Below are 85,030 nucleotides of genomic sequence, written 5' to 3' on the forward strand. Positions count from 1 at the left end.
TTCGGTCAGCGTCAGGCAGATTAGTCCGCGCCCGTGCTTGGCCATGAAATTGATGTGCTCGGGCGTGACGAACTGCGCGCCGAATACGAGGTCGCCTTCATTCTCGCGGTCTTCCTCGTCCACCAGTACCACCATCTTGCCAACGCGGATATCCTCGACGATTTCGGCAATCGGGCTGACGGTCATACGTTTTCCTGTTCCCACTCCTGCATGCGGTCGACGTAGCGTGCAATCAGGTCGACTTCCAGATTGACCTTGGCGCCCGCGTTTAGTTGCTTCAGCGTCGTCATCTCCAGCGTGTGGGGGATGAGGTTGATGGTAAATTCGTCCCGCAACACGGTGTTGACGGTAAGGCTAACGCCGTTGACCGTGATCGAGCCTTTCATTGCAATGTAACGCGAAAGCGCATGCGGCGCGCGAATAGCCAGCAGCATGCAGTCGCCCACGGCATCGAAGCGCGTCACTTCGCCGATGCCGTCGACATGGCCGCTGACCAGGTGCCCTCCCAGCCGATCCGCCAGGCGCAACGCTTTTTCCAGGTTGACCTCGCCGATGGCATTCAACCCGGCGGTGCAGCGCAGCGTTTCTGCCGACACATGCGCCTGAAACGCCTGCGCATCGTGCTCGACCACCGTCAGGCATACGCCATTGACGGCGATGCTGTCGCCCTGCGCCACGTCCAGCATATCCAATGCCCCGCTGGCTATGATAAGACGCACGTCGCCGCTTGAAGATGCGACATGCTCGATACGGCCTATGGCCTGAACGATTCCGGTAAACATGGCGGATATTTTAACAGACGTCACCCGATTAGCTTAGCCCGCCACACACAATAGCATTGAAGCGCTAATATCCGTTTAATTAGCCTCTACTGGAAAACGGGAATCGCGTACCGGTTCATGAAAATTCATCAGCTCACACCGGAAGAGGCGCTGGCCAGTCTCAATAGCTCCCCCAGCGGGCTCGCACCCGTCGAAGCGGCGCGGCGGTTGACCGAATATGGCCCCAACTGCGTCGACGAAATCCGTCGCGAACCCTTATCTCTGGGCTTCGCCAAGGAGTTCACGCATTTTTTTGCGCTGATCCTGTGGCTTGCCGCCGGGCTGGCGTTTTTCGCCGAACATCACGCCCCTGGCCAGGGCATGGCGACGCTGGGCTGGGCCATCCTCGGCGTCATCCTGATCAACGGATTGTTTTCGTTCTGGCAGGAATACCGCGCGGAGCAGGCCATCGCGGCCCTGCAGAAACTATTGCCGCCACAGGTGAAGGCCATGCGCGACGGAAGACTGGGGCTGATGGCCAGCGCCGGCCTGGTGCCGGGAGACATCGTGCTATTGCAGGAAGGCGACAATGTGCCGGCCGACTGCCTGCTGCTGGAATCCTTTGCATTACGGGTCAACAATGCCACCGTCACCGGCGAATCGCTGCCCAAAAGCCGCAACGCGCAGCCCTCTGCGGAGGAAGACCTGCTCAATGCGCGCAACGTGTTATTGGCGGGCACCACCATCGTGTCGGGCGAAGGCCGCGCGCTGGTGTTTGCCACCGCCATGCATACCGAATTCGGCAAGATCGCCCATCTCACCCAGACCACCGGCGCCACGCTGTCACCGCTGCAACGGGAAATCGTCCGCTTAAGCCGGCTGGTGGCGCTGCTGGCGACGCTGCTGGGCGCTATCTTCTTCCTGATCGGACGCGCCATGGGCTTGCCGTTCTGGGAATGCCTGCTGTTCGGCATAGGCATCATCGTCGCCAACGTACCGGAAGGGCTGCTGCCGACGGTGACGTTATCGTTGGCGATGGCGACCCAGCGCATGGCCAGGCGCAATGCGCTGATCCGCCACCTGCCGTCGGTCGAGGCATTGGGCGCGGCAACCGTGATATGCACCGACAAGACCGGAACCCTTACCCAGAACCGCATGCAAGCGCATATGCTATGGCTGGGCGGCGAACTGCTGCCGGCAGCGGCCGTGGCCGGCAATCCGCAGCCCGGCACGGCTTATCGCGCCCTGTTCGAAGATGCCGCGCTATGCCACAACCTCAAGCAAAGCAGCGGTACCTGGCTGGGCGACCCGATGGAAGTGGCGCTGGTGGAGTTGGCTCAGACCGGGCTGGGTGCACTGCCAACGTATCCGAAAATCGACGAAATTCCGTTCGGCACCGACCGCAAACGGCTTTCCACGGTGCATCAAGCCCAAGACGGCAACATACTTTACTGCAAGGGTGCGCCGGAAACGGTGCTGCCGCGCTGCACCCGGATCCAGACCGACAGCGGCATCCTGCCGCTGGATGACAAATGGAAAAAACGCATACTGGCGGCCCAGGACATCATGACCGGCCAGGGGCTGCGCGTATTGCTGCTGGCCTGGCGCGGATTGCAGCCCGAAAACCATGCGGAGCGCGAGCAGGACATGGTGCTGGCCGGCCTGGTCGGGCTGGCCGATCCGCCGCGGCCCGAAGTGCCGGAGGCCATCCGCAAGTGCCGCGAGGCCGGCATCAAGGTCATCATGGTCACCGGCGACCATCCGCATACCGCGCTCGCCATCGCGCGCCAGATCGGCCTGGTGGCATCGGCAGCTCCCAGCGTGATTACCGGCGACGGCCTCAAACACTTGTCCAACACCCAGTTGCAGATCGCGCTGGACGCGCAGGAAATCCTGTTCGCCCGCGTCGGGGCCGATCAGAAAATGCGCATCGTGCAGGCGCTGAAACGCAAGGGCCACGTCGTCGCGGTGACCGGCGACGGCGTCAACGACGCCCCCGCGCTGAAAGCCGCCGATATCGGCATCGCGATGGGGCTCTCCGGCACGGACGCAGCCAAGGCGGCGGCCGACATGATCCTGCTCGACGACAATTTCGCCAGCATCGTCGCCGCCATCGAGGAAGGACGGGCGGTATTCGACAATATCCGCAAGTTTCTCAGCTACATCCTCACCTCCAACATCCCGGAACTGGTGCCCTACCTGGCGTTCGCGCTATTCAGGATTCCGCTGCCGCTGACCATTATCCAGATTCTGGCGGTCGATCTCGGCACCGACATGCTGCCGGCGCTGGGGCTGGGCGCGGAACCGCCCGCGCCCGACATCATGCAGCGCCCTCCGCGTCCGCGCCGCGAACGCTTGCTGAACTGGGGAATATTGCTGCGCGCCTATTGTTTCCTGGGGATGATGGAAGCGTTTGCCGCGATGGCGCTGTTCCTGGGGGTGCTGCACGCGGCAGGCTGGCATTATGGCGAAGCGCTGGCGCACGGGTCCGCGCTCTATATGCAGGCGACCGCAGCCACCTTGAGCACGATCGTGGTGATGCAAATCGTCAATGTCCTGCTGTGCAAACACCCAAGCCAGCCGTTGTGGAAAGCCGCGCCGTTCGGCAACCGGCTGATACTGGCCGGCATCGCGCTGGAGATCGTATTGATCGCACTCATCGATTACACCCCGCTGGGCAACCGGCTGTTCGGCACCGCGCCGCTCCCGGCTGCGGCCTGGCTGACGATGGTGCCGTTCGCCGCCCTCATGCTGCTTGCCGAGGAAGCCCGCAAGCACTATCTGGCCAGGCCTTCGGTCCAGCGCGTGTAGACCGCCTGCGCCACCGCATTGAGCGCGGGGATGCGCGCAGGCAGATCGCGCTGCATTTCGTCCAGCGCTTGCACGCCCGGGCTGGCGGCGGCCTGCAACGCCTCCTCCGCACCGACACGGCACCACTCGCGCACCATGTCCGCGGTCATTTCGATATGGCACTGAAAGCCCAGATGCTTGCCGAGCGCAAACGCCTGGTTGCTGCAGTACGGACTGGACAGGATGCGCACGGCCCCCGCCGGCAAGGTAAAAGTCTCGCCGTGCCAGTGAAACCCCTGGAATTCCCTGACGGCGCCGAACCAGGCCGCCGCCTCGGCGCCACCCTCCACCGCAAGCCGGCCCCAGCCGATCTCCTTGACCGGATTGGCCGCTACGCTGCCGCCCAGCGCCTTGGACATGAGCTGTCCGCCCAGACAATGGCCCAGCACCGGGATGCCGGCTGCCACGGCGCCGCGGATCAGCGCCAGCACCGGTGCAATCCATGGCAGGTCGTCGTTGACGCTCATTGGCCCGCCCATGAATACCAGACCGCTGAATTCCCGGCACGCCGCCGGCAAGGGGTCTCCGGCATCGATGCGAATCAGGCGCCAGGGAAGCTCGCGACTATCGAGAAATTCTGCCAGATAACCTGGACCCTCGGTGCGGGCATGGCGGAAAATGGCGACGGGTTTCATGGGTTGACGATCTCCTTGTATTGTCCCGGCTCCAGGCCGTCTAAAGTATGGCGCCCGATGGCGTAGCGGATCAGGCGCAATGTGGGAAAGCCCACCTTGGCCGTCATGCGCCGCACCTGGCGGTTCTTGCCTTCCTTGATGACAACTTCCAGCCACGCGGTAGGGATGGCCTTGCGTTCCCGAATCGGCGGATTTCTCGGCCACAACCCCGCCGGCTCTGCCATGACGCGGACTTTAGCGAGCTGCGTGACGAAATCGCCCAGGTCTACGCCGCCGCGCAGCGGCTGCAAGTCGGCGTCGGACGGCGCACCTTCCACTTGCACCCAGTAGGTCTTGGGCAGTTTGTGGCGCGGATCGGACAATCGATGCTGCAAGGCCCCGTCATCGGTTAAAATAAGCAATCCCTCGCTGTCGGTATCCAGCCGCCCCGCCGCATAGACTCCCGGAACCGGAATGTAGTCCTTGAGCGTCGGGTGCGACTCGTGCTTGCTAAACTGGCAGGCGACGCCGTAAGGTTTGTTGAACAGAATTAACATTCAGGAGCTCAAGCAATATGTCGCAAAAAATCACAGAGCCGTCAACCGGCGAAAAAATTACGGCGCCGTCGCACGGCGGGAAGATTAAAGTCCCGACCGACGGCGCAAAAATCACCGTTAACCCCGACAACAGCCTCAACGTGCCGGATCGCCCGATTATCCCATTTATCGAGGGCGACGGCATCGGCGTCGATATCACCCCGCCGATGCAGCGCGTGGTGGACGCGGCCGTAGCCAAGGCTTATGCTGGCCGCCGCTCGATCGCCTGGATGGAAGTCTATGCCGGCGAGAAATCGCTCAAGGTGTACGGCGACAACGTGTGGCTGCCGGAAGAAACCATGCAGGCGGTGCGCGACTACGTGATTTCGATCAAGGGCCCGCTGACCACACCGGTGGGCGGCGGCATCCGCTCACTCAACGTCACCCTGCGCCAGGAACTCGATCTCTACGTCTGCCTGCGGCCGGTGCAGTACTTCAACGGCGTGCCCAGCCCGGTCAAGCACCCGGAAAAGACCGACATGGTGATCTTCCGCGAGAACACCGAGGACATTTATGCCGGCATCGAATGGGCCGCCGGCACCGACGAAGTCAAAAAAGTCATCACCTTCCTCTCCGACATGGGCGTGCGCAAGAAGATCCGCTTCCCCGATTGCTCCGCGATCGGCATCAAGCCGGTGTCGGTGGACGGCAGCAAACGCCTGATACGCAAAGCCATCCAGTATGCCATCGACAACGGCCGCAAGTCGCTGACCATCGTGCACAAGGGTAACATCATGAAGTTCACCGAAGGCGGCTTCAAGAGTTGGGGCTATGAACTGGCCAAGCAGGAATTCGGCGCGGTGGAGATCGACGGCGGGCCGTGGTGCCGGCTTTCTAGCGGGTTGGTGATCAAGGATTGCATCGCCGACGCCTTCTTGCAGGAGATTCTGCTGCACCCGCAAGACCACGACGTGGTGGCAACCCTCAACCTCAACGGCGACTATATCTCCGACGCGCTGGCGGCGCAGGTCGGCGGCATCGGCATCGCGCCGGGGGCTAATTTGTCGGATACGGTCGCGATGTTCGAAGCCACCCACGGCACCGCGCCCAAGATCGCCGGCAAGGATATCGCCAACCCGAGCTCGCTGATCCTTTCCGCCGAGATGATGCTGCGCCACATGGGCTGGGTGGAGGCCGCCGACCTGGTGCTGAAGGGCGTGGGCCGTGCAATCGAGGCCAAACGCGTGACCTACGATTTTTCCAGCCAGATGCAAGGCGCGACCCAGGTCGGCTGCTCGCAGTTCGGCGAGGAAATCGTCGCCAACATGTAATAGCCGTCGACGCGGAAGGGCCGGAATTCGGCCCTTCCGACTTAAATGATTTGCATATTCGAATATTCATCACGGTTCTTTACAAAACAAGGACCAAAGTGCATTATTCAAAGCACCTTCATAATTGACTGGCAGCATACAGAACAGCCACCCGCATGGCCGCGACAAGCACACCGATCAAGCTGGGGGGACTCGCCCGCACACTGGTTCAGGAAAAGCTCCTGACCGAGGACGAGGCCGAAGCCATCCAGAAGCAGGCGAACTCGCATAACCTGCCTTTTGTCACTCAAGTTGCGACGAGCAAAAAACTCACCCCCTTGCAGGTCGCTGAAACGGCTGCCGCTGCTTTCGGTTTTCCGCTGTTCGACCTCGGTACGATCAATCAGGATTTCCTGCCGAAAGCCATAGACATCAAGCTGCTGCAAGCTTCCCGCGTACTGGGCCTGCAACAGCGCGGCAACACCTTGTTCGTCGCATTGTCCGACCCCACCAACCTGCACGCGCTCGACGACGTGAAGTTCCAGACCGGCATGGCGCTGTCGCCGGTGGTGGTCGAGGACGACAAGCTCGGCAAATTGATCGACAAGGTCGTCGAGCAGCGGGATACCAGCCTGAAGTCGCTCGCGGTCGACGACGATATCGACCTCGACATCCAGCCCGATGCGCAGGAAGAAGCCGACACGGCCGTTACCGAAATCGATGATGCGCCGGTCGTTAAATATATACACAAGATGCTGCTGGATGCGATCAACATGGGCGCTTCCGACCTGCACTTCGAACCTTATGAAAAGTTTTACCGCATCCGCTACCGGGTCGACGGCATCCTGCGGGAAATCGCCCAACCGCCGCTGGCGATCAAGGAGAAGATCGCTTCGCGCATCAAGGTGATTTCCAGCCTGGATATCGCCGAAAAGCGCGTCCCGCAGGACGGCCGCATGAAACTGGTGCTGTCCAAGAACCGCTCGATCGACTTTCGCGTCAGCACCTTGCCACTGATCAACGGCGAAAAAATCGTGATGCGTATCCTGGACCCGACCAGCGCAACGCTGGGGATCGAGGCGCTGGGATACGAACCGGAGCAGAAAGCGGCGCTGTTGAGCGCAGTCAGCCGCCCCTACGGATTGGTGCTGGTAACCGGGCCCACGGGGTCGGGCAAGACCGTATCGCTGTACACCTGCCTCAATATCCTGAACGATCCGGGCGTCAATATTTCCACCGCGGAAGACCCGGCGGAAATTCCGCTGGCCGGCATTAATCAGGTCAATGTGAACGACAAGCAGGGACTGACCTTTGCCGCTGCATTGAAATCCTTCCTGCGGCAAGACCCGGACGTCATCATGATAGGCGAAATCCGCGACCTGGAAACGGCGGACATGGCCATCAAGGCGGCATCGACCGGGCATATGGTGCTGTCGACATTGCACACCAACGATGCGCCATCGACGCTGACGCGCCTGGTCAATATGGGCGTCGCGCCGTTCAACATCGCTTCTGCGGTAAGCCTGATCACCGCGCAACGCCTGGCGCGCCGGCTGTGCAAGAACTGCAAGCAGCCGATGGAGATTCCCCGGGAGGCTTTGCTGCGGGCCGGCTTCAAGGAAGATGAGCTGGACGGCAGCTGGCAGCCTTACGGCCCCAGGGAAGGGGGCTGCGAAATGTGCAACGGCGGATACAAGGGCCGGGTGGGTATCTACCAGGTTATGCCGATCAGCGACGAAATGAGCCGCATCATCATGAAAAGCGGCACCGCTCACGACATCGCCGACCAGGCCCAGCGCGAAGGCGTCCGCGACCTGCGCCAGTCGGGATTGCTCAAGGTGAAACAGGGGCTCACCTCGCTGGCCGAGGTGGAAGGCTGTACCAATGAATAAGCGGGGTTAGTCAATGGCAGAAAAAAATACAAAAGAGGCGACCTTTCTTTGGGAGGGCACCGACAAAAAAGGCAAGAAAATCAAGGGAGAGATGAAAGCCAGCGGTGAAGGCTTTGTCAACGCCACGCTGCGCCGCCAGGGCATCACCGTCCTCAAGATCAAGAAACAGAGCGCCTTCAATAAGGGCGGCGGCAAGGTCACGGCCAAGGACGTCACACTGTTTACCCGACAACTGGCGACCATGATGAAAGCCGGCGTGCCGCTGCTGCAGTCCTTCGACATCGTCGGCAAGGGCCACAGCAACCCGGCGGTCGCCAAGCTCTTGGGCGACATCAAGGCCGACGTGGAAACCGGCAGCAGCCTATCCCAGGCATTCCGCAAATATCCGCTTTATTTCGACAATCTCTACTGCAATCTGGTCAATGCCGGCGAACAGGCAGGCATTCTCGATTCCCTGCTGGACCGCCTGGCGACCTATATGGAAAAAACCCAGGCCATCATAAGTAAGATCAAGTCCGCGCTGTTCTACCCGGTCTCCATCATTGTGGTGGCTTTTGTCATCACCGCAGTGATCATGATTTTCGTCATTCCCGCGTTCAAGCAACTCTTCTCCAGTTTCGGCGCCGATCTTCCCGCGCCGACGGTATTGGTCATGACCATATCGGACTACTTCGTCAAATACTGGTGGGCGATTTTCGGCACAATTGGCGGCGGCGGCTGGTTCTTCTTCTACACTTGGAAACGTTCGGCAAAAATGCAGGCGACGATGGATCGCCTGATGCTGAAACTGCCCATTTTCGGCCATCTCGTCAAAATAGCCACCATCGCCCGCTTCGCCCGCACGCTATCCACCATGTTCGCCGCCGGCGTGCCATTGGTGGATTCGCTGGATTCAGTCGCCGGCGCCGCCGGCAACCGGGTTTACTATGACGCCACCAAGCGCATCCAGAGCGAGGTCAGCACCGGCACCAGCCTGACGGTGGCGATGCAGAACACCGATGTCTTCCCCAACATGGTGTTGCAAATGGTCGCCATCGGCGAGGAATCGGGCGCATTGGACTCGATGCTGTCGAAAGTCGCGGACTTTTACGAGGGCGAAGTGGATGACGCGGTGGAAGCCCTGTCCAGCCTGATGGAGCCTGTCATCATGGTGGTGTTGGGTACGCTGATCGGCGGTCTGGTGATCGCGATGTACCTGCCGATCTTCAAGATGGGCCAGGTAGTCTAGGCAGCCGCCCGAGAACGACCGTTACTTCTGGATGCCGCCCAGCGCCTTCTCGATATCCTTGCTGGGATATGCCCCCAGCATGCGCTTGCCGTCGGCAAAAATGAGCGTCGGCGTGCTGGTGATGCCAAGCTTGCGGCCCAGTGCGGCAACCTTATCCAATGGCGTATTGCAGCCGGCGCTACCTTTGACCAGCTGTCCATTCAGAACCCAGTCCTGCCATGCTTTCACCCGGTCAGGCGCGCACCAGATGGCCTTGGACTTGTTGGCCGCATCCGGATGCAAGCCTTCCAACGGGTACAAAAACGTATAGATGGTCACATCGGTGAGCGACGCCAATTCCTGCTTTTCCAGTTTTTTGCAGTACGGGCAATCGGGATCGGAAAATACCGCCACCTTGCGGTTGCCGTTGCCGCGCACCACCTTGATGGCCTGCTCCAGCGGCAGCGCATCGAAATCCACCTTGGTCAGTTCGTCCATGCGGCTCGCGGTCAGGTCTTTCCTGGTTCTGGCGTCGATCAAGCGGCCTTCGGCGATAAAATAAGTGAAGTTATCGTCGGAATAAAAAATCTGTCCTTCAACGAATACTTCATAGAGTCCGGGATACGGCGTTTTGCTGACGCTTTCCACCTTGGCCTTGGGGTAGATCGCCTGGAGGGCTTTGCGGATAGCCGCTTCATCGGCGCAAGCGGTAATGGCCGCGCTCATCAGCAAGAGAGCGGCAGCGATATTTTTCAGCATGTGATTCCTTTTAAACTCAAACAATGGCACGCGCCATCAGCCGGCGCTTCAAAGAAGTAGTCCGATCGGTTAATGCAAGGCCGGTATTGCGCAGCCAGCCCAGCCATGGCCCATCGTTATTGAACAGTTTCTGCAAGCCCGTGGTCACGGCCTGCATGGCGAGAATATCAGCTTTGCGCGCACGCTCATAGCGACGCAACAGCAGGCGATCACCCAGGTCGCGCCGCCCGCGATCAAGCAGTGTCACCGCCAGCGTTTGGACATCGCGGAAACCAAGATTGACGCCCTGGCCGGCCAACGGATGCACCTGATGCGCGGCGTCGCCCACCAGCGCCAGCTTAAGATCCATCACCGCGTCGTTGCGTTGCAAGCGCAGCGGAAACGCCGCCGGCGGCGTGACCAGCCGCAACATGCCAAGCGCATGCTGGCCGGCTTGCGCGACGCTTTCGCAAAAAGCGCGCGCATCCAGCTGGAGCAAGGCGTCGGCGCGCTCCTCGAAAGCAGACCAGACCATGGAAATTCGATTACCGGGCAACGGCAGCCACGCCAGGATGCCGTCCCGCAGAAACCACTGGCGCGCAATGCTATCGTGCGCTTTTTCGGTTTCGAAATTGGCCACCACGGCCAGTTGCCTGTAAGGCCATGTGGTTACATCTATCCCCGCCTGCCGACGCACCCACGAGCCGCTACCATCGGCGCCGACGATCAGCTGCGCCCGCAGTTCCCGTCCATCTTCGAGCCCCAGTCTGGCGCTATCGACGGACAATTGCAGCGTTGCGCAACGGGCCGGACACACCAGATCGACGTTCTCCTGCCGTTGCAGCGCCTGCCACAGGCCGTCCTGCAACAAACGGCTCTCGACGATGCAACCCAGTTCCGCCACGCCGGCTTCATAAGGATCGAATTCCAGCCGCGACTGTCCATCGTCGCCCCATACCGACATGGCATGAATGGGCGCGATACGCGAAGCATCCAGCGTATCCCAGACGCCAAGGCGGCGCAGGAAATCAACATTGCCGGGAGTAATCGCATAAATCCGCGGGTCCCAGCTGTCGTCCTGCGGCAAAGGCACAGGCGGCGCCTGCTCCACCAGCGCCAGCCGCAGCCCGCCCTGTCCCAAGGCCAGCGCCGTTGCCGCCCCTACCAGACCGCCGCCGACGACGATGACATCGAAGTCGTTCATCCGTTTGCTCCCAGACTCATCTTGCGTACGACGAAATCCCGTGCCGGCTCGCACAATTCCAGCATCGCCAGCGCCGCGCCCCGTGCGGCACCAAAGCCCGGCCAATCGTTGGAGAAGGTGCGCACCAGAAAATCGGTAAACAGCATGCCGCCGCCGGTATCCATGCGGCGGGTCTTCCGGTACCGGGCGAGCATCGCTGCGCTGCCAAGCTCCGCGACCGGCGTGGCCCGTATCAGGTTCGCCAGTTCCCAGGCGTCGCGCAAGCCCAGGTTGAACCCCTGCCCCGCCACCGGATGCAGCGTTTGCGCGGCGTTGCCGATCGCCACCAGATGTTGCGCCGTGTTGGGCCGCAGCCATGCCAGCTTGAGCGGGAACGCAGCGCGACCCGATACCCCGGTAAAATCTCCGACGCGGTCGCCAAAATGCACCTTGAGTTCCCGCAGAAACCTCGCTTCATCAAGACCGCACAGACGTTCGGCCGCGTCCGGCGCCGCCGTCCATACCAGCGCATAGACCCGCCCGTTCCCTGTTCCTTTCCATGGCAGCAGCGCAATCGGCCCCTGCGGGGTAAAGCGTTCAAAGGCCACGCCATCATGCGGCAGCTCGGCCTCCACCATCGCCACGACGGCACTCTGGCCGTATTCGCGTACCTGCCGATGCAATCCCGATATATTATCCAGGCTGCGTCCGCCGTCGGCGACCACGGCCAGCGCGGCTTTCATGCCGTGGTGTTCCCCACCGGACACGAACTCGACCTGGCAGCCATGGTCTTCGGGCGTCAACCGGCTGGCGCGCGCCCCGCGCAACACCGATACACCAGACCGCGCCAGGGCACGGTCTACCGCCACCGCCAGCGCGGCATATCCCACGACATATCCCAATGCGGGCCGGCCCGACTCCTCGGCCCGCAGCAAGGTGCGGCCGAACCGGCCTTGCTGCGAAATATGGATGGTGCGGATGGGCGTGGCTTCATCCGCCAGCTCCGCCCAGACACCGAGGCGCTGCAGGATAATGCGGCTGCCGTCCGACAGGGCTATCGCGCGCGGATCGCCGGGCGGTTCGGGATGTTCGCGCGCTTCCAGCACGACAACCTGCAGACCGCTATCGGCGAGTCCCAGCGCCAACGTGGCGCCGGCAGGGCCGCCTCCCGCAACCAGGATATCCGCGGTTTCACGCATGCCGCATGACATCCTCGATTTCGGCGACGGTTCTGGGCGCGCTGGTATAGACCTCGCAGCCGTCGGCCGTCACCAGCACATCGTCCTCGATGCGGATGCCGATGCCGGCCAGCGCCTCCGGGACGTCTTCCGCTGGGCGGATATAGAGCCCGGGCTCCACCGTCAGCGCCATGCCGGGCGACAGACAGGTCCAGGTTTCGCCCTGCTTGTACTCGCCGGCATCGTGCACATCCAGCCCCAGCCAGTGGCCGGTACGGTGCATGTAAAAACGGCGATAAGCACCGGACTCGATCATGCCGTCCACGCTACCGTCCAGCAGTTTCAGGTCCAGCATGCCCTGCACCAGTACTTTGAGCGCGGCGTCGTGCGGGTCCATGAAGTGATTGCCGGGCTTGACCGCATTGGCCGCCGCCTGTTGCGCCGCCAGCACGATCTGGTAGGTATCGCGCTGGGCCGGGCTGAAGCGTCCGTTAACGGGGAAGGTACGAGTGATGTCCGAAGCGTAGCCTTCGACCTCGCAGCCGGCGTCGACCAGCACCAGGGTGTTGTCGTTGAGCAGCTTGTCGTTGGCGACGTAGTGCAGCACGCAGGCGTTCAAGCCGCCGGCGACGATAGGCGTATAGGCATGGGCTTCGGAGCCGCGGCGGCGGAATTCATGGGTCAGTTCGGCTTCCAGTTCATATTCCGCCATGCCGGGCGCGCAGGCGTGCATCGCACGGGCATGGCCCGCGGAACTGATCGCCGCGGCACGCTTCATCGCGTTGATCTCATGCGCATCCTTGATCAGCCGCATACCATCCAACTGCGCCCTGAGATCGTGCAACCGGTGCGGCGCGCGCTTGCCGGCGCGGGATTGGGCGCGCACCGCATTGAGCGCGGCAGTGATGCGCGCATCCCATTCTGCATCGTGGCCCAGCGAATACCACAGTGAAGATCGATCTGCCAGCAGGTCGGGCAGCCTCTCCTCCAGTTCGTCGACGGGATGGGCCGCGTCGAAACCGAAACTGCTGCAAGCGCCGGCAGGGCCGTGGCGGAAGCCATCCCAGATCTCGCGTTCTTCATTCTTTTCGCGACAGAACAGGATGGATTGCGGCTCATTGCCGCCGATCAGCACCAGCACGGCCTCGGGCTCGGGAAAGCCGGTCAGGTACCAGAAATAGCTGTCGTAACGATATGGGTAGTGCGCATCGCGGTTGCGCACGCGTTCCGGCGCGGTGGGCAAAATGGCGACGCCATCGCCCAATGCCTTGATCAGGCGGGCGCGGCGCGAAGAATAGGGTTCATGTTTCATTTCACTTCTCAGCCGCAGATAAATGCAGATACACGCAGATGAGAAGGAGAGGTTTTATCTGCGTTCATCTGCGGTTAAATTAATTTGCTCCAAGCTCATGATCCAATTCGGCCAGCCGCTGCGGCGTACCCACGTCCACCCAGCGCCCGGCATAATATTCGCCTCCCACTTTGCCCGAACGCATGGCCCCGCGCAACAACGGGGCGAGCCTGGCCTTGGCGCCGGGGACGATGCCGGCGAACAGCGACGGGTGATAGATGCCGATGCCGCTAAAGGTGTGCAGCACATCGCCCTGCTCGCCGATGCGCTCGCCCGCCAGTGCAAAATCGCCGCCACCGTTATGCTCCGGGTTATCCACCAGCACCAGCCAGGCTAGCAGGCCCTCGGCAAGGCGGGGCTGCAACCGGCTGAAATCGTAATCGGTGAAAATATCGCCATTGACCACCAGAAACGGTTGATTACCCAGCAATCGCAACGCATTGGCAATGCCGCCGGCGGTTTCCAGCGCCTCGGCCTCCGGAGAATATTCGATGGACACGCCGAAACGCTCGCCGTTCCCCAGCGCCGCTTCGAGTTGCTCGCCCAAGTGGGCATGGTTGATCACCAGCTCGCGGAATCCGGCTGCGGCCAGACGCTCGATATGCCAGACGATCAGCGGCTTGCCGCCAATCTGCAACAAAGGCTTGGGCGTGCGATCCGTCAACGGCCGCATGCGCTCGCCGCGGCCGGCAGCCAGGATCATGGCTTTCATCGAGGTAATCTCATGTAAAACAGTTTTACCTACCTTTCAGAATGTGAGGCCGGTCTGCACTTGCCGGCTCTCCAGTTCGTCCAGAAGCCTTAACAGAGGCTTCAGCGCGATATAGCGCTCGCATGCCTTGCGCAAGTATTCCATCACCAGCGGCATGTCCTTGAGGTAGCCGTCCTTGCCATCGCGGTGGCATAGCCGGGCGAAAATGCCCAGCACCTTGATGTGGCGCTGTACGCCCATCCATTCGAAATCGCGGTAGAACTCGCCGAAATCCAGCGACACCGGCAGCCCGGCTTTACGCGCTTTTTCCCAATAGCGCACTGCCCAGTCCAGTACGCGCTCTTCTTCCCAGCGGATATAGGCATCCTTGAGCAAGGACACCAGGTCATAGGTAATCGCGCCGTACACCGCATCCTGGAAATCCAGGATGCCGGGGTTGGCACCCACGCCGTCATCGCAGATCATCAGGTTGCGCGAATGGTAATCGCGGTGCACATACACCTGCGGCTGCGCCAGAATATTGCGGTTGAGCAATATGAACGCATCCTCCAGCACCGCCTGCTGGGCTGCGGTCAGGGTCGCGCCCAGATGTTTGGCCACGTACCAGTCCGGAAACAGCCGCATCTCGCGCGTAAGCAGGGCCTCGTCGTAATCGTTTAGCACGCCAGGCCTGCTCGCCTGCTGAATTTTGACCAAGGCTGCGCCGGCATCGCGGTACAGGCGATCAGCGCTGGCTTCATCCAGGCCGGAAAGATAGGTGGTGGAACCCAGATCGCTGAGCAACAAAAAACCCTGATCGAGATCCTGCGCCAACACCTGCGGCACATGCACCCCTGCCGCGCCGAACAGTTCGGCCACGTGGATGAACGGCCTGCAATCCTCATGCTCGGGCGGGGCATCCATCGCGACCAACGTGCCGCCGTCCGCGAAAGTGATGCGGAAGTAGCGCCGGAAGCTGGCATCCGCCGAAGCCGGCGCCAGAGAGAAAGATTGCCCGGGATATTGCCGGGCGAGCCAGAGTTCGAGTTGTTTCAGGCGCTGCAAAATGATTTTCCGATTGAAATAATGTTGTAATTTAAATGTATTGAATAACTCTTTGCCGCCCAAGGAAAAACTCTTTCAATTGCTGCGCAAGGCAAGATTGGTGCGACTTTTGAGATGGCTTTGTAGTAGAATTTGAGCGATTTTATCATTACAAAAAACAAACTTGCCCGCCAATTTCGCGCCCATGACGATCGCCCGCTATACCTTGCTGGCAGTGCCATTATTTTGCGGCGCTGGAATATCCGCCCATGCCGCCGACATCGCGGCGGGAAACGGGGCCACCATCATCGATGCGATGCGCCTCGAAGTCTACCTCGACCGCGAGATGCGCGCCTTCGGCGACGCGGAGATCCAGCGCGACGGCCAATATATCTCGGGCGACCGCATCGACCTCAACACCGTCAATAATGAAATACATGCGACCGGCAATGTGCATGTAAAACAAGGCGACACCTTGGCGGAAGGGCCGGAGTTGAGGCTCAAGATGGATGAGCGCGAAGGCGAGATGACGGAGCCCGTTTTCCATATCGGCGGCGACGGCGAAAAAAAAGCGCGCGGCAATGCCAGCACCATCCTGTTTGAAGGCCCCACCAGGGAGCGGCTGAAGAGCGCGCGCTACACTACTTGCCCCGACGGCGTGAATGACTGGTTCGTGCGCGCCAACGAACTGGAAATCGACCACCATACCGAAACCGCCACTGCTACGCATGCCAGCATCGAATTCAAAGGAGTGCCGGTCTTATATACGCCGTGGATCGATTTTCCGTTCAGCAACCAGCGCAAATCCGGCCTGCTTACCGCCACTTACGGCACCACCACGCGCAGCGGTTTCGAGTTCACCCTGCCCTATTACTGGAATATCGCGCCCAACATGGACGCCACGATTACCCCGCGCTATCTCAGCAAGCGCGGTCTGCAATGGCAAGGGGAATACCGCTACCTGGATCCGGACTATAGCGGCATAGACCACGTTGAATTCCTGCCGAACGACGACCAGACCGGCAAAGACCGCTTTTACCTCAACCTTGCGCACAGCCAGACATTCGGCAACGGCTGGTCCGGTAACTTTCAGTTCGAGCGCGCGTCCGATCCCAATTATTTTTCGGACCTGTCGACCCACATCACCGTGACCAGTCGCGTGAATCTGCCGCAACAGGCCAACCTGCGCTACGACCAGGCAAACTGGCATTTTTCGGCGCTGGCGCAACAATTCCAGACCTTGGATAAAATTTCGTTCCCATACCAGCGCCTGCCTCAGCTGACGCTGGCGGGCCAGCAAAGCGTTGGCCCCGTGGATACCGCGCTGTGGAGCGAATTCGTGCGTTTCGAAAAAAACAGCGCTGCACCGCTCACCGTGGTCGGCAACCGTTTCACCGCCTACCCCAGCGTTGCCTTGCCATTGACTCAGCCTTACGGCTACATTACACCCAAGCTGGGCGTGCATTACACCAAGTATGATCTGGGCGGGAATACCGCTTTCACGAATGCCCGCAACTTGCCCGACAACTACCAATCCGACACCCGGGTTTTACCCATTTTCAGCCTGGACAGCGGCGTCTACTTCGATCGCGACATGCGCGTGGTCAAGAATATGTACACCCAGACCCTGGAGCCCAGGCTGTTCTATGTTTACATCCCCCACCAGGATCAAAGCCGGCTGGCCAACTTCGACACCGGCCTGAGCGACCTCAACCTGGCCACCATCTTCTCGGAGAACCAGTTTGCCGGCGGCGACCGCGTCAACGACGCCAACCAGGTCACTCTTGCGCTCACCAGCCGCCTGATCGACCAGAAAACCGGGGCACAACGCCTTTCCGCCACGATGGCGGAACGCTTTTATTTCACCGACCAGAAAGTGATCCTGCCGGGCGGCACGCCGCGCACCGGCATGCACTCCGATTTCCTCGCCGCATTGACCGTCCAGCTGATCAACGGCTGGAATGCCGATACGGCATGGCAATACAACACGGATACCAGTCAAACCGTCAAAGGCAATATTTCTGCACGTTACCAGCCGGAAGTCGGCAAGACGCTCAACTTGGCCTACCGTTTTACCCGCGACAGCCTGGAACAGATCGACGTATCCTCCGAATGGCCGCTGACCGGTAACTGGTACGGACTCGGGCGCATCAATTATTCGTTGCGCAACAATCCGCCTACCGATCGGCGCGGCCCGGTGGAATATATCGCCGGGATCGAATACGATGCCGGCTGCTGGCAAGGCCGCGCAGTCATGCAACGACTGCCGACCGTCAGCACCCCGTCAACGGTCAGCACCCCGTCAACGGTCAAATCCAACTACGTGTTCTTCATGCAAATCGAGCTTGGCGGCTTAACCAAGATCGGTACCAGTCCGCTGGAAGTTCTTAAACGCAATATTCCGGGGTACGTCAGCACCAGCCTGATCCCGGATAGTCCAAGGTGATATGAACCATATACGCACGCTCTTGCTCGCCAGCCTGTTGCTATCGGCATTGTTGAATATTTCCACGCCGTTATTGGCTGAAGAAAAAATCGTCGCGCTCGACCGCATCATCGCGGTAGTCGACAACGATGTCATTACCCGCAGCGAACTGGACGAACGCATGCGGCTCATCACCCAGCAACTGGAGAAGCAGGGCACGCCCCTGCCGCCGCGGGAAGCGCTGGAAAAACAGCTGCTGGAGCGCATAATTACCGATCGCCTGCAACTTGCGTTTGCGGCACAGACCGGGCTACGCGTGGACGACAACCAGCTCGATAAAACCATTGAGCGCATCGCCGACCAGAATAAGCTCGGCCTGACAGAATTCCGTAGCGCGCTGGAGAACGACGGCATCAGCTTCAAAAAATTCCGTGAGGATATCCGCCGCGAAATCGTGCTGGCGAGATTGCGCGAACGCGAAGTGGATAATCGCGTCACCGTTTCCGAAGCGGAGATCGATAACCTGCTGACCACTCAAACGGCGAGAGGCGCCGGGGACGACGAACTCGACCTCTCCCATATCCTGATCCGGGTGCCGGATCAGGCTGCGCCGGAGGAAGTGCAGAAGCTGCGGGCAAAAGCCGAGGATGCCTTGAAGAAGCTGCAGGGGGGTGCCGATTTTGGACAGGTATCCGCCGGCTTCTCCGATGCCCCCAATGCGATGGAAGGCGGCAAGCTCGGCTGGAAAAAGCTTTCCGAATTGCCCGATCTGTTTCAGGAGCCGCTCAAGGCACTTAAACCTGGGGAACTCTCGCCCCTGCTGCGCAGTTCCAATGGATTCCATATCCTTAAAGTCACGGATCGACATGGCAATACCATGCCGCTGGTCGTCCAGCAAACGCACGTCCGCCATATCCTGGTCAAAATCAGCGAAGTGCTGTCCGATGCCGATGCCGAGCATCGCATGAAAGATCTCAAGGAACGCCTGGACAACGGCGGAAACTTCGAAGAACTGGCGCGCCAATATTCCGAAGACGGCACCGCCAATAAAGGCGGCGACCTGGGCTGGCTCAGCCCGGGCGACACCGTGCCGGATTTCGAGAAAGCAATGAATGCGTTGCAGCCGGGAAAAACCAGCGAACCGGTTCGCTCGCCGTTCGGCTGGCACCTGATTCAGGTGCTGGAGCGCCGCAGCCAGGACATGAGCAAGGAATCCGCCCGCCTCAAGGCGCGCCAGGAAATCAAGGGGCGCAAGGCGGACGAGGCCTACCAGGATTGGCTGCGCGAACTGCGCGACCGGGCTTACGTCGAATACCGTCTTGAAGACAAGGAATAGCCCCCGCATCGCCCTCACCGCTGGCGAACCTGCCGGCATTGGCCCCGATCTCTGCGTGCTGCTGGCGCAGCGCCTGCCCGCGGCCGACATCACCGTCATCGCCGACCGCGGCCTGATCGAACGGCGCGCCCAACTGCTCGGCCTGTCGCTGGGCGGCCTCAACATCCGCCACATCCCGCTGCCCGCCCCGTGCACACCGGGCAAGCTCGACGCTGCCAACAGCCGCTATGTGCTGGATACGCTCACCTATGCCGCCCAAGGCTGCCTCGCCGGCGAATTCGACGCCATGGTCACCGCACCGGTGCACAAGGGCATCATCAACGACGCCGGCGTGCCTTTCACCGGCCACACCGAGTTTCTCGCCGAGCTTACCGGGACCAAACAAGTCGTCATGATGCTGGTCGGCGGCGGCATGCGCGTCGCGCTCGCCACCATCCACCTGCCGCTCTCCGCCGTACCGGACGCTATCACCCGGGATGGTTTGGAAACCACCCTGCGCATCCTGCACCGCGACCTGGTCAACCGCTTCGGCATCCCCCACCCCAGAATCTTTGTGGCCGGCCTCAACCCCCACGCCGGCGAAGGCGGTCATCTGGGCATGGAAGAAATCGACACCATCATCCCGGTGCTGGAGCAACTGCGCGCCGAAGGCCTCAACCTCACCGGCCCGCTGCCCGCCGATACCATGTTCAGCCAGCACAACCTGCAACACTGCGATGCCTTCCTTGCCATGTACCACGACCAGGGCCTCGCCGTGCTGAAACACGCCAGCTTCGGCGAAGGCGTCAACGTCACGCTGGGCATGCCGATTATTCGCACCTCGGTCGATCACGGCACGGCGCTGGATTTGGCGGGGACGGGCAAGGCGGATTGTGGGAGCCTTTATGCGGCGATTGAGTTGGCTTTAATCTTGGCTAAACATTAAGTAAACCAACAATGAACCGTGATTGGTTTGAAGGATGGCCGGGGCAATATCGGCGAATGTTGCGCTGGCGTGACCGCCTGAGCGAAGTCTATGGAAGCGACGACACCAATACAATTTACGATTTCATATATGCGTTTTTCCAAAGCTGCTATCACCTGCGAGATTGGTTGGTTTCTGACAATGTGGCTACAAAAGAAGAAATAACTGCTTTATTCAATTCATCAATCGAACTTCAGTTGTGTCGCGACATTTGTAACGCGACGAAACACTTACAGTACAACACTCCAAGCATCGATCCACGACCAAGAATCGGGAAAGAGTGGGATCCGTGGAAGAAGGAATCATATGGTTTGTATCTATACTCAGATAAGCGCAGACCGATTTCTGAACTGGTTCACGAATGTGTGACTACTTGGGATAAGTTTTTAGATGAAAAAGGACTCAAAGAAAAACTGACAACCTAAAAATGCCTCCCATACAAGACTTACACAATTACATTTCACATCTCCACGCCGATAGCATACTACCCACTCCCCCTGCTGCCGCGCCGAGCAGCACAGCCAAGCCGGGGAATTCGGCGAGGACTGTCTGAGGGCGTAGCCCGAGTTCCGCAGCCGCCCGGCTTGGCGCGCAGCGCAGGGAACCCCGTAGGGGCGCGGCAGGGGGTGCCCTTCTCTTCGGTTACCTTCTCTTGGGCAAGCAAGAGAAGGTAACTCGGTCGTCGGCCGAGACCGACGGTTTTGATGTTTAAAAGGAGCTGGATGGCCGCTGCGCTTCGCTTGCTCGAAACTCGCCTAATCTGACCTGCTCCCCACCGGCTCCCCACCTGCCCCTCACCCCAGCCCTCTCCCGCAAGGGACGAGGGAGCAAATCACTGGATTCCGGCTCAAGGCCGGAATGACGATGTCTCCTTCGTCCAGTAGAATGCCGCCATGAAACATCTCCCCAAAAAACGCTTCGGCCAGAACTTCCTCAACGATCCCGACATCATCCGCGCCTTGGTGGCAGCCATCCGCCCCGAGCCCGACGACCTGATGGCCGAAATCGGCCCTGGCCTGGGCGCACTCACCCAGCCGCTGCTGAAAACCCTGCACCATTTGCACGCAGTGGAACTCGACCGCGACATCGTGGCCTGGATGCAAAGCCACTACCCGGCGGACAAGATCACCATCCACAACGCCGATGCGCTGAAATTCGATTTCTCCACGCTGGGCAATAAGGTGCGCGTGGTCGGCAACCTGCCCTACAACATCTCCACCCCCATCCTGTTCCACCTGCTGGACAGCGTCGCCCACATCGCCGACATGCATTTCATGCTGCAAAAGGAAGTGGTCAAGCGCATGGTGGCCGAGCCTTCCACTGCCGCATACGGGCGACTGTCGGTGATGCTGCAATACCGGCTGCAGATGGAATACCTGTTCACCGTGCCGCCGGAAGCCTTCGACCCCGCACCCAAGGTGGAATCGGCCTTCGTGCGGCTGGTGCCGCACGAAGCTCCGCCGCATCCCGCCAACAACGAAAAGCTGTTCGGCAAAGTGGTAACCGCCGCCTTCTCGCAGCGCCGCAAGACGCTGCGCAACACGCTCAAGGGCTTGCTCGACGACGCCGGTTTTGCCGCGCTGGATATCGACCCGCAATTGCGCGCGGAAAATCTGAGCGTGGCCGAGTTTGTCGCCATTGCCAATTATCTGGCCTGATATAATTCGGGAAATTAATCTAGGGAGAAAGCATGAGACTGATACTTCTAGGCGCCCCCGGCGCAGGCAAGGGCACCCAGGCCAATTACATCAAAGAGAAATTCGGCATTCCGCAGATTTCCACCGGCGACATGCTGCGCGCCGCAGTCAAGGCCGGTACGCCACTGGGAGTTGCCGCGAAGCAGGTGATGGATGCGGGCGGCCTGGTGTCCGATGACATAATCATCGGCCTGGTGAAGGAGCGCATCAAGGATGCCGACTGCGCCAACGGCTTCCTGTTCGACGGTTTTCCACGCACCATTCCGCAAGCCGAAGCGATGAAGGACGCCGGCGTGGGCATCGATTACGTGGTGGAGATCGACGTCGACGATGCCGAGATCGTCAAGCGCATGAGCGGTCGCCGCGTGCACCAGCCTTCCGGCCGCACCTATCACGTCATCTTCAATCCGCCCAAGGTGGAAGGCCGCGACGACGCCACCGGCGAGCCGCTGATCCAGCGCGACGACGACCAGGAAGAAACCGTGAAGAAGCGCCTCGACGTATACCACAGCCAGACCAAACCGCTGGTGGATTACTACGCGAACTGGGCCGCCAGCGGCAAGCCGGGCTCGCCCAAACACGTCAGGATTGCCGGCGTGGGCTCGGTGGAAGATATCCGCGACCAGATTTTCACGGCGTTGAAATAAGCAGTGGACAGTGATCAAACGGGAGGCGGCCGCCTCCCGTTTTTATTTATCCCTATCTGAACTGTGTACCCTTCTGGATGAACTCGATCTTGTAGCCGTCCGGGTCTTCGATAAACGCGATCACCGTGGTACCGTGCTTCATCGGCCCGGCTTCGCGCACTACCCTGCCGCCGGCCTTACGCACGCCTTCGCAAGCCCGGTAGGCATCGTCCACTTCGATCGCGATATGGCCGAAGGCGTTGCCGAGATCGTAGCCGGCGGTGCCCCAGTTATAGGTGAGTTCCAGCACGGTATGGTCTTTTTCACTGCCATAGCCGACGAATGCCAGCGTGAATTTGCCGTCCGGATAGTCCTCGCGGCGCAGCACCCGCATTCCCAGCACTTCGCTATAGAAGCTGATCGAACGATCCAGGTCGCCGACCCGCAACATGGTATGTAGCATACGCATGATTTCCCCTTTGTGGTTGCTTGGCAAGAATCTTACCGGATTAGCCCCGAGACAGGAATGACGGCAGAATAGCGGCATGGGGTTCTTCAGCAACTGGCGCCGCAAGCGCATTTTAAGACAATATCCGATCGCAGCGGCGGAGTGGCAGGCTGCCGTTGCCAATCTGCCGCTGCTGGCCGGGCTGAATGCGGCGGAGCTTGTACGCCTGCACGAGCTGGCGACGCTGTTCCTGCACGAAAAAAGCCTGGAAGCGGTGCAGGGATTGGAACTCACCGATGCCATGCGCCTGGATCTCACCGCCCAGGCGGTGCTGCCTATCCTCAATCTCGGCATGGATTGGTACGGCGGCTGGGTGTCGGTGGTGCTGTACCCGGACGAATTCGCCTCGCGCCAGGAATGGACCGACGAGGCCGGCGTGGTGCACGCCCGGCGCGAAATCCGCAGCGGCGAGGCGTGGGAATATGGGCCGGTGGTGCTGTCGTGGGCGGATGTCGCGGCTTCCGGCAACGGCGACGGCTACAACGCGGTGATACACGAAATGGCGCACAAGCTGGACATGAGCAACGGCGCAATGGACGGCTGTCCGCGCTTGCATGGCGGCATGCGTGCGGCCGACTGGCGCGCCGCCTTCAAACCGGCATATGCGGATTTCTGCCGGCGCGTGGACAATGGCGAAGATACCGCGCTCGACCCCTACGCGGCGGAGGCGCCGGAAGAATTTTTTGCGGTGATGAGCGAAGTGTTTTTCGAGCAGCCGATGCTGCTCAGACAAGAATACCCGGCGGTTTACGCCCAGCTGGCAGCGTTTTACCGGCAGCAGCCGAACCGGCTATGATTGTGCGGCAAGGCGCTCGTACTTGCGCATCAACTCGTCCCGGCTTTCGCGAATGCCGGGATGGGGAATGATGCAATCGATCGGGCATACCTCGACGCATTGCGCTGTGTCATAGTGCCCGACACATTCGGTGCATTTGTCGGGATTGATCTCGTAGATCTCCTCCCCTTGCGAAATAGCCCCGTTGGGGCATTCCGGCTCGCATACGTCGCAGTTGATGCATTCGTCAGTAATCAATAAGGCCATAAGTCTTTCACTTAGCTATTTTCGGTAGAGCCGATTTTCGCCGCGATGCGGCTCAGAATCAGCGGCGAAACAAATTTGCCCACGTCGCCGCCAAGCTGGGCAATTTCCCGCACCAGGCTGGCGGAAACGAACATGTATTGCTCCGAAGGCGTCAGGAATAAGGTTTCGACATCGGGAAAGATATTCCGGTTCATGCCGGCGAGCTGGAATTCGTATTCGAAATCCGACACCGCGCGCAAGCCTCTGAGCACGATTTGCGCCCCCTGCTCGCGCACGAACTGCATCAGCAGGCCGGAAAAGCCCGCCACCCGCACGTTGGGACAATCCGCCAGCGCGGCTGCGGCCATTTCCACCCGTTCCGCCTGGGTGAAGAACGGGCGCTTGGCCGGATTGTCGGCCACGGCGACGACGACCTCGGGAAAAATCCGCGACGCGCGGCGCACGATATCCTCGTGCCCGCAGGTGATGGGGTCGAAGGTGCCGGGATAGATGGCTTTATGTTGCATTTGAAGATCCATCCATCAATTTTAACAGGTGATAGTGCACATTGCCCGCCTTGCCGTGCTTGACCACCTGCCAGCCGTTGGCGTCGGCCAGCATGGTTTCCGCTTCGGCATATACCACGCCATCCGCCGCCAGATGCCCCGCCAGTCGCGGCAACAGCTTCTGCTGCCAGCCCTGGCCGTAGGGCGGATCGAGAAAAATCACGTCGAAGCGCCGGGCATTCTGCATGAGGAACTGCACGGCATCGGCGCGCACGATGCTGGCCTTGTCGGCCTTGAGCACGTCGGCGTTATCGAGCAGCGCGCGGTACACGGCGGGATTGTTTTCCACCATTACCGCCGTCGCCGCGCCGCGCGACAACGCCTCAAACCCCAGCGCGCCGCTGCCGGCGAAGAGGTCGAGGCAGATGAGGCCGTGCAGTTCCTGCCCCAGCCAGTTGAACAGCGTCTGGCGCACCCGGTCCGGCGTGGGCCGCAGGCTCAATGCATCGGGAAAGCGCAGCAAGCGGCTGCGCCATACTCCGGCGCCGATCCTGACCTTATTTTGCGTCTGAGCCAACGACTACGGTCACCATATTATCCGGCTTGATGCGCCGCGCGAATGCATCCTTGATTTGCGCCACCGTCACCTTGTTCACGCTGCCAACGTAGTCGTCCAGCCAGGTCAGCGGCAGGCTATAGAAGCCGATCACTTCCAGGTAATCCAGCACCTTGGCGTTGCTGTCGAGACGCAAGGCGAAACCGCCGGTGAGGTTGTCCTTGGCGGCTTTCAGTTCCTGCGCCGCAGGTCCGTCCTTGACGAATTTCTTCAGCGTGTCGCGCACCAGCGCCAGCGCCTGGCCGGTTTGCTCGCGCTTGGTCTGCAAACCTATCTGGAAGGGTCCGGCTTCGCGCATTGGCATGAAATAACTGTAGACGCTGTAAGCCAAACCGCGCTTTTCGCGCACTTCCTCGGTCAGGCGCGACACGAAGCCGCCGCCGCCCAGGATGTAGTTGCCGACATAGAGCGGAAAATAGTCCGGATCTATGCGCTTGATGCCGGGATAACCCAGCAGGATATGCGACTGCGCCGCCGGATGCGGGATGCGTTTTTCCACCGGCTGCAGCGGCAGCGGCAGCGGCGGGATCGCAGCGGCGGCTGGACCGTCCGCCAGCTTGGCGGTCAACTGCTCGGCCAGCTGCTCGGCCTGGCTCCGCGTCAGGTCGCCAATGACGGCGACGATCGCGCCATGGCGGGTGTAATGCGCACGATAGAACACGGCCAAATCGTCGCGGCTGATTTTTTCCACCGTTTCCGGCTCCACGGCTTCATCGTTGCCGTACGGGTGGCTGCCGTACAGTGCGGCCGAGAATGCCTTGGCGGAAATACTCTCGGGCTGGGTCGCCGCTTCGCGCAGGCCGGCGATGGTGCGGGCCTTCTCGCGCTCCAGCACGGCGGCGGGGAAATCCGGCTGCTGCAAGACGGTTGCGAACAGCCCCACCGCTTGACTGCGCTCGCGCTCGCTGGACAAGGTGCGCAGCTTGAGGCCGGCGCGGTCGGGATCGAAATCACCGCCCAGTTGCGCGCCCAGCTCGGCAAATTTGCCAGCGATCCGGTCGTCGCTCAGTCCGCCCGCGCCCAGCGCCAGCATGCCTTGCGTCATCGCCGCCGTGCCGGCCTTGTCGCGGGTGTCGAAGCTGCTGCCGGCAGAGAAATTGACGCTGACGTCGAGGATGGGCAGATCGTGGTTCTCGACGAAATACACCTGGGCGCCGGAAGCGCTTTGCCAATGCTGGATCGGCAGCCCGGCCCGGGCAGTCACGGATATCAGGCCCAGCAGAACAGCCAGAAAAACTTTATTAATGTACATGCGGCATCTCCTTGTGCTTGGGCGCGTTTTCGTCGAGCGGCTGCGGATCCAGCGTCGCCACCGTCAGCTTGTCGTCGTCGAGATATTTACGTGCCACCGCCTGTACCTGTTCGGCCGTGACCGCCTGCAAGCGCTTGGGATATTCATCCAGCAGACGCCATGACAAGCCCACACTTTCCAGCTGGCCGATTTGCATCGCCTGGTAGAACATCGAATCGCGCTTGTAGACATCGGATGCGATCACCTGCGCCTTGACGCGCTGCAGCTCGTCTTCGGTCACGCCGTTTTCCTTGAGATTGTCGATCTCGCCGCGGATCGCCAGTTCCAGGTCTTGTACCGTAGCCCCTTCGCTCGGCGTGCCGTCGAACTCGAACATGGACGGACCCCGGTTGAGCATGTCGTAGCCGGCACCGATATCCACCGCGATGCGGTCGCGCCGCACCAGGTCGCGGTTGAGGCGGGACGCGGCATTGCCGTCGAGCACGCCGGCCAGGATTTCCAGCGCATAGGGTTCCCATTCCTCGGCGCTACGCAACGCAGGCGCGGGGTAGCCCATCGCCAGGTAGGGCAGCTTGGCCTGAGCCTTGACCGCCACCCGGCGCTCGCCCTTCTGCTCCGGCTCCGTCTGCGGTTTGCGTTGAGGCAGCTTGTGGGCTTTAAGCGAACCGAAATATTGCTGCGCCAGCTTGAACACCTGCCTGGGATCGACATCGCCCACCACCACCAGCGTGGCGTTGTTCGGCGCGTACCAGGTGCGATACCATGCCCTGGCGTCTTCCGCCGTCATATGTTCGAGGTCGTTCATCCAGCCGATTACCGGCCGGCCGTAAGGATGCACCTGATGGGCGACCGCCATGAACTGCTCGCCCACCTGCGCTTGCGGCTTGTCTTCGGTGCGCCAGCGGCGTTCTTCCATCACTACCTGGATTTCTTTGGAGAATTCATCGGTGGTCAAGCGCAGATTTTCCATGCGGTCGGCCTCCAGCTTCATTGCCAGCCCAAGCCTGGATTTCTCGAGTTGCTGGAAATACACCGTGTAGTCGTGGCTGGTAAAAGCGTTTTCCTTGCCGCCCGCCGCCGCGACAATGCGCGAAAACCGGCCGGCCGGCACCGCCTTCGTGCCCTTGAACATCATGTGCTCCAGCACATGCGCGACGCCGGTAGTGCCGTTGAACTCGTCTATGCTGCCGACGCGGTACCACACCTGCGACACCACCACCGGCGAGCGGTGGTCTTCCTGCACCACCACCTTGAGGCCATTGGGGAGCCTGAATTCTTGAATGTGCTGGTCGGCTGCGGCCGATAGCGACAGCGACAACAACAGGAAAGCGAGGATTTTTCTGGTCACGAGATGATTCTCCTTTTTCGGGCGCAATTATACCGCCCGATATGACACGGCACAGACGGATTTGGTTCGGGCAGGTTAAAATACAATTCATGTTCAACCTATTCAAAAAGCAAGACGAGGCGCCGGCGTCCAGCCCCAGCTGGGCCGAGCGCCTCAAGGCCGGCCTCTCGCGCACGCGCGACACGCTCAATACGCCGATTTCCGAGCTGTTCAGCGGCGGCAAGATCGACGAAGCGCTGTACGAGGAGCTGGAATCGCATTTATTGATGGCCGACTGCGGCGTTTCCGCGACGCAGGAGCTGCTGGAAGACGTGCGCGGCCAGGTCAGTCGCAGCGCGCTCAAGGATGCCGGCGAACTGCGCGGCGCCCTGCGCCAGGCCATGACCACCTTGCTCGCCCCGCTGGCCAAACCGCTGGACACCGGCACCCATAAGCCCTTCGTCATCATGCTGGCGGGCGTCAACGGCGCCGGCAAGACCACCACGATAGGCAAGCTCGCCTGGCGCTTGCAAACCGAGGGCAAATCGGTGCTGATCGCCGCTGGCGACACCTTCCGCGCCGCCGCGCGCGAGCAGCTGGAAGCCTGGGGGGAGCGCAACAACGTGCACGTCGTCGCGCAGGATGGCGGCGACCCGGCCGCGGTGATCTTCGACGCAGTCAACTCGGCCAGAGCCCGTGGCATCGACGTCGTCATCGCCGACACCGCCGGGCGCCTGCCGACGCAGTTGAACCTGATGGAAGAAATCCGCAAAATCCAGCGCGTGATCGGCAAGGCGCTGCCCGACGCCCCGCACGAAATCCTGCTGGTGCTGGACGCCAATACCGGCCAGAATGCGGTGGCGCAGGTCAAGGCCTTCGACGATGCACTCAACATCAGCGGCCTGGTGCTGACCAAGCTCGACGGCACCGCCAAGGGCGGCGTCATCGCCGCCATCGCCAAGACGCGGCCGATCCCGGTGCGCTTCATCGGCGTGGGCGAACAGATCGACGACCTGCAGCCGTTCGATGCCGCAGAATTCAGCGAGGCCTTGTTTTCATGAGGCGATTCCTCACCGTAGCGCAGGCGGCCTCGCCTGCAATTGACGGATATTTGCGATGTGCGCTTGCAGGCGGGGCCGCCTGCACTACAGGGTTATGATCAAGTTCGATCAAGTCACCAAGCGCTACCCCGGCGGCCACGAAGCGCTGCGCAACGTCTCGTTCGAAATCGGCAAGGGCGAGATGGCCTTCATTACCGGCCATTCCGGCGCCGGCAAAAGCACCTTACTGAAGCTGGCCGCCGCAATCGAGCGACCGACCGCGGGCACCATCCTGCTCAACAACCAGAACATCGGCGCCATGCGTCGTGCCGGCCTGCCCTATGTGCGGCGCAATTTCGGCCTGATTTTCCAGGACCATAAACTGCTCTACGACCGCAACGCCTTCGACAACGTCGCGCTGCCGCTGGCGATCGACGGTATCGGCGGGCGCGAGGCCGGCAAGCGCGTACGCGCCGCGCTGGACAAGGTAGGCCTGCTGCCGCGCGAGAGAGCCATGCCGATCGCGCTGTCCGGCGGCGAGCAGCAGCGCCTGGCAATCGCCCGCGCCATCGTCAGCCGCCCGGCGATTCTGCTGGCGGACGAACCCACCGGCAATCTGGACGCCAATTATGCCCGCGACATCATGGCGCTGTTCCGTTCATTTAATGAAGTTGGCGTCACCGTGCTGATCGCCACCCACGATGCCGGCAGCGCCGCTTCGGGCAATGTGCTGCATCTCGACCATGGGGTGCTCGCCCGATGAACGCCTGGTTGCATGCCCACCGGCAGGCGCTGATGCTGGTACTGAAAAAATTGCGCGCCGCGCCGCTGGCCAACCTGGTCATGGCCGGCGTCATCGGCGCCACGTTGAGCCTGCCGGCCGGGCTGTATCTGCTGATCGATAACCTGCGGGCCGCAGCAGGCGGCATAGAAACCGAGCCGCGAGTGACGCTGTTCCTGGCGCTGGACGCGCCTGCGGATGCCGTCAAGGATATTGACCGGCGCCTGCGCCAGCATCCCGAAGTGCGCGATTTCCGTTTCCTCGGCCGCGGCGCCGCCTGGCGCGAATTGCAGGAAAAGAACGGGTTGCAGGATACTCTTGGCGGCCTGGAAAAGAATCCGCTGCCCGATGCCTATATCGTGCACGCCAAAAGCACCGACCCGGCCGCCGTCGAAACATTGCAAAAGGAATTCTCCGGCTGGCCGCAGGTGGAGCATGCGCAGCTCGATGCCGCCTGGATCAAGCGCCTGTATGCGCTGCTGCAGCTGGGCAACAAGGCGGTGCTGATCCTGGCCGGCTTGCTCGGCTTCGCGCTGGTGGCCATCGTCGGCAACACGATACGCCTGCAGATCCTCACCCAGCGCGAAGAAATCGAGGTCAGCAAGCTGATCGGCGCCACCGACCGTTTCATCCGCCGCCCCTTTCTTTACACCGGCACCATGCAGGGCCTCGCCGGCGGCGTCACGGCCTGGATCATCCTGTTTGCTGCGCTTTATATCTTCAATCTATCGGTGGACGACATCGCCCGCCTGTACGCGTCGGATTTTCGCCTCAATCCGCTGGGGCAGCAGGCCAGCCTGCTGCTGGTCGGCGGCTCGGCGCTGCTGGGATGGCTGGGGTCTTACTGGGCGGTAAACCGCTATCTGTCCCGGCTGGATCGACCCTGAGCGCGCGGCTCCGCGTCGGGCATGACGTTTTCCCATAGAAATTCCAGAAAGGCCTTGGCCACCACCGAAAGCTGCTTGCCGCGGGGGTAGGCGATATGCCACTGGCGCACGATGGGAAAACCCTCGACGTCCAGCACCACCAGCTCATTCATGCCGTCCATGCCCAGCGTATGACGCGACAGCACCGAAATCCCCAGCCGCCCCAGGATCGCCTGCTTGATCGCCTCGTTGCTGCCCAGCTCCATGCGGATATTGGGTTTGATGCCGTGGCTGGCGAACATCTGCTCCACCGACAGGCGCGTGCCAGAACCGATTTCGCGCATCAGGAACGGTTCTTCCTCCAGGCGCGCGATGGGAATGTTGCGTACCCCCACCAGCGGATGCTCTGGATGGGCGAGCACGACCAGTGCATTTTCCAGGAATGGCCGCGCGTCCAAGGCGACGTGGCTCACCGGCTGGCACAGGATGTACAGATCGTCCAGATTTTCCGCCGCCCGATCCAGGACTTTCTGGCGATTGGTGACTTTGAGCGAAACCTCGATGCCGGGATGAATACGCGAAAACTCTCCCAGCATGCGCGGCGCGAAATATTTGGCGGTGGTGGAAACGGTAAGGCGCAGCTTGCCCTTCTTCAGCCCCTGCATGTCCGCCACCACCATGTCGTAGTGTTCCAGCGCTTGCAGGATTTCGCGCGCAGTCGTCGCCAGCTCCTGGCCGGCATCGGTGAGCCGGATCTGGCGCCCTATCTGCTCATAGATCGGCAAGCCGACGGCATCGCTCAATTTTTTCATCTGCATCGAAACCGTGGGCTGGGTGAGGTGCAGCTCCTCGGAGGCGCGGGTAAAGCTGCCCAGACGGGCAATGGCCTCGAACACTTCAAGCTGGCGGAATGTGGCATGACGCATCATGGTGTCAACTCCAACTCATAGATAATAGTCTACCAAAACCATAGGAATTATTGATTTTTATTAATCCCCAAGCTCTGACAAACTTTTGTTTAATAGCACCCTTAGGGACGGCGCTTGCCGCCGTTTTTTCCAGCAAGTTTTAATACTCAATTCTCGCCAGGAGGAAGAAATGTCAGACATAGGAACCATGAAAGAAGGGAGGGAACGCTACAAGGCCGGCGTGATTCCCTATGCCAAGATGGGCTACTGGGAGCCGGACTACCAGCCCAAGGATACCGACCTCATCGCGCTGTTCCGCATCACGCCGCAGGAAGGCGTGGACGCGGTTGAAGCCGCAGCCGCCGTGGCCGGCGAATCTTCCACCGCGACCTGGACCGTGGTGTGGACCGACCGCCTTACCGCCTGCGAACTGTACCGTGCCAAGGCCTACCGCGTCGACCCGGTGCCCAACACCGGGCCCGGCACCAGGACCGACCAGCAGTATTTTGCCTATATCGCCTACGACCTGGACCTGTTCGAGCCCGGCTCCATCGCCAACCTGACGGCCTCCATCATCGGCAACGTGTTCGGCTTCAAGGCGGTCAAGGCGTTACGGCTGGAAGACATGCGCATTCCGATAGCCTATCTCAAGACCTTCCAGGGTCCGGCCACCGGCATCGTGGTGGAGCGCGAGCGCCTCGACAAGTTCGGCCGGCCGCTCTTGGGCGCGACCACCAAGCCGAAATTGGGCCTGTCCGGCCGCAATTATGGAAGAGTCGTCTATGAAGCGCTCAAGGGCGGGCTGGATTTCGTCAAGGACGACGAGAACATCAACTCGCAGCCGTTCATGCACTGGCGCGACCGCTTTCTCTACTGCATGGAGGCGGTCAACCGGGCATCCGCCGCGACCGGCGAGGTCAAGGGGCATTACCTCAACGTCACCGCCGGCACCATGGAAGAAATGTACGAGCGCGCCGAGTTTGCCAAGTCTCTGGGGTCGGTGATCGTGATGATAGACCTAGTGATCGGCTATACCGCGATTCAGTCCATGGCCAAATGGGCACGCAAGAACGACATGATTCTGCACCTGCACCGCGCCGGCAATTCGACCTATTCGCGCCAGAAGAACCACGGCATGAACTTCCGCGTGATCTGCAAGTGGATGCGCATGGCGGGCGTGGACCATATCCACGCCGGCACCGTGGTGGGCAAGCTGGAGGGCGACCCGCTGATGATCAAGGGCTTCTACGACACGCTGCGCGAGTCGCATACGCCGGTCAGCCTGGAGAACGGCCTTTTCTTCGACCAGGACTGGGCTTCGCTCAACAAGGTGATGCCGGTGGCCTCGGGCGGCATCCATGCCGGCCAGATGCACCAGCTGCTGCACTATCTGGGCGAGGACGTGGTGCTGCAGTTCGGCGGCGGAACCATAGGCCATCCGATGGGCATCCAGGCCGGGGCGACCGCCAATCGGGTGGCGCTGGAGGCAATGATCCTGGCGCGCAACGAAGGCCGGGACATCTGGAATGAAGGCCCGCAGATCCTGGAAGCCGCCGCCAAATGGTGCAAGCCGCTCGCCGCCGCGCTGGATACCTGGAAGGACATCACCTTCAACTACTCCTCGACCGATACCGCGGACTTTGTGCCCACGGCGACGGCATCCCTATAAACATTCGTATCAAGGAGGACAGCATCATGCGCATCACCCAAGGCCAGTTCTCGTTCCTGCCCGATCTCACCGACGAGCAGATCACCAGCCAGATCCAGTACATGCTGAAGAACAACTGGGCGGTCAACGTCGAATATACCGACGACCCGCATCCGCGCAACACCTACTGGGAAATGTGGGGCATGCCGATGTTCGATCTCAAGGACCCGGCCGGCATCATGATGGAAATCAGGGAATGCCGGAGCACCTATCCCAACCTCTATATCCGCGTGACCGCATTCGACAGTTCGCGCGGCTGGGAAACCCCGCGCATGTCGTTCATCGTCAACCGGCCCCCGGACGAGCCTGGATTCGGCCTGGTCAGGCAGGAGCAAAGCGGGCGGCATATTCATTACACCATCCACTCCTATGCGACCGACAAGCCGGAAGGCAGCCGTTATCGCTGATGCGTATGGGACAATGCCATGGATGACGACAGCGAACAGGTCTCCGATGCCACGCCGGTAGACCTGAAAAAAGTTTACGAAGAATCCAATATCCAGGAAGTCCTCGACCAGCTGGAGAAAGAGCTGGTGGGCTTAAGGCCGGTCAAGGACCGCATCCGCGAAATCGCCGCGCTGCTGCTGATCGACAAGCTGCGCGAGCAGGTGCAGCTGAGCGCCCAATCGCCTTCGCTGCACATGTGTTTCACCGGCAACCCCGGCACCGGCAAGACCACGGTGGCGATGCGCATGGCGGAGATTCTTCACCGCTTGGGCTATGTGCGGCAAGGCCATGTGGTGGCGGTGACGCGCGACGATCTGGTGGGCCAGTACATCGGCCATACCGCGCCCAAGACGCGCGAGGTGCTGAAGAAGGCGATGGGCGGCGTACTGTTCATCGACGAGGCTTATTATCTCTACAAGCCGGAAAACGAGCGCGACTACGGCGCGGAATCGATCGAAATCCTGCTGCAGGTGATGGAAAACCAGCGCGACGATCTGGTTGTCATCCTGGCCGGCTACAAGGATCGCATGGACAAGTTCTTCCAGAGCAATCCCGGCATGTCGTCGCGCATCGCACACCACATCGATTTTCCCGATTACTCGGCGGAGGAGTTACTTCAAATAGCCAAGCTAATGATGGCCAAGCTCAACTATCGCTTCAGCCCCGACGGCGAGAAAGCTTTTGCCGACTATATTGAGAAGCGCATGCAGATGCCGAATTTCGCCAATGCGCGCTCGATCCGCAACGCGCTGGACCGGGCCCGGCTGCGCCAGGCCAACCGCCTGTTCGCCAGCCACGGCAAGGCGCTGACGCGCAAGGATCTGGTCACGCTAGAACCCGAGGACATTCTTGCCAGCCGGGTATTCGCGCAGCAGCCAGAACAGTAAATCCGGAGCGCCAGTTGCGCCAATTGCCGGAGCGGCATTGCCTGAAGCATTTGCCGGCGCAGCCTCAGGATTGAGCAAGAAAAATTTCCGGGGCGGAAAAAGCGCTCGCGATGCGGTCGTAAACCATTCTTATCCGGGCCGGCACCGGACCCCGACGAGGCCGGTAAACGTACAAATCCCACGGCGGCGGCGTATGTGCCTCAAGCACTCGAACCAACCTTCCGCCACGGATATGAGGGATGGCCAGCCAATCCGCGAGCTGCCCGAACCCTATGCCATTGAGGACAAGACCCAGTTCGATTTCAGCGTCGTCCGTGACAAATGCGGTCGCCCTCGGGGTGAATTGCTGGCTATCGGCAAAATACCACGGCCAGCGACGGCCGGAGTTCTTATCGACCAGCGCGATTGTCGGGAGGTCGAGCAACGCTTGTATGCCGGCCGGACGCCCTACGCGGGCAATCAACTCGGGCGACGCGACGGCGAGAAAATAAGTCTTCGCTATCGCCCGCGCGACGAAACTGCTGTCCCGCAAAAAACCGACCCGGATGCCGATATCGATTTGCTCCTCGATGACGTCGGCAATCGTGTCGGACAGCCGCAAGTCGAGATTGATATGGGGATATTCTGCGGCAATTTTGCTCAGTACCGGCAGCAAAAAACGGCGGCCGATCACGGTGGGCGCGGTAATCCGCACGCTTCCCGCCATGTCCGCCGTAGGCTCTTTGCTGCCGCGCTTGAAAAGGGCGTCGATGTCCGCAACCGTATCCCGCGCACGATGGGCAAGCTGTTCTCCGTAATCCGTGATGCGCATCTGGCGCGTGTTGCGATAGAACAAGGGCTCGCCGACAATGAGCTCCAGTTCTTTCACCGCGCGCGTCACGGCTTGCGGGGAAACGCCCAGACGGGCGGCAGCCTCCTTGAAACTGGTGGCCTCGGCGGCTACGCAAAATATGCGCATCATTTCCAGTCGGTTAAGCATTTATTCGTAATTCCTGGAGGCAAGCCAGATTATTCCACAATCTGGAATTCTAAAATAACATCATTTCCATTTATTGCCTCATTCATTCTCCTTCATACTATCGCGAGTTCATAAAAAGAAAGGATGCTTCATGGTCACTTTGAACATCAACGGGAAAGACGAACAACTGGACGCGCCGGACGACATGCCCATCTTGTGGGCCTTGCGCGACATCGCCCATTTAACGGGCACGAAATTCGGCTGCGGCGTGGCGCAGTGCGGCGCCTGCACGGTGCATCTGGACGGGCAGGCAATCCGGTCCTGCATTACGCCGGTCTCGGCCGCGGTCGGCAAGAAAATCACGACGATAGAGCATATTAGCAATGACAAGGTAGGCCAGGCCGTGCAGGCCGCCTGGAGCGAGATCGACGTGGTGCAATGCGGCTACTGCCAATCGGGCCAGATCATGGCGGCGACTGCCCTGCTTGCCGGCAACAAAAGCCCGAGCGACGCCGATATCGATACCGCGATGAGCGGCAACATCTGCCGCTGCGGCACCTATCAGCGCATCCGCGCCGCCATTCATGCCGCCGCCGGCAAGCTGGCTTAAGGAGAACCCGATGAATGCCCCGCTCAACATTTCAAGACGCCAATTCATCAAGGCCAGCGCTTTCATCGCCGGCGGCCTGGTGATCGCCTTTACCATCCCTCAGGCCAAGCGCTTCCTGCTGCCTGCCGCAAACGCCGCGGAAAACAACAATGCAAAACTGCCGCCCCCCAACGCCTTCCTGCGCATAGGCACGGACAACACGATCACGGTTCTGCTCGCCCACAGCGAGATGGGCCAAAGCATCTGGACCACGCTGCCCATGCTGATCGCCGAAGAACTGGACGCGGACTGGAGCAAGATCAAGGTGGAGCACGCGCCGGCGTTGCCGGTTTATTCGCATACGGCTTACGGTCTCCAGATGACGGGCGGGTCGTCCACCACCTGGTCGGAGTTCGACCGCTACCGCCAGGCCGGCGCGCTGACGCGCGCCCTGCTGGTGAATGCAGCTGCGGCACAATGGAACGTGGCGCCAGCGGCTTGCAGCACCGAAAACGGCATGGTGATCGCTGGCGACAAACGGGCGGGCTACGGCGAACTGGCCGAAGCCGCCGCCAAGCTGCAAACACCGACCTCCGTTACCTTGAAAGAGCCAAAAGACTGGAAAATCATCGGCCGCGCCACCAAGCGCCTGGACGGTCCGGAAAAAACCAACGGCAGCGCGGTGTTCGGCCAGGACGTGTATTTTCCCGGCCTGCTGACCGCCGTGGTTGTCCGTCCGCCCGTATTCGGCGCGATGGTGAAAGCGTTCGATGCCACCGCGGCCAGAAAAATCAAGGGTGTGAAAAACGTGGTGCAGGTGCCGAGCGGGGTAGCGGTAATCGCCGACAATTTCTGGGCGGCCAAGCAAGGCCGCGATGCGCTCAAGGTGGATTGGGCCCTGGGCCAGAATGCCGCGCTGGATTCCAGGACACTGCTGGAAGATTACAGGAAAACCGCCGCCACCGAGGGCCTGGTGGCAGCCAAAGCGGGCGACAGCAAAACCGGTTTAGCCAAGGCCACCAAAACTATAGAGGTCGAATATTCCGCACCTTATCTGGCGCATGCGCCGATGGAACCGCTCAATTGTACGGTGCGCATAGATAAAGACGTGTGCGAAATATGGACCGGCACGCAAATGCAGGGCGTGGACCAGTTGGCGGTCGCCAAGGCCTTGAATCTCAACCCGGAACAGGTGCAGATTCACACCGTCTTTCTGGGAGGCGGTTTCGGCCGCCGCGCCAATCCACACTCGGATTTTGCGGTGGAAGCGGCGCACATTGCCAAGGCCGCCGGCGCGCCGGTAAAAACGGTCTGGACACGGGAAGACGACATCAAGGGCGGCTATTACCGCCCGATGTTTCTGCACAAAGCCCGCGTGGGGCTCGGCGCAGACGGGCTGCCGGTTGCCTGGGAGCATGTGTGCGTAGGTCAATCGATCATCGCCGGCACGCCGTTCGAAGGCTTCCTGGTCAAGAACGGCATCGATGCGACGTCGGTAGAGGGCGTGGCCGATTCCCCCTATTTTAAGGGCATTGCCAACTATAAGATCGCTCTGCATTCGCCGAAAATCGGCGTTCCCGTGCTGTGGTGGCGCTCGGTGGGCCACAGCCACAGCGGATTCGTCATGGAAAGCCTGATCGACGAGCTGGCGCATGAGGCCGGCAAGGATCCGCTGGAATACCGCCGTGCACTGCTCAAGAACCACCCGCGCCACCTGGCGGCGCTCAACCTGGCCGCCGACAAGGCCGGCTGGGGCGGCGCGCTGCCCAAGGGCAGATTCCGCGGACTCGCCGTGCACGAATCCTTTGGCAGCTATGTCGCGCAAGTCGCCGAGGTTTCGGTCAACAAAGGCGCCGTCAAGGTGCATCGCGTGGTATGCGCGATCGATTGCGGCTTGGCGGTGAATCCCGATTCGCTCGTCGCACAGGTGGAATCGGCCATCGCGTTCGGCCTGGGTGCGGCGCTGCAAAGCGAAATCAGCTTCAAGGGCGGCCGCGTGCAGCAGTCGAACTTCAACGATTACCAGGTGCTGCGCATGAACCAGATGCCCACGCTGGAGGTGCATATCGTGCCCAGCACCGAGAAAATGGGCGGCGCGGGCGAGCCGGGCGTGCCGCCGATTGCCCCGGCGGTGGCCAACGCCATTTTCGCCGCCACCGGCAAACGCATTCGCACTTTGCCGATCGGCGATCAACTCGGCAAAACATAAAGGGGGCACCTTTATGAATTCGCTGGATTGGGAAGTCCTCACTCGTGCCGCTGAATGGTTGCGCCACGGTCATCGCGCGCATCTGTTTACCGTGGTGCAAACCTGGGGGTCGGCGCCGCGCCTGCCAGGAGCGGTGCTGGCCGTGCGCGAGGACGGCCATCTGGTAGGCTCGGTATCCGGTGGCTGCATCGAGGACGACTTGGCCGACAAGGCCCGCGCACAAGCGCTGCCGCAAGCGCCGGCGCTGATGGAATACGGCGTCAGCCGGGACGACGCGCAACGTTACGGCATTCCCTGCGGCGGCCGCCTGCAGATATTCGTCGAACCTTTGCATGACGCGACACAGCTGACCCCGGTCATCCACAGCATTGAACAAAGGAAACCGCTCAAGCGCTCGGTGCGCCTCGGCACGGGAGAAATCCGGCTGGGCGAAGCCCTGCCGGGCAGCACGCCCATGCTCGACGGCGACTGGTTCCATAACTATTTCGGGCCAGAATGGCGTTTGCTGATTATCGGGGCCAACCAATTGGGCGCGGTGCTGGCAAACATGGCGCAGACGCTGGATTTCGACGTGCTGGTGTGCGATCCGCGCGCAGACATCCGCGCCGAATGGCGGATCGAAGGCGTGACGTGGACGGAAGGCATGCCGGACGACGCCGTCATCGCGATGCGGCCAGACCCGCATACCGCCATCGTCGCGGTCACGCACGACCCCAAGCTGGACGACATGGCCCTGCTGGAAGCGCTCAAATGCGATGCGTTTTATGTGGGCGCGCTGGGCTCGCGCAAGAACCAGGAAAACCGGCGCGAACGCATGCGCATGTTCGACCTGAATGAAACCGAAATTGCCCGCTTGCGCGGCCCGGTGGGCTTGCCGATAGGCAGCCGCACGCCGGCAGAAATCGCCGTCGCCATCCTCGCCGAAATCATCCAGGTGCGCACGCAGCAACGGCTGGCCGCCGCGCAGTCTGCCGCTTCGCATCGCGCTGAAAATCTTGCGGGCAGAGCCTGTGCGGCTTGAAGTTCAGGCTACGCCGATATCGGACAGGGTGTCGATATCGGCCAGTATCCCCGTATCGTCGCATGCAAGCGTGTAAATCTCGTCCTGGTAGCGTTTGAGAATCGAACGCGCGCCTTCATCCCCGCGCAAATTTTCCAGGTTGTTGCGGAATTTCGCCGCAAAAGCGACAGGATGTCCGCGCCGCCCCCGATACGCCGGCACCACGACGGAAGCGCCCGACATCAGCTTGCCGGCAACGTCGGCAATGGTTTGCGGGCGTATGAACGGCATATCGGCCAATGCGATAACGAAACCGTCGACGGACTCGGCAAATCGCGCAGAAAACCTGACTGCCGCCGCGAGGCTATCCGCCATTTCCTTTTCATGCGCGCCACAGGCCATGACGTGCATGCCAGCGGCCTTGAGTAACTCCCCAAGCTCCTGATTTTCAGGTCTGACGATAGCGATAGCAGCCGGCACCGCCTGCACGAGATTTTGGGCGGCAGCCAGTCCAATCGGCCGTCCATCGCTCAAACAATGCATCAGCTTGTCGCTCGTACCAAACCTGCGGGAAAAGCCCGCTGCTAAAAGAATTCCTATCGTCATCAATAAAATCAGCCCCCGATACATCATATGCCGCCGCCACGCCAGGCAACTTCTGCGCGGAATCGCGAGTCCAACGGAAGTTTTATGGCTCAATCACCAGGCCATGCCAATATTCAACCTGTGGCATTCTGTCATTCTGCATGATTAGGGCGTGTTCACACTAATTTCACGACAGGAGGTCTGCCATGGGATCATATCGACTTCAAATTCGCCCTGCCCGTTGCCGCGCTTGCCTTTTGGGTTGGGTCTTCGCATTCGGCACCGCGAAAGAAGAGCTAGGCTCTGTCGGTTTACCCGCTTGACGTCCGGTTTGACCGGGCGTTTTTCATTTAGCGGCTTGAAGACCCGCACCGTCGGCCCTATCTAGCAAGTGAATACGTTATCGCAGGAATTTTTATGGATACTCCACTGCACCTCGTCTGTCCCCACTGTCACGCGGTCAATCGCATGCCGGCAGCGCGCCTTGCCCAGCATCCCGGTTGCGGGCAGTGCCACCAGCCGATTTTCACTGGGCGTCCGGTCGAGCTGACTGCATCCACTTTCGCCAGGCATCTTGGCCGCAACGACATTCCGCTACTGGTGGATTTCTGGGCACCGTGGTGCGGACCCTGCAAAATGATGGCGCCGGCTTTCGAGCAGGCGGCGAACGTGCTGGAGCCCAACCTGCGGCTGGCGAAGGTGAACACCGAGACCGAGCAGATGCTGGCCAATCAGTACGGCATCCGCAGCATTCCGACCTTGGCGCTGTTCAAAGGCGGCCGTGAAGTCGCACGCCAGGCCGGCGCCATCGGTGTGAAAGAAATTGTGCAGTGGGCGAATACCCATCATTGACTGTTGCCGGGCCTATTCCGGGCATTTATAAAACCGGGCTAAAACAATCCGACTTGATCGTCTTTACCGCATCGGCGAGCGCGGTGATGGCGCTGTTGCGGACGAAGCTCTTGCGCCAGGCCAGCGCGATTCTGCGCGTCGGCACCGGAGCATCGAATGGAATCATGCGCAGCAATGGGTTGCGGTAACGCTCGCTGGCAGCGCTGCAAGGCAGCACGGTGATGCCCAGGCCGGAAGCCACCATATTGCGTATCGTTTCCAGCGAATTGCCTTGCAGCACTTCGCCCTTGCGGGAGAGTTCCGGGCAGGCCTCGACCACCTGATTGCTGAAGCAGTGTCCGCTATTCAGCAGCAGCACTTTCTCGCCTGCCAGATCGGCAGCTCCTATGCTGGTTTTGTCGGCCCAGCGATGATCGGCCGGCACCACGACGACAAACGGCTCGTCATAGAGCTCCACGGTTGCGATGCCCGGCAGATCGAACGGCAACGCGATGACTGCGGCATCCACGACGCCATTGCGCAACTGGGTTTCCAGGCTGGCAGTGGTGTTCTCTTCCACATCCAGCGGCATCTCTGGCGCTTTGTCGCGCAGCACCGGGATCAGTTCCGGCAATAGGTATGGCCCTACGGTGTAGATCACGCCCAGCCGGATCGAGCCCACCAGTTGATCGGCGCCTTGCCGCGCCATTTCCTTGATTTTCGCCACATCGTCCAGCACGCGTATCGCCTGTTCGACGATCTGCTCGCCGACGCCGGTCAAGGCGATGTCGGTTTTCCTGCGCTCGAACAGCTGCACCCCGAGCTCTTCTTCCAGTTTCTGGATCGCCAGGCTGAGCGCGGGTTGGCTGACAAAGCAGCGTTCTGCGGCGCGGCGGAAATTGCGTTCGCGCGCGACGGCGACGATATAGCGCAGTTCATTCAGTGTCATGGTTCAACTCCCGTCACAATGATAAGAATAATAAATCAAAACAATTGAAACATACAATTGGATTTATCAATAAACCGCCCCTAGAATGCTTTTCATCGTCAAGCGACGAATCGATTAACCAAGGCTCAGGAGGACATCATGCAGCGACCGGGATTGAAAACCATGCAAAACCTCGAATCCGCTTTTGCCGGAGAATCGATGGCGCATATCAAGTACCGCTATTTCGCCAAACTGGCGCGCGCAGCAGGCGATGAACACACCGCCAGGGCGTTCGAGGAAACCGCCAACCAGGAAGTGATGCACGCTTTCGGCCATCTAGACTTGCTCTACCCCAAGGCGGAAATGACACCGGCCAGGTGCCTGGAAATCGCGATTGCCGGCGAGACCTATGAATACACCGAAATGTACCCGGGTTTCCGCCACACCGCCGAAGCCGAAGGCAACAGCGATGCGGTGAAGGAAATCGACGCGCAGGTCGCCGAATCGCAGGAACATGCGCGGCACTTCGCCGCCGTGCTGGCGCTCGCCGCCAAGCGTTTTGCCGCGCTGGCCAGGGTGGAAGAGCGTCATGCCAACCGGTACCGCAGCATATTGGCCAAAGTGGTGGCTTGATTGAGGCAAAGAAGAGATTTTCGGGGTGGTCGCAAGCGCCAGAATTTTGCCGGATAGCAAAGAGAAAGGTATCTTGTTTTCTCTCCCGCCTGGGAGAGAGAGGCAAGTTTTAATATATCAGGAGACAGAGAATGAAAGTTTGGCAATGCATCGTATGCGGCTTCATTTATGATGAGGCCAAGGGATTGCCGGAAGAAGGCATCGCCCCGGGCACGGCCTGGGAAAGCATTCCCGCCGACTGGGCGTGTCCAGACTGCGGCGTCGGCAAATCCGACTTTGATATGGTCGAAATCTAGGAAGTCTTCAGCGGCTCATTCACCACCAGGAGGATAGAAAAATGGCTATCGATATTGGTATCAGCGAACAGGATCGCGCGGAAATCGCGCAAGGGTTGTCGCGTCTGCTGGCCGACACTTACACGCTTTACCTGAAGACTCATAACTTCCATTGGAACGTGAAAGGGCCAATGTTCCAGACCTTGCACCTGATGTTCGAAACGCAGTACAACGAACTGGCGCTGGCGGTCGACCTGGTGGCCGAGCGCATCCGCGCGCTGGATTTTCCCGCACCCGGCACTTACCGCGAGTTCGGCAAACTGACCTCGATCGCCGAGAGCGAAGGCGTACCAGCCGCCCGCGAAATGATCCGGCAATTGGTCGACGGCCAGGAAGCCGTGGCGCGCACCGCGCGCTCGCTGTTTCCTGTGGTGGAACGTGCCAACGATCAGCCTACGGCTGACCTGTTGACGCAGCGCCTGCAGGTGCATGAAAAGGCGGCATGGATGTTGCGCAGCTTGCTGGAAGAATAAATATACATGGAACCCATCATCATTCTGGGCAGCGGGCTTGCCGGCTATACCCTGGCCCGCGAGTTTCGCAAACTGGACGCCGCCGCGCCGCTGACAATCATCACCCGCGACGACGGCAGCGTCTATTCCAAACCCATGCTGTCGAATGCCTTCGCCGCCGGCAAAACACCGGCACAATTGGCCACTGCAACGGCGGAAAAAGCCGCGCTGGATCTGAATGCAAACGTCCTGCCCCATGCGGAGGTCATCGCGATCGACACCGCCGCAAAGAAAGTGCAAACGACAGCCGGCAACTACCGTTACCGCGCACTGGTGTTTGCGATCGGGGCCGATCCGATCCGGCCGCCGCTGGGCGGTGACGCGGCCGCCGATGTGTATTCGGTCAATGACCTGGCGGATTACGCCCGGTTTCGCGCTGCGCTCGAACCCGGCAGCGAAGTCGCCATACTCGGCTCGGGCCTGATCGGCTGCGAATTTGCCAACGATCTTGCGGCAGCGGGATTTGCCGTCACCGTGATCGGGCCTGCCGAATACCCCTTGCAGCCGTTGATCCCCAGGCTGGCCGGCGATGCACTGCAACAAGCCCTGAAGCAGATCGGCGTGCAATGGCGCCTTGGACGCACCGCGGTGTCCGCCGCCAGGAACGGCAAGAAAATCGAACTGCGGCTCGACGACGGGAGCAACGTCAGCGCGGATGTCGTCCTGTCCGCGATCGGCCTGCGCCCCCGCACAGGACTGGCGCAAGCCACCGGCATCGCGGTCAACCGCGGCATTGTCGTGGATGGCAGCCTGCGCACCAATGACCCCGACATTTACGCGCTCGGCGATTGCGCCGAAATCGAAGGCCGCGTAATGCCCTTCGTGATGCCCATCATGCATGCGGCGCGGGCATTGGCGAAAACGCTGGCCGGCACCCCCGCCACCGTGTCGTTCCCCTTCATGCCGGTAGCCGTCAAAACCACGATCTATCCTATCGTGGTGCAACCGGCGCCGGCTGGCGTCGATGCCAGCTGGGTGGCAATGGAAGCGGACAACGGGTTTCAACTCTGGCAGATCGACCACAGCGGCAAGCTCCACGGGTTTGTGCTGACGGGCGTCAAGACGCGGCAACGAGCAGCCATGCTGGCCAAGCTTGAGCAGGCGTAAGAAACTTCTTATTTATATTTGCGGAACTGCCCGACCACCACGCCGAAAATCTCCAGCTTGCCTTGGGGGCGGATTACCGGATAGGCCTTGTTGGCAGGCAGCAGGACGAATTGGTTTTTCTCGCGCGCCAGGGTCTTCAAGGTGAATTCATCGTCGACGATCGCCACCACGATATCGCCGACATTGGCGAGTTGCCGTTTTTCGACGATCACGACATCGTCGGGCATGATGCCGGCGTCTATCATCGAATCGCCCTTCACGGTAATCAACACGGTCTGCGAAGGACGCTCGACCAGAAATTCGTCTATGCTCAGCGTGTCGTGCCTGTCATTGGCGGCGGGCGATGGGAAACCGGCCCTCACCGTGCTGTCGGCGATCATGCGCTCGAAAAAGCGCGCGCCGGGCTTCAAGCGCTTGTCCGGCGCCGAGTCGAGATAACCCTGCAGCTTGAGCCGGGCTACCAGTGCCGAAACGGCGTTTTTTGACTTGAATCCCAGCATTTGGGCAATGGCGGAGAAAGACGGCAGCGTCTTTTGGTCTGCGTAATAATCCTGCAGCTTGGCGAGATAATCGATGTCGGAGCCCATGGCAGAGAGAATACTGTACGCTCGTCCAGCCGTCAACTGCCGCATGAAATTCCGTCACTGATGAAAATCATTAGGCGCAATTCATGACCGTCTCGAATACCCAAGTAAAACGCCTAGGTATAGTACGCGTCATACGAACCAGCGAAGTCGATTCGCTTGCGAGTTTTTCCCAATGCCTTAAGGAGACTACCATGTGGAGCAAGCCCGAAGTTACTGAAATGCGTTTCGGTTTTGAAGTGACGATGTACGTCTGCAACCGTTAAGCCGATGATCACCGGCCGGTATTCCCGGTCATTCTGGAAAATGGCAGCTTCGGCTGCCATTTTTCATTGGGCAAACTGTTTCAGTCCGGATACGTCCAACTTTTACCGCACAACCTGCCGTCGCGCTGCCGTTCGGCCTTAATACTTAAGCCGCCATGGAAACAGCAGCCCGGATAGCCTAGCTACTCAGGCAACCGTCTTCCCATACCCGGCAGGATTCGATCATCAATTCCTTATCGACGCACAGTTCGTGGATCATCGTCGCCGTGTCGCCGGAGCCCGCGATATAGTCCACGCTGAACTGATCGCCGGAAGGCGCGACGATCACCTTGCAACCGGCTGCAATCGCCACCGCCAAGGCTGCAGCGACATCCCAGATCTTGGCCCTGAGGCCATAGGCGCACTGCAATCTTCCCGCCGCGGCGAAGCAGATATTGACCGCGGTGCTGCCCAGGCGCAGGCAGCCGCGGGTTTGTTCGTTGACCGAACCGAACAATTCGTATTGCCTGGCACGATGAGCGGCATCGTGAACCGCGTTGGCAAAGCCGGCTCCCACCAATGACGCACTGAAAGACCTATGCCGGTGCAGCAAAGGAGTTCCGTTCAGCAGCGCCACCTGCCCCGCAGTCGAATACAGCTGGTCGAGCCGGGGCAAGTAAACCGCCCCGGCCAGAAAATCGAGCCCGCAGCATAAGCCTGCGCAAATGCCGAAATAATCCATCCCATGAGCAAAGTTGGCCGTTCCGTCGATCGGATCGACCACCCACATCAGCTTGTCCTCGTGCAGCGCATACACGCTTCCTGTCACGCTCTCCTCGCTCAGCGCCGGATAAGCGGATTGCGCCAGAATATCCAGCATTGCCCGCTCGACCTCGATGTCGATGGCGGTCACGATGTCGCGCGGCGACTCCTTGGTCTGGATATCCAGGGCAGCGGCAGAGTGCGACGCGATGCGTCCGCCCTCGCGCACCGCCGATATTGCCAACCGGTTTTCTTCCTCCCATGAATGCTGCATATCCTGCCTCTTGTCAAAGTTCGTGTTATCCGAAAAGCATACACACTAACAGCGCAACACGGGGAACTATGAAAGCGTTCCTGGTGCCGCACGAGTATGATTGGCCGGATAACACCAGTGTTCTGGCCCATTAAAGTCGTAAACATGGCACTCTATTAAATCAATAAGTTATAAAAGCAGGATCGATAGCTAAAGTCGTAAACAAATTGCGCATTGGCAGTACCTTCTGGATGACCCCGTCACCGGTGACCAGTTTGAACAATTAGACAACCGCAAGGTATACGGTGGAGCAGTTACCCGGCACGGGGATGGCCAACTAGCTGGGCAACCCCTGACACAATCATTTGGCGCGCAGGCACGCTATGACCAGATTGACACGGTTGGGCTTTTTCATACTGTGGCCCGGCAACGTATCGGCACGGTGCGGCAGGATAGCGTGGATCAGGTTAATGGTGCGCTCTGGTGGCAAGCCGATTGGCAAGCCACAGAGCAACTACATGCCTCATTAGGCTTGCGTGGCGACATTTATCATTTCGACGTTGATAGCGACAACCCGCTCAATTCCGGGCAAGCCAGCAGTCGCTTATTTAGTCCGAAATTCGGGCTGGCTTGGCGCACAGGGAAAGACACCGATCTTTATTACAATTGGGGCCGCGGCTTCCACAGCAACGATGGGCGTGGAGCAACCATCCAGGTTGATCCAAAAACAGGTGCGGCGGCGGATAAAGCCAATCCGCTGGTCCGGGCGGAAGGTAAGGAAATTGGGCTGCGCGCAGTTTGGCTACCAAACTGGCATAGCACACTGGCGCTATTCCAACTCGATATTGATTCTGAACTGTTGTTTGTTGGCGATGTGGGAGCAACCGAGGCCAGCCGCCCCAGCAAGCGTACCGGTATCGAATAGACTAACCATTATCGGCCATTCTCATGGCTTTATGTTGATGCTGATTTCGCCGTGTCACGCGCTCGGTTTACTGATTCCGATGTGGTTGGGAACAGAATTCCCGGCTCCATCGAACAAATGGCCTCTATCGGAGTGGCAGCGGAACGTGAACTAGGATGGTTTGGCTCGGCCAGATTGCGTTATTTTGGTCCTCGTCCGCTGATCGAGGACAACAGCGTACGTTCCAAAGGCTCAATGCTGGTCAACGGGCGGCTTGGTTATCATTTCGACAAAAAAACCACCGTGGCGCTGGATGTACTTAACATGTTCGACCGCAAGGTCTCGGATATCGATTATTTCTATACCTCGCGCTTGGCGGGTGAACCTGCCGCCGGTGTGGACGATATTCACTCGCATCCAGCAGAACCACGTACCTTTCGTCTGACAGTAACACTGGAATACTGAGTTGATGCAGGAGGCCTGGAGCGGTAGTAGCATAGGACGGCCTAAATAGGCCGAAGAAACATATCTAGAACGCATCACGATTTTACTGGATGAAGAGCTTGATCCTTTCGCACGCCGACGGACTCATAATCCGTTGGTGCTGGGTTCGACTCCCAAGGATCCCCGCCAGTGTCTGCAAGGGCAATCAACCCGAGCTATAAGCTCGAGCTTTTTGTTGTGTTGTCCATTTCTGGTCCAGACAAGGAGATGAGGGTGATTGGTTGTTCATTTGTAGTAGTCGCGACCCGATCTGACAGATATCCTCGACGGCAACATTCCCAGAATACTTTATCACCAAGGCAATAAATATCCCCTAACTCGTAAACTAAGGAATCTGTTTACGACATTATTAAGTTGTTTACGACTTTAATTGCTTGGAACAACCAGGCATTTGCAGATGAACTTTTTGTCACTGGCACTCTCTAACCGCGAGTGCTAAAATAATTCATCTCGGGAGGTTATTACGATGAGTCAATCACTTTCATTTCCCATGCCGATGCCGGTAGGCAGCTTGGAGCATTACATCCAGGCGGTGCGCGCGTTTCCCGTGCTTTCCGCCGAGGAAGAACACGAGCTGGCGACCAGACTCAAACGCGACAACGACCTGGAAGCCGCCAAGGGACTGATTCTTTCCCATCTGCGGCTCGTGGTCAGCATTGCCCGCGGCTATGCGGGTTACGGCTTGCCGCAGGCCGACCTGATCCAGGAAGGCAATCTTGGGCTGATGAAAGCCGTCAAGCGCTTCGACCCGGATCGCGGCGTACGGCTGGTATCGTTTGCGGTGCACTGGATCAAGGCCGAAATCCACGAATTCATCCTGCGCAACTGGCGCCTTGTCAAAATCGCCACGACCAAGGCCCAGCGCAAACTGTTCTTCAACCTGCGCAGCATGACTACCCATAACGGTTCGCTGCACCCCGAAGAGGTGCAGGAAATCGCGCGCGAGCTCAAGGTCAAACCCGAAGAAGTGCTGGAAATGGAATCGCGCTTCAACGGCCATGACGTATCGATGGAATCCCATGGCGAAGAAGACGGCGAGGAAAGCTTCAGCCCGATCGCCTACCTCGAAGACCACCGGCCGGAACCTTCCGACGAACTGGCCGAGCGCGAAATCGAAATACTGCACACCGTCGGCCTGAAGAACGCCTTGGCGAGCCTGGACGACCGCAGCCGCCGCATCGTCGAGGCGCGCTGGCTGCAGGAAGACAATGGCGCGACTCTGCACGAACTCGCAGCGGAATATGGCGTTTCCGCCGAGCGTATCCGCCAGATCGAGCAGAAAGCCATGCAAAAAATGAAGCTACTGATGGCGCCGGCGTGATTCCGTCGGGCCATCCAAATAAGAACGGCTGCCTCGGCAGCCGTTCTTATTTGGGAAATTCAAATCTCAGGACAGGATCACCGAGAAGAAACTGATCCAGGACCAGATAATCAGTGCGACGATGAAGGTCAGCGGGGCATTTTCCCAAGTAAACAGATTTGCCATTTTTCAATCCAAACATTAAAGACGCCAGCGTTGCATTCTAGAGCAAGCCGGCTGGCCTTTCAAGGCCTCAGCCGGCTAGGGCTTGGGCTTGGTATTGAACGGAATCAAGGGATCATCGTCGTCCATCAGAATGCGCTGCGCAGGGCCTTCAAGGTCGTCGAACTGCCCGTTCTTGATCGCCCACAGCACACCAACCGCAGCGAAGCCGACGAACACCAGCGTCAAACCGAACAGGAATAAAAGTATCGGGGTCATGCAGCCCGCACTTCTCCGGCAGACTGATCGAAAGCCAGCGCATTGCCGATGTGCTGGCGCAGTACCTTGATGTCTTTCATTTGGCCGTGGATGGACTTTTCCATATTCTCCAGTTCGGCGATGCGGTCTTCCAGCGTGTCGGTCGCCTTGTAGATGCGCTTGATGCTTTCAAGGCGGCGGCGCAACTGCAACTGATGCTCGCGCACCTGCGATTCCATCGGCGCGATCACCGCTTTCAGCCAGTTCTCCACATCGCGGTTGGCAACTTCGTAGACATGAATCACGCGGCTCGCCAGAGTTTCGAAAAACTTGGTGGTTAGCGTCATTTTCTCGTTGGTGAGCATGTTGAACGCCGTGTCGAAATGCTCCTTGTAGGCGCGTTCCAACTTGGCCAGCTCCTTCTGGTAGCGCAGCGTCGAAAATGCCGGCGGCGTCACCTGACGCAGGCCGTGCTCTGCCGAAAATTTCTTGTACATCGCATCCATCATATTCTTGATTTCTTCGATCTGCGTATCCGATTGCGTTAATTTTCCTTTCAAGTCGACAAAAAAGGCATCCATCGCTCCGCGTATCCCTTTGGTGAAATTGCTGCTCACCATCGCCTCGCGCGTCCTGGTCACTTCGACCTTGAGTGCCTCCATGCCGAGATAGGTAAACAGACTATTGGTCTGCTGCGAGAACACGCTGCGCAATGCCTGAAAACGCTGCAAGCCTTTCTCGAAGTTTTCCTTGTCGACTTTCACCTTGTTCATCATGTGTTCGACGACGTCTTCATTCTTGCCGCGTAGCCCGCGCAACTCCTCCAGTTGTTCGGCCAGCCCTTGCAGACGCGCCTCCAGCAGAATATTGGAGTTGTTCAGCAGATCCTCGATTTCGTTCTGGGTGTTGTCGCGGACGATTTCCTTCTTGGAAGGAATCAGCTCGTCGGACAACGCCCGCTCCAGTTCCGGCAAGCGGCTCTTGCCCAGCAGCTCGGCATCCTCGTTGACCTTGGCAAGCAAGCCCTTCTGTGCGGAAACCGGGAATATCTGGTTGGGATGCAATCCCAGTAAATCGGCGCTGGTAGCGAGTTGCTTGTTGATCTCGCGTTCGATCTCGGTATCGTTCTTTAGTTCATCCCACAGGCCGTCGATCTTGTTGAGCACCGCAAGACGGCCTTTCTGCTTCCAGCGCGTGCCGCTGATGTAATGGCGCCAGACATCGATTTCCGACTTGGTCACGCCGGTGTCCGCCGCCAGGATGAACAGCACCGCATGGGCGTTGGGCAGCATGTTGAGCGTCAGTTCCGGCTCGGTGCCGATCGCATTGAGTCCCGGCGTATCGAGGATGACCAGCCCCTGCTTCAGCAAAGGGTGCGGAAAGTTGATGATCGCATAGCGCCACGCCGGAATATCCACGGTGCCGTCGGGATTCAGATTCATCGCGTCGTCGGGGTCGTCCGGGTCGAACAGTCCATACCGCGTGGCCTCTTCCGCCGGCACTCGTTTGGTGCTGCTGACCTGCTTGAATGCCGAGACCATGCTCTCGCTCGACTCGATATCGAACTCGAATACCGTCCATTCGTCCGCATAACGCTTGTATTCGGTCGTAGTGGCGTCCGAAATCCGGGTTTCTATCGGCAGCAACTGCAGCGAAGTGGGCCTCGATGCATCGTACAGCAGCTCGGTCGGACACATCGTGGTGCGGCCGGCGCTCGACGGCAGCAGGCGCTGGCCATAATCGGCGAAGAAAATCGCATTGATCAGTTCCGACTTGCCGCGCGAGAACTCGGCGACGAAGGCCACGTTCAGTTTGTCGTCGCGCAGCCGGTCGAGCAGGTGCTGGATACGCAGGTCGATCTGGGCATCGTTCAGTTCCTGCTCATTCAACCAGTTGCGGTAATCGCAAAGGGTATCGACGAGACCGCCGCGCCACTGGCTGTAAGCGGCAAACTGGTTGGCGAGGGTACTGTGCGTCATGGCATGGCGTCCGATTTTTTTACGGTTATACGGGCACTCTAGCATAAAATCTTAAAAATTCAACGGAATCAGCATAATATGAAACGAATTTAGCACGCCACATCGCCTGTGCCAGCAGTTGACGTTATCGTCCAAGCTGGAGGGGAAATTTCAGGTTTATTAAGCCACTGCCGGCATATTCCGCCTCATCCGATAAGCGCCTCCTCAAGTCCTCACCCTGCCGGTTTCTGGTATGATTTCAAGTCTATGAGCGGACTCACATCCAACACCCCCCGTCCCACCGATATCAAACTGCATCAGGCATCGCGACGGCTGGAAATCGCCTTCGATAACTGCATGCATTTTGTGCTGCCGTGCGAATATCTGCGCGTTTATTCGCCATCCGCCGAAGTGCGCGGTCACGGGCCGGGCCAGGAAGTACTGCAGACCGGCAAGGAAGACGTTAACATCATCGGCATCGAGCCGATCGGCAATTATGCGGTCAAGCTCGCGTTCTCCGATGGTCACGACACCGGGCTCTATTCCTGGGATTATCTTTTCGACCTGTGCATGCGCCACGAACAGTTGTGGCAGGACTATCTTGAACGGCTCGCGGCAGCGGGCCACCAACGTAAAGAAACGCCATGAGCTCGACCCATTTCGGTTTTCAAACCGTCGCAGAAGAAGAAAAGGCCAAAAAAGTCGGCGAAGTCTTCCATTCCGTCGCCCGCCGCTACGACCTGATGAACGATGTCATGTCGGCAGGACTGCACCGGCTGTGGAAGCGTTTCGCCATCGAAATCAGCGGCGTGCGCGCCGGCAACCGCGTGCTGGACGTGGCCGGCGGCAGTGGCGACCTTTCCCGCTTGTTTGCAAAAAAAGTCGGCCCCGGCGGGCAAGTCGTGCTGACCGATATCAATGCTTCCATGCTGGGCGTGGGACGCGACCGCCTGATCGACGACGGCGTGGCCGTGCCGGCGTTGCAATGCGATGCCGAGAAACTGCCTTTCCCTGCGGATTATTTCGATTGCGTGACGGTCGCTTTCGGCCTGCGCAACATGACGCACAAGGATCTGGCACTGGCCGAAATGCAGCGCGTGCTCAAACCCGGCGGACGCCTGCTGGTGCTGGAATTTTCGCAAGTGTGGAAGCCGTTGCAACCGGCCTATGACGCTTATTCATTCAAACTGCTGCCGTTGATGGGCAAGCTCTTGGCCAATGACGCGGACAGCTATCGCTACCTGGCCGAATCGATACGCATGCACCCCGCCCAGGAAGAGCTCAGGCAAATGATGCTGGACGCCGGCTTCGGCAAGGTGGACTACCACAACCTTACTGCCGGCGTGGTGGCGCTGCACAAGGGCTGGAAGTATTGATCCCGGTCATCCCAGTTCCAGCCACCCCGGTTGTAGACGCGCTCAATCACCTGCTGCGCCAGAATCCCTGGACGGCGGAAGAGCTCCGCGCCTATGCCGGCAAGACCGTACAAATCAACCTGCCTCCCGTTGCCATCAACCTCACGCTGATCGACAGCGGCGAGTTCGTCCCCTCGCCGGACCACGCCGGTATCGACGCCACCATCGCGCTCACGCCGCTCGCCGCATTGCGCTTTCTGGCCAGCCGGCAGCTGGATCATGCCGATCTGGAATTACGGGGCGATACCGAGTTCGCGGCAGCGGTGGGCAAGGTTCTGCAGCAGCTGGAATGGGAATTTGAAGAAGACCTGAGCCGGCTGATCGGCGACATTCCGGCGCATGGACTGGTCGGCTTGGGCAAGCGCGTCGTCGGCGAAGGCCGGCGGCAATTCTGGAGCGTCGCCGGCATGCTGGCGGAATACTGGGAAGAAGAGCAGCCGTTGATCGCCAAGAAACGCCATCTGGAACGGTTTGTCCACGAAGTGGACCGATTGCGCGACGATACCGAACGGCTGGAAAAACGGCTGGAAAAACTGGAAAAACTCATTTAAATGCGCCTGTTGCGGCTTGCCAGAATCTTCACTGTGACACTACGCCACGGGCTGGACGAATTCCTGCTCGGCCATGCCCGCTTCGATATTCTTAACCGGCTGATTAAAGCGCTGCTGTTCCGGCGCCAGCTAACCACGCCCCGCGGCGTGCGGCTCAGGCTCGCGCTGGAAAGCCTGGGCCCGATCTTCGTCAAGTTCGGCCAGATGCTTTCGACGCGGCGCGACCTGATTCCGCTGGACATCGCCGACGAGCTGGCCAAACTACAGGACCAGGTACCGCCCTTCCCCGCTGAGAAAGTGCTGGAAGTCATTTTCCATGCCTACCAGAAAGTCCCGCACGAGATTTTTGCGGAGTTCGATCCGGTGCCCGTCGCCAGCGCCTCGGTGGCCCAGGTGCATTTCGCGACGCTGATGAACGGCACACCGGTCGCGGTGAAAATCCTGCGGCCGGGCATCCGGACCGTGATCGAAAACGACCTCGCGCTGCTGGATGCCGCCGCGCTGCTGATGGAAAAGCTGTGGGCCGACGGCAAGCGGCTCAAGCCGCGCGAAGTGGTGGCCGAATTTTCCCGGCACGTCCACCAGGAGCTGGACCTGATGCTGGAAGCCGCCAATTGCAGCCAGCTGCGGCGCAATTTCATCGACAGCCCGCTGCTGCTGGTGCCGGAAGTGCACTGGGATTTCTGCCGCGAGCAGGTGATGGTGATGCAGCGCATGGATGGCCTCCCGGTAAGCCAGGTCGCCGCGCTGCGCGAACTGGGCGTGGACATTCCGCAACTGGCGCGGCACGGCGTCGAAATCTTTTTTACCCAGGTATTCCGCGACGGCTTCTTTCATGCCGACATGCATCCGGGCAATATCCTGGTCGCGACCGACGGCCCGCATTTCGGCCGCTATATCGCGCTGGATTTCGGCATCATGGGCATGCTCTCCGATACCGACAAAAACTATCTGGCGCGCAATTTCGTCGCATTTTTCCGCCGCGACTACAAGGAAGTCGCCCGCGCCCATATCGAATCCGGCTGGGCGCCGGCCGATACGCCGGCGAACGAATTCGAATCCGCGATCCGCGCGGTGTGCGAACCGATTTTCGACAAGCCGCTGAAAGACATCTCCTTCGGCCGGGTATTGCTGCGGCTGTTCCAGACCTCGCGCCGTTTCGGCGTGGAGATTCAACCCCAGCTGGTCATGCTGCAGAAAACCCTGCTCAATATCGAAGGCCTGGGCCGGGAACTCGACCCCGAACTGGACTTGTGGAGTACCGCCAAGCCTTACCTGGAGCGCTGGATGTCGGAACAGATGGGCTGGCGCGGCATGCTGGAGACTATGCGCGAGGAAGCGCCGTCGTGGGGCAAGCTGGTGCCGCAGCTACCCAGGCTGATGCATCGTTACCTGACCAGCACTATTGCCGGGGAGGCCAGCCAGCTGCGGCTCGTGCTGCTGGCGCAGGAACAGCGCGACCAGCGGCGCATGAGGGTAATTTTGGCCTTGCTGGCGGTCGTGCTCTTGCTGCAGCTGCTGCCGCTGGCCTGGATGCTGCTCACCGCTACCTAAGCGTTGCCAGCCGGCGCGTCTCCCTTGGGCATCACCATCGTCTGCACGTCTTCCGGCTTCATGCGCAAGAGCTCGCCGATATCCCTGTAGTCGTCGGGAAGCGCTGCGTCCTCCCAGCCGTTTGCGGAATGCCGCACGAGATTGACCGCGAGCATGACATTCTTCACGCGCGGATGCTCGGCCTGGGCGGGGTCCATCATATCCTGCAGCAATTGCGGCAAATGCCAGCCCACGGTCAGCGCGCGTTGCAGATCCATGCCCTTGAATCCCAGCACTTCCTCCTGCACCGCCGCGCTGCGCAGCGTCCGGTCGGCTTCCTGCATGTGGCGGATTTTCAGCATGGGTTCGGGGTTGGATATCCACATCAGCATTTCGCCCAGATAGCACAGCAGTGCCGCAATATGTACCTCTTCGGCGTGCAGGTCGTGCAGCAGCAGTGCCCAGTCGAATGCGTAGCGCGCCGCCCGCTGCGCCTGGCGCACCGAGCGCAGCAACCTGACCAGCGCATCCAGGTGGTCCTGCAGCACATCTTCCACCACCGGCGTATGCGGCACGTTATCGAAAAAATTATCGAGGCCGATCATCATGATGGCCTGCTCCACCTGCACCAGATCGCGCAACTGGCTGCTGTGCTTGTGGTCCTGCAGGTAGCGCAGCAATTTGACGGTCATCAGCGGATCCTGCACCACCACGTTGGCGACGGCGCGCGCACCGAGGTCTTCTTCATGCTGCTTGAGACGCTCGATTTCGCGTGCGGTATGACGCAACACGGGGATTTCCGCGGCGGTGAGGAAAGCCAGCCATTGCTCCAGGGTCTGCGCTTGCTCAGCCATCTTTCCTCCTTGCTTCCTTAAAATTCTTTTAAATGATTGTACCTAATGGCGGCAGTCATTTCCAAATTGTTAGAATAGCGCCAACTCAAGTTCATCCTGAAAGGAATATCGTGCTGCTCTGGTTCGTCATCGCCTATTGGATCGTCTCTGTCGGCATCGGCCTGTGGGCTGCCAGCCGCGTCCATACCACCAAGGATTTCGCCATCGCCGGCCGCCACCTGCCGTTCTACATGGTGACCGCCACCGTGTTCGCTACTTGGTTCGGCTCGGAAACCGTGCTCGGCATCCCCGCCACCTTCCTGCAGGAAGGCCTGCACGGCGTGGTGGCCGACCCGTTCGGCTCTTCGTTATGCCTGATCCTGGTCGGCCTGTTTTTCGCCGCGCCCTTGTACCGGATGAATTTGCTGACCATAGGCGATTTCTACAAGAAACGCTTCGGGCGCAAGGTGGAAGTGCTCACCACCATCGCCATCGTCATTTCCTACCTGGGCTGGGTGGGCGCGCAGATTACCGCACTGGGCCTGGTGTTCAACGTCGTGTCCGGCGGCGAGATCAGCAGGATCGCCGGCATGACGATAGGTTCCGGCACCATCCTGATCTACACGCTGTTCGGCGGCATGTGGGCCATCGCGATCACCGACCTGCTGCAGATGATCATCATCTGCATCGGCATGCTTTACATCGGCGGCGAAGTCAGCGGCATGGTGGGCGGCGTCGGAACAGTGGTGGAACACGCGCGCCAGGCCGGGAAATTCGCATTCTGGCCCGCGCCCGACCTCAAGGAAATCATCGCCTTTGCCGCCGCCTGGATGACCATGATGTTCGGCTCGATCCCGCAACAGGACGTATTCCAGCGCGTGCAATCCTCGAAAACGGTAAAAATCGCGATCTGGGGCTCGGTACTGGGCGGCTGCCTGTACTTTGTGTTCGCCTTCGTCCCGATGTTCCTCGCCTATTCCGCGACGATGATCGACCCCAAGATGGTGGCCGGATTGATTGAAACAGATCCGCAGATGATCCTGCCCAACCTGGTGCTGAACCACGCACCGCTGTTTGCCCAGATCATGTTCTTCGGCGCGCTGCTGTCCGCGATCAAGAGCTGCGCCTCGGCGACGCTGCTGGCACCTTCGGTCACCTTCACCGAAAACATCCTGAAGCCGATGATGGGCAGGATGAGCGACCACAAACTGCTGCGCCTGATGCGTATCGTGACACTCAGCTTTACGGTGCTGGTCACGCTGTATGCGATGAACTCCAAGCTGAGTATTTTCAAGATGGTGGAAAACGCCTACCAGATCACGCTGGTGATGGCCTTCGTGCCGCTGGCCTGCGGTGTATACTGGAAGCGCGCCACCAACCAGGGCGCGTTGCTGGCGATCTTTCTGGGACTCTCGACCTGGCTCGCGATGTTGCTTGTCGGCCCGGAAGATCCTTTCCTGCCGGCGCAGTTCGCCGGCTTGATCGCCAGTGCGCTGGGGATGATCGTGGGCTCGCTGCTGCCGACCTACTTCGGCCATGAAGCACAGGTCGAGGAGCCGAGTTATCTGCATGCCCATGCGGCGCATGGGCATCCGCCACAGCCGCGTCATGAGCCCTGACTGCTGAGCCCGGAAGGGAGCACCGATGGCACTCCTGGAACTGCGTAACGTCACCCGCCGCTTCGGCGATTTTGTCGCGGTAGACAACGTCAGTCTGGCCATCGAGGCGGGCGAGTTCTTCACCCTGCTGGGCCCTTCCGGCAGCGGCAAAACCACCATCCTGCGCATGATCGCCGGCTTCGATCTGCCCGATGCCGGGCAGATCCTGCTCGACGGCCGCGACCTCGCCGACACGCCGGCGGAGAATCGCCCGGTGCACACGGTGTTCCAGAGTTACGCACTGTTTCCGCACCTCTCCGTCGCGGACAACGTCGCCTTCCCGCTGCGCATGGCGCACCGGCCCAGCGAGGAAATCCAGCGCCGCACGCAGCAGGCGCTGCAACAGGTGCGCCTGCCCGGCAAGGCAGCGGCCTATCCGCACCAGCTATCCGGCGGCGAGAAGCAACGCGTGGCGCTGGCGCGCGGGCTCATCAACCGGCCGCGCCTGCTGCTGCTGGACGAATCGCTGGGGGCGCTGGATGCCAAGCTGCGTGAAGAGATGCAGGTCGAACTGATCGGCCTGCAACGCGAACTCGGCATCACCTTCGTGTTCGTCACCCACGCCCAGGACGAAGCGCTGGCGCTGTCGCATCGCATTGCGGTGATGAACCGCGGCCGCGTCGAACAGCTGGACGAGCCGGACAAGCTGTACGGCTTTCCCCGCAACCGCTTCGTCGCCGACTTCATCGGCAACATCAATATGCTGGACGCACAGGTGCTGGAAAATACCCACGGCCATTTGCAACTCGGCATCGACGGCCTGGGCGAAGTGCTGGCGCCGTCCATGCCGGGCCCGATGGCGGGCGGCCATGGCCTGCTGGCCTTGCGCCCGGAACAGGTGCGCATCGTCGCCGGCAGCGAGGACATCGACCTGAAAAACCGCTTCAGCGGCCAGGTGCGCGAACTCCTCTACCACGGCGATGTCACTATCTACACCGTCGCGCTGGCCAACGGCGCGCTGTTCAAGGCGCTGCGCCCGAATTCGACGCCCGGCCGCGCCACCTTCTTCGAGGTGGGCGATGCGGTGACGGTCGCCTGGCGCCACGATGCCGGAGTGTTTCTGCATGACTAGGCCAACAATCTCCAGGGCACACCTCGTCAAATGGCTGGTAAGCAGCCCGCCGCTGCTGTTTCTGCTGCTGTTCTTCGTCGCCCCCGGCATCATCATGGTGGTGGCGTCGTTCCGCTATCCGGGCGAGTTCGGCGGGCTGGCGGCGCTCTATTCCCCCACCCCGAACCTCCCGTCCGGACTGACGGCGGAGGCCTACCGCTTCTTTTTCAGCGACCCCATCTACGCCGAAATCTTCGTCAAATCGTTCGCCGTCGCCCTCGCCACCACCTTCATCTGCCTGCTGATGGCCTACCCGCTGGCGCTGTTGATGGCGCGCAGCCCGAAAAGGCAGCGCGACCTGATGGTGCTCTTGGTGATCATGCCGTTTGCCAGCAACTTTCTGATTCGCGCCTATGCCTGGATGATCATCCTCGGGCCGCAGTCGGCGCTCAGCCGGCTCACCAACGATTTTCTGCTGCTGTTCCATGCGGGACCAGTGCCGCTGCTGTTCTCGCCGGTCGCGGTGCTAGTGGGCATGGTGTACGTGCACCTGCCGTTCATGATCCTGCCGCTCTACACCAACCTGGAACGCCACGACCCGCTGCTGCTCGACGCCGCGCAGGATCTCGGCGCGAGCGCCTGGCAACGCTTCTGGCGCGTCACCTTTCCGCTCTCGCTACCCGGCATTTTCGCCGGCAGCGCGCTGGTGTTCATCCCGGCGCTGGGGGTGTTCGCCATTCCCGACATCCTGGGCGGCACGCACGACATGCTGATCGGCAACCTGATCAAGGAGCAGTTTCTCGGCACTCGCGACTGGCCGTTCGGCTCGGCGCTGTCCATCCTGCTGACCGTTGCCGCGCTGGCCTGGGCCGGGCTGGCGGCAGGGCTGGCCCGGCGCTGGAGGCACTATGCATAGAAGCCCCGCACTGTGGACGGCAGCGATCCTGACCTATCTGTTTCTGTACCTGCCACTGGTGATCGTCGTCGCCTACTCCTTCAACGATTCGCGCCTCAATGCCGAGTGGGTGGGCTTTACCTGGCACTGGTACCGGGTGCTGCTGCAGGATGCCGGCATGCTGCGCGCGGCGGCCAACTCGCTGTTCATCGCCTTCGTCGCCAGCAGCGCGGCGACCGTGCTCGGCACCATGGCCGGCATCGCCATGCAGCGCTACCGGCTCAGGCTGCTGCCGATCATGGTGCTGTCGCCGGTGGCGATGCCGGAAATCCTGCTCGGCGTGTCGCTGCTGCTGTTCTTCATCCAGGTGCTCAACCTCACGCTCGGCATGCTGTCGGTCATCATCGCCCACATCACCTTCTGCATCGGCTTCGTCGCCGTCATCGTGCGCGCCAGGCTGGTCGGCATGGACGAGAGCATCTTTGAGGCCGCGCGCGACTTGGGCGCCACGCCCTGGCAGGCCTTCCGCCACGTCACCCTGCCGCTGATCCTGCCGGCGGTGATCGCCGGTTTCCTGATGAGTTTTACCTTGTCGCTGGACGACTTCGTCATCACCTTCTTCACCGCTGGCGTGGGCGTCTCCACGCTGCCGCTGCAAATCTATTCGATGATCAAGATCGCCGTCACCCCCGAGGTGAACGCCGTCTCCACGCTGCTCATGCTGCTGACGCTGACCCTGCTGCTGCTCGCCTCCCGCATCGCCCCGGACGTCCTGAAAGGAAGAGCCGTATGAAAAAACTGATCGCACTGCTGCTGTTGATGGCCATGGCTCAAGTGCAAGCCGCGGACGAACTGCATCTGTACAACTGGAACAACTACATCGCCGACGAGACGGTGCAGCGCTTCGAAGCCAGTTGTAAATGCAAGCTGGTGCAGGACTATTATTCCGACAACGAGGAAATGCTGGCCAAGCTGGCCGCCGGCGCCACCGGCTACGACCTGATCGTGCCCACCGGCAACGCGGTGGAGGCGCTGATCAAGTCCCAGGCGCTGCGTCCGCTCGACAAGGCACAACTGCCCAATTTCAAGAACATCAAGCCCGACTACCTCAACGCCTTCTTCGACCCCGGCAACCGCTACTCGGTGCCGTACGCCTACACCGTCACGCTGATCGGCTACAACGTCGAGAAAATGCGCGAGCTCAACCTGCCCACCGACACCTGGGCGGTGATCTTCGAGCCCAAATATTTGCAGAAGGTGAAGGGCCGCGTCACGGTGCTGGATTCGCAGCGCGAACTGCTGGCCGCGGCGCTGAAATACCTGGGCTACTCCGTCAACGACACCGATGAAAAACACTGGCAGCAGGCGCGCGACCTCATCCTGCGCGCCAAGCCCTACTGGGCCGCGTTCAATGCCTCCAGCTACATCAAGGAACTCACCGTCGGCAACATCTGGCTCGCCCACGGCTATTCCAGCGACATGTTCCAGGCGCAGCAGGATGCGCAGCGCGCCCAGCGCGCCTTCACCATCGGCTACACCACGCCGAAGGAAGGCGCCGTGCTGGCACTCGATTCCATGGTGCTGCACAAATCCGGACGCCGCCCCGATCTCGCCCATCAATTCATCAACTTCATGCTGGACGGCAAGAACGCCGCCGAACTCACCAACCTGATCGGCTCCGGCAACCCCAATGGTGCCGCCCGACGCTACATCAACCCCGCGATCACCGCCAACACCTCGGTGTTCCCCGATGCCGAGCATTTGAAACGGCTGGAAATGCTGCGCGACCTCGACCGCAACCAGCGCCGGGTGCTGGCCAGGATCTGGACGGAGATCAAGCTGCGCTGAGCATGCCGTATTCTTTGCTGGCCGATGCCGTCCTGCTGTTGCACCTGGGATTCATCCTGTTTGTCGCGTTCGGCGGATTCGCCGTGCTGCGCCGGCCGCGGCTGGCCTGGCTGCATCTGCCGGCGGTACTGTGGGGCATCTGGATCGAGTACGCCGGCTGGATCTGCCCGCTGACCCCGCTGGAGAACCAGTGGCGCCGGATGGGCGGGGAAACGGGCTATGGCAGCGATTTCATCGGACATTACCTGACTGCGATGATCTACCCGCAAGGGCTGACCCGTAGCGCGCAGATCGTGCTCGGTACGTTGGTGCTGGCGGTCAATGCAGCTGTCTACTGGCGGCTGTGGCGGCGCAGGCAAGCGGGACGCGCTAAAGCGCACCCTTAATTCAGACCTTAGCCCTCAGAGGTACCAACTTGACAGACTTCGCACAGGGATTCTTATCCGAGCCATTTGATGAAGTTCGTAGCGCCGTTCGAAACCAGTATGCGAACTGGCGAGACGTACTCATGAGTCTCAATGAACAATGCGTGGCTACGCAACACGAACTTCGTGTCAATGTCGACATGCCAAGAGAATTACTTGGCGGCACACTGTTCGCGCGCACACTTGCCTCGTCACAGGCTGCCGTCATCCTGCTAGAGCACGGCCTCCCAGCTCAAGCTAAGGCCGTTTTAAGATCAGCGCTTGAATCGCTATTCGCCCTTGCCGCGATTGAAGCGAAGCCCGAGTTAGCTCTGCCGCTTGCGCAGAGCCAGGAAGCCAACAAGCGGTCGATGGCAGACAAGATGCTTCAATGGAGAAGCCCAGAGTTAAAGGCTTCTCTCTCGGCGCAGGTTAGCGAGGCAGAGTTGCGCGAAATGGCGTCAAACCGAACACGTGACTTCAATACCGCACAACTCGCCGAGGCCGCGGGAATGATGGATTGGTACCTCAGCATGTATGCCCTGCTTAGCTTTCCAGCACACGCTAACGTCTCAGATCTCGTTGCTCACCTCGTTACCGACGATCAAGGAAACATAACGGAACTCAAGAACGAGCCAGAGGTGGAAGGCCAAGAGTCTGTCTGGGCCTTTGCCATTGAGATACAGATGCGAGCCGCGAGAGCCGTTGGCGGAATCTTCGGCATCAACACCGTAGACTTACAAACCTATGCAAAGACACTTAATGGTCTTGTTGCGTAAGCCAAGGGATAAACCTCCGGTCAACCGGACTGCCCAACGGCTACGACGTTGCGTCCCCTCCGCGCTGCGTACTCCAGCATCCGGTTTGAAACCCGCTTGGTTGTGAATTTACTTCTGGCAAACCGGACAATAAAACGTCGAGCGCTGCCCCTGTTTGACGGTCTTGACCGCTCCGCCGCACACCCGGCAAGCCTCCCCCGTGCGCCCATAGACGAAATAGCTCTGCTGGAAATACCCCGGATTGCCATCCGCCCCGAAGAAATCGCGCAAACTGCTGCCGCCTGCTTCGATGGCATCGGCCAGCGTCGCCTTGATCTCCTGCGCCAGCCGTTCGCAACGCGGGCGACTCAACTTGTTGGCCGGCAATTTCGGGCTGATGCCGGCGCGGAACAGCGATTCGCTGGCGTAGATATTGCCGACACCAACCACTAGGTGGCTGTCCATGATGACGTTCTTGATCGGCGCGCTGCGGCTGCGGATAGCGCGGTAAAGATACTCGCCGTCGAAGCCGTCTTCCAGCGGCTCCGGCCCTAGGCTCGCCAGCAGCGGATGGCGCAGCGGATCGCCCTGCAGCCACAGCACCGCGCCGAAGCGCCTGGGGTCGCGCAACCGGATGCGCTGGCCGTTGGCGAACACGATGTCGATGTGGTCGTGCTTCTGCGGCGCTTCGTCGCCGGGCAAGAGGCACAGCCGGCCGGACATGCCGAGGTGCAGCAGCAGCGTGCCCTGTTCGCAGCGCGCCAGCAGGTATTTGGCGCGGCGGCTCAGTTCGAGGAAATGCTGGCCCGGGAGCACATCGGAAAGTGCTGCGGGAATCGGCCAGCGCAGGCGCGGATCGCGGATGACTACCGCGGCGATGCGCTGGCCGACCAGCGAGAGCAGCCCGCGCCGTGTGGTTTCGACTTCGGGTAACTCAGGCACGACGGAAATTCAAAAACAAAAAGTCAATTAACCGCAGATAAACACCGATGAACGCAGATAATTCATGAACCGCAGCTGCAAGGTTCAAGGTTTTATCCGCGTTCATCGGCGTCCATCGGCGGCTAAATTATTCTTTATAGCCCACCGGCGGGTTGAGGATGACAAACCCGATATCCTGCGGGAAGTGGTATTGCAGCTGCTCGTCCTCGCGCACCAGCAGCAATTCCGGCGATTCCTGCATCTTGATGAAGCGCACGGCCTTGCCGTTCTTGAGCTTGACCGTGAAATACGGATGCGGCTGGCGGTCGGGGGTGAATGGCTCCACCGACTTGGCCTGCAGGTTCTGCCAGTTGCTGGAGAACCACTCGTTGAGCTCGTCCTGCTTGGGCTTGGCGCTGGCGGCGGAAACCTTCCATTTGCCATTCTGCCGCTCCAGGCTCAAGCGGCTTTTTTCCCATTGCTCGAGGCCGGAGAAAACAAAGCCGGCAACCTCTTCATTCAGGTCCAGCGGGCGCTTGTCGAGGAATTCCAGCGGCTGCATGGTCGCGCCTTCGGAAAACACCGTGGGCAGCACGTACACCGCGTCCTTGTAGCCGACGAACTGGTCGCCGCTCACCGGATGGTACATGCCGAAGCTGAATTCCTGGTCGTCGATATGTACTTTCAGCGCCGGGTTATCCAGGCCGAAGCGCGTCAGGTCGGTGGCCGGGAATTTGTCTTGCGAGGTGGCGATCGCCAGCGACAGCACGCGCCCCACCGCCGCCAGATCGGCGCGTCCCTGCGCGGGCTGCAGCAGATGCCAGCGTCCCTGCTGCTTTTCCAGCAGTACCGGCTTCTTGCCGGGCGTTTCTATGCTCAGGTGCGTGAAACTGTTGGGATCGAGCGCCGATAGCGTATAGCTCTTGGGCACGTTGTTTTCCACCGGCTTGGGACGCAGATAGAGAAACGCCGCGATCCCAGCCACCAGCACCAGCAGAACCAGATTTACCAGCCAGCGAGATTTCATAAAGAGCCTATCTCTTGCGACGCTTGAGCCAGATCACCACGCCGGTGATCAGCAGCAGGATAGGCAGCCCCAGACGGAAGCCGAAGAACACCGCAATCGCCAGCAGACGGTTCTTGGCATCGGTAGGGATGATGATATTGACGTCCTTCAGCGGCTTGGGCTGGATCGTGATCAGGCTGTCGTCGCCCGCCAGCCAGTTGATCATGTTGATGCCGAGATCGAGGTTGCCGCCGTTGCCGATGAAGGTGTTGGCGAGGAAGCCGCCGCTGCCGACCACCACCACGCGTTGGGTCTTGTTCTCGATCTTGCGCTCCATCGCCACCGCGATATTGATCGGGCCGCCGATGTCCTTTTTGGCGTCGAACTTGGGGTTGCCTTCGATCGGGCTGGTTTCCAGCCAGCCGGTGGCGGCCACGTCAACCAGGTGCGATACCGCCCAGCCGCGGTCCTGGCCGTTGGCGTCGATCTGGCGCGCCAGCGGAAACAGCGTGCGCAGGCCGAAACTCTGCGTGATCGGATGCTCGCCATACTGCACCGCGAACGCCATCTTGTAATCGCCGCCGTACTGCGCCGCCATCGGGTCAACCACGATGCCGGGCGTCAATTGCAGGCCCAGCAGTTCGGCGACCGGCATCAGGCCGTGCATCGCATCCTGGTCGATGAGCCAGAACAGGTTGCCGCCGTCGGCGACGTATTTCTTGATTTTGCTGATCTCAAGCTCGGGGATATCCACCTGCGGGCTGGCGATCACCAGCATCGCGCCGTTGGCGGGCACGTCCGGCGACAGCGTGAGGTCGGGATTGGAGAGCTTGAAGCCCTTCTTCTCCAATTGCTTGCCGAATTCGCCGAGATCGTAGTTCTTCAGGCCGTTCAACCTGCGCTCGCCGTGGCCGTCCAGGAACATCACGTTGCGCGACTTCTCGCGCGCCAGGCGCACCAGCAGGTTGGTCATGTCCTGCTCGATGATGGGCGGCAAGAGATGCTCGCTCTTGTTCTTGTATTCGACGATGAACTCGCCTTCGGCGCGCACGCCGGCTTCCTGCGCCTGCTTGGGGTTCTCGGCCGGATTGACGAACTTGAAGTTGATGTCGCGCTTGGCGCGCTGGTAGCGCGAGACGAAATCGACGATGCCCTTGCGGTAGTTGTCATCGGCGGAGGCATACACCGTGATGTTGACCGGGCCCTTCATCTGCCTCACCACGTTGACGCTGCCTTCGGTCAGCGTGTTGCGCGTGCTCTGCGTGATGTCGCGCGCGGCGTGGAATTCAAAGGACAGATAGCCGACCAGCCCGACCAGGCTCAGGAACAGGACGACGAAAATGCTGTTCTGCATGAACAGCTGGATGCGCAGTTTGCGGTTGATTTTCATGATTCGGTTGAAGTCAGGGTTAGCCGCGCAGGCGATCCGCATCGAGGCGGCGCACCGTGAATGTGAGAAAAGTCAGGATGAACAGCGCGAAATAGGCAAGATCGCGCGTGTCGACCAGGCCGCGCGAAAACGGCTCGAAATGGCGCAGCAGCGACAGGTAATTGAGCGTGCTGTTGGGATCGCTGGCAAAGAAGTAATCGAGGATCAAGAGCGCGAACAGCGCGACGAAGGTGATGATCGCCGCGACGATGGGCTGCTGCGTCAGGCTGGACATGAAAATCCCCAGCGCGGAAAAGCTCGCCACCAGCAGCCACAGGCCGATCAGGTTGGCGACGATGTAGCCGAAATCCAGTTCCGCCCACAGGTTGAGCGAGGAAATCATCGTGCCGACGATCGCGATCATCAACGTGAGGAAACTCACCAGGCCGACGAACTTGCCCAGCACGATTTCGGTCAGCGACAGCGGCGCACTGAACAGGAAAGGCAAGGTCTGGTTCTTGCGTTCTTCGCTGATCAGCCGCATCGACAAGAGCGGCACCGCAAACAGCATGATGAACGACGCCATGCCGAACACGTTATGCCCGACGAATTCGGTCACGCCCACCCGCTGCTCGGGACGCAGCGCCCCCGACATGGTCTGGAAATACTGGTCGATGCCGACCAGGAAAAAGGTTCCGAAAATGAATTGCAGCAAAGCCAGAATGATCCATCCCATGGGGGATGAGAACATGCTCCTGAGCTCCTTGCCGGCGACGGTAAAAATCATGGTCGAGTTTCCGTTGAATGGCGCTTAATTGGCGGCAGCTTCCTGGTAGGTAAGCTGCATGAAGACTTCTTCCAGGCTGGTCTGGTCCGGGCTGATCTGATACAGGCCCCAGCTGTTGCCGACCGCGGCCTGCACGATGGTTTCCGCCGGCGACATGCCTTCGGCGAAGCGCAGCCGCAGCAGCCCGTCGTTAGCCGGTTCGACGCCGATCACGCCGTCGATTTTCAGCAGTTCAGCGGCGGCCGGCGCGCTCTTCAGGCCGACCAGCAGGCGGTTGCCGTGACGCTGCTGCTTCAGCACATCGATGGAGCCGTTGAACACCAGCTCGCCCTTGTGAATGATCTGCACCTGGTCGCACACCATTTCCACTTCCGGCAGGATATGGGTGGACAGGATCACGCTATGCTCGCCGCCCAGCTCCTTGATCAGTGCGCGGATGTCGCGAATCTGGATCGGGTCGAGGCCGACGGTGGGTTCGTCAAGAATGACGACCATCGGATTGTGGATGATCGCCTGGGCGATGCCGACGCGCTGCTGGTAGCCTTTGGAAAGGTTGTCGATCAGGCGGCGGCTCATTTCGGTGAGGCCGCAGCGTTCCTTGGCGGTTTGCACCGCTTTCCTGACGCTGCCGCGGGCGACGCCATGCAGACGTGCGGAAAGCGCCAGCATTTCGTCGACGGTCAGCTCCTTATACAAAGGAGGCGTTTCCGGCAGATAGCCGATCAGCGCCTTGGCTTCCTTGGGCTGATCGATGATGTCGATGCCGCAAATCCTGACGCTGCCGGAGGTCGGCGCGAGATTGCCGGTCAGCATCTTCATCGTGGTGGACTTGCCGGCGCCGTTGGGGCCCAGAAAACCAAGTACTTCGCCTTTGCGCAGGCTGAAACTCACATCGCGCACTACTGCGTTGCTACCGTAAACGCGGTTAAGCGCGCCGGCTTCGACAGTCACGTTATCCATATCGATTAATGCTGGTTCAGAAGGGGGTGCTAAATTAAAAAAACGCCTGACAATTGTCAAGCAAGCTTATGGCTGTGCCGATTTATGGATATCGTCAGCGCGATATTTTTCGCACTTGTGGCAATCCGAACAGGTTGCTTATACTATACGAAACCCTTGGCTTGTGCCACGGTCAAAATCCCACGAGCCAACTTCCGGATTTCATATCGCATGCAACGCAAACTCCTTTACGCGCCTATCCTTTTCCTGGCATTCGCGTTTGTTTCGATCGCCGCGCACGCGGACAGCGCCAGGAGTACGAACAAGAACATTTCCGGCCTCAGTGCCGAATTCGTCTATAAGTACCTGGTCGGCGAAATCGCCGGACAACGCGGCGATCCTGGCCTGGCAAGCGCCGTGATGCTCGATCTCGCCAAGTCTGCGCGCGATCCGCGGCTGGCGGAACGTGCCACGCGGGCTGCGCTCTACGGCAACCAGCCGCAGATTGCGCTACGCGCCGCCAACCTGTGGGTGGAACTCGACCCCAACGCCAAAGAAGGCTATCAGGTGCTGACGCAGCTGTTGATTGCTTCCGGCAAGATTGCCGAACTGCGCGCGCCGCTGCAAAAACTGATCGCCGGTGAAGAAGACCGGGCGGGCGCCTTCATGTATCTGGTCAACATGTTCTCGCGCGTTTCCGACAAGGCCGGCATCGTCAAGCTGATGCAGGAGCTGGCCAGGCCTTACCCGGATCTTCCCGAAGCCCGCTTTGCGCTGGCGCATGCCGCCTGGAGCGCGGAGCAGGACAAGTTGGCGCTTGCCGAGTTGCAGGCCGCGGAACAGCTCAATCCGGGCTGGGAGCCGGCCGCCCTGCTGAAAGGACAGGTACTGCAACGCCAAGGGGCGGGCATCGCGCTGCAGTCCTACCGGGAATTCCTGGACATCTATCCGCATGGCAACGAAGTGCGGCTGGCCTATGCCAAGCTGCTGGTCAATGAGAAACAGATCGAATCGGCCAAGCAGCAATTCGATACGCTGGTCGAAGCCGCGCCTGACAATGCCGAAATTCAAGTAGTGATCGGCCTGCTCAGCGTGCAGATGGAAGATTTCACCAATGCGGAAACCCATTTCCTGAAAGCGCTGGACCTCAACTTCAAGGAGCCGGACCAGATCTACCTCTACCTGGGCCAGGTAGCGGAACGCCGGCAGCAGGATGCCAGAGCGCAGGAATGGTATGCCAAAGTCAACGGCGACAGTTCGCAATACCTGGAGGCGCAACTGCATAGCGCCGTGTTGATGGCGAAGCAAGGGCACCTGGACGAAGCGCGCAAACGCATCGCGGAACTGCCCGACCTCACCAACGAACAGCGCGCAGTTGCCCTGCAGACCGAGGCGAATTTACTGGTGCAGGCCAAGCGCCCGCAGGAAGCCTTCGACCTGTTGAAGCAGGCGGTCGACAACCTGCCCAACAGCCCCGACCTGATCTACGACTACTCGATGGCGGCCGAGCGCATCCATCGCTATGACGTGATGGAGCATGAACTGCGCAAGCTGATTCTGTTGAAGCCGGAAATGTGGCATGCCTATAACGCCCTCGGCTACTCGCTGGCGGACCGCAACGAGCGCCTGGACGAGGCGCAGAAACTGATCGAAAAGGCGTTGGCGCTCTCCCCCGGGGATTATTTCGTGCTCGACAGCATGGGCTGGATCAAGTACCGCCGCGGACAGTTCAACCAAGCGCTGGATTACCTCAAGCGCGCCTATGCCGTACAGGCCGACCCCGAAATCGCCGCGCATCTGGGAGAGGTGCTGTGGCAGCAGGGCAAGCGCGAAGAAGCGCTCAAAACCTGGGAAGAAGCGCTGCGCGAACATCCCGATAACGAGGTGTTGCTGAATACTTCGAAAAAATTCAAGAAGTGATTTTCCGCTTTCTGCCCGTGCTGCTGCTCGCAGGCTGCGCTGCGCTTCCCCCGCAGCCAAGGCCCGCCGAGCCGCCGGCCTACCGGGCGCATCTGCAGCGCATCAGCAAAATCACCAGCTTCGGCCTCGACGGTCGCATCGGCGTATTGACCGAGCAAAAGGGCTTTTCCGGCACCATGCGCTGGCATCATCACCCGGAGGGTGACAATATCGCCTTCTATTCTCCGCTGGGCACGCAACTCGGCGAGTTGAACGCCGATGCGGACGGCGTGACGCTGACCACCGGCAACCAGAAGACCTACCGCGCCGAGGACGCCGAGGCACTTACCCAGCAAACCCTGGGCTGGAGCCTGCCGATGGCCGGCCTGTCGGACTGGGTATTGGGCCGCCCGGCCAAGGGCGCTGCGGAAATCCTGGCCTGGGATGCGGCCGGGCGTATTTCTCATATGCGTCAGAACGGCTGGGATATCGAATATCCCGGCTACCAGGAAAACTCCGGCCGCCAACTGCCGGGGAAAATCGTGCTGAAAAGCCCGAAACTCGACCTCAAGCTGGTAGTGGAAAACTGGCAGATAGACAGCGAATGAGCGCCTGATGCAAGCGTTTCCCGCCCCGGCCAAACTCAATCTGTTCCTGCACGTCACCGGCCGCCGAGCGGACGGATTTCATCTGTTGCAGACCGTATTCCGCTTGCTCGACCATGGCGATACAGTGCACCTCGGCGTCAGGCAGGACGGCGAGATCAGGCGCACCAACGAAGTCGCCGGCGTGCCGGAAAACGACGACCTCACCGTACGCGCCGCGCGCTTGCTGCAAAAAACCAGCGGCTACCGCCTGGGAGCGGATATCAAAGTAGAGAAACGCATCCCCATGGGCGGCGGTCTCGGCGGCGGCAGCTCGGATGCCGCCACGGTACTGTTGGCGCTCAACCGTTTGTGGCAACTCGACCTGCCGCGCCAGCGCCTGATGGAACTGGGCCTGCAACTGGGCGCGGACGTGCCGGTTTTCGTGTTCGGCCGCAACGCCTGGGGAGAAGGCATAGGCGAACAATTGCAGGCCATTGCGCTGGAGCCGGCCTGCTATGCCGTGCTGACGCCGCCCGTGCATGTATCGACCCCAGCGATATTTGCCAGCCAGGAATTGACAAGAAACACGATACCACGGACAATGGCGGCCTTTTCCAGGGGCTTCGGTCATAACGACCTTGAGTCCGTGGTGTGTCGCATGCACCCTGAAGTGGCGTCCTGCCTGAACTGGCTGAAGCAGTTTGGCGATGCAAGAATGAGCGGTTCCGGCGCCAGCGTATTTGTCGAGCTTCCCTCGCTGGAAGCCGCCGAACGGGTGGTGGCAGCAAGACCGAACGGGGTGAGCGGCTTTGCAGCACGCGGACTGGAGCACCATCCGCTCCATGGGAATGCAAAATGAACGATTGGGGAGTCGCCAAGCTGGTTAAGGCACCGGATTTTGATTCCGGCATGCGAAGGTTCGAATCCTTCCTCCCCAGCCACATATTTACAGAGCGTGTAGACGAACTACACGCTTTTTGTTTTTAATCGACCGATCGACAAGAAGGAAGCGCGCAGTGTCTTACGGGGAAATGATGGTGTTTACTGGCAATGCCAACCCCAAGCTTGCCGAAGAGGTGGTAAGCCATCTTAACATCGAACTGGGCAAAGCCACGGTCGGCCGCTTCAGCGACGGCGAGGTCATGGTCGAGTTATTGGAAAACGTTCGCGGCAAAGACGTGTTCGTGCTGCAATCCACCTGCAAGCCGACCAATGACAGCCTGATGGAGGTGCTGGTGATGGTAGACGCGCTGCGCCGCTCCTCAGCCGGGCGCATCACCGCGGCGATCCCCTATTTCGGCTACGCCCGCCAGGACCGCCGCCCACGTTCGGCGCGCGTCGCAATCACGGCCAAGGTCGTTGCCAACATGCTGACCTCGGTCGGCATCGACCGCCTGCTGACGATGGACCTGCACTCCGACCAGATCCAGGGTTTCTTCGACATCCCCGTAGACAACGTTTACGCCGCCCCCATCCTGTTGGGCGATGTGTGGAAGCACAACTACCCCAACCTGGTCGTGGTGTCGCCCGACGTCGGCGGCGTGGTGCGCGCCCGTGCACTGGCCAAGCAGCTTAACTCCGACCTGGCGATCATCGACAAGCGCCGTCCCAAGCCCAACGTCGCCAAGGTCATGCACATCATAGGTGACGTTTCCGGCCGCACCTGCGTCATCATGGACGACATGGTGGACACCGCCAATACGCTGTGCGAAGCCGCCGCGGCACTGAAGGAACACGGCGCGGAAAAAGTCGTCGCCTATTGTACGCACCCGGTGCTCTCCGGCACGGCGATTGACCGCATCACCCATTCCGCACTGGACGAACTGGTAGTCACCAATACCATCCCGCTGCGCCCGGAAGCGATAGCCTGCGGCAAGGTGCGCCAGCTTTCCACCGCCGAACTGCTGGCTGAAACGATACGCCGCATCAGCCGCGAAGATTCGGTCAGTTCGTTGTTTATGGAATGAAACAGCCACCAGCATTCAGCTCTCAGCAGTCAACCGCTGGCAGCGAATAAGCAGCCGTCTGGTCGCGGACGGCTTTTTTAACTTTAGGAGTACATCATGAAAATTGAAATTATCGCCAACAAGCGCGAAAGCAAGGGTACCGGAGCGAGCCGCCGCCTGCGCCGCGCTGGCAAAGTGCCAGGTATCGTCTACGGCGGCGGCAAGGATGCCGCTTCTATCGAGATCGATCACAAGGCCCTGTTCCTGCAATTCCGCCACGAAGCCTTCCACGCCTCCATCCTGACGCTCAATGTCGACGGCAAGGGCGAACAGGTATTGCTGCGTGACTACCAGATGCACCCGGTGCGCACCGAAATCGCCCATATCGATTTCCAACGCGTCAGCACCACCGAGAAAATCCACGTCAAGGTACCGCTGCACTTCGTCAATGCCGAAGCCGGTCCCGGCGTCAAGCTGGGCGGCGGCATCGTCACCCACATCCTGACCGAAGCCGATATCAGCTGCCTGGCCAAGGATCTGCCGGAGTTCATCGAAGTCGACCTCGGCAACATGGAAGTCGGCCAGACCGTTCACCTCTCCGAAATCAAGCTGCCCAAGGGCGTCGAGTTCGTGAAGCTGGCCCACGGCGACGACTCCGCTGTTGCCTCGGTTACCAAGCCGCGTGGCGCCACTGCAGCCGAAGAAGCAGAAGAGGCACCGGCCGCTGAATAAGCAGGACGGCACGGCAACCCTGTTGCAACGCGCGCGTTTCGGCATGCCGAAACGCGCGTTTTCATTTCCAGGCACCAAAACATGAGCAACGGTATTCAACTTTTGGTCGGGCTGGGCAATCCCGGCACGGAATACGAGGATACCCGCCACAATGCGGGGTTCTGGTGGATTGATGAAATCTGCCGCATACACGGCTACACGCTTTCTGGAGAGGCAAAATTCTTCGGTCGCACCGGCCGCCTCAAGCTGGGGCCGCACGAAGCCTGGCTGCTGCAGCCGACCACATTCATGAATGCCAGCGGCCGTGCCGTTGCCGCACTTGCCAGATTTTATCGCATCGCGCCGCACAACATCCTGGTCATCCATGACGAACTGGATCTGCCTCCCGGCAACGCCAAACTGAAACGCGGTGGCGGCAACGGCGGACACAATGGCCTGAAGGACATCTCCGCCCAGCTCGGTACCCCGGATTACTGGCGGCTGCGTCTGGGGATCGGCCACCCCGGCGAAAAAAGCGCCGTGGTCAACTATGTGCTGCACGCCGCTTCGCGCGAAGAAAACGCACTGATAGCACACACCATCGCAGGCAGTACGGATTTGCTGCCCCAACTGCTGAGCGGCGAGTTCGAAGCGGCGATGCTGAAATTGCATACCCGCAAATAGCCGGGTTCATCATGGCGTTTCGTTGCGCGCCCTTTTAAGCGCGTCTGCATCACACTGTTCCGCGCATCAAACCGGCCGCTTTACATATGCATGTAATATTCGGCCGCTATCATCGCCAAGCCTGAGGTTTTAAAAGCTTTTATTGCTTTCACCGTTGCCGACATTGCTTCCGGTCGGCACTGGCGTTTAATTTGCTCGTCATTGTTATCCAAGCTGGAGGATACTTAATCATGCTCTATGTCTGGAGCCTATTCGTAAGGGCCTCGCACTGGCTGCTGGCGACCGCTTTCACGGTCGCGTTCCTCACCTGCGACGATATGTGGTACGAAGATATCCACGTCATGGCCGGCTACGCGGCAGGCAGCATCTTGCTGGTGCGTATCGTTTGGGGCATCACGGCCAAGGGCTACTGCAATTTTGCCAAGTTCCCTTTTCGCCCCATCGCAGGGCTGCGCTATGCCTGGCTTGCCGTCACCGGACGCGCCAAAAGATTCATCGGCCATAATCCGGCGGGCAGCCTGGTGATTTACGGTATGCTGACGACGGGGCTGCTGACAGTGGCGTCGGGGTTTTTGCTGTTCTACGAAGCGTACATCCCGCTATGGCCCGACCATCTGGGAGCATTGCACAACGGCCTGGCCTGGACCTGGTTGGGGCTGGTGGTAACGCACATTGGCGGCGTCGTCGTCGAAAGCATGCTGCTGGGCGAGAACCTGATTGCCACGATGGTTACCGGTTTCAAGCAGCGTCATCCTCATGCCAAAGGCAAATTAGGCAGTTCGTCATAAGTAGCGCCGACATCTTTCTGCGGGATTTTGGATAAAGGCCACGGGAAGGTACAATAGCGCTTTCCGTAACTCTCTCATTCGGTTACCCATTCCGGCCGCTGTCGAACGTCTTAAGCGGGACGCTCGACTGCGGTCAGCACTTTTTAGCGCTTAAGAACACGCGACGGTGCGGATTAATTTAAGGAATTTCTTGTTATGAAATGCGGTATCGTCGGTCTGCCCAATGTCGGCAAGTCCACGCTGTTCAACGCCATCACCAATGCCGGTATTGCAGCGGAAAACTACCCGTTCTGCACCATCGAGCCCAATGTCGGCATTGTGGAAGTGCCCGACGCGAGAATGGCGCCGCTGATCGACCTCGTCAAGCCGCAGAAAACCCAACCGGCCATCGTCGAGTTCGTCGATATCGCGGGCTTGGTGGCGGGTGCCTCCAAGGGTGAGGGATTGGGCAACAAATTCCTCGCCAACATCCGCGAAACCGATGCCATCGCCCATGTCGTGCGTTGCTTCGAAGACGGCAACGTCGTCCACGTCGCCGGCAAGATCGATCCGCTTTCCGACGTGGAAACCATCAACACCGAACTGGCGCTGGCCGATATGGAAACGGTGGAAAAAACCGTCGCCCGCGAGCAGAAGAAAGCCAAATCCGGCGACAAGGACGCGATTGTGCTGTGCGCGCTGCTGGAAAAAGTGCAGCAGCATCTGGATCAAGGCCTGCCGGTGCGCACGCTGGGCCTGGATCGCGAGCAGCTGCAGCTGCTCAAGCCGCTGTGCCTGATCACCGTCAAGCCGGTGATGTATCTGGCCAACGTCAACGAGAACGGCTTTACCGACAACCCGCTGCTGGCCCGCGTGGAGGCACTAGGCCAAAAGGAACACGCGCCGGTCGTCGCCATTTGCGCCAAGATCGAAGCGGAAATCGCCGACCTGGAGGAAGAAGACAAGGCGCTGTTCCTGTCGGAAATGGGGCTGGAGGAACCCGGGCTCAACCGCGTCATCCGCGCCGCCTACGATCTGCTGGGCCTGCAAACCTATTTCACCGCCGGCGTAAAGGAAGTCCGCGCCTGGACCATCCACAAGGGCGATACCGCGCCGCAGGCCGCAGGCGTCATCCATACCGATTTCGAGAAGGGTTTCATCCGCGCCGAAGTTATCGGCTATCCCGACTTCGTCGCCTGCAAGGGCGAGCAGGGCGCCAAGGAAGCCGGGAAGATGCGGCTGGAAGGCAAGGACTACGTTGTGCAGGACGGCGACGTCATGCATTTCCGCTTTAACGTCTGACGCTTCTTTTTTTGACAAGCGCGCGACAAAAAAATAGAATTGCGGACTTTTCTGGTTTCGGCTGTCAAATTCCGGTGATGTAGCTCAGCTGGTTAGAGCGACGGATTCATAATCCGTAGGTCGAGGGTTCAAGTCCCCCCATCACCACCATTTCTTCTCCCGGTGCTTCGATGAACGCGTCCAAAAAGGTTTTCATCAAGACTTTCGGCTGCCAGATGAACGAGTATGACTCGTCGCGCATGGCAGACCTGATGCGCGTGGCGGAAGGCATGGAGCCGACCGAGCACCCGGAAGAAGCCGACGTCATCCTGCTCAACACCTGCTCGGTGCGCGAAAAGCCGCAGGAGAGGGTGTTTCACCAACTGGGGCGCTTGCAGGATTTGAAGCTGGCCAAGCCCGAGCTGGTGATCGGCGTTGGCGGTTGCGTCGCCAGCCAGGAAGGCGCAGCGATCGTCGAGCGCGCGCCTTATGTAGATATCGTGTTTGGCCCGCAGACCCTGCACCGGCTGCCGGAGATGATCGCAGCCAGACGCCGCTCCGGCCTTTCGCAGGTGGACATCAGCTTCCCCGAAATCGAAAAATTCGACCGCCTGCCGCCGCCCAAGGTGGAAGGCGCGGCGGCTTTCCTGTCCATCATGGAAGGTTGCAGCAAGTACTGTGCTTTCTGCGTCGTGCCTTACACGCGCGGCGAGGAGGTTTCACGGCCGTTCGAGGACATCCTGACCGAGGCCGCGCAGCTGGCTCGGCAAGGCGTCAAGGAAATCACGCTGCTGGGCCAGAACGTCAACGCCTATCGCGGAGTCATGAATAGTCATCGTGGCGAAAGCCATGGGAACAACGGCGAAACCGCCGATCTTGCGCTGCTGCTGGAATACATCGCGGAAATCCCCGGCATCGAACGCCTGCGCTACACCACCTCGCATCCCAACGAAATGACGCCGGCGCTGATCGAGGCGTTTGCGAAACTGCCAAAGCTGGTATCGCACCTGCATCTGCCGGTGCAGGCCGGTTCCGACCGCATTCTGGCGGCGATGAAACGCAACTACACGGTACTGCAATACAAGTCCGTCATCCGCAAGCTGCGCGCCGCCCGGCCGGACCTGTGCATCTCCTCGGATTTCATCGTCGGTTTTCCGGGCGAAACCGAAACCGAGTTCGAAGCCACGCTGAAACTGGCTGAAGACATCGGCTTCGATGCCAGCTATTGCTTCCTTTACAGCGCCCGTCCCGGCACCCCGGCTTCATACTTGACCGACGATACGCCCCATGAAATCCGCCTGGCCCGGCTGGAGTGCCTGCAAGGGCAAATCGACGCGCAGGCACATGCAATCAGCGAACGGATGATAGGCATGCAACAGCGCGTGCTGGTAGTAGGCCGGTCGAAAAAGGATGCCAGCGAACTGGCCGGCCGCACCGACAACAACCGCATCGTCAATTTCCCCGGCCCGCCCGGCTTGATCGATCGGTTCGCGATGGTTACCATAACCGAAGCCATGCCACATACTTTGCGCGGTGAACTCACGAGCCCTGCCCTTGGATATTAATTTCACGCCCGAAGACAACGCACAACTGGCCAACCTGTGCGGCTCTCTGGACGAAAACCTCAGACAGATAGAGGATGCGCTGGACGTGTCCATCGCGCGGCGCGGCGGCCATTTCAGGCTATCCGGCGAAAAGCACCAGACAGAACTGGCCGCGCAGCTACTGCAGAATTTTTACGAACGCGCCAAAAAACCGGTTTCGCTGGAGGAAATCCAGCTCGGCCTGGTAGAAATCGGCAAGCTGGCGCCCGAGGCCGTCGCCACCGCGACGATGCCGGTGCTAATGACGCGGCGCCATGACCTGCACGGCCGCACGCCGCGCCAGGTGGAATATTTGCAGCAGATCCAGGAATTCGACATCAGCTTCGGCATCGGCCCCGCCGGTACCGGCAAAACCTATCTGGCCGTCGCCAGCGCCGTGGATGCGCTGACCCGCGATCGGGTGAAAAGAATCGTACTGGTGCGCCCAGCGGTGGAAGCCGGCGAGCGGCTGGGCTTTCTGCCAGGCGACCTGGCGCAGAAGGTCGACCCCTACCTGCGCCCACTCTACGATGCGCTGTACGATTTGATGGGCTTCGATACCGTCACCAAGATGTTCGAACGCGGCGCTATCGAAGTCGCTCCGCTCGCATACATGCGCGGCCGCACGCTGAACCAGAGCTTCATCATCCTGGACGAAGCGCAGAACACCACGCCGGAACAGATGAAAATGTTCCTGACGCGCATCGGTTTCGGCACCAAGGCGGTGGTAACCGGCGACGTGACGCAGATCGACCTCGGCCGCGGCCAGAAGAGCGGCCTGATTGAAGCACAGCAGGTGCTGAAGGATGTGCGCGGCATCGCCTTCACCCATTTTCTGTCTGAAGATGTGGTGCGCCATCCGCTGGTGCAGAAGATCATCAACGCCTACGAGCGTTTCGATCAGAACAAGCCCCAGTGAGCCCCAAAAAACCGAACCCGAGAAAACCCAAACTCTCCCTGACCGTGCAATACGCCGTCAAACCACCCTGCGTTCCCACACGCCGGCAGCTAAGGAAGTGGGCGCTCACGGCGCTGACCTGCGACGCAGAGGTTACGCTGCGCGTGGTGGATGAGACCGAGGGCCGCGAACTCAACCGCGATTACCGCGGCAAGGATTACGCCACCAACGTGCTGACCTTTCCGCTGGAGGTCGAGCCGCTACTGATGGGCGACATCGTGCTGTGCGCCCCCGTGGTGGAAAAGGAAGCCGCCGAGCAAGGCAAGCAGCTGGAAGCGCATTACGCCCATCTGTTCATCCACGGCATGCTGCATCTGCAAGGTTACGACCATGAAATGGAGGCCGAGGCCGAGGCGATGGAACGGCTGGAAACGCAACTGGTGACAGAATTGGGGTATGCTGCACCCTATCATATTGAAAAGGAAGTGATATAACGTATGGCGGAAGGTGACAAACCGGGCTGGGTAGAGCGTATTGCCGCGCTGCTGCTACGCGAACCGGTCGATCGTGAACAGCTGATAGAGCTGCTGCACTCGGCATACGAAAAGAATCTGCTGGATGCCGATGCCCTGGCGATGATAGAAGGCGTGCTGCAGGTATCCGAAATGCAAGTGCGCGACATCATGCTGCCGCGCTCGCAAATGGACGTGATCGACATCACCGATCCGCCCGAGAAATTCATTCCTTTCGTCATCGAGACCTCCCACTCGCGCTTTCCCGTCATCGGCGAGAACAAGGACGACGTAATCGGCATCATGCTGGCCAAGGACCTGCTGCGCTATTACGCCGGCGAGGACTTCGACGTGCGCGACATGCTGCGTCCCGCGGTATTCATTCCGGAATCGAAACGGTTGAACGTGCTGCTCAAGGAATTCCGCAGCAACCGCAATCACATCGCCATCGTCGTCGACGAGTACGGCGGCGTGGCGGGCATGGTGACGATCGAAGACGTGCTGGAGCAAATCGTCGGCGATATCGAGGACGAATACGATTACGACGAGACCGAAGACAATATTTTCCGCGATACGAGCGGAAAATATCGCGTCAAGGCACTGACCGAAATCGCCGATTTCAACGAAGCGCTGGGCGTGAATTTCAGCGACGAGGAATTCTCCACGATAGGCGGGCTGGTGGTCAGCAAATTCGGCCGTTTGCCAAAGCGCGGCGAACAGATCAGCTTCGACGGCCTGAAATTCACCGTGCTGCGCGCCGACAGCCGCCGCCTGCACTCGCTGCTGCTCGAACGGTTGCCCCCGGAGCCGGGACCGGGAACTTAACCGTTAAATTCGCCGTCAGACATTTGACTGCCGCTTCGAGGAGTGTCGAATGAAAAACTGGCTGATCTCGATGGCATTGGCGCTCGCCAGCCCTGCCTTTGCCGCTTCTACGGATACGATTCCCGCACGCGAGCCGGATTTCGTAACAACCGTTCAGTCGCTCAACCAGGATGAGATCGCCGAATTGCTCGGCGCTCCGGCCTACCAATACGATATCCGCAACGATGAAGGCGATGTAGTGGGCGCCATCTGGCATTACCACCATGTCACCGCGGCGGATGACGGCCAGTATTACAAGACGACAGAACTCGATTTTGTCGGCGGAAGAGTCGTCACGGTGGTACTGATCAACACCGATGACAGCTCGGCAGATAATGACGCCGAACCGGTATCCCTGCCTTCCGAACCCGGCCCCGGCAACACCTTCTGAAATTCCGGCAGCCCTGGCTCACGGCCTAGCCCTTCAGCGGCAAACAGGCGAGGCCATGGCGCTACGGCTGTTCAGGCCAGGTCAGAAGTGCAATGCGGACAACGCGTGGCTGCTTGCGGGATACCGCTGCGGCAATAGGGGCATTCCTTCGTGGTCACCTCCGGCTGTTCCGGCGAGGCTTCCGGTTTCTGCCGCAGCCGGTTGATCGTCCGCACCAGCAGAAACACTGCAAACGCGACAATCATGAAACTCACCAGCGCGTTGATGAACACGCCGTAGTTAAGCGTAACAGCCCCCGCCTTTTTCGCATCGGCCAGCGATGCATAAGGCCCGGCAGCGGCAATGCCCTGCTTTAGCACGACATAAAGATTGGTGAAATCGACATTGCCCAGCACCAGCCCGATCGGCGGCATGATGATGTCATCCACCAGCGATTTGACGATGGACCCAAACGACGCGCCGATAATAATGCCGACCGCCATATCCACCACATTGCCGCGCACGGCAAACTCCTTGAACTCTTTCAGCATCCCTGTTCTCCCGTAATTCCTGGCGATGAAGCCGGTCGGCAACCGTTATAATGCCAATACATTCGTTACCGGTCCAGCCGTTTGCGCGCTCTTTTCAACTATCCGTACAGCCAGCTTGCGATCGCTTCCCTGTTGGGCAGTTTTGCCGTTCTGGGCTATGCGCCGTTTTACTTTTACCCCGCCCCGATACTGGCGCTGGCCGGCCTGTTCCATCTGTGGGCAAGAAGTGATTCGATGTCACGCATGGCCGCGCTGGGCTTCGCCTTCGGCATGGGATTGTTCGGTACCGGCGTATCGTGGATTTACGTCAGCCTGCACGATTTTGGCGGCATGCCGATGCTGCTGGCGATATTCGCCACCACTGCGTTCTGCGCTTTTATTTCATTGCTGCCGTTGTCTGCCGGCTGGGCGCTTGGCAGGTTCTTCCCGGTAACACCAATGCTCGCCGCACCGCTGTTATGGACGGCACAGGAATGGATACGCGGCTGGATATTCACCGGCTTTCCCTGGCTCGCGGTCGGCTACTCGCAGGTCCCTTATAGCCCGCTGGCCGGCTTTGCGCCGCTGTTCGGCATCTACGGCGTGTCCCTGCTCACCGCAACCTGCGCGGCGCTGATCGCCGCGGCATTCGCCAAACGCCTCGGCAAAAAACCGCTGGCCCTGTGGTTGCTGGCCCTGTGGCTCTCCGGCGCCGCGCTCAAGCACGTGGAATGGAGCGAGCCCTACGGCCCGCGCGTCAGTTTCAGCCTGCTGCAGGGCAATATCGCGCAGGACCTGAAATGGCGCGAGGACGAGCTGGTGCATACCTTGCAAACCTACCGGCAAATGGTCATGGCCAGCCGCGCCAGGCTGATCGTGCTGCCGGAAATGGCCTTCCCGCTGCTGCTCGACGATCTGCCCAAAAGCTACCTCGACAACCTGGCCCGGCATGCGCGCAGCCAGGGCGGCGACCTGCTGGCCGGCGTCCCGGAAATCCGGCATGACGCGAACGAGACCCGCTACTACAACAGCATGCTGAGCTACGGCACGGCGCCGACGCAGGTTTACCGTAAATCCCATCTGGTGCCGTTCGGCGAATTCATCCCGTTCAAGCCGGTGTTCGGCTGGATTTACCGGGAGCTGCTGCATATTCCCCTGGCCGACCTCGCTTCCGGCGAACCGAATCAGGCGCCGATGAACCTGGCCGGGCAAAAAGTCGCCATCGACATCTGCTACGAAGACGTGTTCGGCGAAGAAATCATCCGCCCGCTGCCGGAAGCCACGCTGCTGATCAACGTCAGCAACGACGCCTGGTACGGCAACTCGCTGGCGGCAGACCAGCACATGCAGATGTCGCAGGCACGGGCGCTGGAAACGGCCCGCATGGTATTGCGCGCCACCAACACCGGCGCCACGGCCATGATCAACCGCGAAGGCCGGGTGCTGGCCCATGCGCCGCATTTCACGCAGGTTTCGCTGGATGGCGAAGCGCAGGGATATGTGGGGGCGACGCCTTATGTAAGGTGGGGCAACCGGCCGGTGATTGTGATATTGACGGCCGGGATACTGGGTTTGGGGTGGCGGCAAAGAAAGTTCGGCAAGGCTCGATAGTACTGGAGTGTCGACCGGGACGACGGTTTTGTTTTACCCCTTGTTTCGTTCCAATAAAATCTTAAACAAAACAGTCGACGGCTATTTCTCCACTGATAGTTGGCGCAGCTCATTATGGAATAATAGGGAACCCCTATCATTTTCGCTATTCCTGAATCCTATGTTCCCTTACTATTGCCGGGAATAGCTGATGCTTTACGATGATGTCTGCTGAATTTTCAGCGCCTACGTAATTCCGGTAGGAACAGGTGTTGCGATTGAATGAGGATTCCATGGAATGAAAGAATTAGATCCTTGCACTATCGTTATTTTCGGCGCATGCGGGAACCTGTCACGAATAAAGCTGATGCCGGCTCTTTTCCAGCTCGAGAAATTGAAGAGGTTGCCTGAAAAAATGGTGATACTCGCTTGCGGGCTGGAAATATATTCCCGTGAGCAGTGGCTGGAAGAAGTTTCGTCGATGTTGCGGGCCAAGTTTCCCGGGGGGCTGGATGAGGCGGCGCTCGAGAGATTTTGCAATCGGCATCATTATCATCCGAACCCTCCCGACGGCACCGAATCTTACTCTCGCCTGAAAAAGATCATCGAAGAGGATCCGGTTTTTCCGCCCAACGTCATCTTTTACATGTCGGTGCGTCCGTCCGAATTTCCCGGCATTATCGACAATCTGGGCGATATCGGCCTGCTCGAACAAAAGAGCGGCTGGCGGCGTGTGGTGATCGAGAAGCCGTTTGGCCAGGATCTGTTGAGCGCGCAGACATTGCAGGCCGGTCTCTACAAGCATCTGGATGAGCCCCAGATTTTCCGCATCGACCATTATCTTGGCAAAGGCACCGTGCAGAACATCATGGTGTTCCGCTTTGCCAACATACTGCTGGAGCCGCTCTGGAGCCACCATTATATCGACCACGTGCAGATCACGCATTCAGAAACGCTCGGTGTGGAAGGCCGTGCCGGATACTACGATGGCGCGGGCGCGCTGCGGGATATGATACAAAGCCATTTGCTGCAATTGCTCGCACTGGTGGCGATGGAACCCCCCGTATCCATGAGCCCGGAGCACCTGCGCGACGAAAAGGTCAAGGTGCTCAAGTCAATCCGCCCGGTCACGCAAAATGCTGTCCATGCGCATGCCTTTCGCGGGCAATACACCAGCGGCACCATAGATGGCAAGGTAGTGCCGGCCTATCTCGACGAGGCCGGAGTGGCGCCCGAGAGTGTCACGGAAACCTATGCGGCGATGAAATTGTTCATCGATAGCTGGCGCTGGGCAGGGGTGCCGTTTTATGTGCGAACGGGCAAGCGCCTGCCGGAAAACAGTTCCGCGATCTGTATTCGCTTCAAGAACCCACCCAAGGAATTGCTGCGCAGCAAATTGCATGACTCATCCCATCCCAATTGGCTGCTGCTCGGCATCCAGCCAGACGACTGCATGAAAATAGAAATGCAGGTCAAGGTTCCCGGGCTGGATTTGAATACGCGTTCCATCAGTCTTGATGCCACATACCGGGAAGAGGCAGACGAGGATTACGATGCATACGAGGGTCTGCTGCTCGACGTGATGAAAGGCGATTATTCCCTCTTCCTGCGTTTCGATGAGGTCGAATGGGCTTGGCGCGTTGTCGATCCTATCCTGAAGGTGTGGTCGATGGAGCGCAATTTCATCAACACCTACGCGGCAGGCACCTGGGGGCCGCGCGGCACCTATCGGCTGTTTGACCGGGACGACCAGTTTTGGCGACATTCGCTTAACGTGAATGGAGCAAAACTGGAGCCCTATTGAAAATGCAGGCCGGATAGTCGCGTGAGTGCTGGTCGGCCAGTTGGAGCCGGTTGGGGCCGGCTGTCTGAACGCCGCACATCAGCCTATTTTGTTGAAAAACTCTTTGAGCGTTATTTCTTTCAGCGGGATTCAGGAGCAAGCTCACGTTACCTTTAAGGCTCCATTGTGTGGCGTTCCAAAAAGACGGTTTCCCAATCGCGACGAAACACCCCTACCGCTCCCCATCCAGGCGAGGGAGAAAAACCTCCTGATTCCAGGTCAAGCCCCGGAATAACCACCGACACATCGACAACCATGCTTTTGTCCCTACCCAAAAAGAAGTAAAATCAATGCCTTTTGCAAGCCCACTCGCGAATCCGATGCTCACATTCCAGCAAATCATCCTCACGCTGCAACAATACTGGGACAATCAGGGCTGCGCGCTGCTGCAACCCTACGACATGGAAGTCGGCGCCGGCACCAGCCATACCGCCACGTTCCTGCGCGCCATCGGCCCCGAGCCGTGGAAAGCCGCCTACGTGCAGCCCAGCCGCCGGCCCAAGGACGGCCGCTACGGCGAGAACCCCAACCGCCTGCAGCATTACTATCAGTTTCAGGTGGTGCTGAAGCCGGCACCGGCCAACATCCTGGAACTCTATCTCGGCTCGCTGGAAGCGCTGGGCTTCGATCTCAAGAAAAACGACATCCGCTTCGTCGAGGACGACTGGGAAAACCCCACGCTGGGCGCCTGGGGGCTGGGCTGGGAAGTTTGGCTCAACGGCATGGAAGTCACGCAGTTCACCTATTTCCAGCAGGTCGGCGGCATCAACTGCAAGCCCATCACCGGCGAAATCACCTACGGTCTGGAACGGCTGGCGATGTATCTGCAGGGCGTGGACAACGTGTTCGACCTGACCTGGACGGACGGCCTGAAGTATCGCGACGTCTACCACCAGAACGAAGTCGAGCAATCCGCCTACAACTTCGAGCACAGCGATGTCGAGTTCCTGCTCGGTGCATTCGGCAGCCACGAAAAAGAAGCGCAGTACCTGATGCAACAACAACTGGCGCTGCCCGCCTACGAGCAGGTGCTGAAAGCTGCGCATACCTTCAACCTGCTGGACGCGCGCGGCGCGATTTCCGTCACCGAGCGCGCCGGCTATATCGGCCGCATCCGCAACCTGGCTCGTTCGGTCGCGCAAAGCTATCTCGACAGCCGCGCCCGGCTTGGTTTCCCGATGGCGCCCAGGCAATGGGCGGATGAAGTGTTGGCACAGATTGAAAAGAAAGCCGCGGCATGAGCACCAAAAACCTGTTGGTCGAATTATTCGTCGAAGAACTGCCGCCCAAGGCATTGAAAAAGCTGGGCGAAGCGTTCTCCGCCGCCCTGTTTGAATCGCTGAAGGCGCAAGGCCTGGCCGGTTCCGCATCCGCGGCCACGCCCTATGCCAGCCCACGCCGCCTGGCGGCGCATATCACGCAAGTCGCAGCACAGGCTGCCGACAAGCCGGTTTCGCAAAAACTGATGCCGGCCGCCGTGGGGCTGGATGCCAACGGCCAGGCCACGCCTGCGCTGCTGAAGAAACTGGCGGCGCTCGGCGCCGACGCGGCCGCCGTCCCCGGCCTTAAGCGCGAACACGACGGCAAGGCCGAGGTGCTGTTTCTCGATATCGTAATGCCGGGCGCAACCTTAACCGACGGCCTGCAAAAGGCGCTGGAAGAAACCCTGGCCAAGCTGCCCATCCCCAAAGTGATGACTTACCAGCTGCCCGACGGCTGGAGCAGCGTCAACTTCGTGCGCCCGGCGCATGGACTGGTTGCGCTGCACGGCGACGACGTGGTGCCGGTTTCGGTGCTAGGACTGGCCTCCAGCAACGTCACCCAAGGCCACCGCTTCGAGGCCGCCAGGCATCCGGTGATGCTGCAGGATGCCGACAGCTATGCCGCGCAACTGGAAACCGAGGGCGCAGTGATCGCCGGCTTCGATGCCCGCCGCGCCGAGATCGTGCGTCAGCTGACCGCGGCGGCGGCCAGGGAAAAACTGCAACCCATAGCCGACGATGCCCTGCTGGATGAAGTCACCGCGCTGGTCGAGCGCCCCAACGTGCTGCTGGGCCAGTTCGAACAGGCATTTCTGGAGGTGCCGCAGGAATGTCTGATCCTGACGATG

General features: G+C 60.1%; 88 protein-coding genes and 2 tRNA genes. 59 read left to right on the forward strand and 31 right to left on the reverse strand.

Annotated elements, in window-relative coordinates; genetic code table 11:
• A partial coding sequence (locus VGK14_RS07435; RefSeq protein WP_331508353.1) for a 3,4-dihydroxy-2-butanone-4-phosphate synthase occupies positions 1 to 186 on the reverse strand: 186 nt, incomplete at its 3' end.
• The gene (locus VGK14_RS07440; RefSeq protein WP_331508354.1) at positions 183 to 782 is read right to left on the reverse strand and encodes a riboflavin synthase; all 600 of its coding nucleotides are present in this window, start codon (positions 780 to 782) and stop codon (positions 183 to 185) included. The genes VGK14_RS07440 and VGK14_RS07435, both read right to left, overlap by 4 nt.
• 117 nt (positions 783 to 899) lie before the next feature.
• Here VGK14_RS07440 and VGK14_RS07445 point away from each other — a divergent pair, with 117 nt between their 5' ends.
• Positions 900 to 3,572 carry a cation-transporting P-type ATPase gene (locus tag VGK14_RS07445; RefSeq protein ID WP_331508355.1) on the forward strand — a complete coding sequence of 891 codons (2,673 nt, stop codon included), beginning with the start codon at positions 900 to 902 and terminating at the stop codon, positions 3,570 to 3,572.
• Here the strand turns inward: VGK14_RS07445 and VGK14_RS07450 are convergent.
• Together VGK14_RS07450 and VGK14_RS07455 are read right to left on the reverse strand one after the other, a co-directional pair.
• A complete protein-coding gene (locus VGK14_RS07450) occupies positions 3,539 to 4,246 on the reverse strand; it encodes a type 1 glutamine amidotransferase (RefSeq protein WP_331508356.1) in 708 nt (235 codons plus the stop codon). The genes VGK14_RS07445 and VGK14_RS07450 overlap by 34 nt on opposite strands.
• Entirely contained in the window at positions 4,243 to 4,782 is a 540-nt protein-coding gene (locus VGK14_RS07455) for a pseudouridine synthase (RefSeq protein ID WP_331508357.1), read from the reverse strand. Before VGK14_RS07455 ends, VGK14_RS07450 begins: the two co-directional genes overlap by 4 nt.
• A 17-nt stretch (positions 4,783 to 4,799) precedes the next feature.
• Between VGK14_RS07455 and icd the strand changes: the two genes are divergently transcribed.
• From icd to VGK14_RS07470, 3 genes are all read left to right on the forward strand, one after another.
• The gene (gene icd / locus VGK14_RS07460; protein ID WP_331508358.1) at positions 4,800 to 6,092 is read left to right on the forward strand and encodes an NADP-dependent isocitrate dehydrogenase; all 1,293 of its coding nucleotides are present in this window, start codon (positions 4,800 to 4,802) and stop codon (positions 6,090 to 6,092) included.
• A 155-nt stretch (positions 6,093 to 6,247) separates the two neighbouring features.
• On the forward strand, positions 6,248 to 7,963 hold the full coding sequence (gene pilB / locus VGK14_RS07465) for a type IV-A pilus assembly ATPase PilB (RefSeq protein ID WP_331508360.1): 1,716 nt from the start codon (positions 6,248 to 6,250) through the stop codon (positions 7,961 to 7,963).
• A 13-nt stretch (positions 7,964 to 7,976) separates the two neighbouring features.
• Complete coding sequence (locus tag VGK14_RS07470) at positions 7,977 to 9,191, forward strand: type II secretion system F family protein (protein ID WP_331508361.1); 1,215 nt, start codon at positions 7,977 to 7,979, stop codon at positions 9,189 to 9,191.
• Between the two features lie 21 nt (positions 9,192 to 9,212).
• Here the strand turns inward: VGK14_RS07470 and VGK14_RS07475 are convergent, their stop codons facing one another.
• The 6 genes from VGK14_RS07475 to VGK14_RS07500 all read right to left on the reverse strand — a co-directional run bounded on the left by VGK14_RS07475 (position 9,213) and on the right by VGK14_RS07500 (position 15,376).
• Positions 9,213 to 9,929 (reverse strand): DsbC family protein, encoded by a 717-nt coding sequence (locus tag VGK14_RS07475; RefSeq protein WP_331508362.1) that lies wholly within the window; start codon positions 9,927 to 9,929, stop codon positions 9,213 to 9,215.
• Positions 9,930 to 9,945: 16 nt separating this feature from the next.
• The gene (locus tag VGK14_RS07480; RefSeq protein WP_331508363.1) at positions 9,946 to 11,112 is read right to left on the reverse strand and encodes a UbiH/UbiF family hydroxylase; all 1,167 of its coding nucleotides are present in this window, start codon (positions 11,110 to 11,112) and stop codon (positions 9,946 to 9,948) included.
• On the reverse strand, positions 11,109 to 12,290 hold the full coding sequence (locus VGK14_RS07485; protein ID WP_331508365.1) for an FAD-dependent monooxygenase: 1,182 nt from the start codon (positions 12,288 to 12,290) through the stop codon (positions 11,109 to 11,111). Before VGK14_RS07485 ends, VGK14_RS07480 begins: the two co-directional genes overlap by 4 nt.
• Positions 12,283 to 13,581, reverse strand: coding sequence for an aminopeptidase P N-terminal domain-containing protein (locus tag VGK14_RS07490; RefSeq protein ID WP_331508366.1), 1,299 nt, complete (start codon positions 13,579 to 13,581; stop codon positions 12,283 to 12,285). Before VGK14_RS07490 ends, VGK14_RS07485 begins: the two co-directional genes overlap by 8 nt.
• Before the next feature lie 79 nt (positions 13,582 to 13,660).
• Positions 13,661 to 14,332, reverse strand: coding sequence for an N-acetylmuramate alpha-1-phosphate uridylyltransferase MurU (gene murU, locus VGK14_RS07495; protein ID WP_331508367.1), 672 nt, complete (start codon positions 14,330 to 14,332; stop codon positions 13,661 to 13,663).
• Positions 14,333 to 14,368: 36 nt separating this feature from the next.
• Entirely contained in the window at positions 14,369 to 15,376 is a 1,008-nt protein-coding gene (locus VGK14_RS07500; RefSeq protein WP_331508368.1) for an aminoglycoside phosphotransferase family protein, read from the reverse strand.
• 184 nt (positions 15,377 to 15,560) lie between these two features.
• Here VGK14_RS07500 and VGK14_RS07505 point away from each other — a divergent pair, with 184 nt between their 5' ends.
• From VGK14_RS07505 to adk, 6 genes are all read left to right on the forward strand, one after another.
• The gene (locus VGK14_RS07505) at positions 15,561 to 17,801 is read left to right on the forward strand and encodes an LPS-assembly protein LptD (RefSeq protein WP_331508369.1); all 2,241 of its coding nucleotides are present in this window, start codon (positions 15,561 to 15,563) and stop codon (positions 17,799 to 17,801) included.
• A gap of 1 nt (position 17,802) precedes the next feature.
• On the forward strand, positions 17,803 to 19,116 hold the full coding sequence (locus VGK14_RS07510; RefSeq protein ID WP_331508370.1) for a peptidylprolyl isomerase: 1,314 nt from the start codon (positions 17,803 to 17,805) through the stop codon (positions 19,114 to 19,116).
• On the forward strand, positions 19,100 to 20,041 hold the full coding sequence (gene pdxA / locus VGK14_RS07515) for a 4-hydroxythreonine-4-phosphate dehydrogenase PdxA (protein WP_331508371.1): 942 nt from the start codon (positions 19,100 to 19,102) through the stop codon (positions 20,039 to 20,041). The genes VGK14_RS07510 and pdxA overlap by 17 nt, the downstream gene beginning before the upstream one ends.
• Positions 20,042 to 20,052: 11 nt before the next feature.
• Entirely contained in the window at positions 20,053 to 20,505 is a 453-nt protein-coding gene (locus tag VGK14_RS07520; protein WP_331508372.1) for a hypothetical protein, read from the forward strand.
• A gap of 468 nt (positions 20,506 to 20,973) precedes the next feature.
• Complete coding sequence (gene rsmA / locus VGK14_RS07525) at positions 20,974 to 21,738, forward strand: 16S rRNA (adenine(1518)-N(6)/adenine(1519)-N(6))-dimethyltransferase RsmA (RefSeq protein WP_331508373.1); 765 nt, start codon at positions 20,974 to 20,976, stop codon at positions 21,736 to 21,738.
• Positions 21,739 to 21,770: 32 nt separating this feature from the next.
• Positions 21,771 to 22,424, forward strand: a complete 654-nt coding sequence (adk, locus tag VGK14_RS07530) for an adenylate kinase (RefSeq protein WP_331508374.1) — start codon at positions 21,771 to 21,773, stop codon at positions 22,422 to 22,424.
• Positions 22,425 to 22,476: 52 nt separating this feature from the next.
• On the opposite strand, the gene gloA is transcribed toward adk, so the two are convergent.
• Positions 22,477 to 22,872, reverse strand: coding sequence for a lactoylglutathione lyase (gene gloA / locus VGK14_RS07535; RefSeq protein WP_331508375.1), 396 nt, complete (start codon positions 22,870 to 22,872; stop codon positions 22,477 to 22,479).
• Positions 22,873 to 22,948: 76 nt separating this feature from the next.
• Here gloA and VGK14_RS07540 point away from each other — a divergent pair, with 76 nt between their 5' ends.
• Positions 22,949 to 23,707, forward strand: a complete 759-nt coding sequence (locus VGK14_RS07540) for a M90 family metallopeptidase (RefSeq protein WP_331508377.1) — start codon at positions 22,949 to 22,951, stop codon at positions 23,705 to 23,707.
• Here VGK14_RS07540 and VGK14_RS07545 read toward each other — a convergent pair.
• Genes VGK14_RS07545 through VGK14_RS07565 form a run of 5 tightly spaced genes read right to left on the reverse strand, consistent with a single transcriptional unit; the run spans position 23,702 to position 27,654 of the window.
• Entirely contained in the window at positions 23,702 to 23,953 is a 252-nt protein-coding gene (locus VGK14_RS07545) for a YfhL family 4Fe-4S dicluster ferredoxin (RefSeq protein ID WP_331508378.1), read from the reverse strand. The two genes, VGK14_RS07540 and VGK14_RS07545, sit on opposite strands and share 6 nt — an antisense overlap.
• An 11-nt stretch (positions 23,954 to 23,964) precedes the next feature.
• Positions 23,965 to 24,459: a pantetheine-phosphate adenylyltransferase gene (gene coaD, locus VGK14_RS07550; protein ID WP_331508379.1), complete on the reverse strand. Its 495-nt coding sequence runs from the start codon at positions 24,457 to 24,459 to the stop codon at positions 23,965 to 23,967.
• Complete coding sequence (rsmD, locus tag VGK14_RS07555) at positions 24,449 to 25,015, reverse strand: 16S rRNA (guanine(966)-N(2))-methyltransferase RsmD (RefSeq protein WP_331508380.1); 567 nt, start codon at positions 25,013 to 25,015, stop codon at positions 24,449 to 24,451. The genes coaD and rsmD overlap by 11 nt, the downstream gene beginning before the upstream one ends.
• Entirely contained in the window at positions 24,996 to 26,306 is a 1,311-nt protein-coding gene (locus VGK14_RS07560; RefSeq protein ID WP_331508381.1) for a pitrilysin family protein, read from the reverse strand. The genes rsmD and VGK14_RS07560 overlap by 20 nt, the downstream gene beginning before the upstream one ends.
• Positions 26,296 to 27,654, reverse strand: coding sequence for a M16 family metallopeptidase (locus VGK14_RS07565; RefSeq protein ID WP_414691709.1), 1,359 nt, complete (start codon positions 27,652 to 27,654; stop codon positions 26,296 to 26,298). Before VGK14_RS07565 ends, VGK14_RS07560 begins: the two co-directional genes overlap by 11 nt.
• Before the next feature lie 89 nt (positions 27,655 to 27,743).
• On the opposite strand from VGK14_RS07565, the gene ftsY reads away from it, so the two are divergent.
• From ftsY to ftsX, 3 genes are all read left to right on the forward strand, one after another.
• Positions 27,744 to 28,694, forward strand: a complete 951-nt coding sequence (gene ftsY, locus VGK14_RS07570; RefSeq protein ID WP_331508382.1) for a signal recognition particle-docking protein FtsY — start codon at positions 27,744 to 27,746, stop codon at positions 28,692 to 28,694.
• A gap of 94 nt (positions 28,695 to 28,788) precedes the next feature.
• Positions 28,789 to 29,436 (forward strand): cell division ATP-binding protein FtsE, encoded by a 648-nt coding sequence (gene ftsE / locus VGK14_RS07575; RefSeq protein ID WP_331508383.1) that lies wholly within the window; start codon positions 28,789 to 28,791, stop codon positions 29,434 to 29,436.
• The gene (gene ftsX / locus VGK14_RS07580; RefSeq protein ID WP_331508385.1) at positions 29,433 to 30,341 is read left to right on the forward strand and encodes a permease-like cell division protein FtsX; all 909 of its coding nucleotides are present in this window, start codon (positions 29,433 to 29,435) and stop codon (positions 30,339 to 30,341) included. Before ftsE ends, ftsX begins: the two co-directional genes overlap by 4 nt.
• Here ftsX and VGK14_RS07585 read toward each other — a convergent pair.
• The gene (locus VGK14_RS07585; RefSeq protein ID WP_331508386.1) at positions 30,314 to 31,249 is read right to left on the reverse strand and encodes a LysR family transcriptional regulator; all 936 of its coding nucleotides are present in this window, start codon (positions 31,247 to 31,249) and stop codon (positions 30,314 to 30,316) included. The two genes, ftsX and VGK14_RS07585, sit on opposite strands and share 28 nt — an antisense overlap.
• 169 nt (positions 31,250 to 31,418) lie before the next feature.
• On the opposite strand from VGK14_RS07585, the gene VGK14_RS07590 reads away from it, so the two are divergent.
• The 3 genes from VGK14_RS07590 to cbbX are packed head-to-tail and all read left to right on the forward strand — an operon-like array spanning position 31,419 to position 34,270.
• Positions 31,419 to 32,897 (forward strand): ribulose-bisphosphate carboxylase large subunit, encoded by a 1,479-nt coding sequence (locus VGK14_RS07590; protein WP_331508387.1) that lies wholly within the window; start codon positions 31,419 to 31,421, stop codon positions 32,895 to 32,897.
• A 26-nt stretch (positions 32,898 to 32,923) separates the two neighbouring features.
• Positions 32,924 to 33,343 carry a ribulose bisphosphate carboxylase small subunit gene (locus tag VGK14_RS07595; protein WP_331508388.1) on the forward strand — a complete coding sequence of 140 codons (420 nt, stop codon included), beginning with the start codon at positions 32,924 to 32,926 and terminating at the stop codon, positions 33,341 to 33,343.
• A gap of 18 nt (positions 33,344 to 33,361) precedes the next feature.
• Positions 33,362 to 34,270 carry a CbbX protein gene (cbbX, locus tag VGK14_RS07600; protein WP_331508389.1) on the forward strand — a complete coding sequence of 303 codons (909 nt, stop codon included), beginning with the start codon at positions 33,362 to 33,364 and terminating at the stop codon, positions 34,268 to 34,270.
• A 64-nt stretch (positions 34,271 to 34,334) separates the two neighbouring features.
• Here the strand turns inward: cbbX and VGK14_RS07605 are convergent, their stop codons facing one another.
• On the reverse strand, positions 34,335 to 35,249 hold the full coding sequence (locus VGK14_RS07605; RefSeq protein WP_331508390.1) for a LysR family transcriptional regulator: 915 nt from the start codon (positions 35,247 to 35,249) through the stop codon (positions 34,335 to 34,337).
• Positions 35,250 to 35,379: 130 nt separating this feature from the next.
• On the opposite strand from VGK14_RS07605, the gene VGK14_RS07610 reads away from it, so the two are divergent.
• From VGK14_RS07610 to VGK14_RS07620, 3 genes are read left to right on the forward strand one after another with little or no spacing between them, the layout of a single operon-like run.
• A complete protein-coding gene (locus tag VGK14_RS07610) occupies positions 35,380 to 35,838 on the forward strand; it encodes a (2Fe-2S)-binding protein (RefSeq protein WP_331508391.1) in 459 nt (152 codons plus the stop codon).
• Between the two features lie 10 nt (positions 35,839 to 35,848).
• Positions 35,849 to 38,026 (forward strand): xanthine dehydrogenase family protein molybdopterin-binding subunit, encoded by a 2,178-nt coding sequence (locus VGK14_RS07615; protein WP_331508392.1) that lies wholly within the window; start codon positions 35,849 to 35,851, stop codon positions 38,024 to 38,026.
• 13 nt (positions 38,027 to 38,039) lie between these two features.
• Positions 38,040 to 39,047 (forward strand): XdhC family protein, encoded by a 1,008-nt coding sequence (locus VGK14_RS07620; RefSeq protein WP_331508393.1) that lies wholly within the window; start codon positions 38,040 to 38,042, stop codon positions 39,045 to 39,047.
• 3 nt (positions 39,048 to 39,050) lie between these two features.
• Here VGK14_RS07620 and VGK14_RS07625 read toward each other — a convergent pair whose 3' ends face one another.
• Positions 39,051 to 39,659 (reverse strand): nucleotidyltransferase family protein, encoded by a 609-nt coding sequence (locus VGK14_RS07625; protein WP_331508447.1) that lies wholly within the window; start codon positions 39,657 to 39,659, stop codon positions 39,051 to 39,053.
• A gap of 369 nt (positions 39,660 to 40,028) precedes the next feature.
• Here VGK14_RS07625 and trxC point away from each other — a divergent pair, with 369 nt between their 5' ends.
• Positions 40,029 to 40,463: a thioredoxin TrxC gene (gene trxC / locus VGK14_RS07630; RefSeq protein ID WP_331508394.1), complete on the forward strand. Its 435-nt coding sequence runs from the start codon at positions 40,029 to 40,031 to the stop codon at positions 40,461 to 40,463.
• Between the two features lie 25 nt (positions 40,464 to 40,488).
• On the opposite strand, the gene VGK14_RS07635 is transcribed toward trxC, so the two are convergent.
• Positions 40,489 to 41,391: a hydrogen peroxide-inducible genes activator gene (locus tag VGK14_RS07635; RefSeq protein ID WP_331508395.1), complete on the reverse strand. Its 903-nt coding sequence runs from the start codon at positions 41,389 to 41,391 to the stop codon at positions 40,489 to 40,491.
• A gap of 138 nt (positions 41,392 to 41,529) precedes the next feature.
• Between VGK14_RS07635 and VGK14_RS07640 the strand changes: the two genes are divergently transcribed.
• The 4 genes from VGK14_RS07640 (at position 41,530) to VGK14_RS07655 (ending at position 43,957) form a co-directional block, all read left to right on the forward strand.
• Positions 41,530 to 42,003 carry a rubrerythrin family protein gene (locus VGK14_RS07640; protein WP_331508396.1) on the forward strand — a complete coding sequence of 158 codons (474 nt, stop codon included), beginning with the start codon at positions 41,530 to 41,532 and terminating at the stop codon, positions 42,001 to 42,003.
• Between the two features lie 131 nt (positions 42,004 to 42,134).
• Positions 42,135 to 42,299 (forward strand): rubredoxin, encoded by a 165-nt coding sequence (locus VGK14_RS07645; RefSeq protein ID WP_331508397.1) that lies wholly within the window; start codon positions 42,135 to 42,137, stop codon positions 42,297 to 42,299.
• Between the two features lie 41 nt (positions 42,300 to 42,340).
• Entirely contained in the window at positions 42,341 to 42,811 is a 471-nt protein-coding gene (locus VGK14_RS07650) for a Dps family protein (RefSeq protein WP_331508398.1), read from the forward strand.
• Positions 42,812 to 42,817: 6 nt separating this feature from the next.
• Positions 42,818 to 43,957: an NAD(P)/FAD-dependent oxidoreductase gene (locus VGK14_RS07655; protein WP_331508399.1), complete on the forward strand. Its 1,140-nt coding sequence runs from the start codon at positions 42,818 to 42,820 to the stop codon at positions 43,955 to 43,957.
• An 8-nt stretch (positions 43,958 to 43,965) separates the two neighbouring features.
• Here the strand turns inward: VGK14_RS07655 and VGK14_RS07660 are convergent, their stop codons facing one another.
• Complete coding sequence (locus VGK14_RS07660; protein WP_331508400.1) at positions 43,966 to 44,544, reverse strand: LexA family transcriptional regulator; 579 nt, start codon at positions 44,542 to 44,544, stop codon at positions 43,966 to 43,968.
• Positions 44,545 to 44,735: 191 nt separating this feature from the next.
• On the opposite strand from VGK14_RS07660, the gene pqqA reads away from it, so the two are divergent.
• Positions 44,736 to 44,807: a pyrroloquinoline quinone precursor peptide PqqA gene (pqqA, locus tag VGK14_RS07665; protein ID WP_109016877.1), complete on the forward strand. Its 72-nt coding sequence runs from the start codon at positions 44,736 to 44,738 to the stop codon at positions 44,805 to 44,807.
• Between the two features lie 178 nt (positions 44,808 to 44,985).
• Here pqqA and VGK14_RS07670 read toward each other — a convergent pair whose 3' ends face one another.
• Entirely contained in the window at positions 44,986 to 45,822 is an 837-nt protein-coding gene (locus tag VGK14_RS07670; protein ID WP_331508401.1) for an inositol monophosphatase family protein, read from the reverse strand.
• 226 nt (positions 45,823 to 46,048) lie between these two features.
• Here VGK14_RS07670 and VGK14_RS07675 point away from each other — a divergent pair, with 226 nt between their 5' ends.
• From VGK14_RS07675 to rpoH, 3 genes are all read left to right on the forward strand, one after another.
• The gene (locus VGK14_RS07675; protein ID WP_331508448.1) at positions 46,049 to 46,726 is read left to right on the forward strand and encodes a TonB-dependent receptor domain-containing protein; all 678 of its coding nucleotides are present in this window, start codon (positions 46,049 to 46,051) and stop codon (positions 46,724 to 46,726) included.
• A 117-nt stretch (positions 46,727 to 46,843) separates the two neighbouring features.
• The gene (locus VGK14_RS07680; protein WP_331508402.1) at positions 46,844 to 47,170 is read left to right on the forward strand and encodes a TonB-dependent receptor; all 327 of its coding nucleotides are present in this window, start codon (positions 46,844 to 46,846) and stop codon (positions 47,168 to 47,170) included.
• A gap of 505 nt (positions 47,171 to 47,675) precedes the next feature.
• Complete coding sequence (gene rpoH, locus VGK14_RS07685; protein ID WP_331508403.1) at positions 47,676 to 48,530, forward strand: RNA polymerase sigma factor RpoH; 855 nt, start codon at positions 47,676 to 47,678, stop codon at positions 48,528 to 48,530.
• A 240-nt stretch (positions 48,531 to 48,770) separates the two neighbouring features.
• Here the strand turns inward: rpoH and ccoS are convergent, their stop codons facing one another.
• Together ccoS and VGK14_RS07695 are read right to left on the reverse strand one after the other, a co-directional pair.
• Positions 48,771 to 48,950 (reverse strand): cbb3-type cytochrome oxidase assembly protein CcoS, encoded by a 180-nt coding sequence (gene ccoS / locus VGK14_RS07690; protein WP_331508404.1) that lies wholly within the window; start codon positions 48,948 to 48,950, stop codon positions 48,771 to 48,773.
• A complete protein-coding gene (locus VGK14_RS07695; protein WP_331508405.1) occupies positions 48,947 to 50,908 on the reverse strand; it encodes a dynamin family protein in 1,962 nt (653 codons plus the stop codon). The genes ccoS and VGK14_RS07695 overlap by 4 nt, the downstream gene beginning before the upstream one ends.
• A gap of 246 nt (positions 50,909 to 51,154) precedes the next feature.
• On the opposite strand from VGK14_RS07695, the gene VGK14_RS07700 reads away from it, so the two are divergent.
• The 4 genes from VGK14_RS07700 to ubiB are packed head-to-tail and all read left to right on the forward strand — an operon-like array spanning position 51,155 to position 54,407.
• Positions 51,155 to 51,535, forward strand: coding sequence for a DUF971 domain-containing protein (locus VGK14_RS07700; protein ID WP_331508406.1), 381 nt, complete (start codon positions 51,155 to 51,157; stop codon positions 51,533 to 51,535).
• Complete coding sequence (gene ubiE, locus VGK14_RS07705; RefSeq protein ID WP_331508407.1) at positions 51,532 to 52,263, forward strand: bifunctional demethylmenaquinone methyltransferase/2-methoxy-6-polyprenyl-1,4-benzoquinol methylase UbiE; 732 nt, start codon at positions 51,532 to 51,534, stop codon at positions 52,261 to 52,263. The genes VGK14_RS07700 and ubiE overlap by 4 nt, the downstream gene beginning before the upstream one ends.
• On the forward strand, positions 52,260 to 52,853 hold the full coding sequence (locus VGK14_RS07710) for a ubiquinone biosynthesis accessory factor UbiJ (RefSeq protein WP_331508409.1): 594 nt from the start codon (positions 52,260 to 52,262) through the stop codon (positions 52,851 to 52,853). The genes ubiE and VGK14_RS07710 overlap by 4 nt, the downstream gene beginning before the upstream one ends.
• Entirely contained in the window at positions 52,854 to 54,407 is a 1,554-nt protein-coding gene (ubiB, locus tag VGK14_RS07715; RefSeq protein WP_331508410.1) for a ubiquinone biosynthesis regulatory protein kinase UbiB, read from the forward strand.
• On the opposite strand, the gene VGK14_RS07720 is transcribed toward ubiB, so the two are convergent.
• A complete protein-coding gene (locus tag VGK14_RS07720; RefSeq protein WP_331508411.1) occupies positions 54,404 to 55,240 on the reverse strand; it encodes an HDOD domain-containing protein in 837 nt (278 codons plus the stop codon). The two genes, ubiB and VGK14_RS07720, sit on opposite strands and share 4 nt — an antisense overlap.
• Positions 55,241 to 55,350: 110 nt before the next feature.
• Between VGK14_RS07720 and VGK14_RS07725 the strand changes: the two genes are divergently transcribed.
• Genes VGK14_RS07725 through VGK14_RS07755 form a run of 7 tightly spaced genes read left to right on the forward strand, consistent with a single transcriptional unit; the run spans position 55,351 to position 61,854 of the window.
• Positions 55,351 to 56,838, forward strand: coding sequence for a sodium:solute symporter family protein (locus tag VGK14_RS07725; protein WP_331508412.1), 1,488 nt, complete (start codon positions 55,351 to 55,353; stop codon positions 56,836 to 56,838).
• A 25-nt stretch (positions 56,839 to 56,863) separates the two neighbouring features.
• Entirely contained in the window at positions 56,864 to 57,949 is a 1,086-nt protein-coding gene (locus VGK14_RS07730; protein WP_331508413.1) for an ABC transporter ATP-binding protein, read from the forward strand.
• Positions 57,942 to 58,844, forward strand: coding sequence for an ABC transporter permease (locus tag VGK14_RS07735; RefSeq protein WP_331508415.1), 903 nt, complete (start codon positions 57,942 to 57,944; stop codon positions 58,842 to 58,844). The genes VGK14_RS07730 and VGK14_RS07735 overlap by 8 nt, the downstream gene beginning before the upstream one ends.
• Positions 58,837 to 59,616: an ABC transporter permease gene (locus tag VGK14_RS07740; protein WP_331508416.1), complete on the forward strand. Its 780-nt coding sequence runs from the start codon at positions 58,837 to 58,839 to the stop codon at positions 59,614 to 59,616. The genes VGK14_RS07735 and VGK14_RS07740 overlap by 8 nt, the downstream gene beginning before the upstream one ends.
• A complete protein-coding gene (locus VGK14_RS07745; RefSeq protein WP_331508417.1) occupies positions 59,613 to 60,671 on the forward strand; it encodes a spermidine/putrescine ABC transporter substrate-binding protein in 1,059 nt (352 codons plus the stop codon). Before VGK14_RS07740 ends, VGK14_RS07745 begins: the two co-directional genes overlap by 4 nt.
• A gap of 2 nt (positions 60,672 to 60,673) precedes the next feature.
• Complete coding sequence (locus VGK14_RS07750; RefSeq protein ID WP_331508418.1) at positions 60,674 to 61,057, forward strand: DUF2784 domain-containing protein; 384 nt, start codon at positions 60,674 to 60,676, stop codon at positions 61,055 to 61,057.
• 29 nt (positions 61,058 to 61,086) lie between these two features.
• Positions 61,087 to 61,854, forward strand: a complete 768-nt coding sequence (locus VGK14_RS07755; RefSeq protein WP_331508419.1) for a DUF5677 domain-containing protein — start codon at positions 61,087 to 61,089, stop codon at positions 61,852 to 61,854.
• 108 nt (positions 61,855 to 61,962) lie between these two features.
• Here the strand turns inward: VGK14_RS07755 and mutM are convergent, their stop codons facing one another.
• The 5 genes from mutM to VGK14_RS07780 all read right to left on the reverse strand — a co-directional run bounded on the left by mutM (position 61,963) and on the right by VGK14_RS07780 (position 66,876).
• Positions 61,963 to 62,775 (reverse strand): bifunctional DNA-formamidopyrimidine glycosylase/DNA-(apurinic or apyrimidinic site) lyase, encoded by an 813-nt coding sequence (mutM, locus tag VGK14_RS07760; RefSeq protein ID WP_331508420.1) that lies wholly within the window; start codon positions 62,773 to 62,775, stop codon positions 61,963 to 61,965.
• Between the two features lie 127 nt (positions 62,776 to 62,902).
• On the reverse strand, positions 62,903 to 63,781 hold the full coding sequence (locus VGK14_RS07765; protein WP_331508421.1) for a DUF4340 domain-containing protein: 879 nt from the start codon (positions 63,779 to 63,781) through the stop codon (positions 62,903 to 62,905).
• A 7-nt stretch (positions 63,782 to 63,788) separates the two neighbouring features.
• Positions 63,789 to 65,150: a GldG family protein gene (locus VGK14_RS07770; RefSeq protein ID WP_331508422.1), complete on the reverse strand. Its 1,362-nt coding sequence runs from the start codon at positions 65,148 to 65,150 to the stop codon at positions 63,789 to 63,791.
• A gap of 19 nt (positions 65,151 to 65,169) precedes the next feature.
• Positions 65,170 to 65,916, reverse strand: coding sequence for an ABC transporter permease (locus VGK14_RS07775; RefSeq protein ID WP_331508423.1), 747 nt, complete (start codon positions 65,914 to 65,916; stop codon positions 65,170 to 65,172).
• Between the two features lie 24 nt (positions 65,917 to 65,940).
• A complete protein-coding gene (locus VGK14_RS07780) occupies positions 65,941 to 66,876 on the reverse strand; it encodes an ABC transporter ATP-binding protein (protein WP_331508424.1) in 936 nt (311 codons plus the stop codon).
• A gap of 210 nt (positions 66,877 to 67,086) precedes the next feature.
• Between VGK14_RS07780 and VGK14_RS07785 the strand changes: the two genes are divergently transcribed.
• From VGK14_RS07785 to VGK14_RS07855, 15 genes are all read left to right on the forward strand, one after another.
• The gene (locus VGK14_RS07785) at positions 67,087 to 68,775 is read left to right on the forward strand and encodes a tetratricopeptide repeat protein (RefSeq protein WP_331508425.1); all 1,689 of its coding nucleotides are present in this window, start codon (positions 67,087 to 67,089) and stop codon (positions 68,773 to 68,775) included.
• Positions 68,772 to 69,362, forward strand: coding sequence for a lipoprotein insertase outer membrane protein LolB (lolB, locus tag VGK14_RS07790; protein ID WP_331508426.1), 591 nt, complete (start codon positions 68,772 to 68,774; stop codon positions 69,360 to 69,362). Before VGK14_RS07785 ends, lolB begins: the two co-directional genes overlap by 4 nt.
• Before the next feature lie 7 nt (positions 69,363 to 69,369).
• Positions 69,370 to 70,200 carry a 4-(cytidine 5'-diphospho)-2-C-methyl-D-erythritol kinase gene (gene ispE / locus VGK14_RS07795; RefSeq protein ID WP_331508427.1) on the forward strand — a complete coding sequence of 277 codons (831 nt, stop codon included), beginning with the start codon at positions 69,370 to 69,372 and terminating at the stop codon, positions 70,198 to 70,200.
• Between the two features lie 5 nt (positions 70,201 to 70,205).
• Positions 70,206 to 70,282 (forward strand) — tRNA-Gln (locus VGK14_RS07800).
• A 75-nt stretch (positions 70,283 to 70,357) separates the two neighbouring features.
• Entirely contained in the window at positions 70,358 to 71,308 is a 951-nt protein-coding gene (locus VGK14_RS07805) for a ribose-phosphate pyrophosphokinase (RefSeq protein ID WP_331508428.1), read from the forward strand.
• 96 nt (positions 71,309 to 71,404) lie between these two features.
• Complete coding sequence (locus VGK14_RS07810; protein WP_331508429.1) at positions 71,405 to 72,019, forward strand: 50S ribosomal protein L25/general stress protein Ctc; 615 nt, start codon at positions 71,405 to 71,407, stop codon at positions 72,017 to 72,019.
• An 81-nt stretch (positions 72,020 to 72,100) separates the two neighbouring features.
• Positions 72,101 to 72,682, forward strand: a complete 582-nt coding sequence (gene pth, locus VGK14_RS07815; RefSeq protein WP_331508431.1) for an aminoacyl-tRNA hydrolase — start codon at positions 72,101 to 72,103, stop codon at positions 72,680 to 72,682.
• Positions 72,683 to 72,912: 230 nt separating this feature from the next.
• The gene (locus tag VGK14_RS07820) at positions 72,913 to 73,470 is read left to right on the forward strand and encodes a cytochrome b/b6 domain-containing protein (protein ID WP_331508432.1); all 558 of its coding nucleotides are present in this window, start codon (positions 72,913 to 72,915) and stop codon (positions 73,468 to 73,470) included.
• A gap of 195 nt (positions 73,471 to 73,665) precedes the next feature.
• Positions 73,666 to 74,751, forward strand: coding sequence for a redox-regulated ATPase YchF (gene ychF, locus VGK14_RS07825; RefSeq protein ID WP_331508433.1), 1,086 nt, complete (start codon positions 73,666 to 73,668; stop codon positions 74,749 to 74,751).
• A 73-nt stretch (positions 74,752 to 74,824) separates the two neighbouring features.
• Positions 74,825 to 74,901, forward strand: a tRNA-Met gene (locus VGK14_RS07830).
• Positions 74,902 to 74,921: 20 nt separating this feature from the next.
• Positions 74,922 to 76,295 carry a tRNA (N6-isopentenyl adenosine(37)-C2)-methylthiotransferase MiaB gene (gene miaB, locus VGK14_RS07835; RefSeq protein WP_331508434.1) on the forward strand — a complete coding sequence of 458 codons (1,374 nt, stop codon included), beginning with the start codon at positions 74,922 to 74,924 and terminating at the stop codon, positions 76,293 to 76,295.
• Positions 76,285 to 77,232, forward strand: a complete 948-nt coding sequence (locus tag VGK14_RS07840) for a PhoH family protein (RefSeq protein WP_331508435.1) — start codon at positions 76,285 to 76,287, stop codon at positions 77,230 to 77,232. Before miaB ends, VGK14_RS07840 begins: the two co-directional genes overlap by 11 nt.
• Positions 77,229 to 77,705 carry an rRNA maturation RNase YbeY gene (ybeY, locus tag VGK14_RS07845; protein WP_331508436.1) on the forward strand — a complete coding sequence of 159 codons (477 nt, stop codon included), beginning with the start codon at positions 77,229 to 77,231 and terminating at the stop codon, positions 77,703 to 77,705. Before VGK14_RS07840 ends, ybeY begins: the two co-directional genes overlap by 4 nt.
• 3 nt (positions 77,706 to 77,708) lie before the next feature.
• Complete coding sequence (locus VGK14_RS07850; protein ID WP_331508437.1) at positions 77,709 to 78,548, forward strand: HlyC/CorC family transporter; 840 nt, start codon at positions 77,709 to 77,711, stop codon at positions 78,546 to 78,548.
• A 49-nt stretch (positions 78,549 to 78,597) separates the two neighbouring features.
• A complete protein-coding gene (locus tag VGK14_RS07855; RefSeq protein ID WP_331508438.1) occupies positions 78,598 to 78,978 on the forward strand; it encodes a hypothetical protein in 381 nt (126 codons plus the stop codon).
• Between the two features lie 71 nt (positions 78,979 to 79,049).
• Here the strand turns inward: VGK14_RS07855 and mscL are convergent, their stop codons facing one another.
• A complete protein-coding gene (gene mscL, locus VGK14_RS07860) occupies positions 79,050 to 79,508 on the reverse strand; it encodes a large conductance mechanosensitive channel protein MscL (protein ID WP_331508439.1) in 459 nt (152 codons plus the stop codon).
• An 81-nt stretch (positions 79,509 to 79,589) separates the two neighbouring features.
• On the opposite strand from mscL, the gene lnt reads away from it, so the two are divergent.
• The 4 genes from lnt to VGK14_RS07880 all read left to right on the forward strand — a co-directional run.
• Complete coding sequence (gene lnt / locus VGK14_RS07865; protein ID WP_331508440.1) at positions 79,590 to 81,098, forward strand: apolipoprotein N-acyltransferase; 1,509 nt, start codon at positions 79,590 to 79,592, stop codon at positions 81,096 to 81,098.
• Positions 81,099 to 81,375: 277 nt separating this feature from the next.
• A complete protein-coding gene (gene zwf, locus VGK14_RS07870) occupies positions 81,376 to 82,881 on the forward strand; it encodes a glucose-6-phosphate dehydrogenase (RefSeq protein ID WP_331508441.1) in 1,506 nt (501 codons plus the stop codon).
• A 359-nt stretch (positions 82,882 to 83,240) separates the two neighbouring features.
• Positions 83,241 to 84,161 (forward strand): glycine--tRNA ligase subunit alpha, encoded by a 921-nt coding sequence (glyQ, locus tag VGK14_RS07875; RefSeq protein WP_331508442.1) that lies wholly within the window; start codon positions 83,241 to 83,243, stop codon positions 84,159 to 84,161.
• Positions 84,158 to 85,030, forward strand: an 873-nt coding sequence (locus VGK14_RS07880; RefSeq protein ID WP_331508443.1) for a glycine--tRNA ligase subunit beta, incomplete at its 3' end; no start/stop codon positions are given. The genes glyQ and VGK14_RS07880, both read left to right, overlap by 4 nt.

Origin of the sequence: Novimethylophilus sp., assembly GCF_036504375.1 — a bacterium.
Lineage (GTDB): Bacteria > Pseudomonadota > Gammaproteobacteria > Burkholderiales > Methylophilaceae > Novimethylophilus.

Excerpts from the sequence above, each read along its gene's own strand:
- VGK14_RS07440 (WP_331508354.1), bottom strand. The coding sequence starts at position 782 with ATGTTTACCGGAATCGTTCAGGCCATAGGCCGTATCGAGCATGTCGCA.
- VGK14_RS07445 (WP_331508355.1), top strand. The coding sequence starts at position 900 with ATGAAAATTCATCAGCTCACACCGGAAGAGGCGCTGGCCAGTCTCAAT.
- VGK14_RS07450 (WP_331508356.1), bottom strand. The coding sequence starts at position 4,246 with ATGAAACCCGTCGCCATTTTCCGCCATGCCCGCACCGAGGGTCCAGGT.
- VGK14_RS07455 (WP_331508357.1), bottom strand. The coding sequence starts at position 4,782 with ATGTTAATTCTGTTCAACAAACCTTACGGCGTCGCCTGCCAGTTTAGC.
- icd (WP_331508358.1), top strand. The coding sequence starts at position 4,800 with ATGTCGCAAAAAATCACAGAGCCGTCAACCGGCGAAAAAATTACGGCG.
- pilB (WP_331508360.1), top strand. The coding sequence starts at position 6,248 with ATGGCCGCGACAAGCACACCGATCAAGCTGGGGGGACTCGCCCGCACA.
- VGK14_RS07470 (WP_331508361.1), top strand. The coding sequence starts at position 7,977 with ATGGCAGAAAAAAATACAAAAGAGGCGACCTTTCTTTGGGAGGGCACC.
- VGK14_RS07475 (WP_331508362.1), bottom strand. The coding sequence starts at position 9,929 with ATGCTGAAAAATATCGCTGCCGCTCTCTTGCTGATGAGCGCGGCCATT.
- VGK14_RS07480 (WP_331508363.1), bottom strand. The coding sequence starts at position 11,112 with ATGAACGACTTCGATGTCATCGTCGTCGGCGGCGGTCTGGTAGGGGCG.
- VGK14_RS07485 (WP_331508365.1), bottom strand. The coding sequence starts at position 12,290 with ATGCGTGAAACCGCGGATATCCTGGTTGCGGGAGGCGGCCCTGCCGGC.
- VGK14_RS07490 (WP_331508366.1), bottom strand. The coding sequence starts at position 13,581 with ATGAAACATGAACCCTATTCTTCGCGCCGCGCCCGCCTGATCAAGGCA.
- murU (WP_331508367.1), bottom strand. The coding sequence starts at position 14,332 with ATGAAAGCCATGATCCTGGCTGCCGGCCGCGGCGAGCGCATGCGGCCG.
- VGK14_RS07505 (WP_331508369.1), top strand. The coding sequence starts at position 15,561 with ATGACGATCGCCCGCTATACCTTGCTGGCAGTGCCATTATTTTGCGGC.
- VGK14_RS07510 (WP_331508370.1), top strand. The coding sequence starts at position 17,803 with ATGAACCATATACGCACGCTCTTGCTCGCCAGCCTGTTGCTATCGGCA.
- VGK14_RS07520 (WP_331508372.1), top strand. The coding sequence starts at position 20,053 with ATGAACCGTGATTGGTTTGAAGGATGGCCGGGGCAATATCGGCGAATG.
- rsmA (WP_331508373.1), top strand. The coding sequence starts at position 20,974 with ATGAAACATCTCCCCAAAAAACGCTTCGGCCAGAACTTCCTCAACGAT.
- adk (WP_331508374.1), top strand. The coding sequence starts at position 21,771 with ATGAGACTGATACTTCTAGGCGCCCCCGGCGCAGGCAAGGGCACCCAG.
- gloA (WP_331508375.1), bottom strand. The coding sequence starts at position 22,872 with ATGCGTATGCTACATACCATGTTGCGGGTCGGCGACCTGGATCGTTCG.
- VGK14_RS07540 (WP_331508377.1), top strand. The coding sequence starts at position 22,949 with ATGGGGTTCTTCAGCAACTGGCGCCGCAAGCGCATTTTAAGACAATAT.
- VGK14_RS07545 (WP_331508378.1), bottom strand. The coding sequence starts at position 23,953 with ATGGCCTTATTGATTACTGACGAATGCATCAACTGCGACGTATGCGAG.
- coaD (WP_331508379.1), bottom strand. The coding sequence starts at position 24,459 with ATGCAACATAAAGCCATCTATCCCGGCACCTTCGACCCCATCACCTGC.
- VGK14_RS07560 (WP_331508381.1), bottom strand. The coding sequence starts at position 26,306 with ATGTACATTAATAAAGTTTTTCTGGCTGTTCTGCTGGGCCTGATATCC.
- ftsY (WP_331508382.1), top strand. The coding sequence starts at position 27,744 with ATGTTCAACCTATTCAAAAAGCAAGACGAGGCGCCGGCGTCCAGCCCC.
- ftsE (WP_331508383.1), top strand. The coding sequence starts at position 28,789 with ATGATCAAGTTCGATCAAGTCACCAAGCGCTACCCCGGCGGCCACGAA.
- ftsX (WP_331508385.1), top strand. The coding sequence starts at position 29,433 with ATGAACGCCTGGTTGCATGCCCACCGGCAGGCGCTGATGCTGGTACTG.
- VGK14_RS07585 (WP_331508386.1), bottom strand. The coding sequence starts at position 31,249 with ATGATGCGTCATGCCACATTCCGCCAGCTTGAAGTGTTCGAGGCCATT.
- VGK14_RS07590 (WP_331508387.1), top strand. The coding sequence starts at position 31,419 with ATGTCAGACATAGGAACCATGAAAGAAGGGAGGGAACGCTACAAGGCC.
- VGK14_RS07595 (WP_331508388.1), top strand. The coding sequence starts at position 32,924 with ATGCGCATCACCCAAGGCCAGTTCTCGTTCCTGCCCGATCTCACCGAC.
- cbbX (WP_331508389.1), top strand. The coding sequence starts at position 33,362 with ATGGATGACGACAGCGAACAGGTCTCCGATGCCACGCCGGTAGACCTG.
- VGK14_RS07605 (WP_331508390.1), bottom strand. The coding sequence starts at position 35,249 with ATGCTTAACCGACTGGAAATGATGCGCATATTTTGCGTAGCCGCCGAG.
- VGK14_RS07610 (WP_331508391.1), top strand. The coding sequence starts at position 35,380 with ATGGTCACTTTGAACATCAACGGGAAAGACGAACAACTGGACGCGCCG.
- VGK14_RS07615 (WP_331508392.1), top strand. The coding sequence starts at position 35,849 with ATGAATGCCCCGCTCAACATTTCAAGACGCCAATTCATCAAGGCCAGC.
- VGK14_RS07620 (WP_331508393.1), top strand. The coding sequence starts at position 38,040 with ATGAATTCGCTGGATTGGGAAGTCCTCACTCGTGCCGCTGAATGGTTG.
- VGK14_RS07625 (WP_331508447.1), bottom strand. The coding sequence starts at position 39,659 with ATGATGTATCGGGGGCTGATTTTATTGATGACGATAGGAATTCTTTTA.
- trxC (WP_331508394.1), top strand. The coding sequence starts at position 40,029 with ATGGATACTCCACTGCACCTCGTCTGTCCCCACTGTCACGCGGTCAAT.
- VGK14_RS07635 (WP_331508395.1), bottom strand. The coding sequence starts at position 41,391 with ATGACACTGAATGAACTGCGCTATATCGTCGCCGTCGCGCGCGAACGC.
- VGK14_RS07640 (WP_331508396.1), top strand. The coding sequence starts at position 41,530 with ATGCAGCGACCGGGATTGAAAACCATGCAAAACCTCGAATCCGCTTTT.
- VGK14_RS07645 (WP_331508397.1), top strand. The coding sequence starts at position 42,135 with ATGAAAGTTTGGCAATGCATCGTATGCGGCTTCATTTATGATGAGGCC.
- VGK14_RS07650 (WP_331508398.1), top strand. The coding sequence starts at position 42,341 with ATGGCTATCGATATTGGTATCAGCGAACAGGATCGCGCGGAAATCGCG.
- VGK14_RS07655 (WP_331508399.1), top strand. The coding sequence starts at position 42,818 with ATGGAACCCATCATCATTCTGGGCAGCGGGCTTGCCGGCTATACCCTG.
- VGK14_RS07660 (WP_331508400.1), bottom strand. The coding sequence starts at position 44,544 with ATGGGCTCCGACATCGATTATCTCGCCAAGCTGCAGGATTATTACGCA.
- VGK14_RS07670 (WP_331508401.1), bottom strand. The coding sequence starts at position 45,822 with ATGCAGCATTCATGGGAGGAAGAAAACCGGTTGGCAATATCGGCGGTG.
- VGK14_RS07680 (WP_331508402.1), top strand. The coding sequence starts at position 46,844 with ATGGCCTCTATCGGAGTGGCAGCGGAACGTGAACTAGGATGGTTTGGC.
- rpoH (WP_331508403.1), top strand. The coding sequence starts at position 47,676 with ATGAGTCAATCACTTTCATTTCCCATGCCGATGCCGGTAGGCAGCTTG.
- ccoS (WP_331508404.1), bottom strand. The coding sequence starts at position 48,950 with ATGACCCCGATACTTTTATTCCTGTTCGGTTTGACGCTGGTGTTCGTC.
- VGK14_RS07695 (WP_331508405.1), bottom strand. The coding sequence starts at position 50,908 with ATGACGCACAGTACCCTCGCCAACCAGTTTGCCGCTTACAGCCAGTGG.
- VGK14_RS07700 (WP_331508406.1), top strand. The coding sequence starts at position 51,155 with ATGAGCGGACTCACATCCAACACCCCCCGTCCCACCGATATCAAACTG.
- ubiE (WP_331508407.1), top strand. The coding sequence starts at position 51,532 with ATGAGCTCGACCCATTTCGGTTTTCAAACCGTCGCAGAAGAAGAAAAG.
- ubiB (WP_331508410.1), top strand. The coding sequence starts at position 52,854 with ATGCGCCTGTTGCGGCTTGCCAGAATCTTCACTGTGACACTACGCCAC.
- VGK14_RS07720 (WP_331508411.1), bottom strand. The coding sequence starts at position 55,240 with ATGGCTGAGCAAGCGCAGACCCTGGAGCAATGGCTGGCTTTCCTCACC.
- VGK14_RS07730 (WP_331508413.1), top strand. The coding sequence starts at position 56,864 with ATGGCACTCCTGGAACTGCGTAACGTCACCCGCCGCTTCGGCGATTTT.
- VGK14_RS07735 (WP_331508415.1), top strand. The coding sequence starts at position 57,942 with ATGACTAGGCCAACAATCTCCAGGGCACACCTCGTCAAATGGCTGGTA.
- VGK14_RS07740 (WP_331508416.1), top strand. The coding sequence starts at position 58,837 with ATGCATAGAAGCCCCGCACTGTGGACGGCAGCGATCCTGACCTATCTG.
- VGK14_RS07745 (WP_331508417.1), top strand. The coding sequence starts at position 59,613 with ATGAAAAAACTGATCGCACTGCTGCTGTTGATGGCCATGGCTCAAGTG.
- VGK14_RS07750 (WP_331508418.1), top strand. The coding sequence starts at position 60,674 with ATGCCGTATTCTTTGCTGGCCGATGCCGTCCTGCTGTTGCACCTGGGA.
- VGK14_RS07765 (WP_331508421.1), bottom strand. The coding sequence starts at position 63,781 with ATGAAATCTCGCTGGCTGGTAAATCTGGTTCTGCTGGTGCTGGTGGCT.
- VGK14_RS07770 (WP_331508422.1), bottom strand. The coding sequence starts at position 65,150 with ATGAAAATCAACCGCAAACTGCGCATCCAGCTGTTCATGCAGAACAGC.
- VGK14_RS07775 (WP_331508423.1), bottom strand. The coding sequence starts at position 65,916 with ATGATTTTTACCGTCGCCGGCAAGGAGCTCAGGAGCATGTTCTCATCC.
- VGK14_RS07780 (WP_331508424.1), bottom strand. The coding sequence starts at position 66,876 with ATGGATAACGTGACTGTCGAAGCCGGCGCGCTTAACCGCGTTTACGGT.
- VGK14_RS07785 (WP_331508425.1), top strand. The coding sequence starts at position 67,087 with ATGCAACGCAAACTCCTTTACGCGCCTATCCTTTTCCTGGCATTCGCG.
- ispE (WP_331508427.1), top strand. The coding sequence starts at position 69,370 with ATGCAAGCGTTTCCCGCCCCGGCCAAACTCAATCTGTTCCTGCACGTC.
- VGK14_RS07810 (WP_331508429.1), top strand. The coding sequence starts at position 71,405 with ATGAAAATTGAAATTATCGCCAACAAGCGCGAAAGCAAGGGTACCGGA.
- pth (WP_331508431.1), top strand. The coding sequence starts at position 72,101 with ATGAGCAACGGTATTCAACTTTTGGTCGGGCTGGGCAATCCCGGCACG.
- VGK14_RS07820 (WP_331508432.1), top strand. The coding sequence starts at position 72,913 with ATGCTCTATGTCTGGAGCCTATTCGTAAGGGCCTCGCACTGGCTGCTG.
- ychF (WP_331508433.1), top strand. The coding sequence starts at position 73,666 with ATGAAATGCGGTATCGTCGGTCTGCCCAATGTCGGCAAGTCCACGCTG.
- miaB (WP_331508434.1), top strand. The coding sequence starts at position 74,922 with ATGAACGCGTCCAAAAAGGTTTTCATCAAGACTTTCGGCTGCCAGATG.
- VGK14_RS07850 (WP_331508437.1), top strand. The coding sequence starts at position 77,709 with ATGGCGGAAGGTGACAAACCGGGCTGGGTAGAGCGTATTGCCGCGCTG.
- VGK14_RS07855 (WP_331508438.1), top strand. The coding sequence starts at position 78,598 with ATGAAAAACTGGCTGATCTCGATGGCATTGGCGCTCGCCAGCCCTGCC.
- mscL (WP_331508439.1), bottom strand. The coding sequence starts at position 79,508 with ATGCTGAAAGAGTTCAAGGAGTTTGCCGTGCGCGGCAATGTGGTGGAT.
- zwf (WP_331508441.1), top strand. The coding sequence starts at position 81,376 with ATGAAAGAATTAGATCCTTGCACTATCGTTATTTTCGGCGCATGCGGG.
- glyQ (WP_331508442.1), top strand. The coding sequence starts at position 83,241 with ATGCTCACATTCCAGCAAATCATCCTCACGCTGCAACAATACTGGGAC.